General features: G+C 68.6%; 113 protein-coding genes, 2 tRNA genes and 2 pseudogenes (2 of these 117 cut by a window edge). 61 read left to right on the top strand and 56 right to left on the bottom strand.

The annotated features are described in order from the left end of the window. Together ABD693_RS06395 and ABD693_RS06390 are read left to right on the top strand one after the other, a co-directional pair. Positions 1-83, top strand: partial view of an SRPBCC domain-containing protein gene (locus tag ABD693_RS06395; protein WP_344696190.1) — the 3' portion only. 418 nt of this gene lie to the left of the window's left edge; the window shows 83 of its 501 coding nt (coding positions 419-501); its start codon lies off the left edge, out of view; it ends in the stop codon at positions 81-83. 57 nt (positions 84-140) lie between these two features. Further along, positions 141-371: a hypothetical protein gene (locus ABD693_RS06390; RefSeq protein WP_344696189.1), complete on the top strand. Its 231-nt coding sequence runs from the start codon at positions 141-143 to the stop codon at positions 369-371. Positions 372-631: 260 nt separating this feature from the next. On the opposite strand, the gene sdhA is transcribed toward ABD693_RS06390, so the two are convergent. Genes sdhA through sdhC form a run of 3 tightly spaced genes read right to left on the bottom strand, consistent with a single transcriptional unit; the run spans position 632 to position 3,272 of the window. Further along, on the bottom strand, positions 632-2,434 hold the full coding sequence (gene sdhA, locus ABD693_RS06385; protein ID WP_344696188.1) for a succinate dehydrogenase flavoprotein subunit: 1,803 nt from the start codon (positions 2,432-2,434) through the stop codon (positions 632-634). Next, complete coding sequence (gene sdhD / locus ABD693_RS06380) at positions 2,434-2,865, bottom strand: succinate dehydrogenase, hydrophobic membrane anchor protein (protein ID WP_344696186.1); 432 nt, start codon at positions 2,863-2,865, stop codon at positions 2,434-2,436. The genes sdhA and sdhD overlap by 1 nt, the downstream gene beginning before the upstream one ends. Beyond that, on the bottom strand, positions 2,862-3,272 hold the full coding sequence (sdhC, locus tag ABD693_RS06375; protein WP_344696185.1) for a succinate dehydrogenase, cytochrome b556 subunit: 411 nt from the start codon (positions 3,270-3,272) through the stop codon (positions 2,862-2,864). Before sdhC ends, sdhD begins: the two co-directional genes overlap by 4 nt. 166 nt (positions 3,273-3,438) lie before the next feature. Here sdhC and ABD693_RS06370 point away from each other — a divergent pair, with 166 nt between their 5' ends. The 5 genes from ABD693_RS06370 to ABD693_RS06350 all read left to right on the top strand — a co-directional run bounded on the left by ABD693_RS06370 (position 3,439) and on the right by ABD693_RS06350 (position 7,858). Beyond that, on the top strand, positions 3,439-4,764 hold the full coding sequence (locus ABD693_RS06370) for a methyl-accepting chemotaxis protein (RefSeq protein WP_344696183.1): 1,326 nt from the start codon (positions 3,439-3,441) through the stop codon (positions 4,762-4,764). A 134-nt stretch (positions 4,765-4,898) separates the two neighbouring features. Continuing rightward, positions 4,899-5,597, top strand: coding sequence for an SDR family NAD(P)-dependent oxidoreductase (locus ABD693_RS06365; RefSeq protein WP_344696182.1), 699 nt, complete (start codon positions 4,899-4,901; stop codon positions 5,595-5,597). Beyond that, positions 5,587-6,498 (top strand): subclass B3 metallo-beta-lactamase, encoded by a 912-nt coding sequence (bla, locus tag ABD693_RS06360; protein WP_344696181.1) that lies wholly within the window; start codon positions 5,587-5,589, stop codon positions 6,496-6,498. Before ABD693_RS06365 ends, bla begins: the two co-directional genes overlap by 11 nt. Then, positions 6,495-7,373: a 50S ribosomal protein L11 methyltransferase gene (locus tag ABD693_RS06355; RefSeq protein WP_344696180.1), complete on the top strand. Its 879-nt coding sequence runs from the start codon at positions 6,495-6,497 to the stop codon at positions 7,371-7,373. Before bla ends, ABD693_RS06355 begins: the two co-directional genes overlap by 4 nt. Positions 7,374-7,447: 74 nt before the next feature. Next, on the top strand, positions 7,448-7,858 hold the full coding sequence (locus ABD693_RS06350) for a hypothetical protein (protein WP_344696179.1): 411 nt from the start codon (positions 7,448-7,450) through the stop codon (positions 7,856-7,858). Between the two features lie 9 nt (positions 7,859-7,867). Here the strand turns inward: ABD693_RS06350 and ABD693_RS06345 are convergent, their stop codons facing one another. The 10 genes from ABD693_RS06345 to ABD693_RS06300 form a co-directional block, all read right to left on the bottom strand. Next, on the bottom strand, positions 7,868-8,197 hold the full coding sequence (locus tag ABD693_RS06345; RefSeq protein WP_344696178.1) for a UrcA family protein: 330 nt from the start codon (positions 8,195-8,197) through the stop codon (positions 7,868-7,870). Positions 8,198-8,285: 88 nt separating this feature from the next. Then, complete coding sequence (gene ligA / locus ABD693_RS06340; RefSeq protein WP_344696177.1) at positions 8,286-10,310, bottom strand: NAD-dependent DNA ligase LigA; 2,025 nt, start codon at positions 10,308-10,310, stop codon at positions 8,286-8,288. Continuing rightward, positions 10,307-10,822: a DUF1697 domain-containing protein gene (locus ABD693_RS06335; RefSeq protein WP_344696176.1), complete on the bottom strand. Its 516-nt coding sequence runs from the start codon at positions 10,820-10,822 to the stop codon at positions 10,307-10,309. Before ABD693_RS06335 ends, ligA begins: the two co-directional genes overlap by 4 nt. Before the next feature lies 1 nt (position 10,823). Continuing rightward, positions 10,824-11,534, bottom strand: a complete 711-nt coding sequence (locus ABD693_RS06330; RefSeq protein ID WP_344696175.1) for a dienelactone hydrolase family protein — start codon at positions 11,532-11,534, stop codon at positions 10,824-10,826. A gap of 17 nt (positions 11,535-11,551) precedes the next feature. Then, complete coding sequence (gene recN / locus ABD693_RS06325; RefSeq protein WP_344696174.1) at positions 11,552-13,204, bottom strand: DNA repair protein RecN; 1,653 nt, start codon at positions 13,202-13,204, stop codon at positions 11,552-11,554. A 5-nt stretch (positions 13,205-13,209) separates the two neighbouring features. Next, complete coding sequence (locus ABD693_RS06320) at positions 13,210-14,004, bottom strand: outer membrane protein assembly factor BamD (protein ID WP_344696173.1); 795 nt, start codon at positions 14,002-14,004, stop codon at positions 13,210-13,212. A 68-nt stretch (positions 14,005-14,072) separates the two neighbouring features. Beyond that, entirely contained in the window at positions 14,073-15,035 is a 963-nt protein-coding gene (secF, locus tag ABD693_RS06315; protein ID WP_344696172.1) for a protein translocase subunit SecF, read from the bottom strand. A gap of 11 nt (positions 15,036-15,046) precedes the next feature. Next, entirely contained in the window at positions 15,047-16,639 is a 1,593-nt protein-coding gene (secD, locus tag ABD693_RS06310; protein ID WP_344696171.1) for a protein translocase subunit SecD, read from the bottom strand. After that, entirely contained in the window at positions 16,639-16,911 is a 273-nt protein-coding gene (gene yajC, locus ABD693_RS06305) for a preprotein translocase subunit YajC (protein WP_344696170.1), read from the bottom strand. The genes secD and yajC overlap by 1 nt, the downstream gene beginning before the upstream one ends. A 97-nt stretch (positions 16,912-17,008) precedes the next feature. Further along, positions 17,009-17,085, bottom strand: a tRNA-Pro gene (locus tag ABD693_RS06300). Between the two features lie 78 nt (positions 17,086-17,163). On the opposite strand from ABD693_RS06300, the gene ABD693_RS06295 reads away from it, so the two are divergent. Next, a complete protein-coding gene (locus tag ABD693_RS06295; protein ID WP_344696169.1) occupies positions 17,164-17,841 on the top strand; it encodes a TIGR02117 family protein in 678 nt (225 codons plus the stop codon). Here ABD693_RS06295 and ABD693_RS06290 read toward each other — a convergent pair. The 7 genes from ABD693_RS06290 to ABD693_RS06260 all read right to left on the bottom strand — a co-directional run bounded on the left by ABD693_RS06290 (position 17,829) and on the right by ABD693_RS06260 (position 23,703). Then, the gene (locus ABD693_RS06290; RefSeq protein WP_344696168.1) at positions 17,829-18,230 is read right to left on the bottom strand and encodes a GFA family protein; all 402 of its coding nucleotides are present in this window, start codon (positions 18,228-18,230) and stop codon (positions 17,829-17,831) included. The genes ABD693_RS06295 and ABD693_RS06290 overlap by 13 nt on opposite strands. A gap of 65 nt (positions 18,231-18,295) precedes the next feature. Continuing rightward, complete coding sequence (gene hslU / locus ABD693_RS06285; protein WP_344696167.1) at positions 18,296-19,594, bottom strand: ATP-dependent protease ATPase subunit HslU; 1,299 nt, start codon at positions 19,592-19,594, stop codon at positions 18,296-18,298. Between the two features lie 45 nt (positions 19,595-19,639). Continuing rightward, positions 19,640-20,173 (bottom strand): ATP-dependent protease subunit HslV, encoded by a 534-nt coding sequence (hslV, locus tag ABD693_RS06280; RefSeq protein ID WP_344697582.1) that lies wholly within the window; start codon positions 20,171-20,173, stop codon positions 19,640-19,642. An 11-nt stretch (positions 20,174-20,184) separates the two neighbouring features. Further along, the gene (locus ABD693_RS06275) at positions 20,185-21,105 is read right to left on the bottom strand and encodes an alpha/beta hydrolase (protein WP_344696166.1); all 921 of its coding nucleotides are present in this window, start codon (positions 21,103-21,105) and stop codon (positions 20,185-20,187) included. After that, entirely contained in the window at positions 21,105-22,571 is a 1,467-nt protein-coding gene (locus ABD693_RS06270; RefSeq protein ID WP_344696165.1) for a phospholipase D-like domain-containing protein, read from the bottom strand. Before ABD693_RS06270 ends, ABD693_RS06275 begins: the two co-directional genes overlap by 1 nt. Before the next feature lie 94 nt (positions 22,572-22,665). Further along, positions 22,666-23,079 carry a holin family protein gene (locus ABD693_RS06265; RefSeq protein ID WP_344696164.1) on the bottom strand — a complete coding sequence of 138 codons (414 nt, stop codon included), beginning with the start codon at positions 23,077-23,079 and terminating at the stop codon, positions 22,666-22,668. A gap of 54 nt (positions 23,080-23,133) precedes the next feature. Further along, positions 23,134-23,703, bottom strand: a complete 570-nt coding sequence (locus tag ABD693_RS06260) for a glycoside hydrolase family 108 protein (RefSeq protein ID WP_344696163.1) — start codon at positions 23,701-23,703, stop codon at positions 23,134-23,136. 306 nt (positions 23,704-24,009) lie between these two features. Here ABD693_RS06260 and ABD693_RS06255 point away from each other — a divergent pair, with 306 nt between their 5' ends. Beyond that, positions 24,010-25,467: a methyl-accepting chemotaxis protein gene (locus ABD693_RS06255; protein ID WP_344696162.1), complete on the top strand. Its 1,458-nt coding sequence runs from the start codon at positions 24,010-24,012 to the stop codon at positions 25,465-25,467. A gap of 152 nt (positions 25,468-25,619) precedes the next feature. Here ABD693_RS06255 and ABD693_RS06250 read toward each other — a convergent pair whose 3' ends face one another. The 5 genes and pseudogenes from ABD693_RS06250 to ABD693_RS06230 all read right to left on the bottom strand — a co-directional run bounded on the left by ABD693_RS06250 (position 25,620) and on the right by ABD693_RS06230 (position 29,837). Next, positions 25,620-26,618: a sigma-70 family RNA polymerase sigma factor gene (locus ABD693_RS06250; protein ID WP_344696161.1), complete on the bottom strand. Its 999-nt coding sequence runs from the start codon at positions 26,616-26,618 to the stop codon at positions 25,620-25,622. Between the two features lie 182 nt (positions 26,619-26,800). Continuing rightward, complete coding sequence (locus ABD693_RS06245; RefSeq protein ID WP_344696160.1) at positions 26,801-27,697, bottom strand: peptidoglycan-binding protein; 897 nt, start codon at positions 27,695-27,697, stop codon at positions 26,801-26,803. Beyond that, the gene (locus tag ABD693_RS06240; RefSeq protein ID WP_344696159.1) at positions 27,694-28,095 is read right to left on the bottom strand and encodes a hypothetical protein; all 402 of its coding nucleotides are present in this window, start codon (positions 28,093-28,095) and stop codon (positions 27,694-27,696) included. Before ABD693_RS06240 ends, ABD693_RS06245 begins: the two co-directional genes overlap by 4 nt. Next, positions 28,092-29,427: pseudogene (locus tag ABD693_RS06235) on the bottom strand (FliI/YscN family ATPase). The gene ABD693_RS06240 and the pseudogene ABD693_RS06235 overlap by 4 nt, the downstream one beginning before the upstream one ends. After that, positions 29,424-29,837, bottom strand: a complete 414-nt coding sequence (locus ABD693_RS06230) for a flagellar biosynthesis repressor FlbT (RefSeq protein WP_344696158.1) — start codon at positions 29,835-29,837, stop codon at positions 29,424-29,426. The pseudogene ABD693_RS06235 and the gene ABD693_RS06230 overlap by 4 nt, the downstream one beginning before the upstream one ends. Before the next feature lie 165 nt (positions 29,838-30,002). Between ABD693_RS06230 and flgE the strand changes: the two genes are divergently transcribed. Genes flgE through ABD693_RS06190 form a run of 8 tightly spaced genes read left to right on the top strand, consistent with a single transcriptional unit; the run spans position 30,003 to position 37,266 of the window. Beyond that, positions 30,003-31,304: a flagellar hook protein FlgE gene (flgE, locus tag ABD693_RS06225; protein ID WP_344696157.1), complete on the top strand. Its 1,302-nt coding sequence runs from the start codon at positions 30,003-30,005 to the stop codon at positions 31,302-31,304. Positions 31,305-31,314: 10 nt separating this feature from the next. Then, on the top strand, positions 31,315-33,405 hold the full coding sequence (locus tag ABD693_RS06220) for a FlgK family flagellar hook-associated protein (protein WP_344696156.1): 2,091 nt from the start codon (positions 31,315-31,317) through the stop codon (positions 33,403-33,405). Further along, complete coding sequence (locus ABD693_RS06215) at positions 33,405-34,322, top strand: flagellin (protein ID WP_344696155.1); 918 nt, start codon at positions 33,405-33,407, stop codon at positions 34,320-34,322. The genes ABD693_RS06220 and ABD693_RS06215 overlap by 1 nt, the downstream gene beginning before the upstream one ends. A 51-nt stretch (positions 34,323-34,373) precedes the next feature. Further along, on the top strand, positions 34,374-34,622 hold the full coding sequence (locus ABD693_RS06210; protein WP_344696154.1) for a MoaD/ThiS family protein: 249 nt from the start codon (positions 34,374-34,376) through the stop codon (positions 34,620-34,622). Next, complete coding sequence (locus ABD693_RS06205) at positions 34,623-35,069, top strand: molybdenum cofactor biosynthesis protein MoaE (protein ID WP_344696153.1); 447 nt, start codon at positions 34,623-34,625, stop codon at positions 35,067-35,069. 3 nt (positions 35,070-35,072) lie between these two features. Further along, on the top strand, positions 35,073-35,612 hold the full coding sequence (gene moaB / locus ABD693_RS06200) for a molybdenum cofactor biosynthesis protein B (protein ID WP_344696152.1): 540 nt from the start codon (positions 35,073-35,075) through the stop codon (positions 35,610-35,612). Then, entirely contained in the window at positions 35,609-36,082 is a 474-nt protein-coding gene (gene moaC, locus ABD693_RS06195; protein ID WP_344696151.1) for a cyclic pyranopterin monophosphate synthase MoaC, read from the top strand. Before moaB ends, moaC begins: the two co-directional genes overlap by 4 nt. Continuing rightward, positions 36,079-37,266, top strand: a complete 1,188-nt coding sequence (locus ABD693_RS06190; protein WP_344696150.1) for a molybdopterin molybdotransferase MoeA — start codon at positions 36,079-36,081, stop codon at positions 37,264-37,266. The genes moaC and ABD693_RS06190 overlap by 4 nt, the downstream gene beginning before the upstream one ends. Here ABD693_RS06190 and ABD693_RS06185 read toward each other — a convergent pair. Beyond that, positions 37,263-37,997, bottom strand: coding sequence for a sulfite exporter TauE/SafE family protein (locus ABD693_RS06185; RefSeq protein WP_344696149.1), 735 nt, complete (start codon positions 37,995-37,997; stop codon positions 37,263-37,265). The two genes, ABD693_RS06190 and ABD693_RS06185, sit on opposite strands and share 4 nt — an antisense overlap. Before the next feature lie 8 nt (positions 37,998-38,005). Then, positions 38,006-38,983 (bottom strand): GTP 3',8-cyclase MoaA, encoded by a 978-nt coding sequence (moaA, locus tag ABD693_RS06180; RefSeq protein WP_344697580.1) that lies wholly within the window; start codon positions 38,981-38,983, stop codon positions 38,006-38,008. A gap of 150 nt (positions 38,984-39,133) precedes the next feature. Here moaA and ABD693_RS06175 point away from each other — a divergent pair, with 150 nt between their 5' ends. The 12 genes and pseudogenes from ABD693_RS06175 to ABD693_RS06125 all read left to right on the top strand — a co-directional run bounded on the left by ABD693_RS06175 (position 39,134) and on the right by ABD693_RS06125 (position 52,008). Beyond that, complete coding sequence (locus ABD693_RS06175) at positions 39,134-39,430, top strand: STAS domain-containing protein (RefSeq protein WP_344696148.1); 297 nt, start codon at positions 39,134-39,136, stop codon at positions 39,428-39,430. Further along, complete coding sequence (locus ABD693_RS06170; RefSeq protein WP_344696147.1) at positions 39,427-39,795, top strand: response regulator; 369 nt, start codon at positions 39,427-39,429, stop codon at positions 39,793-39,795. The genes ABD693_RS06175 and ABD693_RS06170 overlap by 4 nt, the downstream gene beginning before the upstream one ends. Beyond that, positions 39,792-41,759, top strand: coding sequence for a chemotaxis protein CheA (locus ABD693_RS06165; RefSeq protein ID WP_344696146.1), 1,968 nt, complete (start codon positions 39,792-39,794; stop codon positions 41,757-41,759). The genes ABD693_RS06170 and ABD693_RS06165 overlap by 4 nt, the downstream gene beginning before the upstream one ends. A gap of 3 nt (positions 41,760-41,762) precedes the next feature. Further along, a complete protein-coding gene (locus ABD693_RS06160; RefSeq protein ID WP_344696145.1) occupies positions 41,763-42,272 on the top strand; it encodes a chemotaxis protein CheW in 510 nt (169 codons plus the stop codon). 40 nt (positions 42,273-42,312) lie between these two features. Next, entirely contained in the window at positions 42,313-44,244 is a 1,932-nt protein-coding gene (locus ABD693_RS06155; RefSeq protein WP_344696144.1) for a methyl-accepting chemotaxis protein, read from the top strand. Between the two features lie 48 nt (positions 44,245-44,292). After that, positions 44,293-44,598, top strand: a pseudogene (locus ABD693_RS13215) (methyl-accepting chemotaxis protein); the annotation flags it as partial. A gap of 30 nt (positions 44,599-44,628) precedes the next feature. Further along, complete coding sequence (locus ABD693_RS06150) at positions 44,629-46,623, top strand: methyl-accepting chemotaxis protein (RefSeq protein ID WP_425567290.1); 1,995 nt, start codon at positions 44,629-44,631, stop codon at positions 46,621-46,623. Then, complete coding sequence (locus ABD693_RS06145) at positions 46,620-47,099, top strand: chemotaxis protein CheW (RefSeq protein WP_344696142.1); 480 nt, start codon at positions 46,620-46,622, stop codon at positions 47,097-47,099. Before ABD693_RS06150 ends, ABD693_RS06145 begins: the two co-directional genes overlap by 4 nt. Before the next feature lie 85 nt (positions 47,100-47,184). Beyond that, positions 47,185-48,009 (top strand): CheR family methyltransferase, encoded by an 825-nt coding sequence (locus ABD693_RS06140; protein WP_425567289.1) that lies wholly within the window; start codon positions 47,185-47,187, stop codon positions 48,007-48,009. A gap of 3 nt (positions 48,010-48,012) precedes the next feature. Then, entirely contained in the window at positions 48,013-49,101 is a 1,089-nt protein-coding gene (locus tag ABD693_RS06135) for a protein-glutamate methylesterase/protein-glutamine glutaminase (RefSeq protein ID WP_344696140.1), read from the top strand. Between the two features lie 40 nt (positions 49,102-49,141). Next, positions 49,142-50,854, top strand: coding sequence for a hypothetical protein (locus tag ABD693_RS06130; protein ID WP_344696139.1), 1,713 nt, complete (start codon positions 49,142-49,144; stop codon positions 50,852-50,854). Between the two features lie 44 nt (positions 50,855-50,898). Beyond that, on the top strand, positions 50,899-52,008 hold the full coding sequence (locus tag ABD693_RS06125; protein WP_344696138.1) for a glycosyltransferase: 1,110 nt from the start codon (positions 50,899-50,901) through the stop codon (positions 52,006-52,008). Here the strand turns inward: ABD693_RS06125 and ABD693_RS06120 are convergent. From ABD693_RS06120 to ABD693_RS06110, 3 genes are read right to left on the bottom strand one after another with little or no spacing between them, the layout of a single operon-like run. Then, positions 51,939-52,859 (bottom strand): galactosyltransferase-related protein, encoded by a 921-nt coding sequence (locus ABD693_RS06120; RefSeq protein ID WP_344696137.1) that lies wholly within the window; start codon positions 52,857-52,859, stop codon positions 51,939-51,941. The genes ABD693_RS06125 and ABD693_RS06120 overlap by 70 nt on opposite strands. Further along, on the bottom strand, positions 52,856-53,992 hold the full coding sequence (locus ABD693_RS06115; RefSeq protein WP_344696136.1) for a hypothetical protein: 1,137 nt from the start codon (positions 53,990-53,992) through the stop codon (positions 52,856-52,858). The genes ABD693_RS06120 and ABD693_RS06115 overlap by 4 nt, the downstream gene beginning before the upstream one ends. Beyond that, a complete protein-coding gene (locus ABD693_RS06110; protein ID WP_344696135.1) occupies positions 53,989-56,004 on the bottom strand; it encodes an HAD-IIB family hydrolase in 2,016 nt (671 codons plus the stop codon). Before ABD693_RS06110 ends, ABD693_RS06115 begins: the two co-directional genes overlap by 4 nt. A 184-nt stretch (positions 56,005-56,188) precedes the next feature. Here ABD693_RS06110 and ABD693_RS06105 point away from each other — a divergent pair, with 184 nt between their 5' ends. The 9 genes from ABD693_RS06105 to speD all read left to right on the top strand — a co-directional run bounded on the left by ABD693_RS06105 (position 56,189) and on the right by speD (position 63,688). Continuing rightward, positions 56,189-56,686, top strand: a complete 498-nt coding sequence (locus ABD693_RS06105) for a DUF1440 domain-containing protein (RefSeq protein ID WP_344696134.1) — start codon at positions 56,189-56,191, stop codon at positions 56,684-56,686. Positions 56,687-56,797: 111 nt separating this feature from the next. Continuing rightward, on the top strand, positions 56,798-57,799 hold the full coding sequence (locus tag ABD693_RS06100) for an SPFH domain-containing protein (protein WP_344696133.1): 1,002 nt from the start codon (positions 56,798-56,800) through the stop codon (positions 57,797-57,799). Between the two features lies 1 nt (position 57,800). Continuing rightward, the gene (locus tag ABD693_RS06095) at positions 57,801-58,457 is read left to right on the top strand and encodes a DUF4178 domain-containing protein (protein WP_344696132.1); all 657 of its coding nucleotides are present in this window, start codon (positions 57,801-57,803) and stop codon (positions 58,455-58,457) included. Then, entirely contained in the window at positions 58,454-59,824 is a 1,371-nt protein-coding gene (locus ABD693_RS06090) for a DUF4178 domain-containing protein (protein WP_344696131.1), read from the top strand. The genes ABD693_RS06095 and ABD693_RS06090 overlap by 4 nt, the downstream gene beginning before the upstream one ends. Continuing rightward, on the top strand, positions 59,821-59,964 hold the full coding sequence (locus tag ABD693_RS06085; RefSeq protein ID WP_344696130.1) for a hypothetical protein: 144 nt from the start codon (positions 59,821-59,823) through the stop codon (positions 59,962-59,964). Before ABD693_RS06090 ends, ABD693_RS06085 begins: the two co-directional genes overlap by 4 nt. 15 nt (positions 59,965-59,979) lie before the next feature. Next, the gene (locus ABD693_RS06080; RefSeq protein WP_344696129.1) at positions 59,980-60,189 is read left to right on the top strand and encodes a DUF350 domain-containing protein; all 210 of its coding nucleotides are present in this window, start codon (positions 59,980-59,982) and stop codon (positions 60,187-60,189) included. Continuing rightward, positions 60,182-61,720, top strand: coding sequence for a polyamine aminopropyltransferase (locus tag ABD693_RS06075; RefSeq protein WP_344696128.1), 1,539 nt, complete (start codon positions 60,182-60,184; stop codon positions 61,718-61,720). Before ABD693_RS06080 ends, ABD693_RS06075 begins: the two co-directional genes overlap by 8 nt. Beyond that, complete coding sequence (locus tag ABD693_RS06070) at positions 61,710-63,329, top strand: NAD(P)-binding protein (RefSeq protein ID WP_344696127.1); 1,620 nt, start codon at positions 61,710-61,712, stop codon at positions 63,327-63,329. Before ABD693_RS06075 ends, ABD693_RS06070 begins: the two co-directional genes overlap by 11 nt. Continuing rightward, the gene (gene speD / locus ABD693_RS06065; RefSeq protein ID WP_344696126.1) at positions 63,326-63,688 is read left to right on the top strand and encodes an adenosylmethionine decarboxylase; all 363 of its coding nucleotides are present in this window, start codon (positions 63,326-63,328) and stop codon (positions 63,686-63,688) included. Before ABD693_RS06070 ends, speD begins: the two co-directional genes overlap by 4 nt. A 99-nt stretch (positions 63,689-63,787) precedes the next feature. On the opposite strand, the gene ABD693_RS06060 is transcribed toward speD, so the two are convergent. After that, positions 63,788-63,874, bottom strand: a tRNA-Leu gene (locus tag ABD693_RS06060). Positions 63,875-63,995: 121 nt separating this feature from the next. Between ABD693_RS06060 and ABD693_RS06055 the strand changes: the two genes are divergently transcribed. The 3 genes from ABD693_RS06055 (at position 63,996) to ABD693_RS06045 (ending at position 66,279) form a co-directional block, all read left to right on the top strand. Continuing rightward, positions 63,996-64,949: a complex I NDUFA9 subunit family protein gene (locus tag ABD693_RS06055; RefSeq protein ID WP_344696125.1), complete on the top strand. Its 954-nt coding sequence runs from the start codon at positions 63,996-63,998 to the stop codon at positions 64,947-64,949. A gap of 3 nt (positions 64,950-64,952) precedes the next feature. Then, entirely contained in the window at positions 64,953-65,753 is an 801-nt protein-coding gene (locus tag ABD693_RS06050; protein ID WP_344696123.1) for an undecaprenyl-diphosphate phosphatase, read from the top strand. 76 nt (positions 65,754-65,829) lie between these two features. Beyond that, complete coding sequence (locus ABD693_RS06045) at positions 65,830-66,279, top strand: hypothetical protein (RefSeq protein WP_344696122.1); 450 nt, start codon at positions 65,830-65,832, stop codon at positions 66,277-66,279. Between the two features lie 83 nt (positions 66,280-66,362). On the opposite strand, the gene rplQ is transcribed toward ABD693_RS06045, so the two are convergent. From rplQ to rpsM, 4 genes are all read right to left on the bottom strand, one after another. Continuing rightward, positions 66,363-66,788, bottom strand: a complete 426-nt coding sequence (gene rplQ, locus ABD693_RS06040; RefSeq protein WP_344696121.1) for a 50S ribosomal protein L17 — start codon at positions 66,786-66,788, stop codon at positions 66,363-66,365. A gap of 116 nt (positions 66,789-66,904) precedes the next feature. Beyond that, positions 66,905-67,990: a DNA-directed RNA polymerase subunit alpha gene (locus ABD693_RS06035; protein WP_344696120.1), complete on the bottom strand. Its 1,086-nt coding sequence runs from the start codon at positions 67,988-67,990 to the stop codon at positions 66,905-66,907. 78 nt (positions 67,991-68,068) lie between these two features. Continuing rightward, entirely contained in the window at positions 68,069-68,458 is a 390-nt protein-coding gene (gene rpsK, locus ABD693_RS06030) for a 30S ribosomal protein S11 (protein ID WP_344696119.1), read from the bottom strand. 71 nt (positions 68,459-68,529) lie between these two features. Then, complete coding sequence (gene rpsM / locus ABD693_RS06025) at positions 68,530-68,898, bottom strand: 30S ribosomal protein S13 (RefSeq protein WP_344696118.1); 369 nt, start codon at positions 68,896-68,898, stop codon at positions 68,530-68,532. A 223-nt stretch (positions 68,899-69,121) separates the two neighbouring features. Here rpsM and ABD693_RS06020 point away from each other — a divergent pair, with 223 nt between their 5' ends. From ABD693_RS06020 to ABD693_RS05995, 6 genes are all read left to right on the top strand, one after another. After that, positions 69,122-70,042: a bifunctional riboflavin kinase/FAD synthetase gene (locus ABD693_RS06020; protein ID WP_344696117.1), complete on the top strand. Its 921-nt coding sequence runs from the start codon at positions 69,122-69,124 to the stop codon at positions 70,040-70,042. Between the two features lie 26 nt (positions 70,043-70,068). After that, positions 70,069-72,915 carry an isoleucine--tRNA ligase gene (gene ileS / locus ABD693_RS06015; RefSeq protein ID WP_344696116.1) on the top strand — a complete coding sequence of 949 codons (2,847 nt, stop codon included), beginning with the start codon at positions 70,069-70,071 and terminating at the stop codon, positions 72,913-72,915. Continuing rightward, positions 72,912-73,412 carry a signal peptidase II gene (gene lspA, locus ABD693_RS06010; RefSeq protein WP_344696115.1) on the top strand — a complete coding sequence of 167 codons (501 nt, stop codon included), beginning with the start codon at positions 72,912-72,914 and terminating at the stop codon, positions 73,410-73,412. Before ileS ends, lspA begins: the two co-directional genes overlap by 4 nt. Beyond that, positions 73,405-73,824: a DUF3035 domain-containing protein gene (locus tag ABD693_RS06005; RefSeq protein ID WP_344696114.1), complete on the top strand. Its 420-nt coding sequence runs from the start codon at positions 73,405-73,407 to the stop codon at positions 73,822-73,824. The genes lspA and ABD693_RS06005 overlap by 8 nt, the downstream gene beginning before the upstream one ends. Positions 73,825-73,853: 29 nt before the next feature. After that, positions 73,854-74,405, top strand: a complete 552-nt coding sequence (locus tag ABD693_RS06000) for a winged helix-turn-helix domain-containing protein (protein ID WP_344696113.1) — start codon at positions 73,854-73,856, stop codon at positions 74,403-74,405. A 62-nt stretch (positions 74,406-74,467) separates the two neighbouring features. Further along, a complete protein-coding gene (locus tag ABD693_RS05995) occupies positions 74,468-74,824 on the top strand; it encodes a hypothetical protein (protein ID WP_344696112.1) in 357 nt (118 codons plus the stop codon). On the opposite strand, the gene sseA is transcribed toward ABD693_RS05995, so the two are convergent. Genes sseA through ABD693_RS05975 form a run of 4 tightly spaced genes read right to left on the bottom strand, consistent with a single transcriptional unit; the run spans position 74,821 to position 79,306 of the window. After that, positions 74,821-75,648 (bottom strand): 3-mercaptopyruvate sulfurtransferase, encoded by an 828-nt coding sequence (gene sseA, locus ABD693_RS05990; RefSeq protein WP_344696111.1) that lies wholly within the window; start codon positions 75,646-75,648, stop codon positions 74,821-74,823. The two genes, ABD693_RS05995 and sseA, sit on opposite strands and share 4 nt — an antisense overlap. Further along, positions 75,648-76,100 (bottom strand): preQ(1) synthase, encoded by a 453-nt coding sequence (queF, locus tag ABD693_RS05985; protein WP_344696110.1) that lies wholly within the window; start codon positions 76,098-76,100, stop codon positions 75,648-75,650. Before queF ends, sseA begins: the two co-directional genes overlap by 1 nt. Continuing rightward, positions 76,097-78,091, bottom strand: a complete 1,995-nt coding sequence (locus tag ABD693_RS05980; RefSeq protein WP_344696109.1) for an OPT family oligopeptide transporter — start codon at positions 78,089-78,091, stop codon at positions 76,097-76,099. Before ABD693_RS05980 ends, queF begins: the two co-directional genes overlap by 4 nt. A 6-nt stretch (positions 78,092-78,097) precedes the next feature. Beyond that, positions 78,098-79,306: a M20 metallopeptidase family protein gene (locus ABD693_RS05975; protein ID WP_344696108.1), complete on the bottom strand. Its 1,209-nt coding sequence runs from the start codon at positions 79,304-79,306 to the stop codon at positions 78,098-78,100. 110 nt (positions 79,307-79,416) lie between these two features. Here ABD693_RS05975 and ABD693_RS05970 point away from each other — a divergent pair, with 110 nt between their 5' ends. Further along, positions 79,417-81,591, top strand: a complete 2,175-nt coding sequence (locus ABD693_RS05970) for a prolyl oligopeptidase family serine peptidase (protein WP_344696107.1) — start codon at positions 79,417-79,419, stop codon at positions 81,589-81,591. A gap of 46 nt (positions 81,592-81,637) precedes the next feature. On the opposite strand, the gene ABD693_RS05965 is transcribed toward ABD693_RS05970, so the two are convergent. Further along, positions 81,638-82,183, bottom strand: coding sequence for a L,D-transpeptidase family protein (locus ABD693_RS05965; protein ID WP_344696106.1), 546 nt, complete (start codon positions 82,181-82,183; stop codon positions 81,638-81,640). 260 nt (positions 82,184-82,443) lie between these two features. Here ABD693_RS05965 and ABD693_RS05960 point away from each other — a divergent pair, with 260 nt between their 5' ends. From ABD693_RS05960 to ABD693_RS05940, 5 genes are all read left to right on the top strand, one after another. Next, on the top strand, positions 82,444-83,022 hold the full coding sequence (locus tag ABD693_RS05960) for a hypothetical protein (protein ID WP_344696105.1): 579 nt from the start codon (positions 82,444-82,446) through the stop codon (positions 83,020-83,022). An 82-nt stretch (positions 83,023-83,104) separates the two neighbouring features. Further along, positions 83,105-84,676: a glutamine-hydrolyzing GMP synthase gene (gene guaA / locus ABD693_RS05955; RefSeq protein ID WP_344696104.1), complete on the top strand. Its 1,572-nt coding sequence runs from the start codon at positions 83,105-83,107 to the stop codon at positions 84,674-84,676. Between the two features lie 135 nt (positions 84,677-84,811). Next, complete coding sequence (locus ABD693_RS05950; RefSeq protein ID WP_344696103.1) at positions 84,812-85,045, top strand: hypothetical protein; 234 nt, start codon at positions 84,812-84,814, stop codon at positions 85,043-85,045. Positions 85,046-85,149: 104 nt separating this feature from the next. Beyond that, positions 85,150-86,745 carry an FAD-dependent oxidoreductase gene (locus tag ABD693_RS05945; protein ID WP_344696102.1) on the top strand — a complete coding sequence of 532 codons (1,596 nt, stop codon included), beginning with the start codon at positions 85,150-85,152 and terminating at the stop codon, positions 86,743-86,745. Positions 86,746-86,799: 54 nt separating this feature from the next. Continuing rightward, entirely contained in the window at positions 86,800-87,378 is a 579-nt protein-coding gene (locus tag ABD693_RS05940) for a L,D-transpeptidase family protein (RefSeq protein ID WP_344696101.1), read from the top strand. Positions 87,379-87,388: 10 nt separating this feature from the next. Here ABD693_RS05940 and ABD693_RS05935 read toward each other — a convergent pair whose 3' ends face one another. From ABD693_RS05935 to ABD693_RS05910, 6 genes are all read right to left on the bottom strand, one after another. Beyond that, a complete protein-coding gene (locus ABD693_RS05935; protein ID WP_344696100.1) occupies positions 87,389-87,985 on the bottom strand; it encodes a cytochrome b in 597 nt (198 codons plus the stop codon). A gap of 13 nt (positions 87,986-87,998) precedes the next feature. Further along, positions 87,999-88,850, bottom strand: coding sequence for a hypothetical protein (locus ABD693_RS05930; protein WP_344696099.1), 852 nt, complete (start codon positions 88,848-88,850; stop codon positions 87,999-88,001). A 102-nt stretch (positions 88,851-88,952) separates the two neighbouring features. Then, positions 88,953-91,028 carry a 3-hydroxyacyl-CoA dehydrogenase NAD-binding domain-containing protein gene (locus tag ABD693_RS05925; RefSeq protein WP_344696098.1) on the bottom strand — a complete coding sequence of 692 codons (2,076 nt, stop codon included), beginning with the start codon at positions 91,026-91,028 and terminating at the stop codon, positions 88,953-88,955. A 3-nt stretch (positions 91,029-91,031) separates the two neighbouring features. Further along, positions 91,032-91,805, bottom strand: coding sequence for an SDR family NAD(P)-dependent oxidoreductase (locus ABD693_RS05920; protein ID WP_344696097.1), 774 nt, complete (start codon positions 91,803-91,805; stop codon positions 91,032-91,034). Positions 91,806-91,809: 4 nt separating this feature from the next. Continuing rightward, on the bottom strand, positions 91,810-92,586 hold the full coding sequence (locus ABD693_RS05915) for an SDR family NAD(P)-dependent oxidoreductase (RefSeq protein WP_344696096.1): 777 nt from the start codon (positions 92,584-92,586) through the stop codon (positions 91,810-91,812). Between the two features lie 90 nt (positions 92,587-92,676). Beyond that, on the bottom strand, positions 92,677-93,933 hold the full coding sequence (locus tag ABD693_RS05910) for an acyl-CoA dehydrogenase family protein (RefSeq protein ID WP_344696095.1): 1,257 nt from the start codon (positions 93,931-93,933) through the stop codon (positions 92,677-92,679). An 89-nt stretch (positions 93,934-94,022) separates the two neighbouring features. Between ABD693_RS05910 and ABD693_RS05905 the strand changes: the two genes are divergently transcribed. The 4 genes from ABD693_RS05905 (at position 94,023) to ABD693_RS05890 (ending at position 98,396) form a co-directional block, all read left to right on the top strand. After that, positions 94,023-94,628, top strand: a complete 606-nt coding sequence (locus ABD693_RS05905; RefSeq protein WP_344696094.1) for a hypothetical protein — start codon at positions 94,023-94,025, stop codon at positions 94,626-94,628. Positions 94,629-94,672: 44 nt separating this feature from the next. Beyond that, a complete protein-coding gene (locus tag ABD693_RS05900; protein WP_344696093.1) occupies positions 94,673-95,830 on the top strand; it encodes an acyl-CoA dehydrogenase family protein in 1,158 nt (385 codons plus the stop codon). A 101-nt stretch (positions 95,831-95,931) separates the two neighbouring features. Further along, positions 95,932-97,059, top strand: coding sequence for an acyl-CoA dehydrogenase family protein (locus tag ABD693_RS05895; protein ID WP_344696092.1), 1,128 nt, complete (start codon positions 95,932-95,934; stop codon positions 97,057-97,059). A 71-nt stretch (positions 97,060-97,130) separates the two neighbouring features. Further along, positions 97,131-98,396 (top strand): DUF418 domain-containing protein, encoded by a 1,266-nt coding sequence (locus ABD693_RS05890; protein ID WP_344696091.1) that lies wholly within the window; start codon positions 97,131-97,133, stop codon positions 98,394-98,396. A gap of 3 nt (positions 98,397-98,399) precedes the next feature. On the opposite strand, the gene ABD693_RS05885 is transcribed toward ABD693_RS05890, so the two are convergent. The 8 genes from ABD693_RS05885 to ABD693_RS05850 form a co-directional block, all read right to left on the bottom strand. Continuing rightward, complete coding sequence (locus ABD693_RS05885; RefSeq protein WP_344696090.1) at positions 98,400-98,837, bottom strand: Hpt domain-containing protein; 438 nt, start codon at positions 98,835-98,837, stop codon at positions 98,400-98,402. Positions 98,838-98,894: 57 nt separating this feature from the next. Next, positions 98,895-100,247 carry a ribosome biogenesis GTPase Der gene (gene der, locus ABD693_RS05880; protein ID WP_344696089.1) on the bottom strand — a complete coding sequence of 451 codons (1,353 nt, stop codon included), beginning with the start codon at positions 100,245-100,247 and terminating at the stop codon, positions 98,895-98,897. 156 nt (positions 100,248-100,403) lie between these two features. Continuing rightward, complete coding sequence (locus ABD693_RS05875; protein ID WP_344696088.1) at positions 100,404-101,723, bottom strand: outer membrane protein assembly factor BamB family protein; 1,320 nt, start codon at positions 101,721-101,723, stop codon at positions 100,404-100,406. A gap of 16 nt (positions 101,724-101,739) precedes the next feature. After that, a complete protein-coding gene (locus tag ABD693_RS05870; protein ID WP_344696087.1) occupies positions 101,740-102,429 on the bottom strand; it encodes a tetratricopeptide repeat protein in 690 nt (229 codons plus the stop codon). Between the two features lie 102 nt (positions 102,430-102,531). Further along, a complete protein-coding gene (gene panB / locus ABD693_RS05865; RefSeq protein WP_344696086.1) occupies positions 102,532-103,401 on the bottom strand; it encodes a 3-methyl-2-oxobutanoate hydroxymethyltransferase in 870 nt (289 codons plus the stop codon). After that, positions 103,398-103,835 (bottom strand): hypothetical protein, encoded by a 438-nt coding sequence (locus tag ABD693_RS05860; protein WP_344696085.1) that lies wholly within the window; start codon positions 103,833-103,835, stop codon positions 103,398-103,400. The genes panB and ABD693_RS05860 overlap by 4 nt, the downstream gene beginning before the upstream one ends. A 66-nt stretch (positions 103,836-103,901) precedes the next feature. Beyond that, positions 103,902-105,098, bottom strand: coding sequence for an MFS transporter (locus ABD693_RS05855; RefSeq protein WP_344696084.1), 1,197 nt, complete (start codon positions 105,096-105,098; stop codon positions 103,902-103,904). A 95-nt stretch (positions 105,099-105,193) separates the two neighbouring features. After that, entirely contained in the window at positions 105,194-105,427 is a 234-nt protein-coding gene (locus ABD693_RS05850) for a plasmid stabilization protein (protein ID WP_344696083.1), read from the bottom strand. A gap of 79 nt (positions 105,428-105,506) precedes the next feature. Between ABD693_RS05850 and typA the strand changes: the two genes are divergently transcribed. The 4 genes from typA (at position 105,507) to ABD693_RS05830 (ending at position 110,715) form a co-directional block, all read left to right on the top strand. Next, a complete protein-coding gene (gene typA / locus ABD693_RS05845) occupies positions 105,507-107,339 on the top strand; it encodes a translational GTPase TypA (RefSeq protein ID WP_344696082.1) in 1,833 nt (610 codons plus the stop codon). 649 nt (positions 107,340-107,988) lie between these two features. Further along, positions 107,989-108,732, top strand: coding sequence for a cell wall hydrolase (locus tag ABD693_RS05840; protein WP_344696081.1), 744 nt, complete (start codon positions 107,989-107,991; stop codon positions 108,730-108,732). A 133-nt stretch (positions 108,733-108,865) separates the two neighbouring features. After that, entirely contained in the window at positions 108,866-109,372 is a 507-nt protein-coding gene (locus ABD693_RS05835; RefSeq protein WP_344696079.1) for a LytR/AlgR family response regulator transcription factor, read from the top strand. A gap of 122 nt (positions 109,373-109,494) precedes the next feature. Then, a complete protein-coding gene (locus tag ABD693_RS05830) occupies positions 109,495-110,715 on the top strand; it encodes a L,D-transpeptidase family protein (RefSeq protein ID WP_344696078.1) in 1,221 nt (406 codons plus the stop codon). On the opposite strand, the gene ABD693_RS05825 is transcribed toward ABD693_RS05830, so the two are convergent. After that, positions 110,716-110,871 (bottom strand): hypothetical protein, encoded by a 156-nt coding sequence (locus ABD693_RS05825; protein ID WP_344696077.1) that lies wholly within the window; start codon positions 110,869-110,871, stop codon positions 110,716-110,718. It lies immediately after the preceding gene. After that, on the bottom strand, positions 110,871-111,892 hold the end of the coding sequence (locus tag ABD693_RS05820; protein WP_344696076.1) for a translocation/assembly module TamB domain-containing protein. It continues 3,229 nt past the right edge of the window; only the last 1,022 of its 4,251 coding nucleotides appear in the window; its start codon lies off the right edge, out of view; the stop codon is at positions 110,871-110,873. Before ABD693_RS05820 ends, ABD693_RS05825 begins: the two co-directional genes overlap by 1 nt.

Below are 111,892 nucleotides of genomic sequence, written 5' to 3'. Positions count from 1 at the left end.
TGGAAGAAGCGATGCAGGGCTCGGCCAAGGGACTGCCGGCGCAGATGGATCAGTTGGCGACGCTGTTGCCGACGCTGGTCTGAGCGGGCTTTCGGAACCGATCAGGCGCCGCGCGTTTCTGCCGGGAAAGGAGAAACGGCGTGGCAAATCTGTTCGGGGCCCTGATCGGCGCGGCGATCGATCGCGAGGACGGCGACAGTGGCATCAAGGGTGCCATCATCGGCACCGTGGCGGAGACGGCGATCCGCGCCATCGCGCCGGTGGTGGCGACCTGGGCGCTTGGCTGGGCGGTGCAATATGGCGTTCGCAAGGGCTGGCAGGCGATTGTCGGAGAAGATCCGGCGCGTGGACCTCGGCCGTCGGAAACTTGACGTCCGCGCCTTCATGAAGGCCTTGGCGCGTTGCGCACGAAACTAAGTGTCTGCCGGCGCAAGCGCGCTTTTGCCTCGGCCGCGGAGGCGCTGGCGGTTGCCGCGTCAGCGGGGCTCGATCTCAGGACGTATCGCTGTGACCGGTGCGGGCGGGTTCATCTGACCAGCCGGACCAAGGGCAAGCGGGTGCCTCGGCCGTTGACGTTGGCGCCCGAGGCGTAACGGGTCGCCCCTCTCCCGAAGGGGAGGGGCGGGGCCGATCAGTAAACGCGGGCCTTGGGCTTGATGTAGCCGACCTCGTCGGTGAGCGTGTAGTCGTGGACCGGGCGGTAATCGATTGCGACGTTGCCGCTCTTGCCGCCCCAGCCGTCGAACCAGGCGACCGTGTGCTTCATCCAGTTCGCGTCGTCGCGCTCGGGGAAGTCCTCGTGCATGTGCGCGCCGCGGCTTTCCTTGCGGTTGGCGGCGCTGTGCATGGTGATGAGGGCCTGGCCGAGCATGTTGTCGAGCTCGAGCGTCTCGACGAGGTCGGTGTTCCAGATGAGGCTGCGGTCGGTGACCTTGACGTCCGACAGGCTGCGATAGACCGCGTCGATCTTGCCGACGCCCTCGTCGAGGGTGCGCTCGGTGCGGAAGACCGCGCAATCGGCCTGCATCGTGCGCTGCATCTCGTTGCGGATCTGCGCGGTGGGCGTCGAGCCCTCGGCGTGACGGAAGTGGTCGAGGCGGCCGAGCGCGAACTCGGCGCTGGTCTTGGCGAGCGGCTTGGGCGCAGCGCCGGGCTTGAGGATCTCGCCGAGGCGAAGGCCCGCGGCGCGGCCGAAGACGACGAGGTCGATGAGGCTGTTCGAGCCGAGGCGGTTGGCGCCATGGACCGAGACGCAGGCCGCTTCGCCGACCGCGAACAGGCCGGGGACGACGCTGTCGGGATTGCCGTCGCGCAAGGTGACGACTTCGCCGTGATAGTTGGTCGGGATGCCGCCCATGTTGTAGTGGACGGTCGGCGTGACCGGGATCGGCTCGCGGGTCATGTCGACGCCGGCGAAGATCTTGGCGGTCTCGGTGATGCCGGGCAGGCGCTCGGCGAGGATCTTGGGATCGATGTGGTCGAGGTGAAGGAAGATGTGGTCCTTCTCCTTGCCGACGCCGCGGCCCTCGCGGATCTCCATCGCCATCGAGCGCGACACGACGTCGCGGCTGGCGAGGTCCTTGGCCGACGGGGCGTAGCGCTCCATGAAGCGTTCGCCCGCCGAGTTGGTGAGGTAGCCGCCCTCGCCGCGCGCGCCCTCGGTGATGAGGACGCCGGCACCGTAGATGCCGGTCGGGTGGAACTGGACGAATTCCATGTCCTGCAGCGGCAGCCCGGCGCGCATCACCATGGCATTGCCGTCACCGGTGCAGGTGTGGGCGCTGGTCGCCGAGAAATAGCAGCGGCCGTAGCCGCCGGTCGCAAGGACCACGGCCTGGGCGCGGAAGCGGTGGATCGACCCGTCTTCCATGCACAGGGCCATGATGCCGCGGCACTCGCCGTCCTCCATGATGAGGTCGAGGGCGAAATATTCGACGAAGAAGTCGGAATTATACTTCAGGCTCTGCTGGTAGAGCGCGTGGAGCATGGCGTGGCCGGTGCGGTCGGCGGCGGCGCAGGTGCGCTGCGCGGCCGGGCCTTCGCCCATGTTCTGAGTCATGCCGCCGAACGCGCGCTGGTAGATCTTGCCGTCGTCGGTGCGGCTGAACGGAAGGCCGGCGTGCTCGAGCTCGTAGACCGCGGCGGGGGCCTCACGGCAGAGATATTCGATCGCGTCCTGGTCGCCGAGCCAGTCGGAGCCCTTGACGGTGTCGTACATGTGCCAGGTCCAGTGGTCCGGACCCATGTTGCCGAGGCTGGCGGCGATCCCGCCCTGCGCGGCGACGGTGTGGCTGCGGGTCGGGAAGACCTTGGTGACGCAGGCGGTCTTGAGGCCCTTTTCGGCCGCGCCCATGGTCGCGCGAAGCCCGGCGCCGCCGGCGCCGACGACGACGACGTCATAGACATGGTCGATGATCTGGTAGGCGGCGGTCATCAGGCGGCGGCTCCGAAAGCGATACGGGCGAGGGCAAAGAGCGCCAGTGCGCCAGCCCCGACGTGGAGGAAAAGGGAGATGATGTGCCAGGTCAGGCGGCCGCCTTCGTCACCCTGATAGTCGTCGACGATGACCTTCACGCCCTCGAAGCTGTGCTCGAAGCAGAGGTAGACGAACAGGGCCATGGGGACGAAGCCGAACGGGCCCGACAGCCAGGCGGTGATGGTCGATTGGGTGAAGTCGGGCAGCAGCAGCAGCGAGGCGAGGAACCAGGTGCCGAGCAGGAGCAGGGCAGCGGACGAGACGCGCTCCTTGATCCAGTGGCCGCCGCCGTGATGCGCCGAGCCGAGGCCGCGGACCCGGCCAAGCGGGGTCTTGCCGTCCGGAACGGCGTTGCGCTCGTGCGCGCCCATTTGCTTCGGCCCGGTCATGCGGCTTTCCCGAGGATGATGGCCCAGAACAGGGCGGTGAGGATCAGCGAGCCGACGATCGTGCCGAGCGCCATGGTCTTGTTGGTCTTGAGCTCGAAGCCCGCGCCGACGTCCATGACGAGGTGGCGGAGGCCCGACAGCGTGTGCTGGAAGAAGGCCCAGGTCAGGAGCACGAGGCCGATCAGGATCAGCGGCACGGGCCCGAGCTTCCAGCCGACGAAGCTGGTGAAGGTCGCATAGCCCTCGGCGCTGCCCGACAACGCGAGGAGCCACCAGGTCAGCAGGAACAGCCCGCCGAGCGTGAGCGCGACGCCGGTGGCGCGGTGAAGGATCGACACCAGCATGTGCGGACCCCATTTCCATATGGTGAGATGGGGCGACAGCGGCCTTGCAGTATTACGTGCCATGAGAGTCTTCGAATGCTCCGGCAGAAACGGGCGGAAATGCTTGTGCGGTGCACCTAGGACGGGCCGCCGCATAGGGCAAGGAGGGCCGATGGGCCTAACCGCCTCTTAACCAATCGGGACTAGGCAGGCTCCACCAAACCCATGTGGTCCAGGAGTATAGTTGTCGATGCCCGCCACCGATGCCAGTCACGCTCGCCGCCTCAAGGCCTTCGATCCGGCCGGTGACCTGCCGGCCCGCGCCGCCGCCCTGTGGAGCGCGGTCGCGAGCCACGAGCGCGACGTCGCCCGCAAGTTCTGGGAGCGCTATCGCGAGCATTCGGACGGGCGCGGCCACTTCAGCGATGCCAAGCTCGACCACCTGGCCGACCGGATCATCCCTTACCTGCGCGACAAGTTCCTGCGCCTGACCGAGACGGGCTGGGTCAACACCGCCAGGAAATATGTCGAGGATGCGATGGCGGCCGACGTCTCGCTGACGACGCTGATGGCGGGTCTGTCGGGCGAGGCCGAGGCGCTGACCACGGCGATGCGCGCGACCTTCAACGATTCGGCCGAGCGGGCGGCGGCGGCGCAGACCATCCACGAGATGAACATGGTCGAGATCGACGTCTTCGTCGCGCACGCCATCCATTACCAGCAGACCAATCACGACAAGGAGCGGCACGCCAAGGCGGAGGAATTCAACCGCCGCGTGGTCGCCTCGGTGGCCCGCGCGAGCAGCGACAGCGACATGCTGCGCGGCCAGGCGAGCGCCACGGCGGCCGCCACCCGCGGCATGCTCGGCAAGACCAGCGAAGTCGCCGCGGCGGCCGAGCAGTCGGCGGTGGCGATGCGCGAGGCGGCGCATACCGCGGCCGGCCTCATCCGCGCGATCGAGGACGCCCGGGCCGAAGTCGAGACGGCGGCGACCGTATCGACCCGGGCCGGTGACCAGGCCGCGCAGGCGGTCAAGGTCAGCCAGGCGCTGTCGGCGCATGTCGAGGCGATCGAATCGATCCTCGGCCTCATCCGCGACATTGCGGGCCAGACCAATCTGCTCGCCCTGAACGCCACGATCGAGGCGGCGCGCGCGGGCGATGCCGGCCGCGGCTTCGCGGTGGTCGCGCAGGAGGTGAAGAGCCTCGCTTCGCAGACCGCTCGGGCGACCGACGACATCACCGCCAAGATTTCGGCGATCACCGCGGCGACCAGGCAGACGGTCGAGGCCAACAGCTCGATCCAGGGCACGGTCGAGGAGGTGCAGACCAGCGCCGACCGAATCCGCCAGGCGATGGAATTGCAGGCGCAGACGGTGACCATGATCACCGCGGCGGTCGACGAGACCGCGCTTGCAGCCGATTCGATGAGCTCGACCATCGCGGCGATCCGGACCGATACCGAGAACGTCGCGCGCGACATCGACGGGGTGGAGCAGGGCTTCGGCCGGTTCAGCCAGCAGATCGGCGAGTTCAAGAGCGCGACGGCCGAGTTCATCTCCAAGTTCGCGGCCTGACGATCCCTCTTCGTTCGTCCTGAGCGGAGCGCCCCAGGCGCGCAGTCGAAGGGCGGGGGGCAAGCGTCCTTCGACGTCGCTCAGGACGAAGGAGGTTGTTGCGTGACGCAAAGGGGAGTGACACAGCCTCCCCCATGAACATTCTCCTGACCGGCGCGAGCCGGGGTATCGGCAAGGCGGCCGCCGACGCGCTTCGGGCCGCCGGCCACACGGTGCTCGGCACCTCAACCAAGGGCGGCGAGGGGCTGGTCGCGGCCGATTTCGCCGACGGCGAGGCGGCAGCGCGCTGCTGGGACGAGGCGGTGGCGCGGCTCGGCCGGATCGACGTCCTGGTCAACAATGCCGGGGTCTATGAGGCGGTCGCCGACGACGCGCCCGAGGCCGAGTGGCAGGCGCAGTGGGCGCGCACGATGCAGGTCAATCTGCAGGCCGCGGTCGACCTCAGCCGGCTCGCGGTCGGGCACTTCCGGGCGATTGGCGGCGGGCGGATCGTCAACGTCGCGAGCCGCGCGGGCTATCGCGGTGACAGTCCCCAGCACTGGCATTATGCGGCGTCGAAGGCCGCGCTCGTCGCGGTCACCAAGACGATCGCGCGGGGCTATGCGGGCGAGAACATCCTCGCCTTCGGGGTGACTCCGGGCTTCACCGTCACCGAGATGACCGAGGAATATCTCGCCAGCCGCGGCGGAGAGAAGGTGCTGGCGGAAATTCCGCTCGGCCGTGTGGCTAGCGCGGCCGAAGTCGGCGAGACGATCCGCTGGCTCGCGACGCAGGCCCCGGCGAGCGCTACCGGTTGCGTGATCGACGTCAATGGAGCTTCCTATGTCCGTTAGCCTGATGCTTGCCGCGCTGGCCGGCCAGCAGATCAGCATCCCGCTCGGCAAACCCGTGGTCTACGAGAAATTCCCGGCGCCGATCGCGGTCGCGGGGCCGGCCTTCGCGCGGACCTGCGGCGACAATGACGATTGGGACAAGCCCGCGCCGCCGGTCCGGATCTTCGGCAACACTTATTATGTCGGAACCTGCGGGATCAGCGCGATCCTGATCACCGACAAGGCCGGCGACGTGCTGATCGACAGCGGCACCGAAAAGGGCGCCGACCTCGTCGCGGCGAACATCCGGCGGCTGGGCTTCCAGCTGTCCGACGTCAAATATCTCCTCCACAGCCACGAGCATGTCGATCACGTCGGCGGGATGGCACGGCTGCAGCAGCTGACCGGCGCGCAGCTGGTCGCCTCGGCACCGGCCGCGCAGGTGTTCCGGACCGGGGTCACGGCGGCCGACGATCCGCAGGCAGGCATCCTGCCGCGCGTGCCGACGGTCACCGTCGGGCGGATCGTCAAGGACGGCGACACGGTGCGCAGCGGCGGACTTCAGCTCACCGCGACCGCGACTCCGGGCCATACGGCGGGCGCGCTCAGCTGGAGCTGGGTGAGCTGCGACGGCGGCGTGTGCCGGACGATGGTCTTTGCCGACAGCCTCTCGCCGGTCAGCCGCGACGACTATCGCTTCACCGACCATCCGGCGTGGGTGGCGAGCCTGCGCCAAGGCATCGCCAAGATGGCCGGCCTCGAGTGCGACATCCTGCTCACCCCGCATCCGGGCGCGAGCAACATGCGCCAGCGGTTCGGCGGCACGGCGGCCCTGTTCGATCCCGAGGGCTGCAGGAATTATGCGGCGGCCAAAACCAAGGCGCTCGACGAGCGGCTGGCCAAGGAGGCGCCAAGCAAATGAGCTGGCGCGTCACGATCCCCTGCAACCGTGCCGAGGGCGAGGCCGTCGGCGCCATGGACGATCCGTTCGGCGACCACCCCAACCCGCCGGTGATCGTCGCCGACGAACCCGACGAGCATCGTCCCGACGACTGGCGGCTCCACGCCTACTTCGAGGCGGAGCCGACCGCGGCCGAGCTGGCGGTGCTGCAGGGCCTCGCGAGCGGCGAGCCGGTGCTCGAGGAACTCGCCGACGAGGATTGGGTGACGCGCAGCCAGGCCGGGCTCGAGCCGATCCGCGCGGGGCGGTTCTTCGTCCGGACCCCGGCGCACGGGCCCGAGGATGGCGCGATCAACTTCCTGATCGACGCGGGCCTCGCCTTCGGGACGGGGCATCACCACACCACCAAGGGCTGCCTCGAGGCGCTCGACCGGCTCGAGGCGGCGGGCAAGGCTTTCGCCAATATCGCCGACATCGGGACGGGGACGGGGCTGCTGGCGTTCGGAGCCATGGCGCTCTGGCCGGACGCGAAGGCCATCGCCACCGACATCGATCCGATCAGCATCGACGTCACGCGCGACAATGCGCAGGCAAACGGGGTGGCGCTGGGCGAGGGCGCAGGCGAACTGGCGCTGGCGGTGGCCGACGGCATGGCGCATCCGGCGCTGGCCGAACGCGCGCCGTTCGATCTCCTCATCGCCAACATCCTCGCCGGGCCGCTGATCGAGCTGGCGGGCGACTTCGTCGACGCAACCGCGGCGGGCGGGACGATCGTGCTGGCGGGGCTGCTCGACACGCAGGCCGAGGCGGTGACGGACGCCTATGTCAGCCGCGGCTGCCGGCTGGTCGAGGGCGGCAGCGGCGAATGGCGCGTGCTGGTGCTGGAACGGCAGTAAGGACGCGCTGCCGGATTAAGACGCGGTTCAGCGCGGCGGCCGTTGTTTCTCGCGGTCACATCGGGGGAAATATCATGCGTCATCTCTGTCGTTCGCTTCTCGCCTGCGGGCTGTTCGCGCTGGCGGGCTGTTCGGTCCAGCACATTGCCGATGGCGAGCCGGCGCTCAGCCGTGCGGTCAGAGTGCCGGGGGACCGGGTCGCGACCTTCGCCAGCGCCAGCGACGTGCCCGCCGCCTACCAGGTGGTCGAGGACGTGTGGGTCAAGGACGACGGGGAGACGCCGCCGGCGGTGCTCGAACGCCAGTTGCGCGCGGTGGCGGGCGCGCGCGGCGCAAACGCGCTGATCCTCGCCGCGACCAATCGCACGCCCAACGGGACCCGGGTCGACCTCAAGCCGCGGCTCGACAATCCGTTCGATTATTATGCGGGCACGGCGATCTGGATCGGCGACACGCCGCGGCCGGTGCACGTCATCCGGCGCTAGGGCCAGGCCTCAGCGCGAGGCCATCCGCGGGGTGAGCTGGTCGAGGCGGGGCGTGATGTCGCTCCAGGCCTGCGCAGTGCAGCGGATCGAATCATGCGGTTCGGCGACCGAGAAACGGCGGGGATCGCAAAGGTCGGCGATCGCGCCCGCGACGCGGTTGCGCAGCTGCGCGCGGCCATCGGCGGAGGCGAGCTGGAGGTCGCCATAGGAGACCGTGCGCTGGTTGTCGGCGAGGCTGCGGGTCGCGCTGACGACGAGCGTCCCCATCGGCTCGGCCGCGACGGCGGCTCCCGAGCAGGCGATCAGGGCGGCGGCGGAAGCGATGGCGAGCATGCGCATGGGGGTTCTCCTCGTGTCTGTCACGAAAGAGAAATCATGTTGTCACTTTTCTGTCAAACATCATAGAAATGTGACACTTACGCGTCGCTCACGCCTCGGCGACGATATTTGCCCATTCGGCCTCGGTGACGACGCGGACACCCAGTTCCTCGGCCTTCTTGAGCTTCGACCCCGCGCCGGGACCGGCGACGACGAGGTCGGTCTTGGCGCTGACCGAGCCCGCCGCCCGCGCGCCGAGGCGTTCGGCCTGCGCCTTGGCCTCGTCGCGACTCATCGTCTCGAGGCTTCCGGTGAAGACGATGGTCTTGCCGCTCCAGGCGGTGTCGCGGGCCTGGTTCACGAACGGCGCGGGTCGGGCGAGGTCGAGCAGGGCGGCGACTTCCTCGCGGTTGTGGGCCTCGTGGAAGAAGTCGTGGACCGCCTCGGCGACCACCGGGCCGACGCCTTCGACCGCGGACAGCTCGGCGGTGCCGTTGTCGCCGGTGGCGGCGGCCTGCAGCGCGTCGATCGTCCCGAAGCATTTGAGCAGGTCGCGGGCGGTGACGATGCCGACGTGGCGGATGCCGAGGCCGAACAAGAGGCGGGCGCTGTCGAACCCCTTGCGCGCCTCGATCGCGGCGAGCAGTGCGTCGACGCTTTTCTCCTTCCAGCCTTCGCGGCCGAGGAGCTCGGCGCGGTGGGCCGACAGGCGGAAGATGTCGGACGGCTTCTCGATCCAGCCGAGCTCGGCGAATTCGACGATGCTCTTTTCGCCCAGGCCATCGATGTCCATCGCGCCGCGGCTGACGAAATGCTTGAGGCGCTCGAGGCGCTGGGCGGGGCAGACGAGGCCGCCGGTGCAGCGGATGTCGACTTCGCCTTCCTCGGCGACCGCTTCGGAGCCGCAGGCAGGGCAATGGTCGGGGTAGACGAAGGCGGGGCGGGGTTCGTCGGGGGTCAGGTTCTCGACCACTTGCGGGATGACGTCGCCCGCGCGCTGGATGCGGACGCGGTCGCCCTCGCGAAGGCCCAGCCGGCCGATCTCGTCGCGGTTGTGCAAGGTGACGTTGCTGACGATGACGCCGCCGACGCCGACCGGGGTGAGGCGGCCGATGGGGGTCAATTTCCCGGTGCGGCCGACCTGGATCTCGATCCGCTCGAGCGTGGTCTCGGCCTTTTCGGCGGGGAATTTGTGGGCGATCGCCCAGCGCGGGGCGCGGCCGACGAAGCCCAGTCGCTCCTGCCAGTCGAGCCGGTCGAGCTTGTAGACCACGCCGTCGATGTCGAACGGCAGGTCGGCGCGCTCGTGCTCGATCCGGGCGTAGTGCGCGAGTGCCTCCTCGACGTCGGCGCAGCGGACGACGCGCTCGTCGACCGGAAAGCCGAGGGCGCGAAGGCGGTCGACGGCTTCCATCTGCGTTTGCCCGAGGGGTTCGGAGACTTCGCCCCAGCCGTGCATCAGGAAGCGCAGGGGGCGGGCGGCGGTGATGGCCGGGTCCTTCTGGCGGAGCGAGCCGGCGGCGGCGTTGCGGGGGTTGGCGAAGACCTTGGCGCCGGCCTCGGCCTGGCGGGCGTTCAGGGCGGCGAAATCAGCCTTGGACATGTAGACCTCGCCGCGCACCTCGAGGATCGCGGGGGCGTTGGCGAGGGTCTGCGGGATGTCGGCGATCGTTCGGACGTTCGGCGTCACGTCCTCGCCGATCGTGCCGTCGCCGCGGGTGGCGGCGAGGACCAGGTGGCCGTTCTCGTAGCGGAGCGAGGCCGAGAGGCCGTCGATCTTGGGCTCGGCGGTGAGCGCGACCGGCTCGTCCTCGGCGAGGCTCAGGAACCGGCGGACGCGCCGGACGAAGTCGCGAACGTCGTCGCCCGAAAAGGCGTTCTCGAGGCTCAGCATCGGCCGCGCATGGGCGACCTTGGCGAGCGCCGAGGACGGGGCGGCGCCGACCTGCGCATTGGGCGAATCCGGGCGGACGAGATGCGGGAAGGCGGCCTCGAGTTCGTTGTTCTCGCGGACCAGCGCGTCATAGTCGGCGTCCGAGATCTCGGGCGCGTCCTGGTCGTGGTACAGGCGGTTGTGATGCGCGATTTCCTTCGCCAACTGGCGGAGGCGACGGCCTGCTTCGGGTTCGGTCACGCTTGTTCCTCGAGCATCGCGGCGATCTTCTCGACCGTGTTGCGGTTGCGGGCGGTGCCGGTCTTGACGGCGGGGATGACGAGCTTCGTCTTGCCGATCCCCTCGCCATAGGCAACGCAGATCTCGCGGCGGCCGGCCGCGATGCGCTCGTCCTCGCGCCCGCGCACGGCGGCCATGAAATCGGCCGGGGGCGGGCCCGCGAGGAAGAAGACGAAGTTGCGGCTTCCACTTTCCTCCGGAAAGGGATTGGAATCGGCAATGGCGCGCATCTCGGCGGCGGAACGGACCAGGACGGGCACGGGCTTGCCGAACCACTTTGCGACCTTGTCGGCGACGAGGCCCGCGACCTTCGCTTCGGACAGCTTGCTCTCGAACAGGAGGTTGCCGCTGGCGATGTAGGTGCGGACGTTGGCAAAGCCGCATTCCTCGCCCATCCGGCGAAGCTCGGCCATGGGCAGCTTGCCCGTGCCCGAGACGTTCACCGCCCGGAGAAAGGCGACGTAGGCGGTCACCTCAGGCGAACAGTTCATCCAGATAATCGTGGAGCGCGGTCCAGCTGCGGCGCGCGGCGGCGGCGTCAAAGGCGACGCCATCGACGCCGAGGCGATGGGCATTGGGGTTGGTGAAGCCGTGACCGACATGGCCATAGCCGAGGATCTGCCAGTCGGCGCCGGCCTCGGTGAGCTCGGCGGCGAGGCCGACGACGGCGTCCGGGGGGACCATCGGGTCGTTCCAGCCGTGATAGGCGACGACCTTGGCGGCGATCTTGCGCCGCGGGAGGTCGGGCGCGTCGAACAGGCCGTGGAAGCTCGCGACGCCGGCGATTCCAACGCCGGAGCGCGCGAGGTCGAGGACGCAGAGGCCCCCGAAGCAGAAACCGATCGCCGCGATGCGGGGTTCGTCGTGGCCGGTCTCGGTCCTGGCGACCGCAACGATGTCGAGAAGGCGGTCGCGGAGCGCGGCGCGGTCGGCCTTGAGGTCGTTCATCTGCGCAAAGGCGGCCGGGCGGTCGTCGGGCATGGTGAAGCGGCGGCCCCACAGATCGGCAACGAGAGCGGCGTAACCGCGCTCGGCGAGGTCGCGTGCAAAGCCGAGCTCGAGCTCGCTGACGCCGGCGACGGTGGGGACGATGATGATCGTCGCGGTCGCCTCGCCGTCGGGTAAGACGAGGACGCTTTCGAGCCGGTCGCCGCCAAATTCGTGCGTGATGGTCCGCTCGGTCATGTCAGCCTCTTTTTTGCTCAGACGGTTTCGAGCAGCCGCGCGGCCTGCGCCCGGGCTTCCTCGGTGACTTCGGCGCCCGAGAGCATTCGGGCGATCTCCTCGCGGCGCTCGTCGGCGGAGAGCAGGCGCACGGTGGTGCGCGTGCCGTCGGCCCCGTGGCTCTTCTCGATCCGGTAATGGTGGCGGGCGCGCGCGGCGACCTGGGGCGAGTGGGTGACGACGAGGAGCTGGCTGCGGGTGGCGAGGCGGGCGAGGCGGTCGCCGATGGCGCTCGCCACCGCGCCGCCGACCCCGCGGTCGATCTCGTCGAAAATCATGGTCGAAGCGCCGCCTTCTTCGGCGAGGGCGACCTTCAGGGCGAGGATGAAGCGCGACAATTCGCCGCCCGAGGCGATCTTGATCAGCGCGCCGAACGGGGCGCCGGGATTGGTCGAGACTTCGAATTCGACGCGGTCGGCGCCGGCGGGGCCGGGTTCGCCGGGCGAGACGACGGTGCGGAAGCGCGCGGCCTCGAGCTTGAGCGGCGCGAGCTCGGCGGCGACCGCGGCGTCGAGCCGGGCGGCGGCGGCCTGGCGGGCCTCGGTCAGCGCGGCGGCGGCGGCATGATAATCGGCCTCGGCGACATCGAGGCTGCGCTCGAGCTCGGCGATCCGGGCCGAGCCGCCGGCGGCGCTTTCGAGCGCTTCCTCCATCTGGATCAGGAGATGGCGCAGCTGGTCGGGCTCGACCCGGTGCTTGCGGGCGATGCCGCGCAGTTCGAAGAGGCGGGCCTCGGCGGCCTCGAGGTCATCGGGCGAGAAATCGAGTTCGGTGCGGGCGCGCTCGACCTTGTCCTCGGCTTCCGAGGCATCGATGATCGCGCGGTCGAGGGCGGCGAGCGCCTCGGCGAGAAGCGGGTGGGCGTCGCCGACCCGTTCGAGGCGGCGCGCCGCCTGTCGGAGCTGCGACAGGCCGCCCTCGGAACCGGTGAATAGCTCCTGCAGGCCGTCGAGGTCGTCGGTGATGCGCGCGAACTGCTTCATCGCGGCGCGCTTTTCGGCCAGCGCCTCCTCCTCGCCTTCCTCGGGGCGGAGCTTGCGCAGTTCCTCGACGCTATGTTCGAGGAAATCGCGGTCGCGGTCGGCATCTTCCTGGCTGCGGCGGAGCTGGTCGAGCTCCTGGCGGAGATCGGTGAGGCGGGTCCAGGCGCGCTGGACGGCGTCGGTCCGGACCTTGCCGAAGCTGTCCAGCAGCCCGCGGTGGCCCTTGGGATTGAGCAGGCCGCGGTCGTCGTGCTGGCCGTGGATCTCGACCAGGCTCGCGCCGACCTCGCGCAAGGTCGAGGCGGGAACGGGCGCGCCGCCGAGAAAGGCGCGGCTGCCGCCATCGGCCTTCAAGGTGCGGCGGAAGAGGAGGGGTTCGCCCGCTTCCTGTTCGACCCCGGCGGCGTCGAGGAGCGGCACCGCCGGGTGGTCGGGGCCGAGTTCGAAGGCAGCGGTGACGGCGGCGGCGTCCTGGGCCGCGCGGACGAGGCCGCTGTCGGCGCGCATGCCGAGCGCGAGGCCAAGCGAATCGAGCAGGATCGACTTGCCCGCGCCGGTCTCGCCGGTGAGGACCCCGAGGCCATCGCCGAAGTCGAGCGTCAGACGGTCGATCAGCACCACGTCACGGATGACGAGCTGCCGCAGCATAGGCGTCAGGCCGCGCTGAGCGGCGCGTTCGGCACGTGCTTGCGGACGAGGTCGTAGGCGCGCTTGTACCAGTCGGTGCCCGGATAGTTGCGGCCGAGCACGGCGGCCGACTTGGCCGCTTCGTCCGGAAGGCCGAGCGCGAGATAGCTCTCGGTCAGGCGCATCAGCGCCTCGGGCGTGTGGGTGGTGGTCTGGTAGGTGTCGATCACCTCGCGGAAGCGGCTGACGCTGGCGAGCCAATTGCCCGACCGCTGGTAGTAGCGGCCGACTTCCATTTCCTTGCCGGCGAGCTGGTCGTTGATGAGGTCGAGCTTGAGGCGCGCGTCGGCGGCGTAGCGGCTCTCGGGGTAGCGGCGGATGAGCTCGCGGAAGGCGTCGCCGGCCTGGCCGGTGATCCGCTGGTCGCGGGTGACGTCCGCGATCTGGTTATAATAGCTCATCGCGATCAGATAGTTCGCGTAGGGCGCATCCTTGTTGCCCGGATGGATCGTCAGGAAGCGCTGGGCCGAGCTGACCGCGTCGGGATAGCTCTGCGCCATGTAATAGCTGAACGCGCTCATCAGCTGCGCGCGGCGCGCCCAGACCGAATAGGGATGCTGGCGCTCGACCTCGTCGAACAGCTTGGCCGCGGTCTCGTAGTCCCGGTTATCGAGCCGGCTCTTGGCGAGCGAGTAGAGCGTGTTGACGTCGCGCGCGACGTAATTGGTGTCGGCCTTGGTCCGATTGCGGGCGCAGCCGGCGGCGGGCAGGATGGCGGCGCAGGCGAGCAGCAGGACGATCGAACGGGTGGGCTTGAGCATGAGCGGCCTTCTAGGACAGTCGGACGTGGGGGCCAAGCGGAGATGGCGGCCGGCGGCTGAACGCCGGCTTACACCACCGCGCCGTCGCCCCCGGCAAGTTTCGCGGGTGCCTTGTCCTCGGCCTTGAGGAAGCTGTCGGGGCGGACGCCCAGCCAGACCAGGATCGGGGCCGAGATGTAGATCGACGAATAGGTGCCGACGAAGGTGCCGAGCAGGATCGCCGCGGTCAGGCCGAAGATCACCTCGGGACCGAAGATCAGCAGCATGGTCAGCGCGAGCATGATCGAGAGCGAGGTGACGATGGTGCGCGACAGCGTCTCGTTCAGCGTCAGGTTGAGCATCGGGATGATCTGCATCTTGCGATACTTGCGCAGATTCTCGCGAATGCGGTCGTAGATGACGACGGTGTCGTTGAGCGAATAGCCGACGACGGTGAGGAACGCCGCGACGACGTTGAGGTCGAATTGCAGGCGGGTCACGGCGAAGAAGCCGAGAATCATCGAGACGTCGTGGAACAGGGTCACCAGCGCGCCGACGCCGAACTGCCACTCGAACCGGAACCAGATGTAGATGGCGATTCCGAGCATCGCGAGCCCGAGCGCCAGCGCGCCGTCGCGGGCGAGCTCTTCGCTGACCTTGCCGGATACCGCTTCGCCGGCGCCGACCTTGACGCCCGGATACTGGTTCTGGAGCGCGGTGCGGACCTTGCCGACGATCTCGGCCGAGGCCTTGGCGTCGGGCGGGCTCGGCAGGCGGACCTGGTAGGTGCGGTTGTCGCCGAAGTCCTGGATGCTCGCTTCGCCGACGTCGAGCGCGTTCATCCGCCCGCGCAGGTCCTCGATGTTGATCGGCTGGGCGAAGGTCGCGCGAACGACCTGGCCACCGACGAAATCGATCCCGAGGTTGAGGCCCTTGATCGCGACCAGCGACAGGCTGGCGACGGTCAGGATGATCGAGATCACGAGGGCGATGTTGCGCACCTTCATGAAGTCGATGTTGGTGTTGTCGGGGACGAGCTTGAGGAGTTTCATCGCTTGGCGCCTCAGATGTGCAGTTCGCGCGGACGCTTCTTGCGGACCCAGAGGGCGACCAGAAGGCGGGTGAAGTTCACCGCGGTGAAGACCGAGGTGATGATGCCGATCAGCAGCACGATCGCGAAGCCGCGCACTGGCCCTGAGCCGAAATACCACATGATCGCCGCGGCGATGACGTTGGTGATGTTGGCGTCGAAGATGGCGGTGGACGCTTCCTTGTAGCCGGTCTCGATCGCGTCGAGGATCTTGCGGCCACGGCGCTGCTCTTCGCGGATGCGCTCGTTGATCAGCACGTTGGCGTCGACCGCCGCGCCGATGGTGAGCACGAAGCCGGCGATGCCGGGCAGGGTCAGCGCCGAGCCGATGAGGCCCATCACGCCGAGGATCAGCAGCGTGTTGATGACGAGGCCGAGGTTCGCATACCAGCCGAAGCGGCCGTAGGTGATGACCATGAACAGCATCACCGCGAGGACCGCCACGCCCGAGGCGATGGCGCCCGAGCGGATCGAATCGTTGCCGAGCTCGGCCGAGACGGTGCGTTCCTCGATGACGTCGAGCTTCACCGGCAGCTTGCCCGACGAGAGCGAGATGGCGAGCTCGTTGGCGCTTTGCGTGGTGAAGCCGCCGCTGATCTGCGCGCTGCCGCCGAGGATCGGCTCGTTGATGTTGGCGACCGAGATCACCTTGTTGTCGAGGACGATCGCGAACGGCTTGTTGACGTTCTCGGTGGTGGTGCGGCCGAAGCGGCGCGCGCCCGAGCTGTCGAAGCGGATCGAGACGACCGGGGCGCCCGACTGCTGGTCGAACACCTGCTTGGCGTCGGCGACTTCCTCGCCGCTGACCATTACCCGGCGCTGAAGCGCGACGAAGCCGGTGCCGTCGGCGCGCGGGAGCACCTGGCTGCCGGCGGGCGCGCGGCCCTGCGCGACCTGGGCCTGGTCGGCATTCTGGTCGACGAGCTTGAATTCGAGCCGGGCGGTCTGGCCGATCAGGCGCTTCAACGCCTCGGGATCGTCGATGCCCGGGACCTGGACGAGGATCCGGTTCTGGCCCTGGTTGATGACGGTGATTTCGCGCGTGCCCGAGGGATCGATCCGGCGGCGCACGACGTCGCGGGCGACGGTCATCGCGTCCTTGATCGCCTGGGCATTGCCCTCGGGCGTCGGGACCATGATCACCCGGTTGCCGTCCTGCGTCGACACGTTCCAGGTGCGGGTGCCGGTGAGGCCGACGCCCTGGGTCAGCGTGCGGACGCGCTCGACCGCGGCGTCGAGCTGGGTCGGATCGCGCAGCATGAAGCTGACCTGGCCGTTCGACGAGGAGATGTCGCCGACCTGGATGCGCGGCTCGCGGCGCAGTTCCTGGGTGACGCTGTCGTCCATCGCCGAGAGGCGCTGGCGGGTCGCGTCGGCGAGATCGGCTTCGAGGAGAAGCTGGCTACCGCCGGCGATGTCGAGGCCGCGCGCGATCTGCGTCTTGGGCGCCCAGGCGGGCCATTTGGCGACCTGATCGCGCGGGAAGAAGCTCGGAACGGCGAGGATGATGCCGACGGCGATGACCAGGAGGATCGACCAGATCTTCCACTTGGGCGGGTCGAACATCAGTCGTTCGCGACCTTGGCGGTCGGGTTGATGATCTGGGTGAGGGTCGACTTCACCACGCGGACCTTGACGCCCTGCGCGATCTCGACCTCGACCTCGCGCTCGTCGACGACGCGGGTGACCCGGCCGCGAATGCCGCCGGCGGTGATCACGTCGTCGCCCTTCTTGACCGCCGCGAGCATCGCCTGGTGCTCACGCACGCGCTTCTGCTGCGGGCGGATCATCAGGAAATAGAAGATCACGAAGATCAGCAGGAAGGGGAAGGTCTGCATCAGGAAAGCCGTGGCGCCGGAGGGCGCTGCGGCGGCGCCTAGGAGGAAGCTCGGGTCAGGCATCGGCTCAGCTGATCTTTCGCAGTGAAGAGAAAAATGGTCGGGGCGACAGGATTCGAACCTGCGACCCCCACACCCCCAGTGTGATGCGCTACCAGGCTGCGCTACGCCCCGACCGGTGTCGCCTCATTGTCGAGACGACGAGCGGCGCAGATAGTTTGCGAGCGCGCAATAGGCAAGGCAGGGGTGAAAATGGGTCGTCGGCGTAAGGGTGGATGGGGTCGCCGGATCGGACTTGCCCTGCTCGGAGTGCCGCTGCTCATACTCCTGGCGGGGGTCGTCGGCGCCCTCGTCCCGGTCAATGCCGGGTGGCGCGAGGCCGAACAGGGCACGACCATCTATCTCCGCTCGAACGGAGTCCACACCGACATCGTCATGCCGGCCAATGCCAACGGGCTCGACTGGCGGCCGCTCCTTCCCGAAGGCGATTTCGCCGCGCCGCCGTTCGGGGCGCGCTGGTTCGGATTCGGGGCGGGCGAGCGCAAGGTCTATCTCGAGACCCCGACCTGGCGCGACCTGACACTCGGCACCGCGCTCCATGCGCTGACCGGGGGCGAGCGGGTTCTCCACGTCGACCGCACCGCCGATCCCGGCGTCGAATTGGTCGCGATCCGGCTCCGGCCCGAGGAATATCGCCGGCTGTGGGCGGCGATCCGGGCCGAGTTCGACGGCCCGCCGCGGCGAATCGATCATGCCGGCTACGGTTCGGACGACGCCTTCTACGAGGGCCGCGGCCACGCCAGCGCGGTGCAGACCTGCAACCAGTGGGTGGCGGACAAGCTGCGGCTCGCGGGCGTCAGGACCAGCCTCTGGTCACCGCTCCCGAACGGGCTGATGTGGCGCTACCGCAAGGCCGATCAGCCGGGATAACGCTCGAACGACGGCTTCTCGTCCAAGTGGGCCATCCAGCCGATCCGCTCGGCCGTCTGGATCTGGCCCTGAACAGGGAAGGCGTCGGGATTGTCGAGGGTCGCGGACTGGATGTCGATCTTTCCGGGGAAGATCTGATCGTTCAGGTAGAACAGGCTGGTGCCGCAGGTCGCGCAGAACTGGCGTGTCGCATGCTCCGAGCTTTGATAGCCCTTGGGTTCGCCGACGATCGTCACGTCGTCCTTGGCGAACAGGCTCCAGCTGTTGGCCGGCGCGCCGCTCGCCCGCTGGCAATCGCGGCAGTGGCAGAGCGCGTGATGCGCCGGCTCGGCGCCGTCGCGGATCGTGTAGCGGATCGCGCCGCAGTGGCACCCACCCTGTTCGGCCATCGTCTCGTCTCCCCTGATTCGAATGGAGAGGAGGATGGCCGAACAGGCGGAACGTTACAAGAACGTCAAAGCACGTAGCGGCTGAGGTCGGTGTTGCGGGCGAGCTGGCTGAGCTGGCTCTCGACGAAGGCCGCGTCGACCTTGAGCGTTTCGCCGCGGCGATCCTCGGCCTCGAAGCTGATCGTCTCGAGGAGCTTCTCCATCACCGTCTGAAGCCGGCGCGCACCGATGTTCTCGAGGCTTTCATTCACCTCGGCCGCGATCCGGGCGAGGGCGCGGATGCCGTCGTCGTCGAAGCTGATCTCGACCCCCTCGGTCGCCAGCAGGGCGCGATATTGCTCGGTCAGGCTGGCGCGGGTCGAGGACAGGATCCGGACGAAATCCTCCTCGGTCAGCGCCTTCAATTCGACCCGGATCGGCAAGCGGCCCTGGAGTTCGGGCAGCAGGTCGGCGGGCTTGGCGACATGGAAGGCGCCAGACGCGATGAACAGGATGTGGTCGGTCTTGAGCGGGCCGTATTTGGTCGCGACCGTGGTGCCCTCGATCAGCGGGAGGAGGTCGCGCTGGACGCCCTCGCGGCTGACCGAGCCGCCGCGCACGTCGCTGACCGCGATCTTGTCGATCTCGTCGAGGAAGACGATGCCATTGGCCTCCGCATCGGCGAGCGCCTTGGCGGTGATGTCGTCCTGGTCGAGGCGCTTGTCGGCTTCTTCCTCGGTCAACTTGGCGAAGGCGTCGGGGACCTTGAGCTTGCGCCGCTTCTTGGGCGCGCCGCCCATCGCCTTGCTCATCATCTCGCTGAGGTTGATCATGCCCATGCCGCCCTGGCCGGGGAGGTCGAAGGGCATGGACGGGGCCTCGGTGACGTCGATCTCGACCTCGGCGGTGTCGAGGCTGCCGTCGGCGTAGCGGGCCTTGAAGCTCGCCCGCGTCGCCTCGCTCGAGCCCTTGCCGGTGAGTGCGTCGAGCAGCCGCTCCATCGCGGCGTCTTCGGCGGCGGTCCGGACGGCCAGGCGGCGACGTTCCTTTTCGAGCCGGACGGCTTCCTCGACGAGGTCGCGGGCGATCTGCTCGACGTCGCGGCCGACATAGCCGACCTCGGTGAACTTGGTCGCCTCGACCTTGACGAAGGGCGCGTCGGCGAGCCGGGCAAGGCGCCGGCTGATCTCGGTCTTCCCGCAACCGGTCGGCCCGATCATCAGGATGTTCTTGGGCGTGACCTCGTCGCGCAACTCCGGGCTGAGCTGCTGGCGGCGCCAGCGGTTGCGCAGCGCGACCGCGACCGCGCGCTTGGCGTCGGCCTGGCCGATGATGTGGTCGTCGAGGGCGGCGACGATGGTCTTGGGGGTAAGATTGTCGTTCATTTCCTGAGCCTTCTCGCCTCCCGCGGGCGGGAGGGGGAATAGGGGTCAGACCGTCTCGACGGTCAGTCGGTCGTTGGTGAAGACGCAGACCTCGGCGGCGATCGCCATGGCGCGGCGGGCGAGCTTGTCGGGATCGGTCTCGTAGTCGTCGAGCGCCTTGGCCGCCGAGAGCGCGTAGAGCCCTCCCGAGCCGATCGCGGCGATCCCGCCTTCGGGCTCGAGCACGTCGCCATTGCCGGTGATGACCAGCATCACTTCCTTGTCGGCGACGATCATCATCGCCTCGAGGTTGCGCAGGAACTTGTCGGTGCGCCAGTCCTTGGCGAGCTCGACCGCGGCGCGGAGGAGCTGGCCCTGATGCGCCTCGAGCTTCTTCTCGAGCCGTTCGAACAGGGTGAAGGCGTCGGCGGTCGCGCCGGCGAACCCGCCGATGACGCTGCCGTCACGGCCCAGCCGCCGGACCTTCTTCGCATTGGGCTTCATCACCGTGTTGCCCATGCTGACCTGACCGTCGCCGGCGATCACCGTGCGGCCGTCCTTGCGCACCCCGAGGATCGTGGTGCCGTGCCATTGTTCCATGTTCGTCCCGCTCATGCTGTGGCGGCGGAAGTGGGAAGCCCGAGCGCCGAGCGCAAGAAAGCGGCCGCGTCGGCGAGGACGGGGAAGCGGCCGCGGAAGGGACGGGAGAGCGCGACCACGGTCCCGGCATGGTCGCAGCCGCGGTAGATCTTCATCTCGTACGGCGCGCCGGCACGGGTCAGCGCGCTCGCGAGGCTTTTGCTGTTCTTGGCGTAGACCAGCCGGTCCGAGCTGCCGTGGAGCAGGAGGAGCGGCGGGGCGTCGGCGCGGACGTGGTTGATCGGCTGCGTCTCGGCCGGGTCGGGGTAGCCACCAAAGGTGGCCCGCCCGCGCCACTCGCGGAACGGGGCGAAGTCGAACGGGCCCGAGAGCAGGACGCCGGCCCTGACCGTGCTCGGCGGCAATTGCACCGAGGAGAGCCAGCGCGGGTCGAGCGCGAGCATCGCGGCGATGTAGGCGCCGGCGCTATGGCCCGCGACCGTGATGCGCGCGGGGTCGCCGCCATAGAGGCCGATGTTGCCCCACACCCATTTGAGCGCGAGCGCGGCATCCTCGAGGAAGTCGGGATAGCGGACCTCGGGGACGAGCCGGTAGTCGGGAACCACCGCGACGAAGCCCTGCGCGGCGAAGGCGGCGGCGGCGAAGCCGTAATCGGTGCGCTCGCCCGAATGCCAGCCGCCGCCATAGAAGAAGACCACGACCGGAAGCCGCGCCGAGGTCGGGTGCGAGGGCGCCCAGATGTCGAGATGGTGGCGGCGGTGCGGACCGTAGCGGACCCCGTCGCCGATCCGGTGCGCGCGATCGCCGCGGCCGGGGGTAAGGCGGTCGATCTTGTTGAGGAGGCTGACCGGGCTCCAGCCAAAGCGATCGACGAACTCGGCCGCGACCCGGGGGATGTTATGCCAGCGGGTGCGGCGCGAGGAGCGGGCCATCAGGCGTTCGGGTGCCGCTTGCGGGCGCGGCGGCGATGGATCCGGTCACGCAGCGGATCGAACAGGCTGCGGTGCGTGAAGCCTTCGAACATCATGTCGGGACTCTTGGGGTCGAGTAGTTCGGTCTCGGCGATAGTCTTGGCCACGCCCTCGGGCCGTTCGAACGGCAGCGGCTCCAGCCGGCGACCTGTCCTAGGGTTGAGGGCGTCGAGCGTGGCGAGGAGCGAGCCCTTCTCGGCGAAGGTGGCGGCGACCTTTTCCTCGGTCGTGTCGAGATGTTCGGCAAGGAGGCGGGTGCGCAGCGCGGCGAGGGCATCGCGCTCGGCATCGGTCGACGCGTCGAGCATCACGTCGCACTCGCTGTCGAGGCCGAGGCTGCGGTTGTTCATGTTGGCCGAGCCGATCTTGAGCATCGTATCGTCAACGATCATCAGCTTGGCGTGGACGTAGATGTCGTCGTCGCCCCTGGTCTTGGGGGTGACGATGCGGAAGCGGTTGCCGGGGTCGGCATTGCCGATGAGCTCGACCAGGCGAAGCCGCGTGGCGTCCATCGCGACCTGCTCGAGCCAGCCGTCGGCCTGGACCGGATTGACCAGCAGGAATTCGGGCGGGTCGGGCTCGCCCAGGCGCTTGATGATCGCGGCGGCGATCTTGGGCGAGGTGAAATACTGGTTTTCGGCGTAGATGAAGCGCCTGGCCGCGGCGATCATGTCGAGGGTCAGCGCCTCGATCTCCTTGACCTCCTTCCAGTCCTGGTAGGCGGCGACCGTCCGGGCGATGGCGAAGCGGCTGTCTTCGAACTGCGGCTCGAGATGATCGGGCCAGACCTCGTCGTGGCAATCGATCGGGTCGAGCTTTTCCCCGGTGGCATGCTCCCAGCGGGTCCGGGCAAGTTCGCCGAGCGCGGCAGCGAGCGGGCCTTCGCAGGCCATGGTGGCGTCATGCCAGGGGCCGTATTCGGAGCCGCCGGGGCGCCGGCGGTCGGGATCATGGTCCTCGTGCGCGGGCCGGTCCCAACGGTCGCCGGTCATGTCGATCCCGCCGCAGATGGCGAAGCAGTCGTCGATGACGACGATCTTCTGGTGGTGCGAGCAGCCGACCGGATGCGCGCCGTCCATCACGAAGCGGATTGCCTTGGTCCAGGTCAGCCGCGCCAGCCAGAGAAGGGCGCTTCCGCGCAGCGCGAGCTTGAGCGCGCCGACCCGCCAGCTCAGGATCTTGATCGGGACGTCGGGCTTCTTGTGCGCAAGCTCGAGGAGGAAGTCGCCGAGGCTTTGATCGCTCTCGGTCCGGTCGAGCTTGATCCGCGGGTCGAAGTCCCAGCCGATGATCATGATGCGATGCTTGGCGCGCAGCATCGCCTCGCGGATGATGCGATAATAGTCGCAGGCGTCGACGATCACCGCCGCGCGCGACGCTTCCTCGATCCGCCAGCAATTGCGACGCGGTTCCGGTAGCTGCCCCAAGCGCGAAACGTCCTCCCTTTTGCCATCCTAGAAGACGGCTCGGGGAAGATCGTTCCACGGGTGGACTAAAGGGGCAAGGGGGAGGAGTCGCTTCCTAGCGTTCGACGCCCTTGAGCTTTCCCCAGGTCCGGGCGGCGGTGTAGCCGAGGTAGCCGGTGCCGAAGAGGGTGTAGAGCTCGCTCGGCAGGCCGCGCAGATAGACGGTCATGCCGACCGCGATGGCGTTGGCGGTGGACGGGTTGGCGGCCGCGATCAGGCCCATGGGAATGGACCAGAGCATCAGCGCGTACATGACGTAGAGGAAGCTCGGCCGCGCGCGGCTGGTCCAGGGGTCGGCCGACTGGGCCTCGACCACGATCGCCTGCATCTGCTGGGCGATGGCGGCCATGTCCTGGTCGCCCTCGAGCTTGAGGAGTTCGAGCTTGGCGCGGTCGCGGGCGGCGGGATCGGGAATGATCTTGTCGATCAGCTTGGCGACGGGGCCGACGATGGCTTCGATGATGGGCATGTTTGGGGTTTCCTGAACAAGGTCTCGAAGGTCACAGGGTAAGCGAGTCGTTCTTCAGTCGACGTTACCGATCCGGTTCGCGAGCCAGCCGTAGATAAAGGCTTCGTTCGCGGGTCGCTTCTCGGCCAGGCGAAGGTAGCGCTCGCCCTGCAGCGCCTCGAGCGCGCGGAGGAGGACGGTCTCGCCCTCGGCCTTGCGAAGCGCGAGAAAGGCGTCGATCGCGGCAAGCGTGATCGGACCGATCCGCCCGTCGGGCGTGAGGTCGGGATAATCCTTGCCATTGCGGTTCAATGCGGTGAGCGCGCGCTGGAGAAAGGTGACCGCGACGCCGGGCCCCATGTTGGCGCCGGTGTCGAACAGCTCGGCCGCGATCCGCGGGGCGCGGCGCTGGACCTGGTCGAATCTCGGCCGGAGCCAGTAGAGCCGCCGGTAGATGGCCGCCGCCTCGGCCTGGGGAAGAAGCGACATCGGGCCGGTGTAACCATGCGCCCGGGCAACCGCTTCGGTTATACCGAAGCGTGTGGGGCCACCGCGATCGGCCTTGTGGTCGACATAGCCGCCCTCGCGGGCGATGAGCTCGTCGATCAGCTGGTCGATGGTCGGGGCGGGCGCGCTTGCGGACATGAGGTCAATCCTTGGAATGGGCTGGTCCGAGTCGAATAAAGATAACCAAAGAGGTTTGCTGTAGGACAGCGCTTTCTGTGCAGGCCCGGCGTTGGCGTCAGCGGGCCGGCCCATTCGATCGCCGGCTTCGCGCCGGTGGAGCGCCACAGCCCTCTACAAGGCAAGGGAGCGGCGCCGCGCCCGGCGAACGGGAAGCGCGCGCGTGGCGCCGACGCGCAGGATCGAGAGAGGAAGTCAGATGGCTGCAACTGTTCGTGGGGAGTGGCCCGTCGGGGCTGATGCCGGCCGGCTCGGGGGAGAAGCGAAATGATGCAATCGTTCCGCGAAACGATGCCCATCCGAAGCAAGCTCTTCACCATCGTGGCGGTGATGACCGGGCTCGTCTGCGTGCCGACCCTGGTCGCCCTGGTGCGGGGCGATCTCCTCGCCGCCGGCGTGGGCGCGGCCGCGGCGGTCGCGGCGGGCATTGTCGGCGCCAGCTTCCGCGAGGCCATCTCGGGTCCCTATGTCGCGACGGTCGCCCGGATGGAGGCGCTGGCCAAGGGCGATCTCGATACGCCGATCGCCTTCACCGACTATACCGACTGCGTCGGCCGCATGACCAAGGCGATGTTCGTGTTCCGCGACACGGCCCGCGAACAGATGGTCGCGCAGGCGAGGGAGCAGAAAGCGGTGGTCGACCTGTTCGGCGATGCGCTCAAGGCCCTGCGCGGCGGCGACCTCACCGTCCGGATCACCGCCGACGCGCCCCCGGCCTATGCGGGGCTGAAAGATGCCTACAACGAGGCCGTCGCCGGCATTGCGGACCTGATCCTCGCGGTGACTCAAAGCGCGTCCGGCATCCGCGTCGGGAGCGACGAGATCGCGCAGGCGAGCGAGGACCTGGCCCGGCGGACCGAAGGCAATGCCGCGAGCCTCGAGGAGACGAGCGCGGCGGTGCAGCAGATGAACGGGCGGCTCCGCGCCTCGGCCGAGGCCTCGAGCGAGACCGTAGGGCGCGCCGACCAGGCGATCGCGACCGTCAGCGGCGGCCGCGCGCTGGCCGACGAGGCCGTCCAGGCGATGGGCCGCGTCAGCGACAGCGCCAAGGGGATCGACAGCGTGATCGAGGGGCTCGACAAGATCGCCTTCCAGACGCGGGTGCTGGCGATGAACGCGGCGGTCGAGGCGGGCCGGGCGGGCGAGGCGGGCCGCGGCTTTGCGGTCGTCGCCGATCTCGTCAGCGCGCTCGCGATGCGTGCGGAGGAGGAAGCCAAGCGGGCCCGCGACCAGCTGACGGTCACGCAGACCGACATCGTCTCGGCGGTGGGCGCGGTCGAGAAGGTCGACGGCGCGCTGCAGGACATTTCGTCGGACGTGGGCGCGGTGCACCAGCTGCTGGGATCGATTGCGTCCGACAACCAAGCGCAGGCACAGGCGATCGCCGAAATCTCGGCCGCGGTGTCGAGCATGGACCAGTCCACCCAGCAGAATGCGGCGATGGTCGAGGAAACGAGCGCGGCGGCGCGCAACCTCCTGAACGAAGTGACGGCGCTCGCCCAGAAGGCGCAGCAGTTCCGGACCGGGGGCCCCGCGCCGGCGGTGCTCGCGCCGGCCAAGGCCGCCGCGCCCGCGCCCAAGCCGGCGGCGGTCGGCAGGCCGTCTCCGGGGCTGCCAAAGCGCGGCAAGGAGGGGGCTTATGTGTCGCCCGTGAAGGCGCTGCCGCCGATGTCGCTCGACAAGCTCGCTGCGGGCGGCGGGGACGACGACTGGCACGAATTCTGATGGTTTGAGGAGATCCGGCCCCGGTATTCCCCCCTTAAACCTCGGGTCGGTGAAAGGCCCGGCAGCGCGAGGACGCTGCCGGGCCTTTCTTCTTGCCGGTGATGAGGAGTGAACCAGGGAGCACGGCTGGCGGGTGGCGCTCCCGGGCCCGGTCAGGCGGCGCGCTGATCGGGGTGGAGGGGGAGGACGTTGCTGGGGGTGAAGGGCGCGGCCTCGTCGATGTCGTCGAGCGCGACCACCGCGGTCGGGGCGGCGGCGGGCTCGGGGAGGAGCGATGCGGCTGCCGGGGCGGCTGCCGTGCGGCTGCGACGGCTGGCCACCGTGGGCCCGTAATCGGCCATGACGCGGAAGCGCGGATGCACCTCGGCGAGCTCGGCCATGACCTTGGCGGCGCGCTTGCCGATCTGGCGGACCTGCTCGCGGTTGAGGCCGCTGCCCTCGGGCGCGTCATAGTCGGCGAGTTCGCCGAACACGCGGGCCGAGAGGATCTCGCGGTCGCGCTCGAGCCGCGCCTCGATGCTCGCCACGGCTTCCTCGTCGAGCCCGGCGCGGCCACCGGCCTTGAGCTGGCGGGCGAGCTCGCGCTTGGGCTGCTTGCGGCGCAGCGCGTCGAGCGCGGCGTGGCGGCCCTTCTGCACGAATTCCTCGATCAGGCACTGGGCGGCGGCGCGGGCGAGATAGTCGCTGGCCGAACGCTCGGTCCGCTCCAGCGCGTCCTCGTCCTCGATCATCGCCTCGAGCGAATTCTCCTCGCCGTCGGCGTCGTGCGAGATGCTGTGGAGCGAGACGGTGGTGGCCGAGACCTTCTGCGCCGAGGGGCGCTGGTCGGTCATCAGGCGAAAGCGGAGCGACTGGAGTTCGCCGCGGATCTGCCAGTTGACGAAGGTGGTGAACTGGGCCTTTTCCGGATCATAGGCCTCGATCGCGCGGTGCACCGCGATGGCGCAGCACTGCTCGGCATCGTCCCAGTGGTTGCCCAGGCCATATTGGCGAATGAAGTGCCGGAAGCGCGGGGCGAGGAGGCGCTGGAGCCGGACGAAGACGCGGTCGATGTCGCGGCGCTGGCGCGCGCTGAGCGGCGCCTCGCCGCTGCCCTTGATCGCGATGAGTTCGGCAACGGCAACTTCGAGTGCCGCAGTGGTTTTCGACATAGGCGTCCCCCCGGATGCGACGCCAAGGCCAATTCCCGGCGTTCCGATGGGAGGAGCAAGCGACCCGCGCGGTTAATCGCGTTAAACCTGTCGCTCCGAGTTGGAGTTAATCGAGGTGGAGTGAGGGAAATCCGCTCTTGAAGCCTATTCCCTATCGATCCGATCCGGATCGATCTGGGGCGTCAGGCGGTCTGGAAACGCGCGGGCTGGATACGCCGCGCGACATAGGTTTCGAGCCAGTTGCGATGGGCCTGGCTGGCGCTGGCGGCGGCCTCGATCCGGCGCGCGGCGGCGGCCGATCCGACCTGCGCGGCGAGGAGGCGACCGGCGCGCGCGTCGTCGAGGCCGCGGCCGAGGTATCGCATGGCGTCGCCGAGACCGAGATGGTGGGCGAGATAGGCGGCCTTGGCGGTCGACGCGAGGTCGTCGGTCCGGATTCCGGCCGACCGCAGCCGTGCGAGATTGGCGGCGGCATGGTCGGCGACGGCGTTGATCGAGGCCGCGGGATCGGTGCGCAGCGCGAGGAGCGCGGCCTGGGCTTCGGGGCGGATCGCGCCCGACGGGCCGAGCCAGCCGCGCTCGGTCGCGACGGCGTGGAGCCAGCTTCCCTCGCGGCGGGCCTCGCCGAGCCAGGTCGACTGGAGGAATTGGCCGAGGCCGGTGGCGGTGGAGCGCGGATTGCGGCTCCCCGGGTCCCAGCGCCCGTCGGCGGCGCGGCCGGCCTCGGCGTCGACGATCGCGGCGAGCATCGCGGGCGCGAGGCCGGTACGCGCGGCGGCGGCTTCGATGGCGGGGGCGAAGGTGGCGTTGGCGCCGAGGTTGAGCGGTCCGGTGTTGGTGGGGCTCGGGACGGGGCCTGGCGTGAGTTGGGGCGCGAAGCGGTCGTCGGCGGCAAGCGCGTCGACGAGTTTCGACAGGTCGAGCAGGCGTGGCGAAGCGGGCTCGGCAGCGGTCTCCACCCCCGCATCGGCGCGGCCGATGGCGATCTGCCACAGGCGGTCCTCGAGCCCGGCGCGGGCCGAGCGGTAGATGAGTTCGGCGCGGGCGGCAGGGGCGAGGCGGCCGATGTCGCCGGTCATGCGCGGTGCCACAGGCTGGCGGTTCGATCGTCGAGCTGCGCGGCAATCGTGCGTTCGCGCCGGCGGCGATCGGCCGCGTGGGCGGCGGCGGCGGCGTCCTCGAGCAGGCGGAGGCGCGCACGCTGCTCGACCGCGACGTGGCGAAGCTCGGCGAGGCGCGATGCGGATTCGGCGCGCGCGGCGGCGAGGGCGCCGAGGCGGCGGCGGGTGTTCTCGAACCAGGCGTCGCTCGGCACTGGCGTGACCGCGGCGCGGAGGCGTTCGCAGGCGCGCCTCGCAGTTAGGGTTTCCCCCTTCGTGAGCAGCGCGCCATCGCGCGCCTGCTCGGCGGCGATTTCCATCGCGACCTGGTCGAGCATCCGCTTGCGGTGACGGATGGCGGGGCCGAGGCGGCTCATGGTTCGGGCTCGGCAAGGATGTTGGCGAGGTCGGCAAAGGCGGCGGACGATCGACCGCGATCCTCCTTGCCCTGCGCGACCAGGCCCTCGACCAGCGGGGCAAGCGCGATGGCGCGGTCGACTTCGGGACTGGCGCCGGGAGCATAGGCGCCGAGGCGCACAAGCTCCTCCATGTCGGCCCAGGTCGAGAGGATTCGCCGGGCTTCGAGTCGGGTCCGGTTGTCCTCCGGGTCGAGGCAGTGGGGGAGAGTCCGGCTGACCGACTTCAGCAGATCCATCGCGGGATAGCGGCCGCGCTCGGCGATGCTCCGGCTGAGGACGACGTGGCCATCGAGGATCCCGCGCACGGCGTCGGCGATCGGTTCGTCATGGTCGTCGCCGTCGACGAGGACCGTGAACAGGCCGGTGATGCTGCCCTGGCCGGGAAGGCCGGGGCCCGCGCGCTCGAGCAGGCGGGGCAGGTCGGCGAAGACCGAGGGCGGGTAGCCGCGCGTCGCGGGGGGCTCGCCCGAGACGAGGCCGATCTCGCGCCCGGCCATGGCGAAGCGGGTGACCGAATCCATCAGGCAGAGGACGCGCTTGCCGGCATCACGAAAATGCTCGGCGATGGCGAGGGTCGCGAGCGCGGCCTGGCGGCGGAGAAGGGCGGGCGCGTCGGAAGTGGCAACGACCACGACCGAGCGGGCGAGCCCCTCCGGACCGAGGTCGTCCTCGATGAATTCCTGCACCTCGCGGCCGCTCGCCGATCAGCCCGATCACCGCGACGTCGCAATCGGCCCAGCGCGCGAGCATCGAGAGCAGCACCGACTTGCCGACGCCCGAGCCGGCGAACAGGCCAAGCCGCTGGCCCTCGCAGAGCGGGGCGAAGAGGTCGAGCGCGCGAACGCCGGTGTCGATCCGGCGGCCGACGCGGGCGCGGCGGGCGGCGGGCGGCGGGAAGGCGCGAAGCGAAGCAGGCGCGGTGCCGGGGCGGAGCGCGCCCTTGCCGTCGAGCGGGCGGCCGAGGCCGTCGACGACCCGGCCGAGCCAGGCGTCGGACGGGTGCAGCGCCGACTGACCGGCGACGAGCTCGGCCGGATCGCCCGCGACGAGGCAGTCGGTCGGATCGAAGGCGAGCGCGGTGACTGCCTCGCCGTTCAGGGCGGTGACTTCGGCCTCGACTTCGCCGGTCGCGCTGGAAATGCGCAGGCGGGCGCCGACGCTGGCCGCGCCGCCGAGGCCGCCGACTTCGAGCGCCGCGCCCTGGACCCGGCGAAGGCGACCGAACCGGCGGACCGGATCGGTCGCGCGGATCGCGGCGCTCAGCGCGGCGAGGCTCTGGACGGCGCTCAGGCCGCGAGCTCCGCGACCTCCGCCACCCCGGCGAGCGCGTCATGCTCGAGCCGCATCAGCGTCCGGCAGTCGCCGAGCGCGCGATAATAATCGGCACTCGCCGCGCGCTCGGCGAAGGAGGCGACCGCGGCGCGGCCGGTCTCGCAGGTCGAGAGGCGCGAGACGCCGCCAAGGAGGCCGAGGATCTGGCGGTGATGCTCCTCGATCCGTTCGGGGTCGAGATAGGCCATCATGGTGTGGAAATAGAGCGCCCGGGCCGGGGTGTTGGCTTCGGCCGGGGCCATGATCTCGCGGCCGCGCAGGATCGTCACCTTGCTTTCGATCGCGAGGTCGGTCCGGCCCGAGGAGCGGATGATCGCGCCGTTGATGACGACACGCTCGCCGTCGCGAAGGGAAATGCGGAGGGTCAATGTGGTCTCCCAAGCTGGTCTGGTCCCGTCCACCTTAGAGGCAGCGGAGGGCGAGACGGGGCGGGGACGGCAAAAATTGCCGTGCCGAGGGCTGGTTCGGCGGGCCCTCTATAAGAGGAGGGAAGGACCGGCAGCGGGCCGGATCCGCCGAGGAGCTTTCCTACCTTGAGCCTTTATTCCGCCCTTTATGCCGGCGTGTCCGGCCTCGGTGCGCAATCGTCCGCCATGGCGACGGTCGCGGACAACATCACCAACATCAACACCATCGGCTACAAGGGGGTGGCGACCGAGTTCCGGACCCTCGTCACCGACGGGCGGATGCGGTCGAGCTATTCGGCGGGCGGCGTCGCGGCGGCCCCGCAGGCGCTGATCAGCAAGCAGGGGCTGCTCCAGGCGAGCTCGAGCCAGACCGACCTCGCGATCGACGGGGCGGGCTTCTTCGTGGTGCGCTCGGGCGACGGGCCGGATGCCGAGGTGGCGTTCACCCGGGCGGGCGCGTTCAAGCCCGACCTCCAGGGGTTCCTGCGCAACACGAGCGGCTATTATCTCCAGGGCTGGCGGCTCGATGCGGCGGGCAATTTCGTCGACACGGGCAACCTGAACGCGCTCGAGCCGGTCCGGCTGAGCGAGCTGACGGGTTCGGCGGCGCCGACCAGCAAGCTCCAGATGCGCGCCAACCTCCAGTCGGACGCGGCGGCCTATACCGGCGCTTATGCGGCGGGCGACCTGGCGGCGGGGACGGTCACCCCGCAGTTCCAGCGCAGCTTCGACATCTATGACGCGCAGGGCGGCGCGCACCGGATCAGCGTGGGCTTCCTCAAGACCGCGCCCAACCAGTGGCAGGCCGAGATCTTCGCGGTGCCGGCGAGCGACGTGACCGCGGCCGGCGGCCTGCTGACGAGCGGGACGGTGGCGTTCAATCCCGACGGAAGCCTCGACCTCGCCGGTTCGACCGCGGCGCTGTTCGGCTCGGTGACGCCGGCCTGGACCAATGGCGCGGGTTCGCAGCCGATCGATCTCCAGCTCGGCACCGACGGGGGGCTCGACGGCCTGACCCAGTTCGGCGGGCAGAGCGCGCTGATCAGCTCGAGCGTCGATGGCGGGCTGCTCGGCAACATCGCGAGCATCGAGGTCGACGACAAGGGCGTGGTCAGCGCGGTGTTCGACGACGGCACCGCGCGCAAGGTCTATCAGCTGCCGATCGCGACCTTCCAGAATCCCGACGGGCTGACCCGGCTCACCGGCAATGCGTTTGCGGTGTCGAGCGCCAGCGGATCGGTCGCAATCAATCCGCCGGGCGCGCTCGGCGCGGGAATGATCTCGGGCTCGACCCTCGAGGCCTCGAACGTCGACCTCGCCCAGGAATTCACCAACATGATCCGCTTCCAGCGGGCCTACAGCGCGTCCTCGAAGATCATCACCACGGTCGACGACATGCTGCAGGAACTGTCGAACCTGAAGCGGTAGCGACTGACGCATGAGCCTGTCGCAGATCCTCGGGAGCGCCCTGTCGGGGCTGAACGCCGCCCAGGCGGGCTTGCGCTCGGCCTCGAACAACATCGCCAACGTCAACACGCCCGGCTACGCCCGCGAGCGCGTGCCGCTTCAGACGGGCGTGACCGCGGGGCAGGTGACGGGGGTGCGCGCGCAGGAAGCGGTGCGGGTCGCCGACCGCTTCCTCGAGGCGACGGTCTATCGCCGCGCCGGCGAATGGGGACAGGCCGAGGCGGTGGCGAATACGCTCGACCGGCTTCAGGCCTTGCTCGGCGCGCCGGGAGACTCTGGCGGACTTCCGGCGCGGCTCGACGCGATCGGGGCGGCGGCGGTGGCGATGACCGGCGGCGCGGCGAGCGAGCCGACGGTGCGCGGCTTCGTCGGCTCGGTCCAGCAGGCGCTGTCCTCGCTCCAGACGCTCGACAGCGACGTCGCGGGCCTGCGCGTCGATGCCGAGCGCGAGTTCAGCTACACGGTCGATACGATCAACACGTTGCTCCAGCGGATCGACCGGTTGAACGACGCGGTCGCGCGGCAGGCGGCGGGCGGGCGGGCGGCCAATGGCGCGACCGACCAGCGGATGAGCGCGGTCGAGGAACTGTCGGGGCTGATCAAGGTCGAGGTCCGCGAGGGCGCCGACGGGCGGCTGACGATCGACACGGCGGGCGGAGTGACCCTGCTCGACCGGCGGCTCCGGCTGCTCGACTATCCGCCGAGCGACGGCAGCGTCCAGCCCATCTATCCCGCGGTCCGGGTCCGCTTCGCCGAAGCCGACGGAAGCCTCGGCGCCGACACGGGCGAGCGGCTCGACACGCCCGCCGTCGGCGGCCGGCTGGGCGGGCTGATGGAATTGCGCGACCGGCGACTGCCCGCCTTCGCGGAGGAGATCGGGAGCCTGTTCGGCGGGCTGGCCGAAAGCCTCAATGCGGTGAGCAATGCCGGGACCACGGTGCCCGCGCCAAACTCGCTCGAGGGGGCGCAGACGGGCTTCGCGGCGTCCGACCGGCTGGGTTTCACCGGCAGGGCGGTGGTCGCGGCTTTGCAACCCGACGGGACGCTCGCGGGGAAGGTGACGCTCGACTTCGCGGCGCTGGGGCCCGGGGCGACGATCCAGGATGCGGTCAACGCGATCAACGCCGGGCTCGGCGGGCTCGCCACCGCGAGTTTCACCGGCGGCAAGCTCAGCATCGTCGGAAACGGCGGGCTGGGAGTCGCGGTGGCGCAGGACCCGGCGAGCCCGAGTGATCGCGCCGGGCTCGGCTTCGGGCAGGCGTTCGGGCTCAACGACCTCGTCAGCGGCGGGCGCACCTTCGGACCCGCCGGCTTCACCGCTGCCGATCCGCACGGGGTGGCCACGGGCACCAGCGCCCAATTTGTCCTGCGCGGCCCCGACGGGCGGGTGCTGGCGCAGGCAACGGTCAATCCGGTCGCCGGCGGGACCTTCGGCGACATCGTGGCGGACTTGAACGCGGGACCGCTGGCGGCCTTCGGGACGGCCTCGCTCGATGCGCGCGGGCGGCTCGCCTTCACGCCGGTCGCCTCGCTTCCGACCGCGAGCCTCGGGGTCGTGACCGATACCTCCGATCGTTATGGCACCGGCCGTTCGCTGACCTCCCTACTCCTGCCCTCGGGGATGGAGACGGGGCTCGGCGGGGCGGAGGTGCGGCCCGACATGGCGGCGAGCGCCAAGCGGCTCCCGCTCGCCCGGCTCGACATTGCCGCGGCGGTCGGGACCAGGGCGGTCGGCACCGGCGACAGCCGCGGCGCCAATGCTTTCGTCGACCAGCTTCGCGCGGCGGTGGACCTCGGGCGCGGGCGGATCTCGGGAATGGAGAGCTTCGCGAGCTTCGTGCTCGGCCAGGCGGGCCTCGACGCGTCGGGGGCCAAGGACCGGGTCGCCGACATGGAGGCGCGCAAGGCCGACGCGGTCAACCGCCGCGACAGCTATTCGGGGGTCAATATCGACGAGGAACTGGCGAGCCTCGTCACCCTCCAGAACAGCTATTCGGCCGCGGCGCGGGTGATGACCACGGCGACGCAGATGTACGACACGCTGATCGGGATGGTGCGCTGATGACCGGATGGAACAGGGTCGCGACGGTGCCGATGCAGCGGACGCTGTTCGAGTCGATCGCCATTTCGCAGCGCAAGCTGGTCGAGACCCAACAGCAGATGGCGACCGGCAAGAAGGCGCCCGACTTCGCTTCGCTCGGAATCGAGACGATGCGCAACCTGTCGGCGCGGACCCTGCTCGCGCGGCAGGAAGCGCATGCGGCGGTGGGGGCCAGGATCGGCACGACCTTATCGATCATGGACACGCAGATGGCGAGCATCGAGGACATGATGGTCTCGTTCCGCGACAAGCTGCTGACGACCTCGGCGAGCAAGCGTTCGGAGGGGTTGCAGGAGCTGGCGGAAGAGACGTTCCAGCGCTTCCGCTCGGCGCTCAACAGCGACGAGGGCGGGACGTATCTGTTCGCGGGGTCGCGGACCGACACGGCACCGTTCGTTCCGGCGAGCCTCGCGGCGAGCGCGGGGGTGCCGACCGCAAGTGCCTTTGCCAACGACGGGGTGGAATTGAAGGCGCGGGTGGCCGACGGGCTCGACGTCTCGTTCGGCGCGACCGCGAGCAGCTTCGGGTCGGAGATGTTCGAGGCCTTCCGGGCGCTGGCCGATGCGGGGGCGATCGGCGACGTCCCGACCGCGGCGCAGCAGGCCGCGATCAACGAGGCGGTGGGCAAGATCAACGACGGTTTGAAGACCCTGCGCGCGTCGCATGCCGAGAACGGCCGGCGCCAGGCGCAGGTCGAGGAACTCGCCGACCGGGCGAGCGAACGCTCGCTGATCCTTCAGCGGCTGGTCGCGCGCAACGAGGATGCCGACATGGCCGAGGTGGCGAGCACTTTGGTGCAGCGCCAGTCGAGCCTGCAGGCGAGCTACACGTTGTTCAGCCGGCTCTCGAACCTCAGCCTGGTGAATTACATTCGCTAAAGGTCTTCCAAGCGGTTGACGCGGGCGTAGGAGCGCGCGACCTCGGAGGCGATGACCCGCGTCTCCTTCTATGGGCTGCTCGCCGACGCCATGGGGCGCCACCTCGAGGTGGAAGTGCCGAAGGGCGGCGTGAGCCTGGGCGGGCTTCGGGAACGGCTGGCGGCCGAACGGCTGGGGATGGCCGGCGAACTGTCGGCGTCGCGCGCGAAGGCCTGGGTCCGCGACACACTCGCCGGTGAGGACGACATGATCGGGCCCGACGACGCGGTCGAATTCTGGCCGCCGGTTTCGGGGGGCTGAGTGACGGCCCGCGCCACGCTCATCGACGGGCCGTTCTCGCCCGAAGCGCTGTATCGCGATTTCCTGGCGCGGCTCGGCGAGGAGGCCGGGGCGGTGGTGACCTTCACCGGGCTCGTGCGCGGCGGCGACGTCACGGGGTTGCTGCTCGAGCATCATCCGCTGCGGACGGCGGTCTCGCTCGAGGCGATCGCGGCGGCGGGCGCGGCCCGGTTCGAGGTCAGCGGGATCGAGGTCGTGCATCGCTGCGGGCTGATCGGTCCGGGAGAGCCAATCGTCTGGGTCGCGGCGGCCGCACCGCATCGCCGCGCGGCGTTCGAGGCGGCGGATTATCTGATGGACCGGCTCAAGACCGAGGCGGTGTTCTGGAAACGCGAGGAAGCGACGGGCGGCGGCCGCTGGATCGAGCCGACCGAGGCCGACCGGCACGCCGCGACGCGATGGGAGTAGAATTTGGCCGGATCGATTGATGAGCGCAGGGCCTTCCTACCGCTCCGCATTGCGGTGCTGACCGTGTCGGACACTCGCGACGAGGAGAGTGATGGTTCGGGCCGGACGCTGGCCGAGCGGCTGACGGGCGCAGGGCACGAGCTCGCCGGCAAGGCGATCGTGCGCGACGACGTCGCCGCGATCCGGGCGCAGGTGCAGGCGTGGGTGGCGGACCGGGCGGTCGACATCATCGTCTCGACGGGCGGCACCGGGTTCAGCCCGCGCGACGTGACGCCCGAGGCGGTGAAGCCGCTCCTCAGGCGCGAGATGGATGGCTTTGCGGTGGTCTTCCACCAGGTCAGCCTCGGGACCGTCGGGCTCTCGACGCTCCAGTCGCGCGCGTTCGCGGGACAGATTGGCGACACCTTCATCTTCTGCCTGCCTGGCTCGAGCGGGGCGTGCCGTGACGCCTGGGACCACGTGCTCCGGTTCGAATTCGACAGCCGCTACCGGCCCTGCTCGATCGCCGAGCTGATCCCGCGCCTCGCCGGGAGCGCGGCATGAGCGGGCTCAGTCATCTTGGCGAGGACGGACGGGCGCGGATGGTCGATGTGACCGACAAGGCGGTGACCGACCGGACGGCGGTGGCGCATGGCCGGCTGCGCTGCGCGCCCGAGACCCTGCGGCAGGTCGCCGAGGGGACGACGCCTAAGGGCATGGTGGTGCAGACGGCGGAGATTGCCGGGATCATGGCGGCCAAGCGCACCGCCGAGCTCATCCCGCTCTGCCATCCGCTGGCGCTGACCAATGTCGCGGTGCGGATCGAGGCGGACACGGCGCTCCCCGGCTTCCGCGTCGAGGCCGAGGTACGGACCAGCGGCGTGACCGGGGTCGAGATGGAGGCGCTCACCGCCGTCTCGGTCGCCTGCCTGACCCTGTTCGACATGCTCAAGGCGATCGACCGGACGATGGTCATCGAAGGGATGGAGGTCGTCGCGAAGACCGGCGGCAAGTCGGGCAGCTGGGCGCGATGATTTCGTTCGACGCGGCCTTCGCGCTGCTGGCCGGGGCGGCGCGGCCGCTCGGAAGCGAGACGGTACCCCTTGCCGAGGCGGCGGGGCGGATCCTCGTCGAGCCGGTCCACGCGATGGTCGATGCGCCTTTCGCCGACTTGTCCTCGATGGACGGCTACGCGGTGCGCGAGGCCGATCTGGCCGCGCTTCCGGCGGCGTTGCCGGTGGCGGGCGAGTCGGCGGCGGGCGGTGGTCCGGTGGCTTCGCTCCCACCCGGCGCGGCGATGCGGATCTTTACCGGGGCGCCGGTCCCGGCGGGGGCCGACCGGGTGGTGATGCAGGAGCAGGTCCGGCGCGAGGGCGACCGGGCCTTGTTCGACGAGCGGCCGGGCGCGGCGCGCTTCATCCGCGTGGCGGGATCGGACTTCCGCACCGGCGACCTGCTGCTCGCCGCGGGGACGCGGCTTGACCCCCGTAACCTCGTCGCGGCGGCGGCGGGCGATGTGGGCGAAGTCACGGTCGGGCGGCGTCCGCGGGTCGGGCTGATCGCGACGGGTGACGAGCTTGCCGAGCCCGGCCGCGCGCGCGCCGCGAGGGGACAGATCCCGGACAGCATTTCGGTCGCGCTCGCCGCGCTGGTCGCGGAAGCCGGCGGATTGGTGGCGGGGCAGCGGCGCCTGCGGGACGATCCGGCAGCCTTGCGCGAAGGGGCTGCGGCGGCGCTGGCGGAGGCGAACCTCGTGGTGGTCACCGGCGGCGCGTCGGTGGGCGAGCGCGATTATGCCAAGACGATGTTCGCCGAAATCGGGCTCGACCTCATCTTCTCGAAGGTCGCGATCAAGCCGGGCAAGCCGGTGTGGCTGGGCCGCGTTGGGCACCGGCTGGTGCTGGGGCTGCCGGGCAATCCGACCTCGGCGCTGGTGACCGCGCGATTGTTCCTGTTGCCCCTGCTGCGGGGCTTGAGCGGTGGCGAGCCGCGGGACGCGCTGCGCTGGCGGATGGCACCGCTCGGGCGCGCGCTCGAGGCGACGGGGCCACGCGAGACTTTCGCGCGCGCGGTGCTCGAGGATGGCGCGGTAAAGCTGCTCGGGCAGCAGGACAGCGGGGCGCAGCTGGCGCTGGCGCAGGCCGAGCTGCTCATTCGCCTTGCGCCGGGGACCGCGCCGGTGCCGGCGGGGACGATGGTGCCGGTGCTCGACTTCTAGAAGAGGCCGAGGAGCTTGGTGCCGGCGACGACGAGGACAAGCCCCAGCGATTTGAGCACCAGCGGCGCGGGCAGGCGGATCCCGAGCGTGGTGCCGACCAGCGCGCCGACGAGCACGCTTCCTGCATAGAGGGGCAGGGCGTCGGGAAGCTCGCCTGTGCTCGAAAGATTGCCGAGGAGTCCGGCGGCCGAATTGGCGAGGATGAAGACTGCGGCGACGCCCGAGGTGGGCTTGGGCGCGCTCCACGCCATGAACAGGAGCAAGGGCGAGAGGAAGATGCCGCCGCCGGTGCCCGTCAGGCCCGAGAGGAAACCGATCCCCGCGCCGATCAGGATGGCGAGCGGAATTGGCGGATCGCGGGTCTCGCGCAGTGCCCGGATCTCGCGCGGCCAGAGGAGGCGGGCGGCGGAGAAGAGGAGGACGAGGCCGACCAGCGGCCGATACCATTCGCCCGGAAGCTTCAGCGCGCCGCCGAGGAAGGCGAAAGGCATGGCGCCGAGCAGGAACGGCCACAGGGTCCGCCAGCGGAACAGGCCGGCGCGCAGGTAGCGGAGCGCTCCGAGCGAGGCGACCAGCAGGTTGAGGACGAGGGCGGTCGGCTTCATGGTCGCCGGCGCGACCCCGAACAGGGCCATCAGCGCGAGATAGGCCGAGGCGCCGCCATGTCCGACGCTCGAATAGAGTGCAGCGCCGACGCCCATGCAGACGGCGAGGATCAGCTCCTGGTCCACCGCCTCGGTCAGCCGCCGGTGACGCTCATGTGGCGTGAGACGGCGGGGGCGGGCGCGTCGATCCGGAAGTCGTGGGCCCGCGGCTTGCCGGCGACCAGCCGGTCGAGCGCGGCCTTCGCGGCCTCCTCGTCCCCGCCACGGAGGAGATCGCGAAGCTCGACCTTCTGGTCGTGGCCGAGGCAGCCGTAGACGGTGCCGGTCGCGGCGATCCGGATGCGGTTGCAGCTGTCGCAGAAATTGGCGCTCAACGGCGTGATGAAGCCGATCCGGCAGCCGAGTTCGGCGACCTGATAGTAGCGCGCGGGGCCGCCGGTGCGGTGCAGGCTCGGGGAGAGCGTAAAGTCCCGCTCGAGCCGCCGCCGGACCTGATCGAGCGGGAGGTAATGGTCGGTGCGGTCGTCGGCGACCGTGCCGAGCGGCATGGTCTCGATGAGGGTGAGGTCGTGGCCCTCGCCCGCGCACCACCGCAGCATGGCGGGGATCTCGGCCTCGTTGAGGCCGCGCAGCGCCACCATGTTGATCTTGATGGCGAGCCCCGCGCGGCGGGCGGCGGCGATGCCCTCGAGCACGGGTCCGAGCGCGTCGCGCCGGGCGATGTGGCGGAAGCGGTCGGGGTCGAGCGTGTCGAGGCTGACGTTGATCCGCCGGACGCCCGCGTCGCGCAGCGGCCCCGCGAGCGAAGCCAGCTGCGTGCCGTTGGTCGTGAGGGTCACTTCCTCGAGTCCCGCGCCGATCCGGCGGCCGAGCGCGCGGACGAGGTCGACGATGCCCGGCCGGACCAGCGGCTCGCCCCCGGTGAGGCGGATCCGGGTCACGCCGCGCTCGACGAGCAGGTCGCCGAGCTTTGCCAGTTCGTCGATCGTGAGGAGGTCGGGCCGCGGCGCGAAGGTCATGCGCTCGGCCATGCAATAGCGGCAGCGCAGGTCGCAGCGGTCGGTCACCGACAGGCGGACGTAGCTGATGCGCCTCCCGTGGCCATCGACCATCGCGCTGCCTGCTGCCTCCTTGCTCACGGGCACGAGCCTAGCACGCGAGCGCTCGGGGCGGGCGGGATATTTGCGTCGCTCGGCGGGGAGGTCGCCCGATCGCTCTACTATTCGCAAGGGGAACGTCTTCGACGACTTTGCGAGGGACGCGTGACGAAGGTTGTGAAGGTACCGGCTTCGGTGACGGTCGTGACCGCGGGGGCGTTCGCGGACGCGGTCGGCGACGCGCTGGCGCAGTATGACGAGGTCGCACTCGACCTCGCGGAGGTGGGCGAACTCGATCTGAGCTTCCTCCAGATCGTGACCGCGGCGCGGGTCCATGCCGCCGAGCAGGGCAAGCAGTTGCGGCTGGGATCGGCGGTGCCGGAGACGGTGGAGGGCCTGCTGGTCCGCGCCGGCTTCATCGACGCCGACCGCGACTTCTGGTGCGCCGGAGCCGCGCAATGAGCGCCTCGATCCTCACCGTCGACGATTCGCCGAGCCTGCGGATGGCGATCAAGCTGGCGCTGACGGGCGCAGGCTACAGCGTCACCGAGGCGAGCGACGGGCTCGACGGGCTCAACAAGTCGCGCGCGACCCGATTCGACCTGATCATCACCGACCAGAACATGCCCAACATGGACGGGCTGACGATGATCCGCGAGCTGCGCCGCGATCCCGCGCAATGCGGGACGCCGATCATCTTCCTGACCACCGAGAGCGCCGATGCGATGAAGCAGGAGGCCAAGGCCGCAGGCGCGACGGGCTGGCTGGTCAAGCCGTTCGTCGCCGACCAGCTGATCCGGGTCGCGCGCAAGGTGCTGGGCCGGTGAGCGCAAACGATCCCATCGCCGCCTTCCTGACCGAGGCGAACGAGCTCCTCGACCAGGTCGAGCAGGCGTTGCTCGATCTCGATCATCGGCTCGACGATCGCGACCTGATCGACGCGGTCTTCCGCGGGCTGCACACGCTCAAGGGCTCGGGGGCGATGTTCGGCTTCGATGCGCTTGCCGGCTTCACCCACCATTGCGAGACGGCGTTCGACCGGGTCCGCAAGCGGCAGGTGCCCGCGACCCGCGACCTGGTCGCGGTGGTGCTTGCGGCGCAGGACCATATGCGGACCTTGCTCACCGACCAGAGCGGGGAAGGCGGCGCAGCCGGGGATGCGATCCTCGAACGCCTGCGGGTCGTCCTCGAGGAAGCTCCGGCGGGCGGCGCTCCGGCGCAGGCGGCGGAGGCCGGATGGCGGCTGGTCTTCCGGCTTCCGGTCGATGCGATGGCGAACGGCACCAACCCGCTCATCCTGCTCGACGAATTGCGGGCGCTGGGTGAGTGCCGGATCACCGCGCTCACCGACCGCATTCCACCGCTCGCCGAGCTGGTGCCGACCGAATGCCACATCGGCTGGGAGGTCGAGCTTCACGGCGACATCGCGCTCGCCGACATCGAGGACGTCTTCATCTTCGTGATGGACGAAATGGAGCTGAGCCTCGAGCCCTTGGGCGGAGACGCTGCGAACGCGCCGGTCGCCGCCGCCGAGGATCCCACCGCGCCATCGCGCCCGGGCGACGATCCGCGACCCGCCAATGATGCGGGCGCACCGGCCGGCAAGCCGAGCGACACCGTCCGCGTGCCGGCCGAGCGGCTCGACCTCCTGATGGACCGGGTCGGCGAGCTGGTCATCGTCCAGAGCCGCCTGTCGCAGCTCGCGCAGGGCGGGGCGGGCGCCGCCAACCAGACGCTGCATGCCATCTCCGAGGACATCGAGCGGCTCGCGGGCGAACTTCGCGACACGATGATGGTGCTGCGGATGGTGCCCGTCTCAAGCCTGTTCGGCCGCTTCCGCCGGCTGGTCCACGACCTTGCGCGCGACACCGGCAAGGCGATCGAGCTCGTCACCGAAGGCGAGACCACCGAGGTCGACAAGACGGTAATGGAACGGCTGGCGGATCCGATGATCCACCTCATCCGCAACAGCTGCGACCATGGGCTGGAAAGCGCCGACGAGCGCGCGGCCGCCGGCAAGGCGCCGACCGGCGAGGTCCGGCTGTCGGCCAGGCAGGCGGGCGGAGAGGTGATCATCGAAATCCGCGACGACGGGCGCGGGATCGACCTCGGCCGGGTCCGTGCCAAGGCCGAGGCACAGGGCCTCCTCCAACCCGGCCAGGCGGCGAGCGATCACGAACTCCTGCAGATGATCTTCCATCCCGGCTTCTCGACCGCGCAGCAGGTGACGAGCCTGTCGGGGCGCGGGGTCGGCATGGACGTGGTCAAGCGGACGATCGAGAGCCTGCGGGGCACGATCGACGTTGCGAGCAGCGCGGGCGAAGGCTCGGTCATCTCGCTGCGCATCCCGCTGACGCTCGCGATTATCGACGGGCTGCTGATCCGCGTCGGTGCCGCCCGCTATGTCATTCCGCTGTCGGCGGTCGAGGAGTGCATCGAGCTCAGCACCGAGGAGGATCAGCGCTCGCGCGGGCGCAGCCTCATCACCCTGCGCGACCAACTGGTCCCGTTCATGCGGCTGCGCGAATTGTTCGGCGGCAACAGCGCCCCCGACCCGCACCAGAAGATCGTGATCATCTCGACCGGCACCGACCGCATCGGCCTCGTCGTCGACCAGATCATCGGCAGCCACCAGACGGTGATCAAGCCGATGAGCCCGGTTCACAGTGACGTCGCGATCTTCGCCGGGGCGACGATCCTCGGGGACGGCAATGTCGCGCTGATCCTCGACGTCGCCCAGCTTCTCGCCCTCGGCCAGCAGCAAGAGGAGCGGCTTCGCGCCGTCGCCTGACCCATGGACCAAGCCAACGACATCAACTGGGGACCGGCGGGCGAGCTCGAGGTCCTGACCTTCGATCTCCATTCGGAGACCTTCGCGGTCGAGGCCGTGCTGGTGCGCGAGATCCTCGACCTCCTGCCCGAGACAGCCGTGCCGGGCGCCAACCCGCTGGTCGGCAGCGTGGTCAACTTCCGCGGCAAGATCATCCCCATCGCAGACCTTCGACCGGCGTTCGGCTTTCCGGCGACCGAGCCGACCGTCGACAGCCGGATCGTGGTGATCGAGCTCGCAACGGGCAACGGAGCGATCCAGATCGGGATCCGGACCGACAAGGTGCACGAGGTCGCGACCCTGCGTCGCGAGGCGAGCGAGCCTGCGCCTGCGGTCGGCCTGCGCTGGCGGCGCGACTATCTGCGCGCGATGGTCCGGCGCGACGATGGCGTGATCGTCCTTCCCGATCTCGGCGCGATCTTCGACCCGCTGCTCGGCAACCACGCCGTCCCGGACCTGTCGGCGGCGGCCTAGGAAGAGGCTGCGCGGCACCATCATCGAAAGGCGATAGACGATGTCACTTGAATGGTTTGGCGGCGTGAATGCGGGCATCGTCCAGGCGGAACTCGTCCGGCTGGAAGCAGCCATGGCGCGTGGAGACATAGCCGAGCGCGCCCACGGCCAAGGCGCCAATCGCGCGACCCAGGAGCTGCTCGCGGCCGTGAACCGGCTGCTCGACCGCGCGGTCCAACCGATCGACGCGCTCGACGTGGCGATTGCCCATGTGCACGACGAGCATGCCCGCGGCGACATCGAGGTCGTCGTTCCGGTCGAGCAGTTCGCCGGCAAGGCCGCCGTCATCGCCCGCCGGACCAACGAACTCGTCGCCGCCCACATCGCGGTCAAGAAGATGGCGATGGCCTGCATCAAGGAGTTCAGCGAGGGCAATTTCGAGGCGCCGATGGAGCAGCTTCCGGGCAAGAAGGCCTTCATCAACGACACGATCGAGACGCTTCGCGGGAACTTGAAGGGCATCATCGCCGAGATGCGCCACATGGCCGCCGAGCACGAGAAGGGCGATATCGACGTCTTCGTGCCCGCCGAGAAGTTCAAGGGCGATTTCGGGATCGTCGCGCGCGGCATCAACGAGATGGTCGCCGCGCACATCGCGGTGAAGAAGAAGGCCATGGCCTGCATGAAGGCCTTCGGCGAGGGCGATTTCGATGCGCCGCTCGAGCAGTTCCCGGGCAAGAAGGCCTTCATCAACGAGACTGTCGAGACGCTGCGCGGCAATCTGCGCGACATCACGCATGAGATCGGGCGGCTGATCGACGCGGCAACCGCGGGCAATCTTGCCGAACGCGGCGAAGACCGCCGCTTCGTCGGCAATTTCGCGCAGCTCGTGGCGGGCATCAACGCGATGCTCGACGCCATCCTGGTTCCCATCCTCGAGGGCAATCGCGTCCTTGACCGGGTCAGCACCGGTGACCTGACCGAACGGGTCGAGATCGAGTGCGACGGCGACCATGCCAAGATGAAGGATTCGGTCAACGCGCTGGTCGACAGCCTGAGGTCGGTGGTCGGCGACGTGACGGCCGCCTCCTACAGCGTGTCGGCCGGAAGCCAGCAGCTGTCGAGCAGCTCCGAGCAGGTCTCGCAGGGCGCGACCGAGCAGGCGGCGGCGACCGAGCAGGCCTCGGCCTCGATGGAGGAGATGGCCGCCAACATCCGCCAGAATGCCGACAACGCCGCCCAGACCGAGAAGATGGCGCGCCAGTCCGCCCGCGACGCCGAGGCGAGCGGGGTTGCGGTCGAAAAGGCGGTGCAGGCGATGCGCACGATCGCCGAGAAGATCAGCATCGTGCAGGAGATTGCGCGCCAGACCGACCTCCTCGCGCTCAACGCGGCGGTCGAGGCGGCGCGGGCGGGCGAGCATGGCCGCGGCTTCGCGGTGGTGGCATCCGAAGTCCGCAAGCTTGCCGAACGCAGCCAGAGCGCGGCCGCCGAGATCAGCTCGGTCTCGGGCGACACGCTGAAGGCCGCGGCCGACGCGGGCGAAATGCTGGCCAAGCTGGTGCCCGATATCCGCCGGACCGCGGAACTGGTGCTCGAGATCAGCTCCGCCTGCCGCGAGCAGGACATCGGCGCTTCGCAGATCAACGAGGCGATCCAGCAGCTCGACCAGGTAACCCAGCAGAATGCCGGCGCGTCCGAGCAGATTTCGACCACGTCCGAGCTTCTGGCGCAGCAGGCGGGCGAACTCCAGGCGAGCATTGGCTATTTCCAGCTGGAGGGCGCGGTCGCCGCGGCCAAGGTTGTCGCCGCGGGCCAGCCTGCGCGCCGCACCGCCGCTCCGGTCAAGAAGGCAGCTCCGAAACCCAGAGCGAAGGCTCGCAGCAAGCCCGGCGGCGTCGCCGATCAGCAGGGGCGGGTAACCCGCTTCGCGCTCGACCTCAGCCAGGGCGGCCCGGACGCCGAGGATGCCGACTTCGAAAAGGCGGCCTGAGCCCCGGACCGTTCACTCTCTTCAGACCCATCACAAGGAAGCAGGATCATGTCGCTTGGGTTCTTCGACACGGTATCCGCCGATCTCGTCACGGGCGAACTGGCCCGGGTCGGCCGCGCGCTCGCGGACGGGCGCCTTTCGGAGCGCGCCGACGTGTCGCTCGCCAAGGGCCGGACCCGCGAGGTGCTGGTCGCGGTCAATGACCTGCTCGAGCAGGCGCTGGACCCGGTCAGCGCGCTTGGCGACAGCCTCGATCACGTCCTGGCGGAGCATGAGCGGGGCGACATCGATGTCGTCATCCCTGTGCAGCGGTTCCGCGGCGACCTCGCCGCCATTGCCGAAAAGACCAACGGGCTCGTCGCGGCCCATATCGCGGTGAAGAAGATGGCGATGGCCTGCGTGCGCGAGTTCGCCGACGGGAATTTCGAAGCGCCGATGCCCCAGCTTCCCGGCAAGAAGGCCTTCATCAACGACACGATCGAGACGCTTCGCGGTAATTTGAAGGGCATCATCGCCGAGATGAGCCACATGGCTGCCGAGCACGAGAAGGGCGACATCGACGTCTTCGTGCCGGTCGAGAAGTTCAAGGGCGACTTCGGGATCGTCGCGCGCGGGGTCAACGACATGGTCGCGGCGCACATCGCGGTAAAGAAGCTGGCGATGGCCTGCGTCAAGGAATTCGGCGAAGGCAATTTCGAGGCGCCGATGGCCCGGCTCCCCGGCAAGAAGGCTTTCATCAACGAGACGATCGAGACCCTCCGCGGGAATTTGAAGGGCATCATCGCCGAGATGCGGCACATGTCCGCCGAGCATGACCGCGGCAACATCGACGTCTTCGTGCCCGCCGAGAAGTTCCAAGGCGACTTCGCGATCATGGCGCGGGGCGTCAACGAGATGGTCGCCGCCCATATCGCGGTGAAGAAGAAGGCCATGGCCTGCATCAAGGAGTTTGGCGAAGGCAATTTCGACGCCCCGCTCGAGCAGTTCCCGGGCAAGAAGGCGTTCATCAACGACACCGTCGAGACGCTGCGCGGCAACCTGCGTGACATCACCGGCGAGATCGGGCGCCTGATCGACGCCGCCACCGCCGGTCACCTGTCCGAACGCGGCGAGGACAAGAAGTTCGTCGGCGATTTCGCCAGGCTGGTCGCGGGGATCAACGGAATGCTCGACGCGATCCTGCTCCCCATCGTCGAAGGCAATCGGATCCTCGATCGGGTCAGCACCGGCGATCTCGCCGAACGGGTGGAGATCGTCTGCGAGGGCGATCACCAGAAGATGAAGACCGCGATCAACGCGCTGGTCGACAGCCTGCGGGTCAGCGCCGATCTCGCCGACCGGATCGCCGACGGCGACCTCACGGTCGAGCACCAGCCGCTGTCGGCCAATGACACGTTGGGCCACGCGCTCACCCGGATGGTCGACCGGCTGCGCGAGGTGGTCGGCAATGCGACCGCGGCGGCGGACAGCGTGTCGTCGGGCAGCCAGGAGCTGTCGGCGAGCTCCGAGCAGGTCTCGCAGGGCGCGACCGAGCAGGCAGCGGCGACCGAGGAAGCCTCGGCCTCGATGGAGCAGATGGCGGCGAACATCCGGCAGAATGCCGACAATGCCGCGCAGACCGAGAAGATGGCGCGGCAGTCCTCGCGCGATGCCGAGGCCAGCGGCGCGGCGGTCGAAAAGGCGGTGGAGGCAATGCGCACGATCGCCGAGAAGATCAGCATCGTGCAGGAAATTGCGCGCCAGACCGACCTTCTCGCGCTCAACGCCGCGGTCGAGGCCGCGCGGGCGGGCGAGCATGGCCGCGGCTTCGCGGTGGTCGCGTCCGAAGTCCGCAAGCTTGCCGAACGCAGTCAGAGCGCGGCGGCCGAGATCAGCTCGGTCTCGGGCGACACGCTCAAGGCCGCGGCCGACGCGGGCGAGATGCTGGCCAAGCTGGTGCCCGATATCCGCCGGACCGCCGAACTGGTGCTCGAGATCAGCTCCGCCTGCCGCGAGCAGGACATCGGCGCTTCGCAGATCAACGAGGCGATCCAGCAGCTCGACCAGGTGACCCAGCAGAATGCCGGCGCGTCCGAGCAGATCTCGACCACGTCCGAACTGCTCGCCAGCCAGGCCGAACAGCTGCAGGGGAGCATCGCCTACTTCCGGCTCGGCAACGACCGGGGCGCCGGGGCGAGCGCCGCCTCGACCAAGCCGCGGCGCGAGGCCGCGCCCAAGGCGAGGCCGGTGCGTCCGGCGAAGGCCGCTGCCAAGGTCAAGCGGACGGTCCGCGGCCCGTCGGTCGCCGACCAGCAGGCCCGGATCACCGGCTTCGCGCTCGATCTTGCGCACGGCGGCCCCGATGCGCAGGACGCCGACTTCGAAAGCAAGGCGGCATGAGCGGGGGCGAACTGCAGGTCGTGACCTTCGGGCTCGATGCCGAGACTTTCGCGATCCCCGTCACCCTGGTCCGCGAGATCCTCGATTACCGCGAGCCCTTCCGGATCCCGAACGGCCCCGGCTTCATGCTCGGCCTCACCGACCTTCGCGGCGAGGGCGTGACCACGGTCGACCTGCGGCTGCGGCTGGGAATGCCGGCGGCGGTGCCGAGCCTCAGCACGCGGATCCTGGTCGTCGACGTGCCGCTCGGGGCGCGAGTGCTGACGCTCGGGCTCGTGGTCGACCGGGTGCTCGACGTCAGTACCGTGGACACCGCGCAGATCGGCCCCGCACCCGATGTCGGGACCCGCTGGGCGTCAGACTATATCGCGGGCGTGGCCAGGCGGGCCGAGGGGTTCGTCGTGTTCATCGACATGGGCCGGATCTTCTCCGACGTCGAGGCGGCCGAACTGTCGTCCATGGCGACCGCCGCCTGACCGCTTCGGCGACCGCGCGGGCCGCCCTTTCCAGCGAGGCTCAGAGGTGAAGAATTTCGTTCCCCCGCCGCATCCGGGCGCACCGATGACCGACCGGATTGGCCGGCAGAATTTCAACGCGCTCGCCAAATATATCTTCGAGACCGCGGGCATCCGCATGCCGCCGAGCAAGCAGACGATGCTTGAGGGCCGGCTGCGCCGCCGCCAGCGCGCGGTCGGGGCCGAAACGCTCGACGACTATTGCGACTATCTTTTCGACGAGGACAATATCGAGGTCGAGAGCGAGTATCTGATCAACGCGGTCACGACCAACAAGACCGACTTCTTCCGCGAGCCCTATCACTTCGACTATCTACGCGACGTCGCGCTGCCCGAGCTTCTGGCGCAGGGGGTGACGAACCTCCGCGCGTGGAGTGTCGCCTGTTCGAACGGGGCCGAGCCCTACACCATCGCGATGGTGATCGACGACTGGCTGCGCGGCCGGCTCGCGGCGAATTACAAGGTGCTCGCGACCGACCTCGACACCAGCATGCTCGAGATCGCGCGCACCGGCATCTATCCCGCCGAGTTCGTCGATCCGGTGCCCGCCGAATTGCGGCGGCGCTATCTCATGGCTTCGACCGATCCCGACCGCGACGTCGTGCGCGTCACTCCGACGCTGCGGCGCAACGTCGCCTTCGCGCGCCTCAACCTGATGGACGGGCAATATCCGGTCGGCGAGCCGATGCAGCTCGTCTTTTGCCGCAACGTCCTCATCTATTTCGACCGCGAGACGCAGCTGCGCGTGGTCGGCCAGCTGGTCGAGCAGCTGGCGCCGGGCGGCCTGCTGTTTCTCGGCCATTCGGAGACGATCGCCGGCCACGACCTGCCGATCGTCCAGGTCGCCAACACCATTTTCAGGCGGAGCTGACGCATGACCGAGCTGCAACGCAAGATTCGCGTCCTGGTCATCGACGACAGCGCGATCGTCCGGCAGGTCATGACCAGCGTTCTTGAGGCCGATCCCGAGATCGAGGTGATGGGCACCGCGTCCGACCCGTTCATCGCCGCCAAGCGGATCGCCGAGCAACTGCCCGACGTCATCACCCTCGACGTCGAAATGCCGCGGATGGACGGGATCACCTTCCTCAGGAAGCTGATGAGCCAGTGCCCGGTGCCCGTCGTCATGTGCTCCTCGCTGACCGAGGCGGGGTCGGAAACGCTGCTGCAGGCGATGGAAGCGGGCGCGGTCGACGTCATCTGCAAGCCCAAGGTCGGGGTCGCCGAGCATCTGTCGGAGCATAACCTCCAGATTCGCGACACGGTGAAGGCGGCGGCGCGGGCGCGGCTGCGCGGGCGCAACAGCCCGGCGCCGCGTGCCGTCGTGCCGCAGCAGAAGCTCACCGCCGACGCCATGCTTCCGCCGCCGAGCGGACGGGCGATGAGCCGCACCACCGAGATGGTGGTCTGCCTTGGCGCCTCGACCGGCGGGACCGAGGCGCTTCGCCAGGTGCTGGAGCAACTGCCCGCCAATTCGCCGGGAATCGTCGTCGTGCAGCACATGCCCGAGCATTTCACCCGCGCCTTTGCCCAGCGGCTGAACAGCCTGTGCGAAGTCGATGTGCGCGAGGCGGCGAATGGCGATCCGGTGCTGCGCGGCCAGGTGCTGATCGCGCCCGGCGGCAAGCACATGATCTTCGAACGGCGCGGCGCGCGCTACCAGGTGGCGGTCAAGGACGGGCCGCTCGTCTCGCGCCACCGGCCCTCGGTCGACGTCCTGTTCCGCTCGGTCGCCCAGGCGGCGGGGTCGAATGCGGTCGGCGTCATCATGACCGGCATGGGCGACGATGGCGCGCGGGGCATGCGCGAGATGAAGGATGCGGGCGCGCGCACCATCGCGCAGGACGAGGCGAGCTCGATCGTCTTCGGCATGCCCAAGGAGGCGATCGCGCACGGCGGGGTCGAGAAGATCGTGCCCTTGGGGCACATCGCGCAGGAAATGCTGCAGGCGGCGGCCCGGTGAGCGCCCGGTCGTCCTTTCGCAAGCAGGCGAAGGACTGACGTTGGCCATGCAGTCAGCGGCGATCATCGCGGGCGAAGAATCGGCGGCGAGCGCGGACGTCGCGATCGACCTCGTCGCGAGCGGGCTGGACGCGGCCTTCGTCGAGGCCGGCAATGCGCTCGCCGCCGCCTATGGGTTGGTCGAGGAACTGATCGCAACCCTCGCCGAGGTCACCGGCGCGCTCGACCGCGAGGCGGCGGGTCGGGCCGTCACCAACATGGAAATGCTCGCCGCACGGATCGAGCTTCTGCCCACGACGATCGGCGGCCGGGCGGGCGCGCTGGCCGCGATTTCGGCCGCGGCGAACGCGGTTAGCGACGAGGTGTCGGGAGTCGGCCGGACGCTCGATTTCCTCCGCATCTGCGGCCTCAACATCAAGGTCGCCTCGGGCGGGCAGCCGGGCTTTTCCGAATTCGCCGACCAGATGCTGGTGCGATTGGACGTCAGCGAGAGCGAGATCCGCGGCATCCGCGGCGAGGTGCGGCACCTGCTCTCGATCCTGCCCTCGGTGCAGTCGTCGGATCGCAAGCTCGCCGCCGAATGCGCGGCGGTCGCCGAGGACGCGCCCTTGAAGCTGACCCGCAATGCCCTGGCGCTGCGCGATTATCTCCAGGTTGCGGCGGACCGGTCGGACGCGATTGCCGCCATTGCGGGGCAGATCCGGGCGCATCTCGCCGACGCGCTCGGCGCGATGCAGATCGGGGACATCACCCGCCAGCGGCTCGAGCATATCGCGACCGGATACCGGATCCTTGTCACCGACCTCGGCCTCGACACCGCCGGCGATCCCGTGCGCGCCGCAGCGGCCGCGCAGGTGCTCGCGATGCTCGAAGCGCAGGGTGAGGAGACGCTGGCCGACTTCCGCCGCGAGTGCGGCCGGATGCTCGAGGGTCAGCAGGCGCTGGCGGGAGAGATCGCCGCACTGCTCGCCCTGCAGGAAGGCGATGGCAAGACGAGATCGAGCAGCGACCTCCTCCACGCGCTCGAACGCGGGGTGGCGGCGATCGGGGTCTTTACCGAGCGATTGCAGGAGGCCGATGGATGCTCGCAGGCGCTCGGTGCCCAGACCGCACAAACCGTGGTGCGCCTGAGCGAGCGCTTGTCGCTCGTCCATCAGGTCACCGCCGACGTCGACAACATGGCCTGGAACACCGACGTCCGTTGCTTCCGCATGGGGCAAGAAGGGGTCGGCCTTGCCCAGATCGCGCGCGAAATCCGCGCTTTCGTCGGCACGCTCGAAGCCATTTGCACGCGGGTCGATGCCGGCGTCGCCACGCTGACCGAAGCGGCGGCGGGGCTGGCGGGGGGCGCCGCTAGCGAGGCGGAGGGCGAGGTGACGCTTGCGCAATCGCTGGCGATCATCAGCGAGGGCGCAAGGCGGAGCGACGAGGGGATCGCGCGGCTCGACCGGCAGGCGGCCTCGGCGGCGGCGGCGGTGGGCGGGGCGGTCGAGACGGTGGGGAGGCTCGACAGTTTCTCCGCCGCGCTCGAGACGGCGCTCGGCGGGCTGCGGTCGGTGCAGGGCCGCTTCGCCGGAGTGACCGCCGAGGCCAATGCGGAGGCGCAAGCGGTACTCGACCAGATCGCGCCCATCTACACCATGGCGAGCGAGCGCCAGCTTCATCGCCGCTTTGCCGCGCCTGACGAGGTGGGCGAGGCGGAGTCCGCACCCCCGCCGCCTGATGCGCAAGACGAGGACGACGGACTCTTTTGAGCGCTTCCGCAGGAACGTTAGGCCAGGCTTGCCGTTCGGACCGGGTGCAAGCCTCCCCTATCGCCCGCCCGTTGCGGATCGCCGTCATCGCGCATGTCCGCCACCCCGTCGCCGCCCCGTTCATGGGCGGAATGGAGGCGCATTGCGACACGCTCGTCCGGGGACTGGTCGAGGCGGGACATGACGTCACGCTCTTCGCCAGCGGCGACAGCGATCCGGCCCTCCCGCTCCATCCGATCGCACCGACCTCCTACGAGGCCGAACTGCCGTGGGCGCTGTGGCACGGAACCCCGACGCTCCGCGCCTGGCTGACCCGCACCTATGCGCGCGCCTGGACGGAGATACTCGCGGGTGATTATGACGTCGTCCACAACAACGCGCTCTTTCCCGACCTCCTCGACTGGGGGACGCGGGACGAAGTTCCGATGGTGACGTCGCTCCATGTCCCGCCGTTCGAGGCGCTGGCCGAGGCGGTCGCGCGCAATGCCGACATCCCGTGGCAGGAGCGGACGGTCTGCTCGGGCCAGCAGCAGGGCCTGTGGCCTGCGGGCCGGACCCGGGTCGCATGGAACGGGATCGACATCGCCCGCTGGCCCTTCACGGCCCACGGGCAGGGGCGCGCGATCCTCGTCGGCCGGATCACGCCGACCAAGGGGACGCTCGAGGCGATCGACGCCGCCGAAGCCGCGGGCATTGCGCTCGATATCGCCGGGCCGATCGACTGCCGCGACTATTGGGCGGAGGTCAAGGCAAGGCTCCGCCTGCCGCATCGCTATCTCGGACATCTCTCGGGTAATGCGCTGGTCACGGCCGTCCGGCAGTCGTCGGTGCTGCTCGCCACGCCCATGTGGGACGAACCGTTCGGCCTCACCATGATCGAGGCGATGGCCTGCGGAGTGCCGGTCGCGGGCCTTGCGCGCGGCGCCATCCCCGAAGTGATCGGCGAGGCCGGCGCTGTGGCCGCGACCGTTGCCGATCTGCCCCGTGCCATTCGCCGCGCGCTGGGCGTCGACCGGGCAACCGCGCGGGCGCGGGCCGGGCGTCACTTCAGTGTCGCGGCGATGATCGAGCGTTATGAAGCGGCCTATGCCTCGGCGGTTGCCGGTGCGCGCTTCGCTTCGAGCAGGGCAAGGACGCGCGCGCTGCTCGCATAGGGCTGGTCCGACTGCTGCGCGGTCAAGGCAAGATCGGCTTCTTCGGTGGCGCGGCGCCGATGAAATGACCCGCCGCGCTCCTCGACCAGGCCCATCAGGCCGAACGCCTTGAGCCAATGGTCCATGGTCACATGGCCCCATTTGTCGCGGAAGCGGTGGGCGTTGGCGATCACGCTGTCGAGATGATGCACCGGCGGCATGTGGTGCGGGTGATATTGGTGATAGGCGCGCGCGCCCCTCGTCCAGTGGAAGGAGACGCCCGCTTCGGCTGCCATCCGGCCGAAGTCGGTATCCTCGCCGCCATAGCCGACGAAGCTCTCGTCGAACCCGCCGAGCGCCAGGAACTGCGAGCGCCGCATCGCGAAGTTTAACGACCAGAAGCAGCGATAGTCGGTGCAGTCGCCGAGCGGGGTCTCGGGCGGACCCGAGCGCTCGCTATGCTTGACCCCGTGCTGCGCGAAGGCTTGAAAATCGAGCCCGCCGTCGGTCGCGCCCTTCGGCAGGTAGAGCACCTCGCCCATCAGGATGCCGTCGGCGCGGTCCATCCGGTCGGCATAATCGGCAACGAGTTCGGGGTCGGGGATGCAGTCGATGTCGAGGAAGACAAGCCGCTCGTTCGCCGCTTCGCGCGCCGCGCGGTTGCGCGCCGCCGAGAGCGTCAGCGTGCCGCTGCCGAGGATATGCTGGCGAATCGGGAAAGGGGTGTCGGGAAGCTCGTAAGGCTCGTCCTGCATCACCCCGATGACGAGTTCGTCCGGCAGCACCCGGCCTTGGGCGAGCCCGAGGACGAGGTTGGTCAGGTGCGCGGCGCGGCCGGCACCGAGCGTGCAGACGCTGATCGGCGCGCTCACGAGGCCACCGCCTGGAGGGTTCGCGACGACTGCGCTGCCGTTCCCCACGAACGGGCGATGAGGTCACGCAGCCAGGTCGCGGTACGAGTGGCCGCCTCGGGATCGATGAGCGCCTTCTGCCGTCCAAGGTCGAGCGCGCTCGCTTCGTCCCACAGGCGGGTCCAGGCGGCGGCGCTGGCCGGCCAGCTGTCGGCGACGACCGCCGCGCCGGCTTCCCCGAGCATCCGCGCCTTCCAGCGCTGCTCGTCGAAATAGCGCCATTCGGGAATGACGATCCATGGCCGGCCGGCGGCCGCGACCATGTGCACGGTGGTGTTGCCGCTCGAGGAAACGATCCGGTCCGCCGCGGCGACCCACAGGCGGGCGTCGTTTACCCAGCCGCGATGCTCGAGGTTGCCGGGTGGGGTATCGTGCCAGGCTTCGGTGACCGAGCCGATCGTGACCCAGCGGCTGTCGGGTTCGGCACGCGCGCCGAGGCTGAGCGGCGGGGCGGGCGTTCCTTCGCCCCCGCCGCCGGCGATGACGAGGACGAGATCGGTGTCGGGATGGATGCCGAGCGCCGTGCGGGCGGCGGCCTTGTCGAGCGGTTCGGTCTCGACCCCTAGCCCGCCGGCGTAATGAATGAGGCTTTGCATCCACTCGGGCCGGCCGGGCTGTTCAAGCGCGGCGGCGTAAGGTGCGAGGATTCCGACCGCGCCCTCATAGGCCGCCATGTGCCCGGGATCGGCGCGGTCGCCATGCTGGAGCACGGGGACGCAGGGAATGGAGGCGATCCGCGCAAGCTGCGCGAGTTCGGCCGAGACGTCACTGATGAACAGGGCCGGCCGCGCCTCGTGGAACCAGCGGGCGAGAATCGCGACCGCTTCGGTGATCTGGTCCCAGCCGAGCGGCGCGCAATGCAAGGTCGGCGGGGTGCGCGCGCCGGCCAGCCTCTCGGGCACCGGTCCGGCGGCCTCGAACAGCGAGGGGACACGCTTGACTTCGGCCCAGTCGGGAAGCGCCGGGAAGATATCGTCGCGGGCGGAGAAGAGCGTCACCGGGGTGTCGGGCCCGAGGGCATGGACGAGGTCTGCCGCGCGCTCGGCATGGCCGCGACCCTGGTGGTGGACGAAATAACCGATCCTGTTCCTCATGCCGCCAGCCGCCCGTCATGGTTCTCTTTGTCGAAGCGTTCGAGTGCCTCGACGATCCCCCGGGCGTGCGGCGCCGCGGTGCGGGTGACATTGGGCCGCCGCGCGAGGTCCGCGACTGTCGGGCAATGATTGGCGACAAGGATGGCACGCGGGCAGGCTTCCAGCATGTCGCGGTCGTTCCCGCTGTCTCCCGCCGCGAACACCGCCGACAGCGGTAGGCCCAGGCGCCGGGCGACCCAGCGCATCGCGGCTGCCTTGCCGCCATTGGTGGGGAGGATGTCGAGGAGGTTGCCGTGACTGTGGATGACGCGGGCGACAAGTCCCGCCTCGGCGAGCCGCTCCTCGACCAGCGCCGCGATATCGTTGCCGCTGGCAAAATAACTGATCTTGAAGCGCCGCTGTTCGACCGGGGGCTGGAGGACGAGCCGGTCGAGATCGGCCAATGCCTCGCCGATCCGCTCAGGATCCCAGTCGTGCGCTAGCCGGTCGGCGAATGATTGGTCGGCGACGAGGCGGCCGCCCTCGCGCCAGTAGATCTCCGATCCGACCGACGTGACGAGCACGGTCGGCGCGGGATAATGCCATTCGCCGAGGATGCGCTGGGCTTCCTGAAGCGAGCGACCGGTTGCGATCCCGAACAGCCGCCGAGGATCGCGGAGCAGCGCGGCACGAAGGTTGCGCGCGCCGATGCGGCAGCCGGTAAGCGTTCCGTCGATATCGGAGAGGAGGAGATCGCGACCGCGGGCGGTGGCCGAATGCGGCGCCCTCATGTCGTTGGCGATGGCGACAAAGCGTTCCGCGTAGCGCTCCCAGCTGTGCACCCTGACCCGGGCCTGGCCCTCGGCGGCGGCCTCGGCCCAGCGGTCGCGGTCGCCCAGCACTGCAAGCATCCCCCCGATGAACGCTTCCTCGTCGGACGGGTCCGCGCTGATCCCGTGGCCGAGTTCGGCGACGATGTCGGCGGCCCCGCCGTGGCAGGTCGCGACCACCGGCAAGGCGTGGAGCGCGGCCTCGGTCAGCGTCAGGCCGTAAGGCTCGGTCGCGGCCGGATTGACGAACAGCCCGCCGGTCTCGCGCGCATAGGCATAGAAGGAAGCGATGTCGGACTGCCCGTGCCGCTTGGGCAGGGCGAGCGAGCCGTAAAGGTCGTGGCGGTCGAGCCCGTCGAGCAGCTGCGCGATGACCTCGCGCTGCTCCTGTTCCCCGCTGTCGGGACCGTCGCGGAGGCCCGCGACGATGACGAGGTTGGCCGCTTCGCGGAGCGCGGGTGAGCGGCCGAACATCTCGACCAGCAGGCCGAGGTTCTTCTTGTGAACCGGACGCGCGACCGCGAGAATCACGGGTTTGTCAGGGTTGCGAAGGAACGGCGCGACCATTTCGCGGGCACGGGCGAAGTTCGACCCCGCGGCCTGGCGCAGGCCGGCACCCGGCGGGATCCGGTGGATTTTCGCCGCGTCGGCCGACGGATAGCGCATCAATTGCCGCTCCGCCTCATCGCGCGAGGAGGCGATAATGGCATCGGCCTCGGCAATCGCCCGGTCCTCGAACCCGATCCGGCGGGTGAGGTCGCCGTCGGCGGTGACATGGTCGCTCTTGTCGATGCCGAGCGAGTGGGCGGTGTAGACGAAGGGAATGCCGAACTGGTCGCGGATCGCGATGGCCGTCTCGGCCGCGTCGGCGAAATGGGCGTGGACGACGTCGGGGAGGACGTCGCGGGTTTCGAGGTCGGCAAGCAGGGCGGCGATGAAGGCGGGGCGGTCGGCGGCGGCGGCTTCCTTCGAGAGGTAGCGCCGGTTACCGCTGTCGATCCGGCGGATGTCGAGTTTGGGACCGCAGGCCTGCAACGGAATCTTGTAGTCGGGACCGAGTTCGGGCTCGTCGAACAGGCGGGTGACGAGCTCGACGTGGCTGACGTCGTCACGCTCGGCAAGTGCCTCGGCCGCGCCCCACAGATACGTCAGGTGACCGCCGCTGTCCTCGGTGATCCCGAGGGGAAGAGGTGGCGGGCGCAAGCACCCACCAAGCGCGATCGACAATATCCGCAAGTCCGGCTCCACAATCGGGGGATCAGGACCATAGAACCCCTCCGCGGCGCGATTGGTTGCTACCGCCTAACAACGGTCATTCATTTGGCAGAAAGGTAGGAACAGTGCCGTGGCCGCGGCGGTTGACGGGAAAACTTCAGAAGGATTTTTCGTGAGCAAGGACCAGACGCGCCCCTCCACCAACCCTGACCTCCTGCGCGGCGCGGCCGCCGGCCTCGTCGCCGGGCTTGCCGCCTCCTTCGCCATGGACCTCGCACAGCGCCTCCTGTCGAAGATGCAGCCGCCATCCGACAGCGAGCCCGCGACCGAGAAGGCGGCAGACCGGCTGGCCGAGGCCGCCACCGGTGCGCCGGTGCCCAAGGAAAGCAGGCCCATGGCAGGCCAAGCGGTTCACTATGCCTTCGGTGCGGTTCTGGGCGCCAGCTATGGCGCGCTCGCCGAGCGTTATCCCGACATCACCGAGGGCGGCGGTGCGCTGTTCGGCCTGGGAACGGCGCTGATCTTCGACGAGGTCGGCGTACCGGCCGCCGGGCTCGGCGACGCGCCGTGGAAGGCGAAACCAGAGACCCACCTCTATGCGCTCGCCTCGCATCTGGTCTTCGGCACGGCGACCGAGGGCACTCGCCGGCTGGTCCGCGCCGCGCTCTAGCGGTCGCTCGTCGAATTTCTTCCCGTTCCGCGAGACTCGCGGCTTGCTGGTGCATGAAGCTTGGGCAATCATGGCCACCAGCCCGCGAAGTAAGCGGAAGGGGGAGAGATCATGGTCCTGGATTTCCTGCGTAAGCAGTTCATCGACGTCATCCAGTGGCAGGAAGAGCCGGGCGAGCTCGCCTGGCGGGTCTATTTTCCCGATCAGGAAATCCAGAACGGTGCGCAGCTGACAGTCCGCGAGGGCCAGACCGCGGCCTTTTTCGACGAAGGCAAGCTGGTCGAATTCTTCCGCCCGGGTCTCCACACGCTCGACACCGCGAACTTCCCGTTCATCACCAGCCTGCGCAACTGGGACAAGGCATTCGAAAGCCCCCACAAGTCCGACATCATCTTCTTCTCGCTGAAAGAGCAGACCGGGCTGAAATGGGGGACGCCGCAGCCGATCACCGTCCGTGACGCCGAATTCGGGGCGCTGCGGATCCGCGCCTTCGGCAGCTATTCGATCGCGATCAGCGACGTGCAGGAATTCGCCTACAACCTGCTCGGCACGTTGCCCGGCCTGTCGGTCGGCAACATCGAGCAGACGCTGCGCGGCGCGATCCAGACTGCGATTGCGACCGGGATCGCCAATAGCGGCGTCCCCTTCCTCGACCTCGCGGCCAACCAGCAGAAATTGTCCGACACGCTGCGCGGCGCGGTCGAGGAAAGCTTCAAGCGCTGGGGCATCGGCTGCCTCAGCTTCTTCGTCGAAAGCGTGTCGCTGCCTGAGGAAGTCCAGCGCCACCTCGACAAGGGCAGCTCGATGCGCGTCATCGGCGACCTTGATCGATACGCCAAGTTCCAGTCGGCCGAGGCGCTCGAGAAGGCGGCGGGCCAGGAGGGCGGCCTTGCCGGCATGGGCGCCGGCATGGGCGCCGCCGCGGCGATCGGCGCGACCATGGCGCAAGGCCTCGGCCAAGGCACGCAAGCGGCCGCCCCGGCTGCCGCCGCCGCGCCGGCGGGCGATCCGTTCGAGCTGATCGAGAAGCTCCACCGTCTGCTGACCGCGGGCGCGATCACGCAGGAAGAGTTCGACAGCAAGAAGACCGAGCTGCTGGCGCGCCTCAAGTAGCATGACCGCCCTCTCGTGCCCCGCTTGCGGCGCCGAGGTGCCGCTGCGCTCGGCCGCCATGCCCTATGCGGTGTGCGGTTACTGTCATTCGGTCCTGCTCCGGCAGGGCGAGGGCCTGAGCGACATCGGCAAGTCGGCGGTGCTTCCGTTCGACGTCTCGCCCATCCAGCTCGGCACGAGCGGCGCCGTCGATGGGCTCACCTTCGAGGTGGTCGGACGCGTCCGCTGGGGCTGGCAGGACGGCAGCTGGAACGAGTGGCTATTGTCCTGCGGCGACGGCAAGGCGCGCTGGCTGGGCGAGGCCATGGGCCAGTACATGCTGTTGCGCGAGCGCCCGGACCTCGACAGCCATCCCCTCGTCGACCGGTTCGCGCGCGGCGAGGCCTTCCGGGTCGGCGACCGCATCGACGACTATAGCGTGACCGACGTCAAGGAAGCGCGCTGCCTCGGCGGGGAGGGCGACCTGCCATTCCCGACCCCGCCCGACTGGACCATGACCAGCATCGACTTTCGCGACACCGCCGGCGGGGCCTTGAGCGTCCAGCGCGATGCGCAGGGCGTCATGGCCTATGAAGGCCGTTATCATTCGCTGGCCGAACTCAACCCGCGCAACCTCCGTTCGATCGAGGGCTGGCCGATGCCGGCGAATTATCGATGAGCGCGGCCCGGCTCATCAATTGCCCGAGCTGCGGGGGCTCGATCGCGATCAAGGCGGCGGGCTATTCGACCACCGTCGCCTGCCAATATTGCGGCTCCGAGCTCGACGTCACCAATCCTGACGTCCGGCTCATCACCGAATATCACCAGGCCGCCTCGGCCGGCGACCTGCCGCTCGGCGCGCGCGGAACCTTGGTCGGGACGGAATGGGAGGTGATCGGCCGGCTCGAGCGCTCCGACGACGGCGCCTCGTGGACTGAATACCTTTTGTTCAATCCTTATGCCGGCTATCGCTGGCTGATCGAGGCCGACGGCGAATGGTCGCTGGGAACCGCGCTCAACCGCAATCCGGTGACCGAAAGCGACGACGTCGTCACGCTCGACGGCACCCGCTTCTTCCTCGACTATGCGCCCGTCACCACCCGCACCAATTCGGTTGTCGGCGAATTCTACTGGCGGGTCCGCGCCGGCGACACGGTCGAGGCGACGACTTTCTCCAGCGGCGGCTCCTCGCTGTCGTGGGAACGGAGCGCCGACGAGGTCAACTGGACGCTGACCGAGCAATTGCCCGACGGCGACGCGGTCCGCGCGTCCTTTGCCGACCCCGCGCCGGCTTCCCCCTCCGCGGGGCCCGCGACCGGCGGCGGACCGCGCCAGTTCGGCCGCAAGGCCAGCGCCTCCCCTCGCACGGCGTCAGCCGCGCAGGGCCTGACACCGGTCAAGCGCGCCAGCGATGGTGACGACCTCAGCAAGATGATCGGGATCGCCATCGCGACCTGCTTCCTCCTGCTGGTGATCGGCATCTTCTTCGGCATGTCGCGCGGGTCGGTGAGCCAGAGCATGACCGTCTACACCGGCGAGCCGGCGCGCACGATGATGCTGGGAACGGTGACCCTGAAGCGCCCCTATCAGGCCGTGACGATCACCGCGCGCGGCGACCAGTTCGTCAACAAGTGGGTCGACCTCGACTACAGCCTGGTCGACCGGCGGACCCAGCAGGCGATCGATGCCTACGGGATTGTCGAATATTATGCCGGCCGCGACAGCGATGGAAACTGGACCGAAGGCAGCCGCCGCGAGACCACGAAATTCGCGAGCGTGCCGGCGGGCACCTATGACGTGATGGTCGAGGCGAAGGCCCAGAACTGGAGCAGTTCGAGCTATTCGTCATCGACCAGCTCGTCCTGGGCCTCGGGCGACGGAAGCGGCTGGGGCAGTGCGCCCGAATCGATCAATCTTCGCTTCACCATCACCCCGGGCGGGGTCTTCTTCGGCAACATGGCCATGTTCATGCTGCTGATCTTCGCGCCGATCGCCGTCTGGATGTGGCGCAAGGCGCAGGCATCGAAGAGCGGGTACCGGCGGTGAGCAACCGGGTCTTCCTCTTCGCGCTCTGGTGCCTCGCCATGCTCACCGCCTCGGTCGCCGCGAGCTATTACGCCTGGTCTCCGTTCGCCGACGGAAGCCGGCGCAGCTCGTCCGGCTTCTACGGCCCAACCCACAAATAAGGAGGACATGCGGCCATGCTTTCCATCAACACCTTCCTCGCGACCCTGCTCTACGCCTTCATGGGGATCGTCATCTTCGTGTTCAGTTTCGTCCTCGTCGACAAGCTGACCCCGGGCGACCTGTGGCGCGAGATCATCGAGCGGAAGAACCTCGCGGTGGCCCTGCTCGCCGGCTCGGTCGCCATCGGCATCTCGACGATCATCGCCGCGGCGGTTCATGGCTGACCTCGCCGAGGAAAGGGTCGACGACGGACAGCCCCGCCTTGCCCTCATCCTCCTCTTCTCCGTGTTCGTGGTCGCGACCTGCGGCCTCATCTACGAGCTGCTCGCCGGAACGCTCGCCAGCTACCTGCTCGGCGACAGCGTCACCCAATTCTCGACCGTCATCGGCACCTATCTCTTCGCCATGGGGATCGGCAGCTGGCTGTCGCGCTACATCCGCGAGGACGAACTGCTCGCGTTCGTCCGGGTCGAGGTGCTGCTGGCGCTGGTCGGCGGCTGGCTTGCGGCCGCATTGTTCCTGCTGTTCCCTTACGCCAGCGATTTTCGCGTCGCGCTCTACGGGCTGGTGCTGCTGATCGGAATCCTGGTCGGGCTCGAGATCCCGCTGCTGATCCGCATCCTGCGCCACCGCTTCGCGCTGCGCGAGCTGGTCTCGACCGTGCTGACCTACGATTATGTCGGTGCGCTGGTGGCGTCCTTGCTGTTCCCCCTGCTGCTGGTCCCCAAGCTCGGCCTCATCCGAACCGGCTTTCTGTTCGGGCTGCTCAACGTCGCCGTGGCGATCGCGCTGCTGGTCGTCCTTCGGCGCGAGCGGCGGATGCGGCTCGAGCTGGTCGCCGCCCTGCTCAGCGCGGCGAGCCTGGTCGCGGGCATGGCCTGGGCCGAGAAGATCCAGCGCTGGTCCGAGGTCGCCTTCTACAACGAGCCCGTCATCTACGCGAGCTCGACCCCCTATCAGCGGATCGTCCTCACCCGCCGCGACAACGACCTGCGGCTGTACCTCAATGGCAACCTCCAATTCTCCTCGCGTGACGAATATCGCTATCACGAGGCGCTGGTCTGGCCCGTGCTCGGGCGCGTCGCGAACCCCGCCCGTGTGCTGATCCTGGGCGGCGGCGACGGGCTCGCCGCGCGCGAGGTGTTGCGCGACCAACGCGTGCGGAGCGTGACCCTCGTCGATCTCGATCCCGCCATGACCGCGCTGTTCCGCAACACGCCGCAACTGAGCGCGCTCAACGAACGCTCGCTGACCTCGCCAAGGCTTCAGGTCGTCAATGCCGATGCCTTCCGCTGGGTGCGCCAGCCACATGCGGCCTTCGATGCCATTCTGATCGACTTTCCCGATCCCACCGAATTCTCGCTCGGGAAGCTTTATACCGAAAGCTTCTACCGCGAGGTCGCGCGGCTCCTGAAGCCCGAGGGCATGATGAGCGTCCAGAGCACCTCGCCGCTGGTCGCGCCGCGGAGCTACTGGACCGTGGCGAGCACGCTCGAGGCGGCGGGGTTCCAGGCGCGCGGCTACCACGCCTACGTGCCGAGTTTCGGCGAATGGGGGTTCACCATGGCCGCGCGCCGGCCGATCGGCGATGCCGTCCGGCTTCCGCCCAACCTCCGCTTCCTGACCCCGGCGAGCGAGCGGATGATGTTCGACTTCGCGCCCGACATGGCGCGGGTGCCGACGCCCGTGAACCGGCTCGACAACCAGGCGCTGGTGCGGTCCTTCTCGCAGGAATGGTCGCATTATGAAGGCTGAGATCAGCCGGCGGGGCCTGCTCGCGGCCGCCGGGGCGGGGGCGGGCATGCTCGCCGTCTCCGGCTGCACCGCCGACGCCGCGCCCATGCCGGGGGAGCTTGGCGGGGCCGACCTGCGGCGCGGGCATCAGCTTCGCGACGGTCGCTTCCCTGAACCCACCGGTCCGGTCGAGGATGTGCCGCTGCTCATCGCCGGTGGCGGGGTGGCTGGCCTTGCGACCGCATGGCGACTGGCCGACGCCGGCTTCCGCGATTTCCGCCTCATCGAGCTCGAGGACCAAGCCGGCGGCAATGCCCGAGGCGGGCGCAACGCCGTCTCCGCTTATCCGCTCGGGGCGCATTATCTGCCCATCCCGAACCGCGAGGCCAGAGCGCTCCAGCACATGCTGCGCCAGTTCGGCATGATCGTCGGCGATCGCGATGGCGCGCCGGTCTACGACCCCTATCAGCTCTGCGCCGACCTCGAGGAGCGCCTGTTCTGGCGTGGCGAGTGGCAGGAGGGGCTGTATCCGGCCATCGGGCTGAGCGCCGCCGATCGGGCCGAGCGCGAGGCATTCGGTGCAGCGATGGCAAATTTCGGCAAGGCGGTGGGTGCCGACGGCAAGCCCGCCTTCGCGGTCCCGAGCGCTTATTCATCGCGCGATCCCTCCTTTCGCGCCCTCGACCGCATGAGCTTTGCCGCCTGGCTCGACGCGAAAGGCTGGCATTCGCCCTTGCTGCGCGCCTACGTCCGCTATTGCTGCCGGGACGATTACGGGACCGAGCCCGATCAGGTCTCGGCATGGGCCGGCATCCACTATTTCGCCGCGCGCCGCGGCTGGGCCGCCAATGGCGACGGTGACCGCGAACTGACGTGGCCCGAAGGCAATCAGCGGCTGGTGCGGCTGATGGCGGAGCGCGTCGCGCCGCACCTTGCGACCGGCCAGAGCGTCTTCCGGGCGAAGGTCGAGGGGGCGAAAGTGCTCATCGACGTCTTCGATCATCGCGCGGGCCTGAGCCGCCGGATCCGCGCCGGCACCGCCGTCCTCGCCATGCCGCATTTCGTTGCGGCCCGGGTCGCCCCGGAGCGTGTCGCGCGCGGAGGGGAGAGCTACGCCCCATGGGTGGTCGCCAACGTCACGGTCTCGCGCCCGCCGGGGGGGAAGGGGGCGCCGCTCGCCTGGGACAATGTCTCGACCGCCAGCGAATCGCTCGGCTACGTCGTCGCGACCCACCAGAGTTCGAGCGCCGCCGCGGGGCCGACTGTCCTCACTTGGTACTTGCCGCTGTCGACCATGGCACCGCGGGACGCCCGCCGCTTGCTGCTGGAACGAACGCTCGGAAGCTGGCAGGCGCTGGTGCGTGACGACCTCCTCCAGTTGCATCCCGAGCTCGCCGGCGCGATTCAACGGATCGACGTCTGGCGCTGGGGCCATGCGATGATCCGCCCGGTGCCCGGCTTCATGGCCGGTGCGCCCGCGCGGATGGACGAGGCGGTACGGCCACCCTTGATGCTCGCCCATTCGGACGTCGGCGGTCTGTCGCTGTTCGAGGAAGCGCATCACGCGGGGGTCAGCGCGGCCGAAGCGGCGATGCGCCATCTCGGCCACCCGTTCGAGACGCTGGCATGAGTGGCCACCAGCCTTGGAACAGCGTGCACCTCATCGCCGACCTCAACGGCGGCAAGGGTCTCGACGACGCCGACCTCATTGAGCGGATCCTGCGCCGCGCGGCGGCGGCGGCGGGCGCCAAGGTGCTCGAGGTCCGACTGCACAGCTTCGGCGAAGGGCAGGGCGTGACCGGAATCGCGCTGCTCGCGGAATCGCACATCTCGATCCACAGCTGGCCCGAGGACGCGTTTGCCGCCATCGACATCTTCGTCTGCGGCGCGACCTGCAAACCCGAGGCCGCGCTCGCGGTCATCGCCGAAGGACTGCAGGCCCAAGTCGGCCACAGCCAACGCGTCCGCCGCGGCATTCGATCGGCCTAGGAACGAGCGCCACGCAAGCCAATCTTCAGGGCCTGGGTGGCTCGGAGTATCTCGACAAAGAAGGTTTTGCTCGAAGCCCGCCGCGCTCGGCTGGTGCCATGGTGCCCAGGAGAGGACTCGAACCTCCACGCCCTTGCGAGCGCCAGCACCTGAAGCTGGTGCGTCTACCAATTCCGCCACCTGGGCACAGGAGCTGTTCGCGATTTCTCGCCGGTAGGCGGATGCCCCTAGGGGGGAGCAGGCAGGGCTGTCAACCGTGCCGCGACGCGCCTTGTCGCTCCGCGTCGTCGCGGCTAGGGCGAGCATCATGACGGCGTCAGACTGGCGAGAGCGCATCATCACGGTATTCGGCGGCGGCGGCTTCATCGGCCGCTACGTCTGCGAGGCCCTGTTCAAATCGGGCGTGCGGGTGCGCGTCGCCCAGCGAACCCCCCGCAATGCCTTCTTCCTCCAGCCGCTGGCCGCCGTCGGACAGCTCGACCTCGTCCGCGCCGATTTCACCCGGCCGCAGACGCTCGAAGCGGCGGTCGAGGGGGCCTGGGGGGTGATCAACCTCGTCGGCGCGTTCGCCGGCAAGCTCGACCAGGTCCACGGGCAGGCGCCCGGCCGAATCGCCGAACTCGCGGCCGCGGGCGGCGCACGGAGCCTCGTTCATGTCTCCGCGATCGGCGTCTCGGCCGACAGCGAGTCCCGCTATGCCCGCACCAAGGCGGCGGGCGAGGCGGCGGTGAAGGCGGCCTTCCCGCAGGCGACAATCGTCCGCCCGAGCGTCGTGTTCGGGCCCGAAGACGAATTCACCAACCGCTTCGCCGCGATGAGCCGCCTGCCGGTGCTCCCCGTGCTTGGCGCCAGGACCAAGTTCCAGCCGATCTACGCCCGCGACCTCGGCCAGGCGATCGCCGCCGCGGCGCAGGCGCCCGAGAAGTTCGCCGGTCAGACCTTCGAGCTCGGCGGACCCGACGTGTTCAGCATGCACGAGCTGAACGCCCGGATCGCCGAGGCGGCGGGACAGAAGCCCACGATCATCGACCTGCCCAACGCGGTCGGCGCGCTGATGAGCAAGCTCAGCTTCCTGCCCGGGGCGCCGATCAGCCGCGACCAGTGGATCATGCTACAGCGCGACAATGTCGCGACCGGCCCGGGCCTCGAGGCCTTCAGGATCGAGCCCACGCCGCTCTCGGCGGTGGCGCCCGAATGGCTCGACCGCTTCCACGAAGGTGGCCGCTTCGCCAGCCGTCGCTCGCAGGCGAGCGCGGGCTAGGCCATGCCGATCCTCTGGCTGGTGGTCATCCTCGGCATCGTCGAGGGCCTGACCGAATATCTGCCCGTCTCCTCGACCGGGCACCTCATCCTCGCGACCGAACTCATGGGGTTCGACGCTGACCGCTGGGCCCTGTTCAACGTCGCGATCCAGCCGGGCGCGATCCTCGCCATCGTGGTGCTCTACTGGCGCACCTTCTGGACGGTGGCGCGCGGGCTCCTCGGCTGGGAGCATGGCGCGGTCATCTTTACCCGCAACCTCCTCGTCGCCTTCCTGCCGGCGGTGGTGGTCGGCTTGGCACTCAACGATTTCGTCGATGCGCTCCTCGGCAACGCCGCAGTGGTCGCCTGGTCGCTGATCATCGGCGGGGTGGCGATCCTCGCGGTCGAGCGCTTCGCCAAGACCGAGCCCACGGGCGGCATCAGCGGTGTCAGCCTCAAACAGTCGATCGCGGTGGGCCTCGTCCAGTGCCTCGCGATGGTGCCGGGCGTCAGCCGCTCGGGCGCGACCATCCTCGGCGCGATGAGCTTCGGGGTCGACCGCCGCACCGCCGCCGAATTCAGCTTCTTCCTCGCGGTGCCGACACTGACGGGCGCGACCGTGCTCCAGCTCGCCAAGCATCACGACCAGCTCAACAGCGACATGTTGCAGTGGATCGGGCTCGGCGCGGTCATTTCCTTCGTCGTCGCGGTCGCGGTGGTGAAGGGTTTCATCGCGGTCGTCACCCGCTACGGCTTCGCGCCCTTTGCCTGGTACCGGATCGTCGCGGGCGCCGCGGCGCTCGTCTGGCTGGGGATGCGCTGAACTTCTCGTTCAGGCAGGGCCAAGGTCCGTCTGCTATCGCCTTCGGTCATAACTGGCTGATTCGAAGGACAGAACCATGATGCATCGCCTGATGTGCCTGGCGCTGCTCGGTGCGGTCGCCGCGCCTGCCGCCGCCCAGAGCTATCCGCAACCCTATCCGCTGCCCGCGCCGCCGGCGGCCGGCCTGCCGCCCGAGCTCGGCGATCCGCGCACGCTCGACCAGCTCGGCAACATGGTCGGCGCCGTCACGCGGGCGTTCATGAACCTGCCGGTGGGCGAGGTCGAAGCCGCGGTGGAAGGCCGTCCGGCGACCCGCGCCGACCGCGCGCGCACCGTCCGCTCGGTGACCGGCGCAAGTGAGCGCGAGCTCGACCAGGAGATCGAGGCGGGCAAGGGCGCGGTGAAGCAGGGCGGGGCGGCGATGGTCCGCACGCTGCCGGTGATCCGCGACGCCCTCAACCGCGCCGGTGACGAGATCGCGCGGGCAACCGCGAACGTGCCGCAGCCGGGCTACCCGCGCCGCTGACGGGCCTCCGGGCATCGCACAAACGAAAAGGGCCGCCCCGGGATCTTCCGGAGCGGCCCTTCCTGTTTCTGGCGCTCAGCGGCTCAGGCGGCCTGCTGATCGTCCTCGTCGTCGATCATCACCGGACCCGAATCCTGGCCCTTGGCCGAGACGTCGCGGTCGACGAATTCGATGATCGCCATCGGGGCGGCATCCGACTGGCGGATGCCGGCCTTGACGACGCGGCAGTAACCGCCGCTGCGGCCGGCGTAACGCTCGGCCAGCACGTCGAACAGCTTCACCAGCTGCACGTCGTCGAGGAGACGGGCGTGCGCGAGGCGACGGTTCGACAGGCCACCCTTCTTGGCGAGCGTGACCAGCTTCTCGGTGTACGGGCGAAGCTCCTTCGCCTTGGCGAGGGTGGTGGTGATCTGCTCGTGCTTGATGAGGGCGGCCGCCATGTTGCGGAACATGGCCGCGCGGTGGGCCGAGGTGCGCTGCAGCTTACGATGGCCGACGCGGTGACGCATGATGTTCTTCCTTCTTCGTTCGTCAGGACCCCGTTCGAGGTAGGTCCAGCCAGGCGGTGATCGAGGGCACCGCCCTTACCCTTGGCGGTCCCGGCCGAAGCCGGGACCCGTGAGCCTTAGCCGAGCATTTCCTGCTCGAGCTTCTTGGCCATCTCTTCGATGTTCTCCGGCGGCCAGCCGGGGATGTCCATGCCGAGGCGCAGGCCCATCGAGGCAAGGACTTCCTTGATCTCGTTGAGGCTCTTGCGGCCGAAGTTCGGCGTGCGGAGCATCTCGGCCTCGGTCTTCTGGACGAGGTCACCGATGTAGATGATGTTGTCGTTCTTGAGGCAGTTGGCCGAACGGACCGACAGCTCGAGCTCGTCGACCTTCTTGAGAAGGTAGCGGTTGAGCTGGTTGGTGTCGGTGGTCTCCGGCACCGCGCCGCCGCCCATCGGGGCCGCCGACGGGATCGCCTGGCCGATCATCGGCGAGGCCGCGCGGTAGCTCTGGTCGTCGAAACCGACGAACAGCGCGAGCTGGTCCTGCAGGATGCGCGCGGCATAGCCGATCGCCTCTTCCGGCGAGACGGTGCCGTCGGTCTCGACCGTCAGCGTCAGCTTGTCGTAGTCGAGCTCCTGGCCGACGCGGGTGTTTTCCACCTTGTAGGCGACCTGGCGGACCGGGCTGTAGAGGGCGTCGATCGGAATGAGGCCGATCGGCGCGTCGAGCGGACGGTTGGCGGCTGCGGCGACATAACCCTTACCGACGTCGGCGGTCAGCTCCATGTTGAGCGTCGCACCCTGGTCGAGGTGGCAGATGACGAGATCGGGGTTGGTGATCTCGATGTCGCCCGAGGTCTGGATCTGGCCCGCGGTCACTTCGCCCGGACCGGTCGCGGTCAGGTGAAGGCGCTTCGGACCCTCGCCCTCGAACTTGAGCGCGATCTGCTTCACGTTGAGGACGATGTCGGTGACGTCCTCGCGGACACCCGCGAGGCTCGAGAACTCGTGCAGCACGCCTTCGATCTTGATCGAGGTGATCGCGGCGCCCTGGAGGCTGGAGAGCAGCACGCGGCGCAGCGAGTTGCCGAGCGTCATGCCGAACCCGCGCTCGAGCGGCTCGGCGACGAACACGGCCTTGCGGCGGGCGTCGCCGGCGACCTTGCGCTCCAGCGCGTTGGGCTTCTTCAGTTCCTGCCAGTTCTTTGCGTTGACGGCCATTTTGCTTCCTTGGCAGAGCGGGGATCGCGTCCGATCCCCGGGAGGTTCAATTGGGTACGAGAGCGAGGTCGCCGGCGCTTAGACGCGGCGACGCTTGCTCGGACGGACACCATTGTGCGGGATCGGGGTCACGTCGCGGATCGAGGTGATCTGGAAGCCGACGGCCTGGAGGGCGCGAAGCGCGCTCTCGCGGCCCGAACCGGGACCCTTGACCTCGACCTCGAGGGTGCGGACGCCGTGGTCGGCGGCCTTCTTGCCGGCGTCCTCGGCCGCGACCTGCGCGGCGTAGGGAGTCGACTTGCGGCTACCCTTGAAGCCCATCATGCCGGCGCTCGACCAGGCAATCGCATTGCCCTGCGCGTCGGTGATGGTGATCATGGTGTTGTTGAAGCTCGCGTTGACGTGAGCCACGCCAGCCGAGATGTTCTTGCGCTCGCGGCGCCGAAGGCGCTGGGGTTCGCGTGCCATATCCTACTATCCTTATCCGTTCGTCCCGAGCGCGATGCTCGAAGGACGTGAAGCTGCGATGACGAAGAAGATTACTTCTTCTTGCCAGCGATCGGCTTGGCCTTGCCCTTGCGGGTGCGCGCGTTGGTGTGCGTGCGCTGGCCGCGGACCGGAAGGCCCTTGCGGTGGCGCAGGCCACGATAGCAGGCCAGGTCCATCAGCCGCTTGATGTTCATCGCGGTCTCGCGGCGGAGGTCACCCTCGACCGTGTGATCGGCGTCGATCGTCTCGCGGATCTGGAGGACTTCCTGGTCCGACAGGTCCTGGACGCGGCGGTCCGAAGCGATGTTCAGCTTGGCGGCGATTTCCTTGGCCTTGGTGCGACCAATGCCGTGGATGTAGGTGAGCGCGATCTCGACGCGCTTGTTGGTGGGGATGTTGACCCCGGCAATACGAGCCATGTGGTGTCGTTTTCCTTCGTGTTAGCTCCACGGGCAGGCACGACGCCCACCCATCTCGTCGCTGACTCCCGCATTCCGGTCCGAAGCTAACGCCAAAACGGCGGACGCAAGAAAGCGCCGCCGGGACCGGAGGAACGGGATGAGGCGCAAATATGCTGCGGGTGCGAGAGAGTCAACGGCTCACTAGCGGAGGCTTGCGCTTGCATCTACAGCCGAGCCCGAGATGCAGCGCCTTACCCCCGGCACCGGCATGACGGAAGCGTTCCGCGATGCCGTCGTCGCCCTTGGCAATTTCGACGGCTTCCACCTCGGCCATCAGGCCGTGGTCGGGCGCGCCGTGGCGCGGGCGGCCCACGCGGGGCGGCCGGCGATCGTCGCCACCTTTGATCCCCATCCGGTTCGCTTCTTCCAGCCCGACGCCGCGCCATTCCGGCTGACCAGCCTCGACCAGCGGGAAGCGCTGTTCGCCGGTGCGGGGGCCGACGCCATGCTGGTGTTCGGCTTCGACGACCGGCTCGCCACGACCAGCGCCGAGGATTTCGTCCGCCTGCTGCGTGAGGACGTCGGCGCCTCGGCGGTGGTGACGGGCGAGGACTTCACCTTCGGCGCGCGGCGCGGCGGCAATGTCGAGGTGCTGCGCGCGGTGGGCGAGGGGATGGGCCTCTCCGCCGAGACGGTGGGCCCGGTGACGATCGACGGCCAGCCGGTCAGCTCAAGCCGGATCCGCCGCGCCATCGCCGAGGGCGACACCGCGACCGCGACCCGCCTCCTCACCCGTCCGTTCGCGATCCAGGGCGTCGTCCAGCACGGGGACAAGCGCGGCCGCACCATGGGTTATCCGACCGCCAACATGGTGCTCGGCGACTATCAGCGCCCGGCTTATGGCATCTATGCGGTGACCGCGCGGCTCCCCGACGGCACCGAGGTCGCGGGAGTCGCCAATGCCGGCGTCCGCCCGACCTTCGAACCGCCGGTCGAGCTTCTCGAGACCTTCCTGTTCGACTGGTCGGGTGACCTCTACGGCCAGGAGATCGAGGTCGCGCTCCACCACTTCCTCCGCCCCGAGCGCCGCTTCGAGAGCATGGATGCGCTCACCGTCCAGATGCAGCGCGACGAAGCCGAGGCGCGGCGGTTGCTGCTCTAGGCCTCGCCCGCTAGAGCCGCCGCCAAATGTCGGACGAACAAACCCCAGCAAGGCGCGATTGGCGCGACACCGTCTTTCTGCCCAAGACCGCCTTCCCGATGAAGGCCGGCCTGCCGCAGAAGGAACCGGCGATCCTCGCCAAGTGGCAGAGCGATGACCTCTACGCCAGGCTGCGCGAGGCCCGCGCCGGCCGCGAGAAGTTCATCTTCCATGATGGCCCGCCCTACGCCAACGGCGACATCCACATCGGCCACGTCCTCAACAAGACGCTGAAGGACCTCGCCGTCCGCACCCAGTCGCTGCTCGGCAAGGACGCACCGTTCGTCCCCGGCTGGGACTGCCACGGCCTCCCGATCGAGTGGAAGGTCGAGGAGCAATATCGCAAGAAGAAGCGCAACAAGGACGAGGTCCCCCCGGCCGAATTCCGCGCCGAATGCCGCGCCTATGCCCAGCATTGGGTCGACGTGCAGAGCGGCCAGTTTCAGCGCCTCGGCATCCTCGCCGACTGGAAGAAGCCCTATCTGACGATGAGCTTCGAGGCCGAGGCGACGATCGTCTCCGAGCTGACCAAATTCGCGGAATCGGGCCAGCTCTACCGCGGCGCGAAGCCGGTGATGTGGAGCCCGGTCGAGAAGACCGCGCTGGCCGAAGCCGAGATCGAATATGAGGACGTCGTCTCGACCCAGATCGACGTCGCCTTCGAGATCGTCGAGAGCCCGATCCCCGAGCTGGTCGGTGCCCATGCGGTAGTGTGGACGACGACGCCGTGGACGATCCCGGTCAACCAGGCGATCGCTTACGGCGAGGACATTGATTACGTTCTCGTCGAGAAGGCGGACTTTGAAGATAAGGTGCTCGCGCGATATCTCGTAGCGACCGAGCTGAAGGATGCCTTTCTAAAGCGTGTCGCTCCGGAGTTTGGAACGGATGCGCTCTCGCCTTTCATTTGGGCGATTAAAGATTTCCATCACGGTTCAGAATTGGCCGGCACCATCGCCCGCCACCCGATGCACCACCTTGGCGGCTTCTTCGCCAAGCCGCGCCCGCTGATCCCCGCGCCGCACGTCACCACCGACGCCGGCACCGGCCTCGTCCACATGGCGCCCGACCATGGCGAGGAGGATTTCGAGGCGTGCAAGGCGGTCGGGATCGACCCCGTCTTCGCGGTCGAGGGCGATGGCAAGTATCGCGAGGACTGGCCGTGGCTGGGCGGGCAGGGCTCGGTCATCAACACCAAGTTCAACGGCCCCGACGGCCCCATCCTCACCGACCTGCGCGAAGCCGGCGCGCTGCTGAGCGCGGGCGACTTCAGGCACAGCTACCCGCACTCGTGGCGCTCCAAGGCGCGCGTCATCTACCGCTGCACCCCGCAATGGTTCGTCGGCATGGACCAGCCGATCGAGGGCGGCACGACGCTTCGCCAGCGCGCCCTGTCCGAAATCGATCGCGTCCGCTTCGTCCCCGACAAGGGTCGCAACCGGATCGGGTCGATGGTCGAGGGCCGCCCCGACTGGGTGCTCAGCCGCCAGCGCGCGTGGGGCGTGCCGATCACGCTCTTCGTCGATCGCAAGACCGGCAAGTATCTGGTCGATGCCGAAGTGAACGCCCGCATCGTCGCCGCCGTGCGTGAAAAGGGCGTCGACGCCTGGACCGCCGACGGCGCTGCCCAGCATTTCCTCGGCGAAGGCCGCAACCCCGACGATTACGAGCAGGTCACCGACATCCTCGACGTCTGGTTCGACAGCGGCTGTACCCACGTATTCACGCTCGAAAGCGGTCACTGGCCCGAGGAAAGCTGGCCCGCCGACCTCTATCTCGAGGGCTCGGACCAGCATCGCGGATGGTTCCAGTCGTCGCTCCTCGAAAGTTGCGGGACCCGCGGCCGGGCGCCCTACGACACGGTGCTGACCCACGGCTTCACCATGGATTCCAAGGGCATGAAGATGTCCAAGAGCCTTGGGAACACGGTCAATCCCTTGGACCTCATGAAGGAAACCGGGGCCGACATCCTTCGCCTGTGGGTGGCGAGCGTCGACTTCACCGAGGATCATCGCATCGGCAAGGAAATTCTCGCCGGCGTTTCGGACAGCTACCGCAAGATCCGCAACACCTTCCGCTATCTCCTCGGCGCGCTCGAGGGCTTCGGCGAGGACGAGCGGGTCACCGACGTCGCGGCGATGCCCGAGCTCGAGCGCTACATGCTCGCGCTCCTCGCCAAGCTCGACGCCGACCTGCGCGAGGCGGTCGCGAACTACGACTTCAACGGTTACGCCCGGGCGCTCGGCGACTTCTGCAACAACGACCTCAGCGCCTTCTACTTCGATATCCGCAAGGACTGCCTCTACTGCGATGCGGCCACCGATCCGAAGCGCATGGCCTATCGCAGCGTCCTCGACACCCTGTTCCACGCGCTCGTCCGCTGGTTCGCCCCGATCCTCGTCTTCACCGCCGAGGAAGTGTGGGCCACCCGCTATCCCGATGCGCCGTCGGTGCACCTTGAGTTATGGCCCGAGCTCCCCGACGCCGCCGACCCGCGGATGCTCGAGATCTGGGCGAGCTATCGCGCCTTGCGTGAGCAGGTGACGGCCGAGATCGAGCCGATGCGGCGCGAGAAGGTGATCGGCTCGAGCCTCGAGGCGCGCGTCGCGATCGGCCTGCCCGACGCCGCCGACCGCCCGATGCTCTCCTCGGACGACCTCGCCGAATTGTTCATCGTCTCCGAGGTCATGGTCGACACCGGTACCGTGGTCGAAGGACCCGCCGTCGTCGCCCACCGCGTCGACTATCAGAAGTGCGGCCGTTGCTGGCGGCACCTGCCCGAAGTGAAGGAAGACGGCGACCTGTGCGATCGCTGCACGGAGGTGGTGCAATGAAGGGCCGCGACGGTTTCCTGCTGGCGGGCGTCCTGTTCGTCGTCGACCAGCTGACCAAGTGGCTCGCCGCCGGCCCGCTCGGCCTTGTCGAGCAGGGGCAGAGCGTCGAGTTGCTGCCGATCTTCGCACTGACCCGGGTCCACAATTACGGCATCTCGCTCGGTCTGCTGACCGCGGGCTCGGATCATGGCCGCTGGCTGCTGGTCGCGGGCACCGCCGTCATCGCCGGCGTTGTCGCCTGGTGGCTGACGCGCGAGGAGAAGCGCGGCGACCGGATCGCGCTCGGCCTCGTGCTCGGCGGCGCGCTCGGCAATATCGTCGATCGCGCGCGGCTCGGCTATGTGTTCGACTTCCTCGACCTGCATTTCGGCGATTTCCGCCCGTTTCTGGTCTTCAATGTCGCCGATGCGAGCATTAGCATCGGCGTCGCGATCCTGATATTGCGGGCCTTCCTGGTTCGCGAACCGAACCCCACGGAGAAGCTTGACGATGCGTAAGTTCCTGACCCTCCTTGCCCTTTCGACGGCGGCGCTGGCGACCTCGGGTTGTGCGCTGTTCGGCGGCGGCGGCAGCGGCGGGACCAAGCTCGACGAGTTCCGCGTGGCGCGCAACGCGCCGCTGGTGATCCCGCCCGACTACAGCCTGACCCCGCCCAAGCCCGGTACCGCCTCGCTGACCGCCGAGGGCGCGCAGCAGCAGGCCGTGCAGGCGCTGTTCGGCGGCCCCGCGCCGCGCCCGATGAGCGAGAACAACATCCTCGAGAAGGCCGGTGCCGACCGTGTCGCGCTGGGCGCCCGCTCGGTCGCCGGAAGCCCCGACACCGCAGTGGTCGACAAGGGCCCGTTCACGCAGACCATCCTCACGGCGCAGGCGGCTGACGGGCAGCAGGCTTCGGTTCAGACGCCGTAAGAACAGCGACAGAGAAGGGGAGGGAGATTATGGCCGACGATACGATTTCCGCCCGCCTCGTCGAGGTGGAAGCCCTGCTCGAGCGCTCGCGCAAGCGCTTCGAGGAAGGGCAGAAGATGGCCGAGGAGGCGCATGCCCTCGTGTCCGAGCTGCAGCAGCAGCTGATCGGCGCGCCGGTGAATCTCGGTGCCCGTGACGATGCCGACGACGTCGCCTCGAAGCTGCTCGCCAGCCTCAAGGCCGCGGGCTCGGAGCTTCCGCCGACGTTGTGCGGGGGGCGCATGGCGGTCGATCAGGTCCAGCGCCTGATCCGCATCGACGGCCACCCGATCGCCATCACCGAGATGGAGTATCGCGTGCTCGAGCTGCTCGCCTTCGCGCGCAACAACGTCGTCACGCGCACGATGCTCCTGAAGCACCTCTACCGTCGGTCCGACGACCAGCCGCAGCCCAAGATCATCGACGTGTTCATCTCCAAGCTTCGCAAGAAGCTGCGGATGGCGAGCAACGGGGCGGAGTTCATCGAGACCATTCCGCAGCGCGGCTGGATCCTCCGCGACCTGGAGAATGCGGCTGCCTGATCGGCCCCTCGTGGCGGGGAGGTTTACCTCTCCGCAACCATGCGACTTTATTTGCGAGTCGCATGATCCACTTCCAGCCCGAGCAACCGGTCGAATCGGCGCCCTACAGTGAAGCCGTCGCGCGCCTGCGCAGCGTGCGCCAGGCACTCGCGCTGGTGGAGATGTTCGAAGGCCGCCCGCGCCGTGACCCGGCGGAGATCGCGTTCGAGGAACTGCTCCCGCTCGCGCCGCAAGCGGTTCAGCGCTGCGCCGACCATCGCTCGATCCGGGTGGCGGGTACCGCGGCGGCGGGGATCGAGGCGCTGATCGGGGCGGAAACCGCCGGCGAGACGCCGCACCCGGCAGCGATCGACGTGCTCGGCGACACGCTCCGCCGCGATCTCGCGGGCATCCAGGCCCTGTTCGCGGGCCGCGCCTAACCCTGTTCCTTGGGCGTGTGCGGGTCCGCGCCCCATTCGCTCCAGCTGCCGTCGTAGAGCCGGGTGTCGCGGTTGCCGAGCAGTCGCGCGGCGAAGATCAGGCTGTTGGCGGTGACCCCCGACCCGCAGGTCGCGACGAACGGCCGCGCCGGATCGAGCCCGGCATTCGCGAAGGCCCGGCGCAGTTCGTCAGGAGAGCGAAAGCGCCCGTCCTCGGCGTAGAGCGCGCCGAACGGCAAATTCTTTGCGCCCGGGATATGTCCGGCGGCCATGCCCGGGCGCGGCTCGGGCTCGGTCCCGGCGAAGCGCGCCGCGCCGCGCGCGTCGAGCAACGGCACCCCGACGCCGCGCAGGATGTCGTCCTTGGTCACGACCTCGCCCTTGGCCTCGATGGCGGCGAAGCGGGCCGGCCGCTCGGTCGGCGGCTTGCTGTCGGTCGGCTGGCCCTCGGCGAGCCACTGCTTCAATCCGCCGTCGAGGATTGCGACGTTACGGGCGCCATAGTGGCGAAGCATGAACCAGGCCCGCGCCGAGGTATGAAGGTCGCTCTGGTCGTAGATGACGATCCGGTCGTCCGAACCGACCCCAAGCGCTTCCATCCCCGCCGCAAACGCCGCCGCGCTCGGCAGCATGTGGCTGGTCGCGGCATCGTGATCCGCCAGCGCCTCGATGTCGAAGAAGCGCGCGCCCGGAATGTGGTGCGCCGCATATTCCTGCCGCGGGTCGCGATTGGCGGTGGGGAGGTGCCAGCTCGCGTCGAGCACGACGAGGTCGGCGGCCTTGAGGTTCGCCGCCAGCCACGAGATCGAAACCAGATCGTCCATCACCCTCTCCCGCGATAGCCCGCCACGCCCTGGTCGGGGACCCACAGCCCCTCGGGCGTTGCCGAGGACTGCCAGAAGACGTCGATCGGGATCCCGCCGCGCGGATACCAGTAGCCGCCGATCCGCAGCCAGCGCGGCTTCATCTCGTCGAACAGGCGCTGGCCGATGCCCACCGTCACGTCCTCGTGGAAGCCGCAATGGTTGCGGAACGAGCCGAGAAACAGCTTGAGGCTCTTCGATTCGACAATGGTTTCGCCCGGCGCATAGTCGAGCACGAGATGCGCGAAGTCGGGCTGGCCGGTCACCGGGCAGAGCGAGGTGAACTCGGGCGCGGCGAAGCGGACGAGGTAGAGGCTGCCGACCCGCGGGTTGGGGACATAGTCGAGCGTGGCTTCCTCGGGCGAGGCTGGGAGCGCGCTGTTCTGGCCGAGGAACTTGGGGGTGAGGCTCATCGATAGGTCGCTTCGCTGGGCTGGAGGGGGTCGGCGGCAAGCGGCGCGGTGCGCGCGGCCTTGCTGGTCCAGGCATAGAGGAAGACGATCAGCCCGGTGAAGAGCAGGATGCCGAGCGGGACCGCCCACGGGAAGTCCTCGACCAGCGCCAGCACCTCGCCGGCATTCTCGCTGCCAGCGCGCTCGGCGCCGGCGACGATCGCGGCATAAGCGACGCCCATCAGGCTCTCGCCGACGATGAGGCCGGTCGCCATCAGCGTCCCGATCCGCTCGGCGAAGCCGGGGTTCTGCTGCTTCTCGGCCCAGCGATTGTAGAGCCAGCCCAGCAGCGCGCCGATCGGGATCAGCAGGGTCAGGTCCATCGGCAGATAGATGCCCATGCCGACCGCCAGCGCGGGCAGGCTGTACTTCTTCGTCGTGCCGCGAAGCACCTCGTCGATGACGATCACGACCACGCCGATGATTGCGCCGGTGCCGATCAGGCCCCAGTCGAGGTTACCGCCGAGCACGCCCTGCGCGATTGCGGAGATGAGCGCGGCCTGCGGGGCGGCGAGGGCGTTCGGGCCCGCACCGGGCGCGCCCTGGAAGCCGAAGGCGCTGTTGAGGAGCTCGAGGATCGGCGGGATCACCAAGGCACCGAAGACGACGCCGAGAACCAGCGCGACCTGCTGGCGCCACGGGGTGGCCCCGACCAGCTGCCCGGTCTTCAGGTCCTGGAGGTTGTCGTTCGAGATGGTCGCAATGCCGAAGATGATGGCGGTGACGAACAGGGCGAAGGCGACGAGCGCCTTGGTATCCGCGCCATCGCCTGCTCCCTGCCCGAACAGCGCGGCGAGGATCAGCGAGATGCCGAGCACCGAGAGGATGCCGACGCCCGAGATCGGGCTGTTCGAGGCGCCGATCAGGCCCGCCATGTAACCGCAGACCGAGGCGATCACGATGCCTGCGCCGAGGATGTAGAGGATCGACAGCGTCAGCGTCGTGCCCTCCATCGTCGCGATCGGCCCCGATTTGGCGAACGCCGCAAGAAGCAGCGCGATCGGGATCATCGCGGCGACGATCGTGCCACCGACGATGGTGATCGGAAGGTCGCGCTCGGTGAGCTCGAGCGCTTCGCCGCCCTGCCGCTTGCGATTGGCGGCCATCGCCTCGCGGATTCCCCTGGCGATGGGGCCAATGATCTTGAGCAGCGTCCAGATGGCGGCGACGCCGATGGTGCCAGCGCCGATGAAGCGGACCTTCTCGCGGAAGGTGGTCGAGACGATCTCGTCGAGCGCGCCGCCGGCCGAGACCTGATCGGCGGTGAGCCACGGCAGCAGCCCGAGCCTCGCGATAAGCAGCCCGACGATCATCGCGATGCCGACGGCCATGCCGACGAGGTGGCCGACCCCGATCAGCGCCATCGACAGGCTGGCCGAGGCGCTGGTCGCGCCCGCACCGAGACGGAAGCTCTTCTCGGCCGATTCGGCGACGATCCGGGTCTTGGCGAACATGAAGTAGAAGGCCGAGACGACCGAAGAAATGACGATGGCGGTGAGCCCGCGCTTGTTCTCTTCCGCCCCGCCGACGCCTGCGCCGACCTTGAGCACTTCGGCCGCCGCAACGCCTTCGGGATAGGGGAGGTCGCTTCCGGTCACGAGCGCGCGCCGGAGCGGCACCGAATACATGACCCCGAGGATGCCGCCGATGCCGATCACCGCGACGCTCAGCCAGTAGGGGAAGCCCGTCCACCAGCCGACCATGATCAGGCCCGGAAGGACGAAGATGATCGCGCTGAGCGTGCCCGCCGAGGAGGCGATCGTCTGGACGATGTTGTTTTCCTGGATGGTCGAATCGCGGACCAGCTTGAGCACCGCCATCGAGATGACCGCGGCGGGAATCGAGGTCGCGAAGGTGATCCCGATCTTCAAACCGAGATAGACGTTGGCGGCGGTGAAGAGGATCGTCAGCAGCGCGCCGAGGATGATCCCGCGGAGGGTGAGTTCCTTCATGGGGGTTTACTCCCAGCCGCGCGCGAGGAAGCGGGTGGCAAAGCCGCAGTGAAGCGCGACGCCGCGGGTCAGCCACTCTTCGTGGACCGTCATCTTGGCATGGTGCAGTCCCGCCCGGCCGCCCGGCGCGGCCTCATCCGGCGGGGCGACCCCGACGAAGGCCATGCAGCCCGGCACCTTCTGGAGCACGTAGGCGAAATCCTCGCCGCCCATGATGGGGGTGGGCATTTCGACATATTGGTCTTCGCCGAACAGATCCTTGGCCAGGCCCTCGACCAGCGCCACCGCGCGCGCATCGTTGCGGCAGGCGGGGTAGCCCTGGTCGATCCGGACCTCGGCGGTGCAGTCGTGCGCCGACGCGACCGCGGTCACGATCCGCTCGATCGCCGCTTTCTCGGCGGTGCGGCGCTCGTCCGACAGGGTGCGGAGCGTGCCCTTCAGTTCCACCGTTTCGGGGATGACATTGTAGGCGGTGCCGGCGTGGATCTGCGTGATCGAGATGACCGCCGCGTCGAAGAAGGGGACGCGCCGCGCGAGATGCGCCTGCAACGCACCGACCGCCTCGCAGGCGACGGGGATGGGATCGATCGCGTCATAAGGCATGGCCGCATGCCCGCCCTTGCCGCGAATGGTGGCGTTGAGCGCATCGGTCGACGCGAGCAGCGCGCCGGTCCGGCTCGTCACCACGCCGCCCGGCATGGTCGGCCAGATGTGGAGTGCGAAGGCGGCGTCGGGCTTGGGATCGTCGAGCAACCCGTCCTCGATCATGAAGCGCGCGCCGTGATGGCCTTCCTCGCCCGGCTGGAACATGAAGACGATTGTGCCTTCGAGGCTCGCCTGCTGGGCGCAGAGGATCCGCGCCGCTGCCGAGAGCATCGCCGAATGCGTGTCGTGTCCGCAGGCATGCATCTTGCCATCGGTCTGGCTGGCGAAATCGAGCCCCGTCTCCTCGTGGATCGGAAGCGCGTCCATGTCGCCGCGCAGGAGCACGGTCCGGCCCGGCCGGGCGCCGCGCAGGATCGCGACGAACCCGCTGGTGCTCGTGCTGTCGCGGATCTCGAGCGGGAGGCCCTCGAGCGAGGCCTTCAGCTTGGCGCTCGTCCGGGTGCAGTGCAGCCCGAGCTCGGGATCGGCATGAATTGCCCGGCGGAGCGCGATCATCGCGTCATACTCGGCCTCGGCGGCGGCGTGGAAATCGGTGTTGACGAGGGTCATGGCGGCGGATTGCGCCGGTTCATGGCCCGACGCAAGCCGCCGCCCTTGCACGGGGCCGTGCGGCTGCTAGCCTTTTCGCATCTCCCTCGGCCCCCACATAGGGACTTTCCATGCGCAAGAGCCTGTTCCTGATGACCCTTCCGATCGTGTCCGCCTGCTCGACCACCCCGCCGCCCGAAGCGGCGATGACCCCGCCGCCGGTCGAAACTCCCGCCGCCGAACCGGCTGCGCCCGCGCTCGCCTATCCGCAGACCCGCCGGGTCGATCTCGTCGAGACCCAGTTCGGAACGCCCGTCGCCGACCCCTATCGCTGGCTCGAGAACGACGTGCGCAAAGATCCCGAGGTCGCCGCCTGGGTCGCGCAGGAAAATGCCGTCACCAACGGATTCCTCGCCAGCATCCCCGGCCGCGACATCCTCAAGAAGCGGATGACCGAGCTCTACAATTACGAGCGTGTCGGCGTGCCGGTGAAGAAGGGCAACCGCTACTTCTACGCCCGCAACTCGGGCCTCCAGAACCAGTCGCCGCTCTATGTCCGCGACGGCCTGAACGGGACCGAGCGCCTGCTCGTCGACCCCAATAGCTTCGCCAAGGACGGCGCCACCGCGCTCGCCGAATGGGTGCCGAGCGAGGACGGCAAATATCTCCTCTATGCGATCCAGGACGGTGGCTCGGACTGGCGCACCCTGAAGGTCATCGACGTCGCCACCGGCAAGCTGCTCGGTGACGAGATCAAGTGGGTGAAGTTCTCGGGCCTTTCCTGGTCCAAGGACGGCAAGGGCTTCGTCTACTCGCGCTATCCCGAGGCCGCGGGCGGGCAGGACTTCACCAGCCTCAACAAGAACCAGATGGTCTATTACCACCGCGTCGGCACCGGCCAGGACGCCGACCGACTGCTTTACGCGACGCCCGACCGGCCCGACCTCAACCATGGCGCGGTGATCAGCGACGACGGCTCGACCCTCGTCGTCACCTCCTCGAGCGGCACCGACGAGCGCTATGAAGTCACCCTGCTCGACTGGCAGAAGAAGGGCGCCAGGCCGCGCACCCTGATCCCGGGCTTCACCCACGACTATAGCTACATCGGCAACCGCGGCTCGACCTATTATTTCCAGACCAACGACGGCGCCCCGCGCCTCAAGGTCGTGGCGATCGACGTCAACGCCGCGCGTCCGAACAAGACGACCATCGTCGCCGAGCAGCCCGAAACACTGAGCGGCTCGAGCCTCGTCGGCGGCAAGCTCATCCTGTCCTACCTCAAGGATGCCGCGACCGCGGTGCGCGTCCACAGCCTCGCCGGCGCACTCGAGCGCTCGATCGAGCTTCCGGGGATCGGCACGGCGGCGGGTTTCTCGGGCGATCTCGACGACTCCGAGACCTTCTTCGCCTTCACCAGCTTCAACCGTCCGACGACCATCTACCGCTATGACGTCCGGTCGAACGCCAGCACCGCCTGGTTCGAGCCGAAGCTCCTCTTCAACCCCGACGACTTCACCGTCGAGCAGCGATTCTTCGCGTCGAAGGACGGGACCCGTGTGCCGATGTTCATCGTCCGCAAGAAGGGGGTGACCGGGCCCGTCCCGACGTTGCTCTACGGCTATGGCGGGTTCAACGTCTCGCTGACTCCGAGCTTCTCCGCGACCCGCCTCGCCTGGCTCGAGCAGGGCGGCGCCTGGGTTCAGGCGAACATCCGTGGCGGCGGTGAATATGGCAAGGCGTGGCACGACGCCGGTCGCCTCCAGAACAAGCAGAACGTGTTCGACGATTTCATCGGCGCGGGCGAAGCGCTGATCGCGACGGGCGTGACGCCCAAGGGCGGGCTCGCGGTGCAGGGCGGCTCGAACGGCGGCCTGCTGATCGGCGCGGTCGTCAACCAACGCCCCGATCTCTTCGCCGCCGCCAACCCGGCGGTGGGCGTGATGGACATGCTGCGCTTCGACCGCTTCACCGCGGGGCGCTACTGGGTCGACGATTATGGCTATCCCAACAAGGAGGCCGATTTCCGCACCCTGCTGAGCTATTCGCCTTATCACAACATCAAGACGGGCGTGCGCTATCCGGCGGTCCTGGTCACCACGGCCGACACCGACGATCGCGTCGTTCCGGGGCACAGCTTCAAGTATATCGCCGCGTTGCAACACGCCGATCCCGACGGCCAGCCGCACCTCATCCGGATCGAAACCCGCGCGGGTCACGGCTCGGGCAAGCCGACCGACAAGATCATCGAGGAAGCGAGCGACGTCGCCGCGTTCATGGCGAAGTATACCGGGCTCGCCATCAAGTAAGGGTCAGGCCGGCGCGGGCAGGGGAAACCCCGCGCCGGCCTGAAACTCAGCCGATCACCACGCGGTCGCCGACCTTGGTCATCGAAAAGAGCTTGGCCGCAAAGGCCGAGGGCAGGCGCACGCAGCCGTGGCTGGCGGGACGGCCCGGGATGTGTCCGGCGTGGAGCGCGATCCCGTAATTGTCGATCCGCTGCATGAAGGGCATGGGCGCATTGTCGTACTTGCGGCTCCGATGCATCGTCTTCTTCTCGAGGATCGGGAAGATGCCCGGGGGCGTGTCCTTGCCCGGCTTGCCCGACGAAATGGTCGAAACGCCGATCAGTTCGCCCGCCTGATAGACATAGGCGCGCTGGTCTTCGAGGCTGACCCGCACTTCGACCGGACCGCCATCGGGACGATTGGCGTTCCACCAATAGCCACCGGGCTTGAGGTCGCGGCTCAGAAGATCCGCGGCATCGTCACGGGCACTCATCACCGCGGTCGAGGCGGCCATGACGGCGTCGGGGCTCTCGTCGGCGACGAGATCGGCGGCAAGACTGGGGGTCGCCGCAAACGCGGCAAAAGCCGCGGCGAGCAAAGCTAAGCGCTTCATTTCAAAGGTCTCCGTTTGCCCCATAAACACGCACGGGCTGCGACGGGTTCCCGACTTTGCCAATTCGATTCGCGACTTTTGGCAATTGTCAACGGCAGACGGAAAATAATTCTCGCTGCTGCGTTGGGAGTAACACAGGAAAGTCGTTGCGGACCCTGAACGTCAGCAAACCGGACATTCAGATGCGATGCAGCGCGAATCGCCCAAAGAGGGCATCACGAGCGGTCAGTGCCGCTTCGCTTAGACCAGGAGACGTGGCCATGAAGGCTATTGCAAAGATCCTCGCCGGTGCGGCTGCCGTTGCAGCCGTGTCGATCGGTGCGGCGGCCCCGGCCGCGGCGCAATATTATCCGGGTTACGGCGGCTACGGTGGTGGCGGCCTCGGTGACATCATCACAGGGTCGATCCTCAACTCGATCCTCCGCGGCCAGAACCCGTACGGCTACAACAATTATTACGGCCGGAGCGACTACAACCTCGAGCGTGCGGCCGTGAACCAGTGTGCCCGTGCCGCCGAGCAGCGCCTGAATGGCGGCCAGTACGGCTATAACAACGGCTACGGCGGTGGTTATGGCGGTTACGGCGGCTATCAGCAGGCCGGCATCCGCGTGACCCAGATCGACCGCGTCGAGCGCACCCGCAAGGGCAACATGCGCGTCTACGGTCAGGCCGGCACCGGGGCCTATGGCAATTACGGCGGTTACGGCCAGTACGGCTACAACCAGCCGTACGGCGGTTACCAGCAGGCCGGCGTCAACCAGTACTCGTTCAACTGCAAGTACGACCGCAGCGGCCGGATCACCGATCTTCGGGTTGGTCAGAGCGGCTACCGCTACTAAGCCTCAGGGCTCTAGTGGACAGGAGGGCGCCGGAGTCATAGGGCTTCGGCGCCCTTTCCCTTGCGCCACGGAGCCGCCCGCCTTGACCGTCCAGACGCCTGAGCAATTCGGCGACACCCTGCTCATCGTCGACTTCGGAAGTCAGGTCACGCAGCTGATCGCCCGCCGCATCCGCGAGGCCGGCGTCTATTGCGAGATCGCGCCGTTCAACGCCGCCGAGGACGCCTTCCATCGGCTCAATCCCAAGGGCATCATCTTTTCGGGCGGGCCGTCTTCGGTCACTTGGGAAGACAGCCCGCGCGCGCCCCAGGTCCTGTTCGACAGCGGCCTGCCATTGCTCGGCATCTGCTATGGCCAGCAGACGCTTCACCAGCAGCTCGGCGGCAAGGTCGTCACCTCCGACCAGAAGGAATTCGGCCGTGCCTTCATCGAGGTCGTCGCCCCCTCGGCCCTGTTCGATGGCCTGTGGGAGGTCGGCGAAACCCATCAGGTCTGGATGAGCCACGGCGACCGGGTCGAAAGCCTCGCGCCCGGCTTCTCGATCGTCGCCCGCTCCGAAGGCGCGCCTTATGCCATCGCCACCAACGAGGCGGACAAGCGCTACAGCCTGATGTTCCACCCCGAGGTGGTCCACACCCCCGACGGCGGCAAGCTCCTCGCCAACTTCGCGAAGGTCATCTGCGGCTGCTCGGGCGAATGGAGCATGGCCGCGTACCGCGAGCAGAAGATCGCCGACATCCGCGCCCAGGTCGGCAGCGGCCGGGTCATTTGCGGCCTCTCGGGCGGGGTCGACAGCGCGGTCGCCGCGGTCCTCATCCACGAGGCGATCGGCGAACAGCTGACCTGCGTCTTCGTCGACCACGGGCTGATGCGCGCCGCCGAGGCCGAGCAGGTCGTCACCCTGTTCCGCGAGCATTATCATATCCCGCTCGTGCACGTCGAAGCGGAGGAGCTGTTCCTCTCGGGCCTCGCCGGGGTCAGCGACCCCGAGGCCAAGCGCAAGTTCATCGGCAAGACTTTCATCGAGGTGTTCGAGGCCGAGGCGAAGAAGATCGGCGGCGCCGATTTCCTTGCGCAGGGCACGCTCTACCCCGACGTCATCGAGAGCGTCAGCTTCACCGGCGGGCCTTCGGTCACGATCAAGAGCCACCACAATGTCGGCGGCCTGCCCGAGCGCATGAACATGAAGCTCGTCGAGCCCTTGCGCGAATTGTTCAAGGACGAGGTCCGCGCGCTCGGCGTCGAGCTCGGTCTCCCGCCCGCCTTCGTCGGCCGCCACCCCTTCCCGGGGCCGGGCCTCGCGATCCGTATCCCGGGCGAGGTCACCAAGGAGCGCTGCGACATCCTGCGCAAGGCAGACGCCATCTACCTCGAGGAAATTCGCAACGCCGGGCTCTACGACGCCATCTGGCAGGCGTTCGCGGTGCTGCTTCCGGTCCGCACCGTGGGCGTCATGGGCGACGCGCGGACCTACGACAGCGTCTGCGCCTTGCGCGCGGTCACCAGCGTCGATGGCATGACCGCCGACGTCTATCCCTTCGCGCCCGAATTCCTGAGCCGGGTCGCGACCCGGATCGTGAACGAGGTCCAGGGCATCAACCGCGTGACCTACGACTTCACGTCGAAGCCGCCCGGCACGATCGAGTGGGAGTGAGCGGCAGGACCGCGAAAGGGTCTCGCCCCGGTTTACCGAAAGTTCACGCGCCCGCCAGCCGGACACCATCCGCGCTGGCCTAGACCGAGGCCAACGACGGGAATGGTCCCGCCGCTTTTGCCAGAGGTCACCGCAATGAAGGCCATCTTCCTCGCCCCGCTCGCCGCGCTCGGTCTCGCCATCACCCCGGCCGCCGCCGCGACCACTCCGCAGCAGCATGCCGCGGTCAAGGTCCAGCAGACCCAGGCCAAGGCCGAGAAGAAGGAGCGCAAGATCGCGGTCCGCTCGTCGCGCCAGCGCCATCGCGTCGCCATGAAGGCCGCGCGCAAGGAGCATCGGATCGAACGGCACGCCGCCCGCAAGTCGTAATCCTTCCGCCCGCTCCCTGGCCCGTCCGGTTTCGCCCCCCTTTGCCGGACGGGCCCCCTTCCGCTCCCTTTTCCCGCGCCGCCCGCGCCCCTATCGTCGGCCACATGGACAGTATCGGCGGCGACCTCACCTTCATGACGCCCCGCCCCTTCGCGGGGGAGCAGCTCGACGCGATCCGCGCCATCGCCACCACCCGCCGTTATGCGGCGGGCGACATCATCTTCGAAGCGCAGGACCCGCAGGACCGCTTCATCCTGGTCGAGGAGGGCGAGGTCGAGGTGGTCGATCCCGACACCGGCGGCCGCCTCCTCGAGGCCGTGATCGGCCCCGGCCAATTCCTCGGCGAACTCAACTTCCTCAGCGGCACGCCCCTGACCTTTGCGATGCGCGCCTCGCAGCCGACGGTCACGCTCGAGGCGCCACGCCCCGCGATGCTCGACCTGATGAGCCGGATTCCTGAGGTCAGCGACCACATCCTGACCGTCTTCGCCGCGCGCCGCCGCCGCATCTATGAAGAGGGCCGCAGCAACATCCGGCTGGTCGGCCTCGACGAGGATCCCGCGATCGGCCGGGTCGCGAGCTTCCTCGCCCGCAACCGCATCGCCTTCCGCAACCGCCCGACCGAGCCCGGCGAAAGCCCTTGCGTCTATGTCGGTGACCGCCTTCTTTCCGAAGCCTCGCCGCGCGCACTCGCCCGCACCCTCGGGCTCGATATCGACAGCGCCGACAAAGACGCGCTCGACCTTATCATCGTCGGCGCCGGCCCGGCCGGGGTCGCCGCCGCCGTCTATGCCGGCTCCGAGGGTCTGCGAGCGCTCGTCGTCGAGGACACCGCGATCGGCGGACAGGCCGGGACCAGCAGCCGGATCGAGAACTACATGGGGTTCCCGACCGGCATTTCGGGCGGCGACCTCGTTTTCCGCGGCGAAGTGCAGGCGATGAAGTTCGGTACCCGCTTCGCCATGCCGCGCCGGGTCGAGCGGCTCGCCCGCACCGATGACGGATTCTGCGTGACGCTAGACGAGGGCGAACAGCTTTGCGCCAGGGCGGTCCTCGTCGCGACCGGGGTCCAGTACCAGCGCTTGCCCGTGCCGCGGCTCGAGGAATTCGAAGGCGCCGGCGTTTATTATGCCGCGACCGAGATGGAGGCGCGCTTCTGCCGCGAGACCGAGGCGGTGGTGATCGGCGGCGGCAACAGCGCCGGCCAGGCGGCCATGTACCTGTCGCGCACGGCCCGCCACGTCCATCTGCTGGTCCGCCGCGACAGCCTCGCCGACACGATGAGCGCCTATCTCCGCCAGCGCCTCGAGGCCGATCCGCGAATCACCATCCATTACCGGACCGAGCTATCCGGCCTCGAAGGGGAGGGGCGCCTCGCGGGCGTGAAAGTGACGGGACCGCAAGGCGAGCAGACGCTGCCGGCATCCGCCCTCTTCATAATGATCGGCGCCGCGCCCAACACCGGCTGGCTGTCGGGCCTCGTCGAACTCGATCCAAAGGGCTTCGTCATCACCGGGCGCGAGGTCGGCGGACGGAGCACCTTCGAGACCTCGGCCCCGGGCATCTTCGCGGTCGGCGACGTGCGCGCGGGATCGGTCAAGCGCGTGGCCTCGTCGGTCGGCGAAGGTTCGGTCGTGATCAGCGCGGTGTGGGGCCACGTCAACGCGCCGCCGGCGGCCGAGACCGGGATCGGGGGCTAATCCATCGTTTACCAGTGGCTTGACGCCATGGCGTCAGGCGTCATGCCGTATTCCATGGTTCGACTCACCGCTTCCCGCCTGCTGCCCGTCGCACTCGGCGCCGCCTTGCTCGCCTCCTGCGCCACCACCCCGCCCAAGGTCGTGCAGGCACCCGCGCCGGTCACCGAGGCGCAACTCCCCTACGAATGGACTCACGGCCATGCGCCCAAGGCGACCAAGGACGCCCGTGCCCTGTTCGGTACCGTCGCGCTCAAGGCCGGGGACTATCGCTGGGCGCCGACCATTCCCGACGCGCCCGCCCGCGTGGTGATCGACCGCCTCCAGCAGCTGATGTTCGTCTACAAGGGCGATCAGCTGGTCGGCCTGACCACCATCTCGAGCGGCAAGAAGGGGCGCGAGACGCCGCTCGGCTACTGGAAGGTGTTCCGCAAGCAGGTGAAGGGCTTCAGCCGCAAGTACGACAACGCCCCCATGCCCTACATGCAGATGTACGATGAAAAGGGCATCGCCTTCCACGGCGGCAAGCTCCCCGGCTATCCGGCGAGCCACGGCTGCGTCCGGATCCCGGTCGAATTCGCCAAGAAGCTCTATGGCCTGACCACCACCGGCACCGAGGTAGTGATCGAGGGCTAACCCTCCCCCGTCAGCCCTGGCCGACCACCGTCTCTTCGTGCGGCAGCGTCAGCGGCGGCATCCGCCCGCTCGACGGCGCCTTGTCGATGAAGCGATGCTTGAGCGCCGCGGCGACGTGGACCGCCATCAGGGCGATCAGCGCGAAGGCGGCGACCTCGTGCATTCCGCCGAAGACTTCGCCCATGCTCTTGGGAATGCCGGGAACAGTCGGCAGCGGGATCCCGCCGAGCAGCATGATCGGCTTGCCCTGCTGGAAGGCCGATACCGCGAGATAGCCGCCGATCGGAAGCCCGAGCAGCAGGAGATAGAACAAGCGGTGGTTCCACACTGCCGCGACGCGCTCCCACTTGCTGATGTCATCCGGGAAGGGGGGCGGGGGGTTGCTCAGCCGGTAGGTGAGCCTGGCGAGCGTCAGAAATAGGATCAGCGCGCCCACGGTCTTGTGCCAGGTGAAGGTCGGCTCGGCCGGCGGTCCCTCGTCGCCCATGCTGAAGCCCAGCCACAGCTGGAAGATCACGGCCGCGGCGGTGATCCAGTGGAAGGCGACGGCAACGCCCGAATAACGCTGGACGGGATTCTGCGGGACGGCGGCAGCGACAGTGGCCATGCTTGGCTCTCCTTTACGCTGCTGCAACGACCGGCATCACCATTTGGTTCTGGTGGCCTTTCGACCGGAGCGTGACGGCCAGAGTCGGCGCGAAATTGAGGCCGGGCTCGATCTCGGGGAGACGGGCGATGATCAGCCGCCAGCGCCCGCCCGGATTGTCGCTCGACCGCCCGACGACCATCTCGTGGAGCACCGGACCGTTGACCCCGTCGCCGTGGAGCAGCCGGCCCATCGCCGCGCCGAAAGCCTGGTTCTCGTTGTTGTCGGACAGGCGAACCGCAAAGCCTTCCTCGTGGAGCCCTTGCTGTTCGTCGAGCAGCGCCTCGGCGGCCGCGCTCATCCCGCAGATCTGCCCCGTCCGGTCGAGCAGCATGGTGGCTTCCCCGCGGCCCTCGACCCCGGCCAGCATCAGCTCCGCGGCCTGCTCGCCAAGCGCGAGCTGGACGCGGAAGGCCCGTTCGGCCTGCCGGGCGAGGAGGGCAAAGCGCTCGAGGGTGTCGCTGTCGCACGCCCCTTCGCGCCGGGTCCGGAGCAGCGCCAGCCGGGTCGACCCCGACGTCTCGAGCGTCAACGCGGTGTGGCAGCCAAATTGGAAGTCGAGGTCGCTCATCGCGTCCTCGTAATCGGCCGAAAAATGATCCGCCTTGTAGGCGGCGTAATGCGCCTCGTGGCGGATCGCCATCGCCTTGTCGCTGGTGCCGATCCGCCAGTTGCCGTGACCGACCAGCGAGACATTGTTCATGTGGCCGTTGGGGTCGTCAGGCCAGTCGCTCAGGATGTGGAAGGGGATCGTCAGCGGACCGCCGATCCCCACCAGTTGTGCGTGCCGCGAGCGGGTCGCCGCCGCCAGCGCGTCCACGGCCACCTGCCATCCGCCCGGGGCGAATGGCGCGTTCAGAAATGCCTGTTCGGCTTGCGTCAGACTCTGGTCGTGAAGCACAGTCGGTCCCCAACGCCGAAACGGCGGTTAGCGGCCCGTGAATTTCTCGCCTTTCTCGGCCTTGTCCAGAAGCAACTGGGAAAACGAGAAGTCTTCGCCCATATGTTCTGCAGACCGGCGTAGGCCATCGACGATCGACTGTAGACCTTCGCTGTCGGCCCAGTGCATCGGGCCGCCGCGATAGACCGGCCAGCCGTAGCCGTAGACCCACACCACGTCGATGTCGCTCGCGCGCTGGGCCATGCCCTCCTCGAGGATCTTCGCGCCCTCGTTGACCATCGTGTAGAGCGTCCGCTCCTTGATCTCCTGGTCGCTGATCTCGCGCGCGGTGACGCCTGCCTTAGCGCGGAAGTCCTCGATGATCCCCTGCACCGTCGGCGAGGGGGAGGGGCGCCGCTTCTCGTCGTAATCGTAAAAGCCCGCGCTCTTCTTCTGGCCCCAGCGGTCGGCCGCGCAGAGCGCGTCGCGGATATTCTCGATGCGATTGACGTCGCGGTGCCAGCCGATGTCGACGCCGGCGAGGTCGGCCATCTGGAACGGGCCCATCGGCATGCCGAAGTCGGTGTGGACCTTGTCGATCTGCGCCGGGGTCGCGCCTTCGAGGAGGAGCTTGGTCGCCTCGGTCTGGCGCGGGATCAGCATGCGGTTGCCGATGAAGCCGTAACAGACGCCCGCGACCACCGCGACCTTCTTGATCTTCTTCGCCAGCGCCATGGCGGTGACCAGCACGTCGTCGGCGGTCTTGGCCCCGCGCACCACCTCGAGCAGCTTCATGACATTGGCCGGCGAGAAGAAGTGGAGGCCGACCACGTCCTGCGGGCGGCCGGTCGCCGCGGCGATCTCGTCGATGTTGAGGTAGCTGGTGTTGGACGCAAGGATCGCGCCCGGCTTGGCGATCTTGTCGAGGCGCCCGAAGATGTCCTTCTTGATCTCCATCTGCTCGAACACGGCCTCGATGATGAGGTCGCAGTCCGCCAGCGAGTCGAAGTCGAGCGTCGGGTTCAGCGCGCCCATGAACTGGCCGACCTGTTCGGCAGTGAAGCGGCCCTTCTTGGCGCTCGCCTCATAATTGCGCAGCATGACCCCGGTGCCGCGATCGAGCGCTTCCTGGCTCGTCTCGACGATGGTGACGGGAATGCCCGCCTGGAGGAAGTTCATCGAGATGCCGCCGCCCATGGTGCCGGCGCCGATCACGCCGACCTTCCTGATCTCGCGCGGCTTCACATTGTCGTCGACGCCCTCGATCTTGGCCGCCTTGCGCTCGGCGAAGAAGAAATATTGCTGCGCCTTGGCTTGGGTCCCGGCCATCAGTTCCATGAACAGCTTGCGCTCGACCTGGACGCCGTCGCCATAGGGATGTTGGGTCGCGGCGCGGACCGCCTCGAGGTTCTTCATCGGAGCCTCGAAGCCGCGGAAGGTGCGCGGGTTGGCGGCGATGAACTGGTCGAAGACCGCGGGGTCGGTGCCCTCGAGCTTGTCGGTCCGCTCGCTGGTCTTGGGCAGCGGCCGGACGTCGGCAACTTCGGTCGCATAGGCCACCGCATGCTGGAGGAGGTCACCCTCGATGATGCGGTCGACCAGCCCGATCTCGGCGGCCTGCTTGGCGCCGATCGGATTGCCGCTGGTTGTCATCTCCAGCGCATGCTGGACGCCCGCCGCGCGCGGCAGCCGCTGGGTCCCGCCCGCGCCCGGCAGCAGGCCGAGCTTCACTTCCGGAACGCCGAGCTTCGCGCCCGGATGCGCCACCCGGTAGTGGCAGGCGAGCGCCACCTCGAGCCCGCCGCCCAATGCGGTGCCGTGGATCGCGGCGACCACCGGCTTGGTGCAATTCTCGATGATGTCGACGACCTGCGGCAGCACCGGCTGGGCGAAGGCCTTGGGGGTGCCGAACTCGCTGATGTCGGCGCCCGCGAAGAAGGTCGCGCCCTCGCCGATGATCACCACCGCCTTGATCTCGTCGGAGGCGTCGGCCTCCTCGATCCCCTTCACGAGGCCCTCGCGGACCGCATGGCCGAGTGCGTTCACCGGCGGGTTGTTCGACGAGATGATGAGGACGTGGCCGTGGCGGCTGGTGCTGATGGGCGAAGTCACTGGGGTCTCCATGGGTCAGATGGCCGTGCGGCCGTAGTCCTGGCGGTTAAAGGGATGCGACGAGGAAAGCCCGCCGTCGACGACCAGCGCATGGCCGTTGACGTAGCTCGATTCGTCGGAGGCGAGAAACAAGGCGGCATTGGCGATTTCGCTCGGCACGCCGCCGCGGCGAAGCGGGTTCAGGTGGCCGAGGCGCGCCTCCTGCCCCTTGGCCCGCGCGCGCTCGTAGACGAACTCGGTCATGCCGGTTTCGATCAGGCCCGGGCAGATGGCGTTCACCCGGACGTTCGAGGTCGCAAGCTGCTGCGCGGCCGATTTGACGAGGCTGATCACCCCCGCCTTGGACGCGCTGTAGGCCGGCCCGCCCGCGCCCGAGCGCAAGCCCGCGACGCTCGCGGTGCAGATGATCGACCCGCCGCCCTGCGCCTTGATCACCGGCGCGGCATGCTTGATCGCGAGCGCCGGCCCGATGAGGTTCACGCGCAGGATCTCGGTCCAGTCCTCGACGCTCTGCTCGAAGATCGAGGCGAGCCCGCCCGAAATTCCGGCATTGGCGAAGAAGCCGTGCAGTGCGCCATGCTCCTGGCTCGCCATCTCGACCAGCCGGACCACATCCTCCTCGCGGCCCGCATCGGCCTGGTGGTCGGCGCCCTTCAAGTCGGCGGCGATGACCGTCGCTCCCTCGGCGCGGAACAGCTCGGTGGTCGCCTTGCCGATCCCCGAGCCCGCGCCGGTGACGATGATGACCTTGCCGCCGAGCCGGCCGCTGCTGTCGGGGGTGCTGCTCATTGTCTCAGAACCCCGCGCCGAAGGTCGAGCCGCCGTCGACCACCAAAGTCTGGCCGGTGACGAAGCTGCCCGCCTCGCTCGCCAGGAACAGCGCAGCGCCCGCGATCTCGCGCGGCTCGCCGATGCGCTTCAGGGCCGAGACCTTGGTCACGGACTTGAGGATCTCGGGATTCTCCCACAGCGCCTTGGCGAAGTCGGTCCGCACCAGCCCTGGCGCGATCGCATTCACCCTGACCCCGGCCGGCCCGAACTCGGCGGCGAGGTTGCGGACGAGCTGGAGGTCGGCGGCCTTCGAGATGTTGTAGGCCCCGATCACGGTGGAAGAGGTGATCCCGCCGACGCTCGACACGATGATGATCGAACCCGCCTTGCGCTCGACCATGTCGGGCGCGACGAAGCTCGTCAGCCAGTGGTTCGAGAGGACATTATTGTCCATGATCTTGCGGAACTGCTCGTCGGTGATCCCGCCCATCGGCCCGTAATAAGGGTTCGACGCGGCATTGCAGACGAGCACGTCGATCTGCCCGAACTCGGCCTTGGTCCGCTCGACCAGCTCGCGCAGCGCTTCCTTGTCCGAGATGGACGCCGCGATCGCGATCGCCTTGCCCTGGCCACGCGCATTGATCGCCGCGGCGACCTCCTCGCAGGCGTCCTGCTTGCGGCTCGAGATGACGACATTGGCGCCATGCGCCGCCATCTCCTCGGCGATCGCCCGCCCGATCCCGCGCGAGGAGCCGGTGACGATGGCGGTCTTGCCGGTGAGGTCGAAAAGATTGCTCATTCTTGAACTCCGTTCGCCCTGAGCGACGTCGAAGGGCCGTGGCGTGAACGTGCGTCGACTTCGCTCAGCACGAACGAGATGGGATCGGATTCACGGGACCATCGGGTCGATCGGCGGGAACTTGCCATATTCGATCATCGCGATGCTGCGGTTGTGAACCTCGTCCGGCCCGTCGGCGAGCCGCAGCGTGCGGATCCCCGCCCAGCTGTGCGCGAGGCTGGTGTCCTGGCTGACGCCCATCCCGCCATGCGCCTGGATCGCGTCGTCGATGATCTGCAGCGCCATGCGCGGCGCCTTGACCTTGATCATCGCGATCTCGGCCTTGGCGGCCTTGTTGCCCGCCCGGTCCATCATGTCCGCCGCCTTGAGGCAGAGGAGGCGGGTGCATTCGATCTCGATCCGCGCCTCGGCGACGCGCTGTTCCCAGACGCTCTGCTCGCTGATCTTCTTGCCGAAGGCGGTGCGGCTCTGGAGCCGGCGGACCATCAGCTCGAGCGCTTCTTCGGCCGCGCCGATGGTGCGCATGCAATGATGGATCCGGCCCGGCCCGAGACGGCCTTGCGCAATCTCGAACCCGCGGCCCTCGCCCAGCAGCAGATTCTCGGCCGGCACCCGCACGTCCTTGAGCTCGATCTCCATGTGCCCGTGCGGGGCATCGTCATAGCCATAGACGGTGAGCGCCCGCTCGATCGTGATTCCGGGCGCGTCCATCGGCACCAGGATCATCGACTGCTGGGCGTGGCGGCGCTCCTCGGGATCGGTTTTGCCCATCAGGATCGCGACCTTGCAGCGCGGATCGCCCGCACCGCTCGACCACCATTTGCGGCCGTTGATGACGTATTCGTCGCCCTCGCGCCGGATTTCGCACTGGATGTTGGTCGCGTCCGAGCTCGCCACCGCCGGCTCGGTCATCAGGAAGGCCGAGCGGATCTCGCCGCGCATCAGGGGCGCGAGCCACTGGTCCTTCTGTTCGCGCGTGCCGTAGCGATGGAGCACTTCCATGTTGCCCGTGTCGGGCGCAGAGCAGTTGAACACTTCGCTCGCGAAGCCGACCCGGCCCATCTCCTCGGCGCACAGCGCATATTCGAGGTTGGTGAGCTGCTCGCCCTCGAACGGGAAGCTCTCGTCGACATGCTTCAAGGCTCCGCCCGGCGGCATGAACAGGTTCCACAGCCCGTCGGCCTTGGCCCTTGCCTTCAGCGGTTCGAGTCGCTCGAGATGGTGCCAGCGGTCGCCCGTATTCAGCTCGGCGGCGAGTTCGGGGACGGCCGGGCGGACGTGGCGCTCGATGAAGGCGCGGACGCGGTCGCGAAAGTGGGCCTGACGGTCGGTGAGGGCGAAATCCATGACACCTCTTCTGATTGGCTTGGCCTCCGCTGTTGCAGAAAGGAAGCGCTCGCGGAACCCCCGCCGCGTCAGGGCCGTTCGCTTCGGCGATGAAACGGATCCTGCTCCTCGCGACTGCCGCGCTCGGCGCCTGCAGCAACCAGCCCGCCGCCACCAACCAGGCCAATGCGACAACCGACCAGGCGGCCCCGGCCAATGTCGCCGACCCTGCCGCGCCGGTCCCGATCCCGGCCCCCGCACCGGTCGCGAACGTGACCATGCCGGCACCGGCACCGGCCCCGGCGCCCACGCCCCCCGCGGCGAAGCCCGACCGCGAGGTCGTCAGCGAAGGTCCGATCGATTCCAAGAGCGCACAGGGGGCGGCGCAGGTCGTGCAGACCTATTTCGCACTGGTCGAAGCGAAGAAGTTCGCGCAGGCCAAGGCACTGTGGGGGTCGAGCGCGTCCCTCGCACCAAACCTCGCTTCCTACCGTGAATATCATGCCGAGGTGTACAAGCCCGGCGACACCGAGGGCGCGGCGGGGTCGATCTACGTCACCGTGCCGGTCAAGGCCTATGGCGTCACGGGCAAGGGCGAGAAGTTCGAGGAGCCGCAGGTCGTCACCCTCCGCCGGGTCAACGACGTTGACGGCTCGACCGCCGAGCAGCGCCGCTGGCACATCACGAGGATCGACACGCCTCCAAGCCCGCATTGACGCCTCCCGGCGCTTGTCGCATCGACGGCGCCGAGGAGAATCCGATGGCCGACCTGGAGACGTTCCGCGAGCAGACCCGTGCCTGGCTCGAGGCGAATTGCCCGCCCGAGATGCGCACCCCCATGCGATCCGAAGACGACGCCTGCTGGGGCGGCCGTCACTTCAAGTTCCAGAGCGAAGCGCAGGAGCAATGGCTCCGGGTCATGGGCGAGAAGGGTTGGACCGTTCCCGACTGGCCCGCGGCCTATGGCGGCGGCGGCCTCTCGCCCGCCGAAACCAAAATCCTCAAGGAGGAGATGAAGGCGATCGGCGCCCGCAACCCGCTGTCGAGCTTCGGCATCTCGATGCTCGGGCCGGCGCTGCTCAAATATGGCACCGAGGAGCAGAAGAAGCGCTTCCTCCCCGAAATCGCCCGCGGCGAGATCCGCTGGTGCCAGGGCTATAGCGAACCGGGCGCCGGCTCCGACCTCGCCGGTCTCCAGACCAAGGCCGAGGACATGGGCGACCATTATCTCGTCAATGGCCAGAAGGTCTGGACCAGCTATGCCGACAAGGCTGACTGGATCTTCTGTCTCGTTCGCACCTCCACCGAATCCAAGCACGGCGGGATCAGCTTCCTGCTGTTCGACATGGAATCGGAAGGGGTCAGCACCAAGCCGATCCTCCTCATCAGCGGCTACTCGCCCTTCTGCGAAACCTTCTTCGACAATGTGCGCGTTCCCAAGGACCAGCTCGTCGGCGAGGTGAACCGCGGCTGGAACGTTGCCAAATATCTCCTCGGCCACGAGCGCGAGATGATCAGCGGCATGGGGCTGGGCTCCGGCACCTCGAAGACCCTGGCTCAGAGCCTCGGCGAGATCGACGACGCCATCCTCGCCGCCGAAGTCGCCCTGTTCGACGTCGACGCGCTCGCCTTCGCCGCGATGAGCGAGCATTTCATCGACCAGTTGAAGGCCGGCGAAGCCCATCCCGCCATGCCGAGCATGATGAAATATGCCGGCACCGAACTGAACAAGAAGCGCCACGAGCTGATCATGGCCGCGGGCGGTTCGGACGCGCTCGAATGGGAGAGCGAGCGCTCGCGCGGCGGCAAGGCCCCGCGCGAATGGCTCCGCACCAAGGCCAATTCGATCGAGGGCGGAACCAGCGAAGTCCAGCTCGGAATCGTCGCCAAGCACATCCTGCAGCTGCCGGGGGCGTAAGCCTTGCCTGCCCTCATTCGCCCTGAGCGAAGTCGAAGGGCGCCCGTGCACCTCGATCAACCCGTCCTTCGACTTTGCTCAGGACGAACGAAAGTTTGGGAATGACCCTCCTTACCGACGACCAGCGCCAACTCGCCGACATGACCCGCTCCTTCCTCGCCGAGGAAGGGACCATCAAGAAGCAGCTCCGCCACTGGCGCGATATCGGCTGCAAGGATGGCTTCGGCCACGGACTGTGGAAGCAGATGGCCGAGCTCGGCCTCACCGGCCTCGCCATTCCCGAGGAAGACGGCGGCCTCGGCCTCGGCGCGACCGAAGCGGCGCTCGTCATGGAGGAAGTCGGCCGGAACCTCACGCCCTCGCCCTTCCTTACCACCGCGCTGGTCGCGGTCGAGGCGCTCAAGGGCACCGAACAGGGCAAGCGCTGGTTCCCGGGCATCATCGCCGGCGAGACCGTCGCCGCCTTCGCGGTCGACGAGGGCCCGCACCATCGCCCCCGCCAGATCGCCCTCGAAGCCAGACGCTCGGGCAATGGCTTCGCGCTCTCGGGGACCAAGCAATTCGTCGTCCACGGCGCCTCGGCCGACGTGATCCTCGTCGCTGCCCGCACCGCCGGCTCGGCGGGCGAGGCCGAGGGACTGACCCTCTTCGCCGTGCCGCGCGACGCCGCCGGCCTCGAAATCGAGAACGTCACGCTGGCCGATTCGAGCAAGGCCGCGCGCCTGACGCTCAGTAACGTCGCGGTCGATGCCGACGCCGTGGTGGGCGAGGTCGACCATGGCTTCGAGCCGCTTCGCCGCGCGATGCGCGTCGGCCGCACCGGCGCCGCCGCCGAGATGGTCGGGCTCGCTTCGGGCGCCTCGACCATGACCCTCGATTACCTCAAGCAGCGCAAGCAGTTCGGGAAACTGATCGGCGAATTCCAGGTCCTCCAGCACCGCGCTGCGCACCTGTTCGGAGAGATCGAGATCGCCCGCGCCGCGACCTGGAAGGCGGCTGAGCTCGTCGACAAGGGCGACGATCGGGCCGGGCTCATGACCCATGTCGCCAAGGCCAAGGCCGGCCGCGTCTCGGCACTCGCGGTCCAGGAAGCGGTCCAGATGCACGGCGGCATCGGCATGACCGACGAGCATGACATCGGCCTCTACATGAAGCGCGAGAAGGTGCTCGACGCCCTGTTCGGCGACAGCAACTATCACGCCCGAATGGTCCGCATGCTCGCCGCCTAGGCGTATTACTCACCTAGCGCACCTCGGCCCGATCGGGTAAGGCAAGCCCGGGCCGGGGGGAGCCAGGGGGCATGAACAGTATCACGTCAGGCGAGCGGATCGCCACGCTGGACGTCATTCGCGGTGTCGCGGTGATGGGCATTTTCTCGGTCAACGTGATCGATTTCGCGATGATCCAGCCGGCCTATTTCAACCCCGCGGCTTATGGCGGGCACACGGGCGCGAGCCTGCTCGTCTGGGCGCTCAACATGCTGTTCATCGACGGCAAGATGCGCGCGCTCTTCTCGATGCTGTTCGGCGCCTCGATGCTGCTGGTGATCGAACGGGCAGAGGCCAGCGGCCGCGGCGGGTGGGCGACCCACTGGCGCCGGATGCTCGTGCTGCTGGGCTTCGGCCTCCTCCACTATTTCTTCGTCTGGAAGGGCGACATCCTGACGCTCTACGCCGTCTCGGGGCTGGTCGTATTCCTGTTCCGCCGCAAGGAGCCCCGCAAGCTCGTGGTCGCAGGCGGTATCTTCGTCATCCTCAGCATGGCGCTGCTCGGCGCCTTCGCCGTCAGCGTCTGGCAGAGCGATCTCGCCGCGCACGCCCCCGGCGCCACCGCCGCCCAGATCAAGCAATGGAACGAGAGCGGCGGATTCTGGTATCCCTCGGCCGCGCGGATCGAACGCGACCGCCTGCTTTACAGCGGCGACTGGTGGTCGCTCGTCGTCGACAATCTGCGTGGGTGGGGATCGCTCGTCGGCAATCTCATCGGCGGCTCGATCGAGACGATCGGCCTGATGCTGATCGGCATGGCGGCCTACAAGTCTGGCCTTCTGACCGGCAAGTGGAGCGACCCGGCCTACCGCCGGCTTGCCCTCTGGGGCATCGGCGTCGGCCTCCTCGGCCACGCGCTGCTGGTCTATGGCGACATCGCCTCGCGCTTCTATTCGCCGCTCATCATGGGCGGCTTCCTCGCGGCCATGTCGCCGTTCCGGATCGTCCAGGCGCTGGGCTATGCCGCGCTTCTCGCGCTCGTCGTCCGCCGCGGCCGAAGCAGGCTCCTCCCGCGCCTGCAGGCGGTGGGGCAGACCGCTTTCTCCAACTATCTCGGCACCAGCCTCGTCGCGACCTTCGTCTTCTACGGCTGGGGGCTCGGCCTCTACGGCGACCTGTCGCGCTGGCAGGCGTGGCTCCTCGCGCCGCTCGTCTGGGCGGTTATGCTGACCTGGTCCAAGCCCTGGCTCGAACGCTTCAACTATGGTCCGCTCGAATGGGCCTGGCGCTCGCTCTCGCGCGGCAAGCTGCAGCCGATGCGGCGGGGACCGGCAGTTGCGGCAGCCCCGGCCGGATAGGGCTCAGAGGCGGCCGAAATTCTGGTTGTTGGCGCGGCGTCCGAAGCCGCCCGACTGGCCCGGTCGGCTCTTCAGCGGGTTGGTCGCCTCGTCGAACATGCCGATGGTCGCTTCCCACAGCTGGCGCAGCTTGACCACGTCCGCGACGAGTTCGTCGGGGAAGCGCCGGGTCTCGATGCACAGGCGCGCGGTGTTCTCGATCAGCTCGGCCACGGTCGCCAGCGGATCGGCGCCGAACTGGCGCGCCTCGCCCTTGATCGTGTGCGCGGGGATCACCAGCGCGACCGTGTTCTGCTCGCGCATCGCCTGCTCGATCGCGGCGACCGACTTCTGCCCGTCCTCGCGGAAATAGGACAGGATCCGGATAAAGCCCGGCCCGAGTTCGGCCCGTGCTTTCTCGAAATGCGCCCAATCGACGACGTCGCCGTCACTCACGTTCACTCTGGTCCCCTCTGGCACGCCACCAGCGGAAAATAGGGCCGAGAGGTAAAGACGGGGTTATTTTTCGTCGAACGGGTTCTTGGGCGCCCGCAAGGTCATGCGCAGCGGCACGGCGCCGAGGTCGAACGCCTTGCGCAGGCTGTTGAGGAGATAGCGCCGGTAGCTTTCGGGAAGCTTGTCGACCCGAGTCCCGAACACCACGAAGCTCGGCGGGCGCGCCTTCACCTGCGTGATGTAGCGCAGCTTGATCCGCTTGCCGCTCGGCGCGGGCGGCGGGTTCTGCTCGACCGCGGCCTCGAACCAGCGGTTGAGTTCGCCGGTCGAGACGCGCCGGTTCCAGCCCTCGCGCAGCACGAACGCCGCGCCGAGCAACTGGTCGATCCCCTTGCCGGTCGCGGCCGAGACGGTCAGCAGCGGCACGTCCTTGAGCTGGCTCAGCCCTTCCTCGAGCGCGGCCTTGACCCCGTTGAACAGCGACGAGGCATGTTCGGCGACGTCCCACTTGTTGAGCGCGATCACCAGCGCGCGGCCTTCCTCGATCACCTGGCTGGCGATCTTGAGGTCCTGCACCTCGAGCCCGCGGGTCGCGTCGAGCAGCAGCACGACCACCTCGGCCATGTCGATCGCCCGGCGCGTGTCCATCACCGACAGTTTCTCGAGCTTGTCCTCGACCTTGGCGCGCTTCCGCAGGCCCGCCGTGTCGACCAGCTTCACCTTGCGGCCCTGCCACTCCCAGTCGAGGCTGATCGAATCGCGCGTGATCCCCGCCTCGGGGCCGGTGATCATCCGGTCCTCGCCGAGCATCCGGTTGACGAGCGTCGACTTGCCCGCGTTGGGCCGGCCGACGATCGCAAGGTGCATGGGGCGCATGGGATCGTCGGAATCGAGCTCTTCCGCCGGTTCCTCCTCCTCGCGCTCGACGAAGGGGCGGAGGCTCTCGAACAGGTCGACCAGCCCCTCGCCATGCTCGGCCGACAGCGCGATGGGCTCGCCGAGCCCGAGCGAGAAGGCTTCCAGCCGGCCGCTCTCGCCCTGCCGCCCCTCGGCCTTGTTGGCGGCGACGATTACCGGCGTGTCCTCGGCCCGGAGCCAGCGCCCGATCTCCTCGTCGAGCGGAGTCACGCCCTCGCGCGCATCGATCAGGAACAGGGCGACGTCGGCCTCGCGCACCGCCGCCTCGGTCTGGCGCCGCATGCGGCCCGGCAGGCTCGCCGGATCCTCGTCCTCGAAGCCCGCCGTATCCATGATCTGGAATTCGAGCCCGAGGAGCTGCGCATCGCCCACCCGCCGGTCACGCGTGACGCCCGGCCGGTCGTCGACCAGCGCGACGCGCTTGCCGACGAGGCGGTTGAAGAGGGTCGACTTGCCCACGTTCGGGCGCCCGACAATGGCGACGATGGGTTGGGGCATGGTGGGGCTCTTAGCGAAAGATTGGGAAGGAAACCACGTCACCGCTCCCCAAAGGGAGAACGGTCACGATGCGAGTGAGGGGTCCTCGCCACGAGACGAGAACCCCTCCGTCCGCCACAGGCGGCTGCCACCTCCCCGAACAAGGGAGGGAAGAAATCAACGATAAGCGTGCAGGCGCGCGCGGTCGTCGAGGATGTAGAGCGTGTTGTTCGCCACGACCGGCGACTGCGTCACCGGGGCGCCGACGCTGGTCTGGCTCTGGAAGGCGCCCGTCGCCGGATCGAGGTTGATGAGCGCGCCATTGTCGCCCGCCACGATCAGCCGCCCGCCGGCCAGCACCGGACCCGCGTAGGAGATCGGGTTGCGCTTGACCTTGGGCCGCTCGAACTGGGCGAGCTGGTTGATCCAGCGGATCTTGCCGGTGTTGCGGGCGATCGCCATCACCTTGGCGTCGTCGGTCACCACGAACACCCAGTCGCCCGCGACCCACGGCGTGGCGATGCCGGCAAGGTTGAGTTCCCAGATGCGCTGGCCGCTAATGAGGTCGAGCGCGACCATCCGGCCGCCCTGGCCGAGCGCAAACACCTGCCCGTTGTCGATCACCGGCGAGGCGTCGATGTCGGACAGGGTCGCGACGCTGGTCGAGATGGAAGTGCGCGACAGCGCATCCTGCCAGACCGCGCGGCCGTTCTCGTAGCGATAGGCGTTCAGCTCACCCGACGAGAAGCCCGCGACGACGGTGCCCTGCGCGAAGGCCGGGGCGGCGCTGCCGAACACGCCGGCGATTTCCACCGCGGCGGTGGCCGACCAGTTCTGCTCGCCCGTGGCGGTCTTGAGGCTGTAGAGCTGGTTGTCCTGGCTGATCACGTAGAGCGTGTCGCCGGCCACCGTCGGAGCGCCGCGCAGCGGGCCGCCCGGGCGCTTCTTCCACACTTCGGCGCCATTGCTGGTGTCGAGCGCGACGACATAGCCGAGGCCATTGGTCGCGTAGAGGCGGTTGCCCTCGACCGAGACGCCGCCGCCGAACAGCGAGTTGTTCTTGCCCTTATCGGTGCCGAACTGGACCGCCCAGCGCTGGCCGCCGGTCGCCGCGTCGAACGCCCGGACGGTGGAAAGCGTGTCGATCGTATAGACCGTGCCACCCGACACCACCGGGGCGGCGTTGAGCCGCGCGTCGAGGCTGCTGCCCTGGCCGATCGAATTGACCCAGGCCTGCGCGACCGTGGCGCCGAGCGCCGGATGGCCGCCCGACTTCGACGGGGTGTTGCCCGGCTGGGTCCACGCATCGTTCACCGCCGGGGAGGGGATCGAGAAGGGGAGGGCGGCGGTGGAGGGATCGACCTGGACGTCGGGATCGGTCGACAGGACCGACACGCGGTTGCCGATCACCGGCGTCTTGGGGCGCGACTTGCCGACCACGCCGCAGCTCGCGAGCAGCGAGGCGGTCAGCGACAGGATGACGACTTTACGGATCATGATGGAATGTCTGCCTTCAGCGAGCGGCGGGCGCCGCCGGAATGTTGAGCCCCGCGGCGAGCTGTTCGGCCCGCGCGCGCAGCGTCGGGGGCACGGTCTGCTCGGCCGCGATGGCATTGAGGAGGGCGACAGCCTCCGGGCGGCGGTTGGCCTTGAGCATCGCCAGCGCGGTCATCTCGCCGGCCGAGCCGAACCAGGCATTGTCCTTTACCGCCAGCGGCTGGAGCCGGGCGATGACCTCGTCGGGCTTGAGGCTGTCATATTCGAGCTGCGTCTGGCGCACGGTCGCGGCGTCGCGATAGGCCTGCGGGACGCTCTTGTCCTCGGCCACCGCCTTGTACTGCGCGATCGCGGTCTTGCGGTCGCTGTCCTGGAGCGCCAGCGCGGCGCGGGTCAGGCGGACCGCGCCTTCCATGCTGCCGTTGGTGTTCTCGGCCAGCGCGTCGAGCCGTCCGGCCGAGCCCGACGACTTGGGCCCGCCGATGTCCTGCAGGATCGCGGCAAAGGCCTCGCTGTTCTCGGCCGCCTGGGTGGCCTGCCGATCCTTCCAGAACAGCCAGCCGGCCACCGCCAGCAGCAGCACGATCGCGGCACCGATGAAGACCTTGCCGTAGCGCTTGACCACGGCCTCCGCCTGGTCGCGGCGCAGGTTTTCGTCGACTTCGCGGATGAAGGTTTCGCTGGTTTCGCCGGGCGCCAGAGCCAAGAACTCATACCTCTTGAAAGAACGTGGCCGAGCGTTTCGCCGACCCGTGATGAACGCAGGATTAGATCAGCGAGCGCGTCTAACCGCTTTTGCGGCCAGCGGCTAGTTCTTGGGTCGGTAGGTCTGGTCGGCGGTCGGGAAGGACCGTGCCTTGACCTCCTGCGCATAGGTCTCGACCGCCGCGCCGATCCGGCTGGCGAGGTCGTCGTAACGCTTCACGAACCGCGGCGTGCGCTCGAACAGGCCGAGCATGTCCTCGGTCACCAGCACCTGTCCGTCGCACTCGGCCGACGCGCCGATGCCGATCGAGGGCACGGGGATCGCCCGCGTGATCTCGGTCGCCAGTTCCTCCATCACGCCCTCGAGGACCACCGAGAAGGCGCCCGCTTGGGCGACCGCGATCGCGTCGGCCTTGATCTTGGCCGCTTCCGCCTCGCTCCGCCCGCGCGCGCCATAGCCGCCAAGCGAATTGACCGCCTGCGGGGTGAGCCCGACATGGCCGATCACCGGGATTCCGCGTTCGGTGAGGAAGCGCACGGTCGGCGCCATCGCCTCGCCGCCCTCGAGCTTCACCGCCGCGCAGCCCGTTTCCTTCATCACGCGTGCCGCGCTGGCGAAGGCCTGCTCCGGGCTCGCCTCATAGCTTCCGAACGGCATGTCGACCGCGACCAGCGCGTGCCAGCTTCCCCGGACCACCGCCGCGCCGTGATTGCACATCATGTCGAGCGTCACCGGCACCGTGCTCGGCAGCCCGTAGATCACCTGTCCGAGGCTGTCCCCGACCAGCAGCATCTCGCAATGCGGGTCGAGCAACTGCGCCATCCGCATCGTGTAGGCGGTCAGCATCACGATCGGCTGCTCGGTCCTGCCGTCGACCTTGCGGCCCTTGAGCCCGGGCACGGTCATGCGCTTGCCCGGCACCGGCGAGGGAGTCGCGCGGCTGGTCGCGGTGTCGAGGGTGAAGGTGCTCAAGCGAGCCACCCCCGCTGCGCCGAATGCCGCCCGAACCAGAAGCTCGTCCAGCACAAAGCGATCACGATCACCGCCGCCACGCCATTGCCCTCGGTCGCAAGCTCGCGCACCGCCGGCACGACCGCAAAGGGCAGGAAGGTGCCGATCGCGCCGAGCAAGGAGACGAACAGCAACGGCACCGCCCAGCGCTTGCGCAGCAGCAGCCCGACCGCGCCCGCCAGCCCCGACCAGACCGCGATCGCATAGACCGCCGTCTGCCACTTGGGCATCACCTCCATCAGCGCGCGCTGGTCGGCCGGCACGCTCGCCGGATCGGCGGTCACCGTCATCAGATAGCCCGCGACGCCCGCCAGCATGAACAGCAGCACGCCGATCGCGGCCGCCCAATACCAGCCCCGGAAGGGCTGCGGGCGGAAGGCAGTGGTGTCGGTCATCGTCATTCTCCCCCTAGAGAAGGCGGCCAGCATAGCGCCCCCGCCTGCCCCTGTGAACGCGCGCGCTCAGGCTGCTTCGGCCGGTGCCGGCGCCTTCGGCAGAAGCCACAGGAATACCCCCGCCGCCGCCGCGATGGCCGCGCTCGCGAGGAAGGTCGCGCCCGGCCCGTCGCGGTCCCACAACATGCCCCCGCCGAGGCTCGCCAGCAGCAGCCCGATCCCAGTCGCGACGTTGAACAGACCGAACGCCGTCGCCCGCAAGTTCGCCGGCGCGACGTCGGCCAGCAGCTTGGCGAACAGCCCCTGCGTCAGCGCCATGTGCGCGCCCCACAGCGCGACGCCCACGACCAGCCCCGCAAGGCTCGTGGTCGTGGCCAGCACCGCATTGCCGACGATCAGCAGCCCGATGCCCGCCGTCAGGATCAGCCGTGGGTCCTTGCGGTCCCCGAGCGCGCCCGCCGGATAGGACAGCAGCACGTAGGACAGGTTGAACACCACCAGCACCAGCGGCGCGGTTGCGAGGCTCAGCCCCGCCTCGGCCCCTTTCAGCACGAAGAAGCTCTCGGAGAAGCGCGCCAGGGTGAAGAGAAAGGCGACGAGGATGACCCGCCGGCAATCCTTGTCGACCTCGCGAAAGCTCCGCCACAGCGCCGGGGCCTTGGCCTCGCGCACCGCCCGCTCGGGCTCGCGCAGGAAGATCAGGATGATGGCCACCGACACGAAGGCCGGGATGACCGCGATCCAGAAGATGCTTCGGATGTCGCCCGCCAGGGCGATCATCAGCCCGGCGGCGGCCAGCGGCGCCAGCAGCGCCCCCACCGTATCGAGCGCCTGCCGCAGCCCATAAGCGGCGCCGCGCTGCTCGGACGGGGTCTCGTCGGCGATGAGCGCGTCGCGCGGTGCCCCGCGAAGCCCCTTGGCAGTGCGGTCGACGAGCCGCGCGCCGAGCACCGTCAGCGGCGTGCCCGCGAGCGCGAACAGCGGCTTGGTCACCGCCGCCATGCCGTAGCCCGCGAGGATCCACGGCTTTCTTTTCTGCTGCTTGTCGGAAAGCCGCCCGCCGATCAGCTTGGCAAAGCTAGCGGTCGCCTCGGCCACCCCGTCGATGGCGCCAAGCATCGCCACGCTCGCCCCCAGCGTCACCGTCACGAACAGCGGCAGCAGCGCGTGAATGATCTCGCTCGACAGGTCCATGAACAGGCTGACGAAGCCGAGCACCCAGACCGAGCGGGGCAGGGCGCGGCGGGTAGGGGATAATGGCAAGGTCGCTCTCTCCGTCACCCCGGATTTGCTCCGGGGTCCACCTGCCGTTCTGGAGAAGAAGGGGGATGCCGGGTCAAGCCCGGCATGGCGAGAAACTACCCTTTGGCTTTCTTCCGCCGCGTCTCCCAGCCCTTCTTCGCGGCCGCCGATCGGTCGCGCGAACGGCCCGAGCCCGATTCCTTGCCCCCGCCGTCCTGCTTGTTGACCGTCGCCCACGCCCGACGCTCGGCCTCCTTCGCGCTCAGTCCGCGCTTCTCATAGCCTTCCTCGATATGCTCGGCCTTGCGGCGCTGCTTGTCGGTGTAGGCCCCCTTGTCACCCTGCGGCATGGCATTTCTCCTCGGCTGCCATTGCTGCAACGCACCAATTCGACTAAGGGCGCGGGCGAACCTCTCCCAAGGAAAACCGATGGAACTCCGCAACGTGGCGATCATCGCCCACGTCGATCATGGCAAGACGACCCTCGTCGACCAGCTCTTCCGCCAGTCCGGCACCTTTCGTGACAACCAGCGCGTCGAAGAGCGCGCGATGGATTCGAACGACCTCGAAAAAGAGCGCGGGATCACGATTCTCGCCAAGTGCACCTCGGTCGAATGGGCCGATGCCGAAGGCGAGGCGACCCGAATCAATATCGTCGACACGCCGGGCCACGCCGACTTCGGCGCTGAGGTCGAGCGCATCCTCTCGATGGTCGACGGCGTGATCCTGCTGGTCGACGCCGCCGAAGGCCCGATGCCACAGACCAAGTTCGTCACCGGCAAGGCGCTCGGTCTCGGCCTCAAGCCGATCGTCGTGGTCAACAAGATCGACCGCCCCGACGCGCGTCCGGCCGAAGTGCTCGACGAATGCTTCGACCTGTTCCTCAGCCTCGACGCCAATGACGAGCAGCTCGATTTCCCGGTGCTCTATGCGTCGGGCCGCAACGGCTATGCCGGCCGCGAGGACACGGTTCGCGACGGCGACCTGACGCCCCTGTTCGAGACCATCGTCAGCCACGTGCCCGCGCCCGGCCTGCCGATCCACGGCGAGTTCAAGATGCTCGCCACCCTGCTCGACCGCGATCCGTTCCTCGGGCGGATCCTCACCGGCCGAGTCGAATCGGGCACGCTCCACATCAACCAGCCGATCCGGGCGCTCGACGTCGACGGCCACAAGGTCGAGGAAGGTCGCGCGACCAAGATCTTCGCCTTCCACGGCCTCGAGCGCGTGCCGGTCGAGCAGGCGCAGGCGGGTGACATCATCGCCATCGCCGGCCTGATGAACGCGACCGTCTCGAACACCATCGCGACGCCGTCGGTGACCACGCCAATCAAGGCCCGCCCGATCGATCCGCCGACGCTCGCCATGAGCTTCGCGGTCAACGACAGCCCCTATGCCGGCCGCGATGGCGACAAGGTCCAGAGCCGCGTCATCCGCGAGCGCCTCGAGCGCGAGGCCGAGACCAATGTCGCGATCCGCGTCACGGTCGCGCACGACAACGACAGCTATGAAGTCGCCGGTCGCGGCGAGCTCCAGCTCGGCGTGCTGATCGAGACCCTGCGCCGTGAGGGCTTCGAGCTGTCGATCAGCCGTCCGCGCGTGCTGTTCCAGGACGGCCCCAGCGGCCGCGAGGAGCCGTATGAGACCGTCGTGATCGACGTCGACGACGAATATAGCGGCACGGTCGTCGAGAAGATGAGCCAGCGCAAGGCCGAGATGACCGACATGCGTCCCTCGGGCGCCGGCAAGACCCGCCTGACCTTCAGCGCGCCCTCGCGCGGCCTGATCGGCTACCACGGCGAGTTCCTGTCGGACACGCGCGGCACCGGCATCATGAACCGCCTGTTCGAGAAATATGGCCCCCACAAGGGCGTCATCACCGGTCGCCAGAACGGCGTCCTGATCTCGATGGAGAAGGGCAAGGCGCAGGCCTACGCCCTGAACGCGCTCGAAGACCGCGGCATCATGTTCATCTCGCCCAACGATGATCTCTACGAAGGCATGATCATCGGCGAGAATGCCAAGCCGCAGGACCTCGAGGTTAATCCCTTGAAGGCCAAGCAGCTCACCAACTTCCGCGCCAGCGGCAAGGACGAAGGCATCCGCCTGACCCCGCCGCGCAAGATGACGCTCGAGCAGGCGATCGCCTACATCCAGGACGACGAACTGGTCGAGGTGACCCCCAAGGTCATCCGCCTGCGCAAGCGCCACCTCGATCCGCACGAGCGCAAGCGCCAGAGCCGCAAGAGCGAAGCGGCCTAAGCCATCAGGACCTCCCCGTCGGACGCGCGACGGGGAGGTTTTTTTTTGCCTTCCGCCTATTTGGGTCCAGAATCGGGCAGGCGCCCCTGCATCCGAAAAGCCTGTCCTACAGCCCCCATTTCATGGCTTAAGCTCGTCGATGGGCCTCGCACCCTTCCGAGTCGGTCAATCTGCCCGCAAGCCCCTCATCCCGGGGGAAAATTTTCACGCGAGCCAAGCGCCGCCACCATCCCGTCTGTGCGTGATGATCGTGAAGTTCCGGATCGGTGCGACACCCCCGGACTATGTCAACTACGACAACTTCGGCCGCTCGGCTGATTCTCTGACGACCCGAAGTCCGCAAACTCGCTTCGGCGCTCATTGCCTTCGGTTCGTCCAACTCCTTGTCCCGACACGGGAAATGTTCCTGCCGTTCACCGCAGGACTCGCTCCGTTCACCCGTGCGGGGGTTCCCTCACGGTGAATGCCTCGTATCTGCGTTCCCACAGACGAGAAGCGAAGGAGCCGGCATCAGGGCTCCGAGGCAAGTCGGACGAAGGCTCCAGCCGCGGCGCGCAAGCGCGAGTGACATTGCGGCGGCTGGCCCCTTCGACCGCACGAGATAGAGAACAGATTGATCAAGCGACTGCCGTTGGGCCGCGTGCCCGCGATGGCTTCCCTGTTGTTCCTCGCCGGCGTGGCGAGCCCGGTGTCGGCCCAGACGGCCAAGGTCACCTACACGCCGATCAAGGCGCCGGTCGCGCTCGCCGCGCCGGTCGCCAGCGCCACGACGGCCACCACGGCCGCGAGCGCGAGCATCCTTCCTTCGCCGGTCATCCCGACGGTCACTGCCGGCCCCGGCACCCTTGCCGCGGCACCCGGCCGCGCCGCGATCCTTTCCTCCACGGCCCGTCCCGTCAGCGGCCTGACACCGCCGGCCGGTGCCGCCGAGGTGCGCCCGGCCGTTACTCATGCGAGCCTGTGGCCGCTGATCTACGCCAAGATGAGCAACACCGCCGAGCTCACCGAGCAGGAAGAGTGCATCGCGGTCGCGGTCTACCACGAAGCCAGGGGCGAGCCGTTCGACGGCCAGCTCGCGGTCGCCGAAGTCATCATGAACCGCGCGGCCTCGGGTCGTTATCCCGGCAGCTGGTGCGAAGTCGTCAAGCAGCCGTGGCAGTTCAGCTTCGTCAATCCGCGCACCGGCAGCATCCCGCGGGTCAATCGCGAGAGCGCGTCCTGGTCCTACGCCAAGGCGATCGCCCGCATCGCGACGACCAATGCCGCCGACGCGATCCCCGCCGACGTCCTTTGGTACCATGCCGATTATGTCGCGCCGAGCTGGGGCCGCCGTCTCGCGATGGTCGAGAAGATCGGCGCGCATCTCTTCTACCGGGCCTTCGCCCGCAGTTAACAGGCGTTTCCACTGACGTCTTGGCGTCAGTTGCTTTCGGCTCACCGATAATCGGGAGAGTCCGGGATTCGCACGGCCGTTGCGCTTTGCAACCTTATCCACAGGGCGGCACCGCCGCCGGGAGGGTGCTAAGGTGCTGAAGATCCTGATTGTCGAGGATGAGCGGCCGCTGGCCGAGACGCTGCGTTACCTGGTCGAGGACAATCCCCGTTACCGCGTGGTCGGGATCGCCGAAGATCTGGCGAGCGCGGTGGAACTGCTCGAACGCGACGAACCCGACCTCGCGCTGGTCGACCTCCACCTCGCGCGCGGCTCGACCGGCTTTTCGGTCGCGGTGCGACTGAACGATGCCGGCGTGCCCTGCCTGTTCGTGACCGGCCGCGCGCCGGGCTTCGCGATGCCCGACCTGGCGCTTGGTCTTCTCCTCAAGCCGTTCACCGGCAACGACGTCCACCGGGCACTCGCGCTCGCCGAGGACGTCATGCGCGGCCGCGAGACGCTTCGCCCGCGCATTCCCCGCAATCTCGAGCTCTATGACGGGGAGACCGAGGAAGTCGAATTGCCCGAACCCGCCTTTGTCGCGCCGCGGCGCGGGCTCAAGGCCAGGCTCGAACGCTGGATCGGCGGCACGACCCACTGAAACTAATGGGATTATCGAGGCGTTAAATCGGTCAAGAACCTTTTGATCGAGTTTTTGCCGTGCCCCACCCACTGCTCTTCGGCGCTGCCCTTGCGGCAGTGCTCGGCGGCGCTGTGCCCGCCGTGGCCGCGACCAGCTCCGACCGCCTCGCGCCGGCGCTCGCGGTGTCGCAATTCTACGCCGCTCGCAGCGAACCCCTGTGGCTCCGCTCGCCAGCCGCGATCCAAACGCTCGTTTCCGCGCTTCGAACGGCGCCGATCGACGGCTTCAACGACGGCCCCGAACTCGGCCGCTCGATCGACGCGGCGCTGGCCGATGCGAAGGCCGGCGTTCCCGGCGCCTCGCAGGAAGCCGAGCGGCTGCTGAGCAGCGGCCTCGTTCTCTACACGCAGGCGCTTCGCTGGCCGGGGCGGAGCCGCATCATCTACGCCGATCCCAGCCTTGCCCCCAAGGTACCGACGCCGACCGAAGTGCTGACGCAGGCCGCCGCCGCGTCCGACCTCGCCGCCTTCGTCCGCCAGACGGTCGAGGTGAACCCGATCCACGCCGCGCTGCGTGCCGCCGCGACCGACCAGCTCGATTTCCTTGGCCAGCCGAGCCCGGCGCTCAAGGGCAGCCTCGAGCGGGCGCGCCTGCTCCCGTCGAACGGTCGCTTCGTCCTCGTCGACATCGCCAGCCAGGAGCTGATGATGATCGATCATGGCCGCGTCGAGGACCGGATGAAGGTCGTCGTCGGCAAGCCCGACATGAAGACCCCGCTGATGGCCGGAACACTGAGGCAGGTGACCTTCAATCCCTACTGGAACGTGCCCGTCGATCTCGTCCAGAAGACGATCGCGGCAAACGTCCTGCGCTCGGGCCTCTCCTATCTCGCGCAGCGCAATTACGAGGTGCTGTCTGGCTGGACCGCCGACGCGACGGTCATCGACCCCGCGACGGTCGATTGGCAGGCCGTGGCCGACGGCCGCGCCGAAGCGCGGGTTCGCCAGCGGCCCGGCAAGGGCAACATGATGGGCGCGATGAAGTTCGAGTTTCCCAACGAGCTCGGCATCTACCTGCACGACACGCCGCAGCGCGAGCTGTTCGGCAAGGACGCGCGGACCTTCAGTTCGGGCTGCGTCCGGCTCGAGGATGCGGCGCGGCTCGGGCGCTGGCTGCTCGGCCGAGAGCCGGTCGCCGCGAGCAGCCAGCCCGAGCTCAATGTCGCGCTCGGCAAGGGCGTGCCGGTCTTCCTGACCTATTTGACCGTCCGTCCCGAGGCCGACGGCACGCTCGCCTCGGCGCCCGACGTCTACGGGCTCGACGGCCAGCCCGCGACCGAGCTGGCGACGCTCCAGCGCTGATCAGCGCGGCGCCACCTCGTTTGCAGCGAGGTTGGCATCGAGCTGCTTCGCCTTCTGGTTGAGCTTCGCCTCGGTGTCGTCATAGCGCTCGTCGAACGTCCGCCGGTCGCCGCAGGCGGCGAGCGTCAGCGCGAGGACGAGCAGCGCGACGCGCATCAATAATTCTTCCGGTAGCGGACGTTGACGTTGGTGCTGCCGCTGCCGCCCGCCTGGCTGAGGATCGACAGGCTACGGCTGAGAGTCACCTCGAGCTGGGTCGCGGTGAAGCCGCGCGCGTCGGTGACCACCTCGAGGTAGATGTCGTCGCCGATATACTTGCCCGCCGCGAGCGCGGTGCCCCGGCCGATCGTGTCGTCGGCGCCAAGGATGCGAAGTCGGTCGATCCCCGCCACCTGCCGCAGCTTGCCAAGCGGATTGAGCCCGCCGCCGCCCGAGCCGCGCAAGGTGTTGAGCGAGGCGGCGAGCTGGACCGCCTGGATCGCGGACAATTGCCCGACCGAATTACCGAACAGGATGCGCGACACGATCTCGTCCTGCGGCAGGCCGGGCGAACTCGAGAAGGTGATCTTCGGGTCGAGCGCATTGCCGGTGACGTTGACGCTCACCTCGACGTCCTCGATCGTCTCGGTCGCGCTCAGCTGGACCGTGGCGTCGCTGGCGCTGCCCCCGTTGAAGCGGACTTGCCCTTCCTGAAGCGCGAAGGAGCGACCGGCGAAGCCGAGCGTGCCGCGCACGAGGTTGATCGTGCCCGAGACCTGCGGGCTCTGGCTGCTGCCGGTGACCTTGAGATTGGCGCGCCACTCCGATTCGAGGCCCATGCCCGAGACGAACAGCTGCCCGGGGGAGATGATGTTGAGGTCGAGGCGCACGTCGCCGAAGCTTGCCGTCGCTGATTGCGGCGGGGCATCACCGGTGACCTGGGGACGGCCCCTTGGCGGCTTGAAGCGGACCCCGGTCAGCTCGGGCACCTGTGCCGAACCCTGACGGACGATCTGATAGCGGGTCGAGGGAAGGCGGACGGTCCCGCGAAGGATCGGCGACTGGCCGGCGGCCTTGACCAGCTGGACGTCGCCGGTCGCAGCCACCCTCAGATCGTCGCTGTCGGCAAGCCGGGCATTGTTGAGCTTGAGGTCGAAGTTGGCCGGATAACCGCTGGCGGCGGCGAGGCTGATGTAGC

The organism is Sphingomonas rosea (genome assembly GCF_039538065.1).
GTDB lineage: Bacteria > Pseudomonadota > Alphaproteobacteria > Sphingomonadales > Sphingomonadaceae > Sphingomicrobium > Sphingomicrobium rosea.
This window is presented reverse-complemented; position numbering and strand designations above follow the sequence as displayed.

Coding starts and splice junctions, on each gene's coding strand:
- sdhA (WP_344696188.1), bottom strand. CDS start 2,434: ATGACCGCCGCCTACCAGATCATCGACCATGTCTATGACGTCGTCGTC.
- sdhD (WP_344696186.1), bottom strand. CDS start 2,865: ATGACCGGGCCGAAGCAAATGGGCGCGCACGAGCGCAACGCCGTTCCG.
- sdhC (WP_344696185.1), bottom strand. CDS start 3,272: ATGGCACGTAATACTGCAAGGCCGCTGTCGCCCCATCTCACCATATGG.
- ABD693_RS06370 (WP_344696183.1), top strand. CDS start 3,439: ATGCCCGCCACCGATGCCAGTCACGCTCGCCGCCTCAAGGCCTTCGAT.
- ABD693_RS06365 (WP_344696182.1), top strand. CDS start 4,899: ATGAACATTCTCCTGACCGGCGCGAGCCGGGGTATCGGCAAGGCGGCC.
- bla (WP_344696181.1), top strand. CDS start 5,587: ATGTCCGTTAGCCTGATGCTTGCCGCGCTGGCCGGCCAGCAGATCAGC.
- ABD693_RS06355 (WP_344696180.1), top strand. CDS start 6,495: ATGAGCTGGCGCGTCACGATCCCCTGCAACCGTGCCGAGGGCGAGGCC.
- ABD693_RS06350 (WP_344696179.1), top strand. CDS start 7,448: ATGCGTCATCTCTGTCGTTCGCTTCTCGCCTGCGGGCTGTTCGCGCTG.
- ABD693_RS06345 (WP_344696178.1), bottom strand. CDS start 8,197: ATGCGCATGCTCGCCATCGCTTCCGCCGCCGCCCTGATCGCCTGCTCG.
- ABD693_RS06330 (WP_344696175.1), bottom strand. CDS start 11,534: ATGACCGAGCGGACCATCACGCACGAATTTGGCGGCGACCGGCTCGAA.
- recN (WP_344696174.1), bottom strand. CDS start 13,204: ATGCTGCGGCAGCTCGTCATCCGTGACGTGGTGCTGATCGACCGTCTG.
- ABD693_RS06320 (WP_344696173.1), bottom strand. CDS start 14,004: ATGCTCAAGCCCACCCGTTCGATCGTCCTGCTGCTCGCCTGCGCCGCC.
- secF (WP_344696172.1), bottom strand. CDS start 15,035: ATGAAACTCCTCAAGCTCGTCCCCGACAACACCAACATCGACTTCATG.
- secD (WP_344696171.1), bottom strand. CDS start 16,639: ATGTTCGACCCGCCCAAGTGGAAGATCTGGTCGATCCTCCTGGTCATC.
- yajC (WP_344696170.1), bottom strand. CDS start 16,911: ATGCAGACCTTCCCCTTCCTGCTGATCTTCGTGATCTTCTATTTCCTG.
- ABD693_RS06295 (WP_344696169.1), top strand. CDS start 17,164: ATGGGTCGTCGGCGTAAGGGTGGATGGGGTCGCCGGATCGGACTTGCC.
- ABD693_RS06290 (WP_344696168.1), bottom strand. CDS start 18,230: ATGGCCGAACAGGGTGGGTGCCACTGCGGCGCGATCCGCTACACGATC.
- hslU (WP_344696167.1), bottom strand. CDS start 19,594: ATGAACGACAATCTTACCCCCAAGACCATCGTCGCCGCCCTCGACGAC.
- hslV (WP_344697582.1), bottom strand. CDS start 20,173: ATGGAACAATGGCACGGCACCACGATCCTCGGGGTGCGCAAGGACGGC.
- ABD693_RS06275 (WP_344696166.1), bottom strand. CDS start 21,105: ATGGCCCGCTCCTCGCGCCGCACCCGCTGGCATAACATCCCCCGGGTC.
- ABD693_RS06265 (WP_344696164.1), bottom strand. CDS start 23,079: ATGCCCATCATCGAAGCCATCGTCGGCCCCGTCGCCAAGCTGATCGAC.
- ABD693_RS06260 (WP_344696163.1), bottom strand. CDS start 23,703: ATGTCCGCAAGCGCGCCCGCCCCGACCATCGACCAGCTGATCGACGAG.
- ABD693_RS06255 (WP_344696162.1), top strand. CDS start 24,010: ATGATGCAATCGTTCCGCGAAACGATGCCCATCCGAAGCAAGCTCTTC.
- ABD693_RS06250 (WP_344696161.1), bottom strand. CDS start 26,618: ATGTCGAAAACCACTGCGGCACTCGAAGTTGCCGTTGCCGAACTCATC.
- ABD693_RS06245 (WP_344696160.1), bottom strand. CDS start 27,697: ATGACCGGCGACATCGGCCGCCTCGCCCCTGCCGCCCGCGCCGAACTC.
- ABD693_RS06240 (WP_344696159.1), bottom strand. CDS start 28,095: ATGAGCCGCCTCGGCCCCGCCATCCGTCACCGCAAGCGGATGCTCGAC.
- ABD693_RS06220 (WP_344696156.1), top strand. CDS start 31,315: ATGAGCCTGTCGCAGATCCTCGGGAGCGCCCTGTCGGGGCTGAACGCC.
- ABD693_RS06215 (WP_344696155.1), top strand. CDS start 33,405: ATGACCGGATGGAACAGGGTCGCGACGGTGCCGATGCAGCGGACGCTG.
- ABD693_RS06210 (WP_344696154.1), top strand. CDS start 34,374: ATGACCCGCGTCTCCTTCTATGGGCTGCTCGCCGACGCCATGGGGCGC.
- moaC (WP_344696151.1), top strand. CDS start 35,609: ATGAGCGGGCTCAGTCATCTTGGCGAGGACGGACGGGCGCGGATGGTC.
- ABD693_RS06190 (WP_344696150.1), top strand. CDS start 36,079: ATGATTTCGTTCGACGCGGCCTTCGCGCTGCTGGCCGGGGCGGCGCGG.
- moaA (WP_344697580.1), bottom strand. CDS start 38,983: ATGGTCGATGGCCACGGGAGGCGCATCAGCTACGTCCGCCTGTCGGTG.
- ABD693_RS06170 (WP_344696147.1), top strand. CDS start 39,427: ATGAGCGCCTCGATCCTCACCGTCGACGATTCGCCGAGCCTGCGGATG.
- ABD693_RS06160 (WP_344696145.1), top strand. CDS start 41,763: ATGGACCAAGCCAACGACATCAACTGGGGACCGGCGGGCGAGCTCGAG.
- ABD693_RS06155 (WP_344696144.1), top strand. CDS start 42,313: ATGTCACTTGAATGGTTTGGCGGCGTGAATGCGGGCATCGTCCAGGCG.
- ABD693_RS06150 (WP_425567290.1), top strand. CDS start 44,629: ATGGCGATGGCCTGCGTGCGCGAGTTCGCCGACGGGAATTTCGAAGCG.
- ABD693_RS06145 (WP_344696142.1), top strand. CDS start 46,620: ATGAGCGGGGGCGAACTGCAGGTCGTGACCTTCGGGCTCGATGCCGAG.
- ABD693_RS06140 (WP_425567289.1), top strand. CDS start 47,185: ATGACCGACCGGATTGGCCGGCAGAATTTCAACGCGCTCGCCAAATAT.
- ABD693_RS06135 (WP_344696140.1), top strand. CDS start 48,013: ATGACCGAGCTGCAACGCAAGATTCGCGTCCTGGTCATCGACGACAGC.
- ABD693_RS06115 (WP_344696136.1), bottom strand. CDS start 53,992: ATGAGGAACAGGATCGGTTATTTCGTCCACCACCAGGGTCGCGGCCAT.
- ABD693_RS06100 (WP_344696133.1), top strand. CDS start 56,798: ATGGTCCTGGATTTCCTGCGTAAGCAGTTCATCGACGTCATCCAGTGG.
- ABD693_RS06095 (WP_344696132.1), top strand. CDS start 57,801: ATGACCGCCCTCTCGTGCCCCGCTTGCGGCGCCGAGGTGCCGCTGCGC.
- ABD693_RS06090 (WP_344696131.1), top strand. CDS start 58,454: ATGAGCGCGGCCCGGCTCATCAATTGCCCGAGCTGCGGGGGCTCGATC.
- ABD693_RS06080 (WP_344696129.1), top strand. CDS start 59,980: ATGCTTTCCATCAACACCTTCCTCGCGACCCTGCTCTACGCCTTCATG.
- ABD693_RS06075 (WP_344696128.1), top strand. CDS start 60,182: ATGGCTGACCTCGCCGAGGAAAGGGTCGACGACGGACAGCCCCGCCTT.
- ABD693_RS06070 (WP_344696127.1), top strand. CDS start 61,710: ATGAAGGCTGAGATCAGCCGGCGGGGCCTGCTCGCGGCCGCCGGGGCG.
- speD (WP_344696126.1), top strand. CDS start 63,326: ATGAGTGGCCACCAGCCTTGGAACAGCGTGCACCTCATCGCCGACCTC.
- ABD693_RS06055 (WP_344696125.1), top strand. CDS start 63,996: ATGACGGCGTCAGACTGGCGAGAGCGCATCATCACGGTATTCGGCGGC.
- ABD693_RS06050 (WP_344696123.1), top strand. CDS start 64,953: ATGCCGATCCTCTGGCTGGTGGTCATCCTCGGCATCGTCGAGGGCCTG.
- ABD693_RS06045 (WP_344696122.1), top strand. CDS start 65,830: ATGATGCATCGCCTGATGTGCCTGGCGCTGCTCGGTGCGGTCGCCGCG.
- rplQ (WP_344696121.1), bottom strand. CDS start 66,788: ATGCGTCACCGCGTCGGCCATCGTAAGCTGCAGCGCACCTCGGCCCAC.
- ABD693_RS06035 (WP_344696120.1), bottom strand. CDS start 67,990: ATGGCCGTCAACGCAAAGAACTGGCAGGAACTGAAGAAGCCCAACGCG.
- rpsK (WP_344696119.1), bottom strand. CDS start 68,458: ATGGCACGCGAACCCCAGCGCCTTCGGCGCCGCGAGCGCAAGAACATC.
- rpsM (WP_344696118.1), bottom strand. CDS start 68,898: ATGGCTCGTATTGCCGGGGTCAACATCCCCACCAACAAGCGCGTCGAG.
- ABD693_RS06020 (WP_344696117.1), top strand. CDS start 69,122: ATGCAGCGCCTTACCCCCGGCACCGGCATGACGGAAGCGTTCCGCGAT.
- ileS (WP_344696116.1), top strand. CDS start 70,069: ATGTCGGACGAACAAACCCCAGCAAGGCGCGATTGGCGCGACACCGTC.
- lspA (WP_344696115.1), top strand. CDS start 72,912: ATGAAGGGCCGCGACGGTTTCCTGCTGGCGGGCGTCCTGTTCGTCGTC.
- ABD693_RS06005 (WP_344696114.1), top strand. CDS start 73,405: ATGCGTAAGTTCCTGACCCTCCTTGCCCTTTCGACGGCGGCGCTGGCG.
- ABD693_RS06000 (WP_344696113.1), top strand. CDS start 73,854: ATGGCCGACGATACGATTTCCGCCCGCCTCGTCGAGGTGGAAGCCCTG.
- ABD693_RS05995 (WP_344696112.1), top strand. CDS start 74,468: ATGATCCACTTCCAGCCCGAGCAACCGGTCGAATCGGCGCCCTACAGT.
- sseA (WP_344696111.1), bottom strand. CDS start 75,648: ATGGACGATCTGGTTTCGATCTCGTGGCTGGCGGCGAACCTCAAGGCC.
- queF (WP_344696110.1), bottom strand. CDS start 76,100: ATGAGCCTCACCCCCAAGTTCCTCGGCCAGAACAGCGCGCTCCCAGCC.
- ABD693_RS05980 (WP_344696109.1), bottom strand. CDS start 78,091: ATGAAGGAACTCACCCTCCGCGGGATCATCCTCGGCGCGCTGCTGACG.
- ABD693_RS05975 (WP_344696108.1), bottom strand. CDS start 79,306: ATGACCCTCGTCAACACCGATTTCCACGCCGCCGCCGAGGCCGAGTAT.
- ABD693_RS05970 (WP_344696107.1), top strand. CDS start 79,417: ATGCGCAAGAGCCTGTTCCTGATGACCCTTCCGATCGTGTCCGCCTGC.
- ABD693_RS05965 (WP_344696106.1), bottom strand. CDS start 82,183: ATGAAGCGCTTAGCTTTGCTCGCCGCGGCTTTTGCCGCGTTTGCGGCG.
- ABD693_RS05960 (WP_344696105.1), top strand. CDS start 82,444: ATGAAGGCTATTGCAAAGATCCTCGCCGGTGCGGCTGCCGTTGCAGCC.
- ABD693_RS05950 (WP_344696103.1), top strand. CDS start 84,812: ATGAAGGCCATCTTCCTCGCCCCGCTCGCCGCGCTCGGTCTCGCCATC.
- ABD693_RS05945 (WP_344696102.1), top strand. CDS start 85,150: ATGGACAGTATCGGCGGCGACCTCACCTTCATGACGCCCCGCCCCTTC.
- ABD693_RS05940 (WP_344696101.1), top strand. CDS start 86,800: ATGGTTCGACTCACCGCTTCCCGCCTGCTGCCCGTCGCACTCGGCGCC.
- ABD693_RS05935 (WP_344696100.1), bottom strand. CDS start 87,985: ATGGCCACTGTCGCTGCCGCCGTCCCGCAGAATCCCGTCCAGCGTTAT.
- ABD693_RS05925 (WP_344696098.1), bottom strand. CDS start 91,028: ATGGAGACCCCAGTGACTTCGCCCATCAGCACCAGCCGCCACGGCCAC.
- ABD693_RS05920 (WP_344696097.1), bottom strand. CDS start 91,805: ATGAGCAGCACCCCCGACAGCAGCGGCCGGCTCGGCGGCAAGGTCATC.
- ABD693_RS05915 (WP_344696096.1), bottom strand. CDS start 92,586: ATGAGCAATCTTTTCGACCTCACCGGCAAGACCGCCATCGTCACCGGC.
- ABD693_RS05910 (WP_344696095.1), bottom strand. CDS start 93,933: ATGGATTTCGCCCTCACCGACCGTCAGGCCCACTTTCGCGACCGCGTC.
- ABD693_RS05905 (WP_344696094.1), top strand. CDS start 94,023: ATGAAACGGATCCTGCTCCTCGCGACTGCCGCGCTCGGCGCCTGCAGC.
- ABD693_RS05900 (WP_344696093.1), top strand. CDS start 94,673: ATGGCCGACCTGGAGACGTTCCGCGAGCAGACCCGTGCCTGGCTCGAG.
- ABD693_RS05895 (WP_344696092.1), top strand. CDS start 95,932: ATGACCCTCCTTACCGACGACCAGCGCCAACTCGCCGACATGACCCGC.
- ABD693_RS05890 (WP_344696091.1), top strand. CDS start 97,131: ATGAACAGTATCACGTCAGGCGAGCGGATCGCCACGCTGGACGTCATT.
- der (WP_344696089.1), bottom strand. CDS start 100,247: ATGCCCCAACCCATCGTCGCCATTGTCGGGCGCCCGAACGTGGGCAAG.
- ABD693_RS05875 (WP_344696088.1), bottom strand. CDS start 101,723: ATGATCCGTAAAGTCGTCATCCTGTCGCTGACCGCCTCGCTGCTCGCG.
- ABD693_RS05860 (WP_344696085.1), bottom strand. CDS start 103,835: ATGACCGACACCACTGCCTTCCGCCCGCAGCCCTTCCGGGGCTGGTAT.
- ABD693_RS05850 (WP_344696083.1), bottom strand. CDS start 105,427: ATGCCGCAGGGTGACAAGGGGGCCTACACCGACAAGCAGCGCCGCAAG.
- typA (WP_344696082.1), top strand. CDS start 105,507: ATGGAACTCCGCAACGTGGCGATCATCGCCCACGTCGATCATGGCAAG.
- ABD693_RS05840 (WP_344696081.1), top strand. CDS start 107,989: ATGGCTTCCCTGTTGTTCCTCGCCGGCGTGGCGAGCCCGGTGTCGGCC.
- ABD693_RS05825 (WP_344696077.1), bottom strand. CDS start 110,871: ATGCGCGTCGCGCTGCTCGTCCTCGCGCTGACGCTCGCCGCCTGCGGC.